Source organism: Sphingobacterium sp. BIGb0165 (assembly GCF_024810095.1).
In the GTDB taxonomy this organism is placed as follows: Bacteria; Bacteroidota; Bacteroidia; order Sphingobacteriales; family Sphingobacteriaceae; genus Sphingobacterium; species Sphingobacterium detergens.
The window spans coordinates 1-115,343 of sequence record NZ_JANUEB010000007.1 but is presented as its reverse complement, the minus strand read 5'-3'; the positions used below and the strand labels follow the sequence as shown (position 1 = coordinate 115,343).

Annotated in this window: 98 protein-coding genes; 45 read left to right on the top strand and 53 right to left on the bottom strand. The window is 39.6% G+C overall.

From position 1 onward, the window contains the following. The first annotated feature begins 15 nt into the window (after positions 1–15). From fbaA to M2408_RS17085, 6 genes are all read left to right on the top strand, one after another. Positions 16–1,095: a class II fructose-bisphosphate aldolase gene (gene fbaA, locus M2408_RS17110; RefSeq protein WP_259183680.1), complete on the top strand. Its 1,080-nt coding sequence runs from the start codon at positions 16–18 to the stop codon at positions 1,093–1,095. A 134-nt stretch (positions 1,096–1,229) separates the two neighbouring features. Then, positions 1,230–1,988, top strand: coding sequence for a head GIN domain-containing protein (locus M2408_RS17105; protein WP_259183677.1), 759 nt, complete (start codon positions 1,230–1,232; stop codon positions 1,986–1,988). Between the two features lie 233 nt (positions 1,989–2,221). Then, positions 2,222–2,890: a sterol desaturase family protein gene (locus M2408_RS17100; protein ID WP_223580800.1), complete on the top strand. Its 669-nt coding sequence runs from the start codon at positions 2,222–2,224 to the stop codon at positions 2,888–2,890. 231 nt (positions 2,891–3,121) lie between these two features. After that, a complete protein-coding gene (locus M2408_RS17095; RefSeq protein ID WP_223580798.1) occupies positions 3,122–3,298 on the top strand; it encodes a hypothetical protein in 177 nt (58 codons plus the stop codon). Continuing rightward, positions 3,288–3,737: a tetratricopeptide repeat protein gene (locus tag M2408_RS17090; RefSeq protein WP_259183669.1), complete on the top strand. Its 450-nt coding sequence runs from the start codon at positions 3,288–3,290 to the stop codon at positions 3,735–3,737. The genes M2408_RS17095 and M2408_RS17090 overlap by 11 nt, the downstream gene beginning before the upstream one ends. Positions 3,738–3,938: 201 nt before the next feature. Beyond that, complete coding sequence (locus tag M2408_RS17085; protein WP_259183667.1) at positions 3,939–4,529, top strand: 2,3-diphosphoglycerate-dependent phosphoglycerate mutase; 591 nt, start codon at positions 3,939–3,941, stop codon at positions 4,527–4,529. Between the two features lie 91 nt (positions 4,530–4,620). Here the strand turns inward: M2408_RS17085 and feoB are convergent, their stop codons facing one another. From feoB to M2408_RS17070, 3 genes are all read right to left on the bottom strand, one after another. Further along, positions 4,621–6,795, bottom strand: a complete 2,175-nt coding sequence (gene feoB, locus M2408_RS17080; protein WP_259183666.1) for a ferrous iron transport protein B — start codon at positions 6,793–6,795, stop codon at positions 4,621–4,623. Between the two features lie 6 nt (positions 6,796–6,801). Beyond that, complete coding sequence (locus M2408_RS17075) at positions 6,802–7,050, bottom strand: FeoA family protein (RefSeq protein WP_223580790.1); 249 nt, start codon at positions 7,048–7,050, stop codon at positions 6,802–6,804. Positions 7,051–7,247: 197 nt separating this feature from the next. Further along, entirely contained in the window at positions 7,248–7,907 is a 660-nt protein-coding gene (locus tag M2408_RS17070; protein ID WP_223580788.1) for a metal-dependent transcriptional regulator, read from the bottom strand. Positions 7,908–8,024: 117 nt separating this feature from the next. Between M2408_RS17070 and M2408_RS17065 the strand changes: the two genes are divergently transcribed. Next, positions 8,025–10,340, top strand: coding sequence for a TonB-dependent receptor (locus M2408_RS17065; RefSeq protein WP_259183660.1), 2,316 nt, complete (start codon positions 8,025–8,027; stop codon positions 10,338–10,340). Positions 10,341–10,530: 190 nt separating this feature from the next. Here the strand turns inward: M2408_RS17065 and M2408_RS17060 are convergent, their stop codons facing one another. Next, the gene (locus M2408_RS17060; protein WP_259183658.1) at positions 10,531–11,055 is read right to left on the bottom strand and encodes a hypothetical protein; all 525 of its coding nucleotides are present in this window, start codon (positions 11,053–11,055) and stop codon (positions 10,531–10,533) included. Between the two features lie 334 nt (positions 11,056–11,389). Here M2408_RS17060 and M2408_RS17055 point away from each other — a divergent pair, with 334 nt between their 5' ends. Then, positions 11,390–11,590, top strand: coding sequence for a hypothetical protein (locus tag M2408_RS17055; RefSeq protein ID WP_259183656.1), 201 nt, complete (start codon positions 11,390–11,392; stop codon positions 11,588–11,590). Positions 11,591–11,696: 106 nt separating this feature from the next. Here M2408_RS17055 and M2408_RS17050 read toward each other — a convergent pair whose 3' ends face one another. Then, positions 11,697–12,956 (bottom strand): hypothetical protein, encoded by a 1,260-nt coding sequence (locus M2408_RS17050; protein WP_259183654.1) that lies wholly within the window; start codon positions 12,954–12,956, stop codon positions 11,697–11,699. A 65-nt stretch (positions 12,957–13,021) separates the two neighbouring features. Between M2408_RS17050 and M2408_RS17045 the strand changes: the two genes are divergently transcribed. Together M2408_RS17045 and M2408_RS17040 are read left to right on the top strand one after the other, a co-directional pair. Continuing rightward, positions 13,022–13,234, top strand: a complete 213-nt coding sequence (locus tag M2408_RS17045; protein WP_259183652.1) for a hypothetical protein — start codon at positions 13,022–13,024, stop codon at positions 13,232–13,234. Positions 13,235–13,527: 293 nt separating this feature from the next. Continuing rightward, positions 13,528–15,276, top strand: a complete 1,749-nt coding sequence (locus M2408_RS17040) for an alkaline phosphatase (protein ID WP_259183650.1) — start codon at positions 13,528–13,530, stop codon at positions 15,274–15,276. Positions 15,277–15,370: 94 nt separating this feature from the next. Here M2408_RS17040 and M2408_RS17035 read toward each other — a convergent pair whose 3' ends face one another. Then, on the bottom strand, positions 15,371–16,543 hold the full coding sequence (locus tag M2408_RS17035; protein ID WP_259183649.1) for a glycoside hydrolase family 27 protein: 1,173 nt from the start codon (positions 16,541–16,543) through the stop codon (positions 15,371–15,373). A 383-nt stretch (positions 16,544–16,926) separates the two neighbouring features. Between M2408_RS17035 and M2408_RS17030 the strand changes: the two genes are divergently transcribed. Further along, on the top strand, positions 16,927–17,280 hold the full coding sequence (locus tag M2408_RS17030) for a DoxX family protein (protein WP_259183646.1): 354 nt from the start codon (positions 16,927–16,929) through the stop codon (positions 17,278–17,280). A gap of 12 nt (positions 17,281–17,292) precedes the next feature. Here M2408_RS17030 and M2408_RS17025 read toward each other — a convergent pair whose 3' ends face one another. Then, entirely contained in the window at positions 17,293–18,171 is an 879-nt protein-coding gene (locus M2408_RS17025; RefSeq protein WP_259183645.1) for a helix-turn-helix transcriptional regulator, read from the bottom strand. Positions 18,172–18,472: 301 nt separating this feature from the next. Between M2408_RS17025 and M2408_RS17020 the strand changes: the two genes are divergently transcribed. Together M2408_RS17020 and M2408_RS17015 are read left to right on the top strand one after the other, a co-directional pair. Then, positions 18,473–19,525: a hypothetical protein gene (locus tag M2408_RS17020; RefSeq protein ID WP_259183643.1), complete on the top strand. Its 1,053-nt coding sequence runs from the start codon at positions 18,473–18,475 to the stop codon at positions 19,523–19,525. A gap of 17 nt (positions 19,526–19,542) precedes the next feature. Then, the gene (locus M2408_RS17015) at positions 19,543–19,872 is read left to right on the top strand and encodes a hypothetical protein (RefSeq protein WP_259183641.1); all 330 of its coding nucleotides are present in this window, start codon (positions 19,543–19,545) and stop codon (positions 19,870–19,872) included. A 319-nt stretch (positions 19,873–20,191) separates the two neighbouring features. On the opposite strand, the gene M2408_RS17010 is transcribed toward M2408_RS17015, so the two are convergent. Further along, entirely contained in the window at positions 20,192–21,430 is a 1,239-nt protein-coding gene (locus M2408_RS17010; RefSeq protein ID WP_259183639.1) for a hypothetical protein, read from the bottom strand. Positions 21,431–21,441: 11 nt separating this feature from the next. Beyond that, positions 21,442–24,288, bottom strand: a complete 2,847-nt coding sequence (locus M2408_RS17005) for a TonB-dependent receptor domain-containing protein (protein ID WP_259183636.1) — start codon at positions 24,286–24,288, stop codon at positions 21,442–21,444. A gap of 517 nt (positions 24,289–24,805) precedes the next feature. Here M2408_RS17005 and M2408_RS17000 point away from each other — a divergent pair. From M2408_RS17000 to M2408_RS16960, 9 genes are all read left to right on the top strand, one after another. Continuing rightward, positions 24,806–25,372, top strand: coding sequence for an RNA polymerase sigma factor (locus M2408_RS17000; RefSeq protein WP_259183634.1), 567 nt, complete (start codon positions 24,806–24,808; stop codon positions 25,370–25,372). 69 nt (positions 25,373–25,441) lie between these two features. Next, on the top strand, positions 25,442–26,560 hold the full coding sequence (locus M2408_RS16995; protein WP_259183633.1) for a FecR family protein: 1,119 nt from the start codon (positions 25,442–25,444) through the stop codon (positions 26,558–26,560). Positions 26,561–26,590: 30 nt separating this feature from the next. Then, entirely contained in the window at positions 26,591–29,998 is a 3,408-nt protein-coding gene (locus M2408_RS16990) for a SusC/RagA family TonB-linked outer membrane protein (protein ID WP_259183631.1), read from the top strand. Between the two features lie 3 nt (positions 29,999–30,001). After that, positions 30,002–31,489, top strand: coding sequence for a RagB/SusD family nutrient uptake outer membrane protein (locus M2408_RS16985; RefSeq protein WP_259183630.1), 1,488 nt, complete (start codon positions 30,002–30,004; stop codon positions 31,487–31,489). A 5-nt stretch (positions 31,490–31,494) separates the two neighbouring features. Then, a complete protein-coding gene (locus M2408_RS16980; RefSeq protein WP_259183628.1) occupies positions 31,495–32,265 on the top strand; it encodes a DUF4843 domain-containing protein in 771 nt (256 codons plus the stop codon). A gap of 11 nt (positions 32,266–32,276) precedes the next feature. Continuing rightward, positions 32,277–33,746 carry a PKD-like family lipoprotein gene (locus M2408_RS16975; protein WP_259183626.1) on the top strand — a complete coding sequence of 490 codons (1,470 nt, stop codon included), beginning with the start codon at positions 32,277–32,279 and terminating at the stop codon, positions 33,744–33,746. A 64-nt stretch (positions 33,747–33,810) separates the two neighbouring features. After that, positions 33,811–35,283, top strand: a complete 1,473-nt coding sequence (locus M2408_RS16970; protein ID WP_259183624.1) for a TlpA disulfide reductase family protein — start codon at positions 33,811–33,813, stop codon at positions 35,281–35,283. Positions 35,284–35,360: 77 nt separating this feature from the next. Continuing rightward, positions 35,361–35,519 (top strand): hypothetical protein, encoded by a 159-nt coding sequence (locus tag M2408_RS16965; RefSeq protein ID WP_259183623.1) that lies wholly within the window; start codon positions 35,361–35,363, stop codon positions 35,517–35,519. A 122-nt stretch (positions 35,520–35,641) separates the two neighbouring features. Next, complete coding sequence (locus tag M2408_RS16960) at positions 35,642–36,613, top strand: glycosyl hydrolase family 18 protein (RefSeq protein WP_259183621.1); 972 nt, start codon at positions 35,642–35,644, stop codon at positions 36,611–36,613. A gap of 205 nt (positions 36,614–36,818) precedes the next feature. On the opposite strand, the gene M2408_RS16955 is transcribed toward M2408_RS16960, so the two are convergent. Beyond that, positions 36,819–37,718 (bottom strand): pirin family protein, encoded by a 900-nt coding sequence (locus M2408_RS16955; RefSeq protein WP_259183619.1) that lies wholly within the window; start codon positions 37,716–37,718, stop codon positions 36,819–36,821. Between the two features lie 45 nt (positions 37,719–37,763). On the opposite strand from M2408_RS16955, the gene M2408_RS16950 reads away from it, so the two are divergent. Beyond that, positions 37,764–38,363 carry a hypothetical protein gene (locus M2408_RS16950; protein ID WP_259183617.1) on the top strand — a complete coding sequence of 200 codons (600 nt, stop codon included), beginning with the start codon at positions 37,764–37,766 and terminating at the stop codon, positions 38,361–38,363. Here the strand turns inward: M2408_RS16950 and M2408_RS16945 are convergent. Beyond that, positions 38,360–39,142 (bottom strand): Cof-type HAD-IIB family hydrolase, encoded by a 783-nt coding sequence (locus M2408_RS16945; RefSeq protein ID WP_259183616.1) that lies wholly within the window; start codon positions 39,140–39,142, stop codon positions 38,360–38,362. The two genes, M2408_RS16950 and M2408_RS16945, sit on opposite strands and share 4 nt — an antisense overlap. 187 nt (positions 39,143–39,329) lie before the next feature. Between M2408_RS16945 and dnaE the strand changes: the two genes are divergently transcribed. Beyond that, positions 39,330–43,748: a DNA polymerase III subunit alpha gene (dnaE, locus tag M2408_RS16940; protein WP_259183614.1), complete on the top strand. Its 4,419-nt coding sequence runs from the start codon at positions 39,330–39,332 to the stop codon at positions 43,746–43,748. A 131-nt stretch (positions 43,749–43,879) separates the two neighbouring features. Continuing rightward, on the top strand, positions 43,880–44,200 hold the full coding sequence (trxA, locus tag M2408_RS16935; RefSeq protein WP_104385830.1) for a thioredoxin: 321 nt from the start codon (positions 43,880–43,882) through the stop codon (positions 44,198–44,200). 555 nt (positions 44,201–44,755) lie between these two features. Here the strand turns inward: trxA and rplI are convergent. From rplI to M2408_RS16900, 7 genes are all read right to left on the bottom strand, one after another. Beyond that, positions 44,756–45,199, bottom strand: a complete 444-nt coding sequence (gene rplI, locus M2408_RS16930) for a 50S ribosomal protein L9 (RefSeq protein ID WP_046671751.1) — start codon at positions 45,197–45,199, stop codon at positions 44,756–44,758. A gap of 15 nt (positions 45,200–45,214) precedes the next feature. Further along, entirely contained in the window at positions 45,215–45,478 is a 264-nt protein-coding gene (rpsR, locus tag M2408_RS16925; protein WP_028071347.1) for a 30S ribosomal protein S18, read from the bottom strand. Then, positions 45,478–45,846, bottom strand: a complete 369-nt coding sequence (gene rpsF, locus M2408_RS16920) for a 30S ribosomal protein S6 (protein WP_104385828.1) — start codon at positions 45,844–45,846, stop codon at positions 45,478–45,480. Before rpsF ends, rpsR begins: the two co-directional genes overlap by 1 nt. A gap of 147 nt (positions 45,847–45,993) precedes the next feature. Further along, positions 45,994–46,872, bottom strand: coding sequence for a 4-hydroxy-tetrahydrodipicolinate synthase (gene dapA / locus M2408_RS16915; protein WP_259183592.1), 879 nt, complete (start codon positions 46,870–46,872; stop codon positions 45,994–45,996). A gap of 37 nt (positions 46,873–46,909) precedes the next feature. Continuing rightward, positions 46,910–48,934, bottom strand: a complete 2,025-nt coding sequence (gene ligA, locus M2408_RS16910; protein WP_259183591.1) for an NAD-dependent DNA ligase LigA — start codon at positions 48,932–48,934, stop codon at positions 46,910–46,912. Between the two features lie 119 nt (positions 48,935–49,053). Further along, positions 49,054–50,085: a glycosyltransferase family 2 protein gene (locus M2408_RS16905; protein ID WP_259183586.1), complete on the bottom strand. Its 1,032-nt coding sequence runs from the start codon at positions 50,083–50,085 to the stop codon at positions 49,054–49,056. Further along, positions 50,082–50,948 carry a lysophospholipid acyltransferase family protein gene (locus M2408_RS16900; RefSeq protein ID WP_259183585.1) on the bottom strand — a complete coding sequence of 289 codons (867 nt, stop codon included), beginning with the start codon at positions 50,946–50,948 and terminating at the stop codon, positions 50,082–50,084. Before M2408_RS16900 ends, M2408_RS16905 begins: the two co-directional genes overlap by 4 nt. A gap of 88 nt (positions 50,949–51,036) precedes the next feature. Here M2408_RS16900 and M2408_RS16895 point away from each other — a divergent pair, with 88 nt between their 5' ends. Together M2408_RS16895 and M2408_RS16890 are read left to right on the top strand one after the other, a co-directional pair. Next, positions 51,037–51,648 (top strand): WbqC family protein, encoded by a 612-nt coding sequence (locus M2408_RS16895; RefSeq protein WP_259183581.1) that lies wholly within the window; start codon positions 51,037–51,039, stop codon positions 51,646–51,648. Positions 51,649–51,714: 66 nt separating this feature from the next. Next, positions 51,715–52,401 carry a hypothetical protein gene (locus M2408_RS16890; protein ID WP_259183579.1) on the top strand — a complete coding sequence of 229 codons (687 nt, stop codon included), beginning with the start codon at positions 51,715–51,717 and terminating at the stop codon, positions 52,399–52,401. 5 nt (positions 52,402–52,406) lie between these two features. Here M2408_RS16890 and M2408_RS16885 read toward each other — a convergent pair whose 3' ends face one another. Both M2408_RS16885 and M2408_RS16880 read right to left on the bottom strand, forming a co-directional pair. Next, entirely contained in the window at positions 52,407–53,408 is a 1,002-nt protein-coding gene (locus M2408_RS16885; protein ID WP_259183578.1) for a YihY/virulence factor BrkB family protein, read from the bottom strand. Between the two features lie 35 nt (positions 53,409–53,443). Continuing rightward, positions 53,444–55,210, bottom strand: coding sequence for a long-chain fatty acid--CoA ligase (locus M2408_RS16880; RefSeq protein ID WP_259183575.1), 1,767 nt, complete (start codon positions 55,208–55,210; stop codon positions 53,444–53,446). A 169-nt stretch (positions 55,211–55,379) separates the two neighbouring features. Here M2408_RS16880 and M2408_RS16875 point away from each other — a divergent pair, with 169 nt between their 5' ends. Next, positions 55,380–55,880 (top strand): hypothetical protein, encoded by a 501-nt coding sequence (locus M2408_RS16875; RefSeq protein WP_120261971.1) that lies wholly within the window; start codon positions 55,380–55,382, stop codon positions 55,878–55,880. Between the two features lie 69 nt (positions 55,881–55,949). Here M2408_RS16875 and M2408_RS16870 read toward each other — a convergent pair whose 3' ends face one another. Next, complete coding sequence (locus M2408_RS16870) at positions 55,950–57,695, bottom strand: M61 family metallopeptidase (protein ID WP_259183569.1); 1,746 nt, start codon at positions 57,693–57,695, stop codon at positions 55,950–55,952. Positions 57,696–57,954: 259 nt separating this feature from the next. On the opposite strand from M2408_RS16870, the gene M2408_RS16865 reads away from it, so the two are divergent. After that, a complete protein-coding gene (locus tag M2408_RS16865; RefSeq protein WP_259183567.1) occupies positions 57,955–58,821 on the top strand; it encodes an N-acetylglucosamine kinase in 867 nt (288 codons plus the stop codon). Positions 58,822–58,832: 11 nt separating this feature from the next. Beyond that, positions 58,833–59,357 carry a glutathione peroxidase gene (locus tag M2408_RS16860; RefSeq protein WP_259183565.1) on the top strand — a complete coding sequence of 175 codons (525 nt, stop codon included), beginning with the start codon at positions 58,833–58,835 and terminating at the stop codon, positions 59,355–59,357. A 173-nt stretch (positions 59,358–59,530) separates the two neighbouring features. Here the strand turns inward: M2408_RS16860 and M2408_RS16855 are convergent, their stop codons facing one another. Continuing rightward, positions 59,531–60,667 (bottom strand): serine hydrolase, encoded by a 1,137-nt coding sequence (locus M2408_RS16855; RefSeq protein ID WP_259183563.1) that lies wholly within the window; start codon positions 60,665–60,667, stop codon positions 59,531–59,533. A gap of 35 nt (positions 60,668–60,702) precedes the next feature. Further along, positions 60,703–61,584, bottom strand: a complete 882-nt coding sequence (locus M2408_RS16850; protein ID WP_259183557.1) for a LysR family transcriptional regulator — start codon at positions 61,582–61,584, stop codon at positions 60,703–60,705. A gap of 198 nt (positions 61,585–61,782) precedes the next feature. Between M2408_RS16850 and M2408_RS16845 the strand changes: the two genes are divergently transcribed. Continuing rightward, on the top strand, positions 61,783–62,496 hold the full coding sequence (locus M2408_RS16845) for a class I SAM-dependent methyltransferase (RefSeq protein ID WP_259183555.1): 714 nt from the start codon (positions 61,783–61,785) through the stop codon (positions 62,494–62,496). Between the two features lie 341 nt (positions 62,497–62,837). Here M2408_RS16845 and M2408_RS16840 read toward each other — a convergent pair whose 3' ends face one another. Genes M2408_RS16840 through M2408_RS16830 form a run of 3 tightly spaced genes read right to left on the bottom strand, consistent with a single transcriptional unit; the run spans position 62,838 to position 65,319 of the window. Beyond that, positions 62,838–63,293 carry an NUDIX domain-containing protein gene (locus M2408_RS16840; protein ID WP_259183554.1) on the bottom strand — a complete coding sequence of 152 codons (456 nt, stop codon included), beginning with the start codon at positions 63,291–63,293 and terminating at the stop codon, positions 62,838–62,840. Between the two features lie 36 nt (positions 63,294–63,329). Then, a complete protein-coding gene (locus M2408_RS16835) occupies positions 63,330–64,076 on the bottom strand; it encodes a hypothetical protein (protein ID WP_259183553.1) in 747 nt (248 codons plus the stop codon). 52 nt (positions 64,077–64,128) lie between these two features. After that, a complete protein-coding gene (locus M2408_RS16830; RefSeq protein ID WP_259183550.1) occupies positions 64,129–65,319 on the bottom strand; it encodes a DEAD/DEAH box helicase in 1,191 nt (396 codons plus the stop codon). 279 nt (positions 65,320–65,598) lie between these two features. On the opposite strand from M2408_RS16830, the gene M2408_RS16825 reads away from it, so the two are divergent. Further along, entirely contained in the window at positions 65,599–68,016 is a 2,418-nt protein-coding gene (locus M2408_RS16825; protein ID WP_259183547.1) for a thiamine pyrophosphate-dependent enzyme, read from the top strand. Positions 68,017–68,136: 120 nt separating this feature from the next. Here the strand turns inward: M2408_RS16825 and M2408_RS16820 are convergent, their stop codons facing one another. The 5 genes from M2408_RS16820 to M2408_RS16800 all read right to left on the bottom strand — a co-directional run bounded on the left by M2408_RS16820 (position 68,137) and on the right by M2408_RS16800 (position 73,603). Continuing rightward, positions 68,137–68,991, bottom strand: coding sequence for an ROK family protein (locus tag M2408_RS16820; protein WP_259183544.1), 855 nt, complete (start codon positions 68,989–68,991; stop codon positions 68,137–68,139). Next, positions 68,978–70,084: a chorismate synthase gene (gene aroC / locus M2408_RS16815; protein WP_108636941.1), complete on the bottom strand. Its 1,107-nt coding sequence runs from the start codon at positions 70,082–70,084 to the stop codon at positions 68,978–68,980. The genes M2408_RS16820 and aroC overlap by 14 nt, the downstream gene beginning before the upstream one ends. A 215-nt stretch (positions 70,085–70,299) precedes the next feature. Then, positions 70,300–71,550 carry a 3-phosphoshikimate 1-carboxyvinyltransferase gene (aroA, locus tag M2408_RS16810; protein ID WP_259183540.1) on the bottom strand — a complete coding sequence of 417 codons (1,251 nt, stop codon included), beginning with the start codon at positions 71,548–71,550 and terminating at the stop codon, positions 70,300–70,302. Then, on the bottom strand, positions 71,550–72,662 hold the full coding sequence (locus M2408_RS16805; RefSeq protein ID WP_108636939.1) for a chorismate mutase: 1,113 nt from the start codon (positions 72,660–72,662) through the stop codon (positions 71,550–71,552). Before M2408_RS16805 ends, aroA begins: the two co-directional genes overlap by 1 nt. Before the next feature lie 116 nt (positions 72,663–72,778). Then, positions 72,779–73,603: a prephenate dehydratase gene (locus tag M2408_RS16800; protein WP_077437425.1), complete on the bottom strand. Its 825-nt coding sequence runs from the start codon at positions 73,601–73,603 to the stop codon at positions 72,779–72,781. Positions 73,604–74,146: 543 nt separating this feature from the next. Here M2408_RS16800 and M2408_RS16795 point away from each other — a divergent pair. Genes M2408_RS16795 through M2408_RS16780 form a run of 4 tightly spaced genes read left to right on the top strand, consistent with a single transcriptional unit; the run spans position 74,147 to position 76,976 of the window. Beyond that, positions 74,147–74,623 carry a thermonuclease family protein gene (locus M2408_RS16795; RefSeq protein WP_259183534.1) on the top strand — a complete coding sequence of 159 codons (477 nt, stop codon included), beginning with the start codon at positions 74,147–74,149 and terminating at the stop codon, positions 74,621–74,623. 15 nt (positions 74,624–74,638) lie between these two features. Then, complete coding sequence (locus M2408_RS16790; protein ID WP_259183533.1) at positions 74,639–75,511, top strand: DMT family transporter; 873 nt, start codon at positions 74,639–74,641, stop codon at positions 75,509–75,511. Then, positions 75,508–76,125, top strand: coding sequence for a YigZ family protein (locus M2408_RS16785; RefSeq protein ID WP_259183531.1), 618 nt, complete (start codon positions 75,508–75,510; stop codon positions 76,123–76,125). Before M2408_RS16790 ends, M2408_RS16785 begins: the two co-directional genes overlap by 4 nt. After that, complete coding sequence (locus M2408_RS16780; RefSeq protein WP_259183529.1) at positions 76,122–76,976, top strand: nucleoside phosphorylase; 855 nt, start codon at positions 76,122–76,124, stop codon at positions 76,974–76,976. The genes M2408_RS16785 and M2408_RS16780 overlap by 4 nt, the downstream gene beginning before the upstream one ends. A 28-nt stretch (positions 76,977–77,004) precedes the next feature. On the opposite strand, the gene rodA is transcribed toward M2408_RS16780, so the two are convergent. The 11 genes from rodA to M2408_RS16725 form a co-directional block, all read right to left on the bottom strand. Then, positions 77,005–78,270, bottom strand: a complete 1,266-nt coding sequence (rodA, locus tag M2408_RS16775) for a rod shape-determining protein RodA (RefSeq protein WP_259183528.1) — start codon at positions 78,268–78,270, stop codon at positions 77,005–77,007. Then, positions 78,263–80,245 (bottom strand): penicillin-binding protein 2, encoded by a 1,983-nt coding sequence (gene mrdA, locus M2408_RS16770; RefSeq protein ID WP_259183526.1) that lies wholly within the window; start codon positions 80,243–80,245, stop codon positions 78,263–78,265. Before mrdA ends, rodA begins: the two co-directional genes overlap by 8 nt. A 27-nt stretch (positions 80,246–80,272) precedes the next feature. Next, positions 80,273–80,791, bottom strand: coding sequence for a rod shape-determining protein MreD (locus tag M2408_RS16765; RefSeq protein ID WP_259183525.1), 519 nt, complete (start codon positions 80,789–80,791; stop codon positions 80,273–80,275). Beyond that, entirely contained in the window at positions 80,784–81,626 is an 843-nt protein-coding gene (gene mreC, locus M2408_RS16760) for a rod shape-determining protein MreC (protein ID WP_259183524.1), read from the bottom strand. The genes M2408_RS16765 and mreC overlap by 8 nt, the downstream gene beginning before the upstream one ends. 92 nt (positions 81,627–81,718) lie before the next feature. Beyond that, positions 81,719–82,741 (bottom strand): rod shape-determining protein, encoded by a 1,023-nt coding sequence (locus M2408_RS16755; protein WP_028071379.1) that lies wholly within the window; start codon positions 82,739–82,741, stop codon positions 81,719–81,721. A gap of 452 nt (positions 82,742–83,193) precedes the next feature. Beyond that, positions 83,194–84,501 carry an NAD(P)/FAD-dependent oxidoreductase gene (locus M2408_RS16750; RefSeq protein WP_259183516.1) on the bottom strand — a complete coding sequence of 436 codons (1,308 nt, stop codon included), beginning with the start codon at positions 84,499–84,501 and terminating at the stop codon, positions 83,194–83,196. A 252-nt stretch (positions 84,502–84,753) separates the two neighbouring features. Then, positions 84,754–85,086, bottom strand: a complete 333-nt coding sequence (locus tag M2408_RS16745) for a (2Fe-2S)-binding protein (protein WP_259183515.1) — start codon at positions 85,084–85,086, stop codon at positions 84,754–84,756. Positions 85,087–85,088: 2 nt separating this feature from the next. Next, on the bottom strand, positions 85,089–86,093 hold the full coding sequence (locus M2408_RS16740; protein WP_259183513.1) for an NAD(P)/FAD-dependent oxidoreductase: 1,005 nt from the start codon (positions 86,091–86,093) through the stop codon (positions 85,089–85,091). Positions 86,094–86,098: 5 nt separating this feature from the next. Then, positions 86,099–86,533, bottom strand: coding sequence for a MarR family winged helix-turn-helix transcriptional regulator (locus M2408_RS16735; protein WP_259183512.1), 435 nt, complete (start codon positions 86,531–86,533; stop codon positions 86,099–86,101). Between the two features lie 115 nt (positions 86,534–86,648). Then, entirely contained in the window at positions 86,649–89,636 is a 2,988-nt protein-coding gene (gene secDF, locus M2408_RS16730) for a protein translocase subunit SecDF (RefSeq protein ID WP_259183508.1), read from the bottom strand. Positions 89,637–89,893: 257 nt separating this feature from the next. After that, complete coding sequence (locus tag M2408_RS16725) at positions 89,894–90,367, bottom strand: hypothetical protein (RefSeq protein ID WP_120261948.1); 474 nt, start codon at positions 90,365–90,367, stop codon at positions 89,894–89,896. Positions 90,368–90,589: 222 nt separating this feature from the next. Here M2408_RS16725 and guaB point away from each other — a divergent pair, with 222 nt between their 5' ends. The 4 genes from guaB to murA all read left to right on the top strand — a co-directional run bounded on the left by guaB (position 90,590) and on the right by murA (position 96,952). Continuing rightward, on the top strand, positions 90,590–92,065 hold the full coding sequence (guaB, locus tag M2408_RS16720; protein ID WP_259183504.1) for an IMP dehydrogenase: 1,476 nt from the start codon (positions 90,590–90,592) through the stop codon (positions 92,063–92,065). Between the two features lie 143 nt (positions 92,066–92,208). Then, on the top strand, positions 92,209–94,488 hold the full coding sequence (locus M2408_RS16715) for an ATP-dependent helicase (RefSeq protein ID WP_259183503.1): 2,280 nt from the start codon (positions 92,209–92,211) through the stop codon (positions 94,486–94,488). A gap of 53 nt (positions 94,489–94,541) precedes the next feature. Next, positions 94,542–95,348, top strand: a complete 807-nt coding sequence (locus M2408_RS16710; protein WP_259183501.1) for a DUF4290 domain-containing protein — start codon at positions 94,542–94,544, stop codon at positions 95,346–95,348. Positions 95,349–95,626: 278 nt separating this feature from the next. Further along, positions 95,627–96,952, top strand: a complete 1,326-nt coding sequence (gene murA / locus M2408_RS16705) for a UDP-N-acetylglucosamine 1-carboxyvinyltransferase (protein WP_259183498.1) — start codon at positions 95,627–95,629, stop codon at positions 96,950–96,952. A 162-nt stretch (positions 96,953–97,114) separates the two neighbouring features. Here the strand turns inward: murA and M2408_RS16700 are convergent, their stop codons facing one another. Next, the gene (locus tag M2408_RS16700; protein ID WP_120261943.1) at positions 97,115–97,519 is read right to left on the bottom strand and encodes a DUF5606 domain-containing protein; all 405 of its coding nucleotides are present in this window, start codon (positions 97,517–97,519) and stop codon (positions 97,115–97,117) included. A gap of 28 nt (positions 97,520–97,547) precedes the next feature. Further along, complete coding sequence (locus tag M2408_RS16695) at positions 97,548–98,006, bottom strand: peptidylprolyl isomerase (protein ID WP_259183494.1); 459 nt, start codon at positions 98,004–98,006, stop codon at positions 97,548–97,550. A 165-nt stretch (positions 98,007–98,171) separates the two neighbouring features. On the opposite strand from M2408_RS16695, the gene radC reads away from it, so the two are divergent. From radC to M2408_RS16675, 4 genes are all read left to right on the top strand, one after another. Next, positions 98,172–98,870, top strand: a complete 699-nt coding sequence (radC, locus tag M2408_RS16690; protein ID WP_259183492.1) for a RadC family protein — start codon at positions 98,172–98,174, stop codon at positions 98,868–98,870. A gap of 17 nt (positions 98,871–98,887) precedes the next feature. Further along, positions 98,888–99,637, top strand: a complete 750-nt coding sequence (locus M2408_RS16685; protein ID WP_259183489.1) for a class I SAM-dependent methyltransferase — start codon at positions 98,888–98,890, stop codon at positions 99,635–99,637. A gap of 330 nt (positions 99,638–99,967) precedes the next feature. Next, complete coding sequence (locus M2408_RS16680; protein ID WP_259183480.1) at positions 99,968–100,429, top strand: hypothetical protein; 462 nt, start codon at positions 99,968–99,970, stop codon at positions 100,427–100,429. A gap of 102 nt (positions 100,430–100,531) precedes the next feature. Then, the gene (locus tag M2408_RS16675) at positions 100,532–101,074 is read left to right on the top strand and encodes a hypothetical protein (RefSeq protein ID WP_259183479.1); all 543 of its coding nucleotides are present in this window, start codon (positions 100,532–100,534) and stop codon (positions 101,072–101,074) included. A gap of 70 nt (positions 101,075–101,144) precedes the next feature. Here the strand turns inward: M2408_RS16675 and M2408_RS16670 are convergent, their stop codons facing one another. The 4 genes from M2408_RS16670 to M2408_RS16655 all read right to left on the bottom strand — a co-directional run bounded on the left by M2408_RS16670 (position 101,145) and on the right by M2408_RS16655 (position 108,788). After that, on the bottom strand, positions 101,145–104,459 hold the full coding sequence (locus tag M2408_RS16670; protein WP_259183478.1) for a DEAD/DEAH box helicase: 3,315 nt from the start codon (positions 104,457–104,459) through the stop codon (positions 101,145–101,147). 10 nt (positions 104,460–104,469) lie between these two features. Next, positions 104,470–106,539: a TonB-dependent receptor gene (locus M2408_RS16665; RefSeq protein ID WP_259183476.1), complete on the bottom strand. Its 2,070-nt coding sequence runs from the start codon at positions 106,537–106,539 to the stop codon at positions 104,470–104,472. A gap of 19 nt (positions 106,540–106,558) precedes the next feature. Next, entirely contained in the window at positions 106,559–107,368 is an 810-nt protein-coding gene (locus tag M2408_RS16660; protein WP_259183475.1) for a hypothetical protein, read from the bottom strand. A 109-nt stretch (positions 107,369–107,477) separates the two neighbouring features. Next, positions 107,478–108,788 carry an outer membrane protein assembly factor gene (locus M2408_RS16655; protein WP_259183473.1) on the bottom strand — a complete coding sequence of 437 codons (1,311 nt, stop codon included), beginning with the start codon at positions 108,786–108,788 and terminating at the stop codon, positions 107,478–107,480. A gap of 254 nt (positions 108,789–109,042) precedes the next feature. On the opposite strand from M2408_RS16655, the gene M2408_RS16650 reads away from it, so the two are divergent. Beyond that, a complete protein-coding gene (locus M2408_RS16650; RefSeq protein ID WP_259183471.1) occupies positions 109,043–110,923 on the top strand; it encodes a M1 family metallopeptidase in 1,881 nt (626 codons plus the stop codon). 219 nt (positions 110,924–111,142) lie between these two features. Here M2408_RS16650 and M2408_RS16645 read toward each other — a convergent pair whose 3' ends face one another. The 5 genes from M2408_RS16645 to M2408_RS16625 form a co-directional block, all read right to left on the bottom strand. Further along, complete coding sequence (locus M2408_RS16645) at positions 111,143–111,757, bottom strand: alpha-ketoglutarate-dependent dioxygenase AlkB (RefSeq protein ID WP_259183469.1); 615 nt, start codon at positions 111,755–111,757, stop codon at positions 111,143–111,145. A 23-nt stretch (positions 111,758–111,780) separates the two neighbouring features. Further along, positions 111,781–112,617 (bottom strand): methylated-DNA--[protein]-cysteine S-methyltransferase, encoded by an 837-nt coding sequence (locus M2408_RS16640; protein WP_259183467.1) that lies wholly within the window; start codon positions 112,615–112,617, stop codon positions 111,781–111,783. Positions 112,618–112,696: 79 nt separating this feature from the next. Then, entirely contained in the window at positions 112,697–112,984 is a 288-nt protein-coding gene (locus tag M2408_RS16635) for a SelT/SelW/SelH family protein (RefSeq protein WP_120261932.1), read from the bottom strand. A gap of 151 nt (positions 112,985–113,135) precedes the next feature. After that, on the bottom strand, positions 113,136–113,993 hold the full coding sequence (ygiD, locus tag M2408_RS16630; RefSeq protein ID WP_259183461.1) for a 4,5-DOPA dioxygenase extradiol: 858 nt from the start codon (positions 113,991–113,993) through the stop codon (positions 113,136–113,138). A 115-nt stretch (positions 113,994–114,108) separates the two neighbouring features. Then, positions 114,109–114,942 carry an AraC family transcriptional regulator gene (locus M2408_RS16625; protein WP_259183459.1) on the bottom strand — a complete coding sequence of 278 codons (834 nt, stop codon included), beginning with the start codon at positions 114,940–114,942 and terminating at the stop codon, positions 114,109–114,111. Between the last annotated feature and the right edge of the window lie 401 nt (positions 114,943–115,343).

Here is a 115,343-nt window from a genome sequence, read left to right as displayed (position 1 = left end):
ATCAATAACAGTAATATGAGCCTAAAAGATTTTAAAGGTGTATTGACGGGAGATCAAGTACAAGAGTTGTTTGAAGTTGCAAAGAAACACAAATTTGCTTTGCCTGCGGTAAACATTATCGGAACAAATTCTATCAATGCGGTAATGGAAACTGCTAAAGCAGTAAACTCTCCTGTAATTATTCAATTGTCAAATGGTGGTGCACAATTCTATGCGGGTAAAACATTAAATAATGACAACTTGCAAGCTTGTGTATTGGGTGCGGTATCTGCAGCACAACACGTGCATTTATTGGCAGAGCACTACGGTGTTGCGGTAATTTTGCACACCGATCACGCTGCTAAAAAACTTTTACCTTGGATCGACGGTTTGTTGGACGCTGGTGAGAAATTCTTTGCACAACACGGTAAACCATTGTTCTCTTCACATATGTTGGATCTATCTGAAGAACCAATCGAAGAGAATATCGAAATTTCTGCAAAATACTTAGCGCGCATGAAACCACTAGGTATGACTGTAGAGATCGAATTAGGTGTTACAGGTGGAGAAGAAGATGGTGTTGACAACTCGGATGTTGACAGCTCTAAATTATATACACAACCAGAAGAGGTTGCTTATGCATACGAAGAATTGTCCAAAGTATCTGATAAATTTACAGTTGCTGCAGCATTCGGTAACGTTCATGGTGTCTACAAACCAGGTAATGTAAAATTACAACCGGTGATCTTACACAATTCTCAAGAATATATCCGCGAAAAATACAAGCTTGCAGCTGAAAAACCAGTGAACTTTGTATTCCACGGTGGATCTGGTTCCTCTCCAGAGGAAATCGCTGAGGCGATCTCTTATGGTGCGATCAAAATGAACATCGATACAGATATGCAATGGGCATTTTGGGATGGCGTGAGAGGTTATGAAGCTAAAAACCGCGATTATTTGCAAGGACAGATCGGAAACCCTGAAGGTGCCGATTCTCCAAACAAAAAATATTACGATCCACGTGTATGGTTACGTAAAGGTGAAGAAACATTTGTTGCTCGCTTGAAAGAAGCGTTTGCTGATTTGAATGCAGTAGATGTAAACAGCAAATTGTAAGCTGAACAAAATATATTATAATATGAGGTGTCCTGGATTGCAGGGCACCTTTTTTTGTCAAAATAGGTTAAAAAAAGGGCTTAATAGTGATGATTGGCGTGTTTTTTGACATTAAGAAATTCGAATAAGTCAGGATGAATATGCAATCCCTGGTGACGATGCAAATCACGATACAGCGGAGAAGCATATCAAAAGGTGAAAATATAGATAAAACAGCTATGAAATTTTTAGGAATCAGTGCATTTCTTTTATTAATGACTCAAGTCGGTTTCGGACAGGCGAAACAAAATGTAGGCGATTTTAGTTCAGTTGTCGCTACAGATAAAATACAGGTAGAACTGATCAAATCCAATGAATCCCTGGTGACCTTTGAAGGGCAGAACCACGAGAATGTAAAGGTAGTCAATACAAATGGTGCCTTGGTCCTAAAAATGAATACCTTAAATATGTTGCAAGGAGGGAATATCTCTGTAAAAGTGTATTATAAAAGCTTGAAAAATATAGAGGCTAAAAAAGGGGCTAAGGTATTTGCCACATCAAATAATGTCGTGTCATCTGACCAGCTAAAACTCTATGCATCGGAGGGTGGATTGGTGGACCTCTATGCTGATGCGAAAAATGCTGAGGTGAAAGTAACCTCGGGAGCAACGGTAGCACTTTATGGTAAAGCAGATAGACAGGAAATTATCTCTAATTTTGGTGGAAAATATGAGGGGAAAGATTTTAAAACTAAAACCACTCTTGTCACAGTGAACGGCGGCGGAAAAGCGGAAGTCAATGTGATCGATTCTATTGAAACAAAAACTCGTGGGGGCGGCACAATCGATGTGTATGGCAAGCCAGAACAGCGCGTAGAAAAGAAAATGGCCGGAGGAACAGTCAACTTCAAATAAGAAACTGTCTTGATTTTGTCAATTTTGATCGTGCGTATTTTTGATCAAAATTGATAAAATTTGAAGAAAGTTTAAGTTAAAAGATCAAATAAAAGGTTTTAGACTAAGATTTTCCTAACTATGTGTTTAACCTTTTTGTTGAAAAGGTCAAATATTTTGTTTTTCTAGTCTTGAACCTTCTTCATTTGTGCTTAAAATACGTATTTTTGTGAGGGAATAATAAAAATAGTATTATGGCAAAGCGTAATTATGTTTCAAATTCTACGGAATCTACGCGCATGTTCAAAAATGACTTTTTGGAGTCTTTGACGAAAGTGCACTGGAGTGTACCTTTGATTTTCTATGTACCCGTAGTTGTTTTCTTTTCGTATAAAGCTCTGGTTTGGGGAGAGATTTCCCTAATGACATATCTTGGGTACTTTGTTTTTGGTTTGGCATTTTGGACAGCATTTGAATATGCACTCCACCGCTGGGTATTCCATTTTCATCCGACCTCAGAATGGGGGAAACGGATCGCTTTCATTTTTCACGGTGTACATCATGACTATCCAAGAGACCGGATGCGCTTGGTGATGCCTTTATCGGCAAGTATCCCTTTGGCAGCGCTAGTATATTTTGGATTTACATTGTTCTTTTCAAATGAGTTTATCCTGGCTTGCTTTTTCTCCGGATTTATGATTGGATACCTGATCTATGATGAATGTCACTATGCCATGCACCATGCAAACTTTAAGAGTGGGATTTTCAAACGCATTAAACAGCATCATATGTTACATCACTATTCGGATCCTGAAAAAGGATTCGGTGTGAGCTCGTCATTATGGGATGAAATATTACGTTCAGGTTTCGAAGAAAAAGAGCCCAAAAAAGAAACATCGACACTAAAAGAAGAAAAAGCATAACGCTTTTCTATTGATTATAAAAAAGCCTTTGGAGTAATTCCAGAGGCTTTTTTTGTGGGCAATATTTATTGGTGGGCGAATTTGAATTTTTAAAATGCCAACTAAAAGAGGACGCTTTTTGATGTGTTTAATCCTTCTTCTAAGTTGTTTTTCTTAATGTTATTTATTGTTAATAATTTTGTTAGATTAAACTAACTTATTATTTTTATTTATAAAATAACAAAAACAATAATGGAATATGTGATCATACTATTGGAGGAAAATAGAAAAAGGCTAGAACGTCATGTTCGTGATACCAATCTGATGAAGGCTGATATTCAATTGGCAACGAAAGAAATGCAGCAGATTGGTCAATTGAAACGAGCGATAAAAATTTTAAAACAGAAAGCAAAAAGCTATGGCCAATAGCGATCTACGTGCTATAGAGCGGTATTGGCAAACCTTAACACTTTCAAGCAATTTGCTTTATAATGCGGATAAATTTGAGGAGGCCTTATTGAGTTATCAGTGTGCGTTGGCCAGTGCGGAGCTATTAAATAACCATCTAACAGACTGTATTTATTTGGAAGTTCCTGTTATGCAGGTCTATATTATCTCATGCAATAATCTCGCAAATACTTATATTGCTTTAGGTGATTTCGAACAGGCTGAACGTATGCTTAAGCGTGTGTTATATTATTTGTTACATCTTGTTGTTCACGTTCAACTCGATCAAAATGAGATTCAAACCGAACTGAAAAGAGCGACATCAGCCTATCAGCAATTTGCTGAAGAAACAAATATGGAGAAGCATAAGAGAGCACTTTTTTTTGATTTATTCAAGGAACAATTATTTGAACGCGAATAATAAATTAAATTTAGGTTTTGCAGCGTAGATTAGCTATCCCTTTAAAACAAAATACCGCAAAGCATTATTTTGTCTATGGATAGCTACAAATAGATAGGATCTGGTAGCTGATTATCTATGTAGTACTCCTTCAGTAAATCTCATCGATGCGTGTGTTTCACTTCGGGTAGCTATCTGCTAAAACAATAAATAATAGGAATAATGGTAAAATTATTTTTAGTCCGTCACGGGCAATCGCAATGGAATCTTGAGAACCGTTTTACCGGTTGGCAAAATATTGATATCACAGTCTTGGGGCAACAAGAAGCGCGACAAGCCGGGAAAGCATTAATGAATGAATCAATCGATCTCGCATTTACTTCTACACTGATCCGGGCACAACATACTTTGGAGATCATTCTCAACGAGATCGGAAAGCCCAATATTCCGATTATCGTTGATGCTGCACTGAACGAGCGGAGCTACGGAAACTTAGAAGGACTAAATAAGGATGAAACCGCTGAAAAATATGGTGTGGAACAAGTCCATATCTGGCGAAGATCTTTTGATGTAGCTCCTCCGGGCGGTGAAAGCTTAAAAGATACCTACAATCGGGTGATACCGTATTTTGAGAATTTCATACAGCCAGAGTTGGACGCAGGTAAAAATGTTCTTATGGTCGCACACGGTAACAGTCTAAGAGCGCTCATTATGTATCTGGAACATCTCACCCCGGCACAGATCCTTGAGCGGGAAATAGCAACCGGAGATCCCATTACATATCAATGGGATCACAATAAAATCATACGATAGCCGGATTTTGTCGCTAAGGTTTAGTTCGAATAGACTTAACTGTTTGCAAACAATCAGCACGGTATATGGGCAGGCATCATAGGTCAACAGATTAGGCAAAAAAGTACCAAACTTTTGTTACCAGGAAACATACGATCAGGCCATAAAATACGGGTAACAATGTCGCTACTGCGGTCCATTTGCGACTTCCCGTTTCCTTATAAATGTTGTATATTGTTGTGCTGCAGGGATTGTGTAGGAGACTGAACAGCATCAAATTAATGGCGGTCAATGTTGTCCACCCACCCGCGTGTAATAGGGTCGACACCTCGTTTGCTGAGCCTTCAAACAATACACCCGTACCAGCTCCGGTACTCCCTACCGTGAGCGCAGTTAACATGAGTATGGTTGGGATAACAATTTCATTCGCTGGAATGGCAACGATATAAGCCAATAAGATAACACCATTTAGACCTATAAATAGACCCATCGGGTTGAGGCCATGAATGAGCCAGAGCGCTATATTTTGATCAGCGATATGAATATTGCAGATCAACCAAATAATTGCACCAGCGGGTGCAGCAAAGATGATAGCCCGCCATAAAACGATCAATGTGCGGTCTATGAATGAGCTGTATAATGTCTGAAAGAATCTCGGTGGGCGATAAGGGGGCAGTTCTAGCGTAAAGAAGGAGGATTCTCCTTTGAGCAATGTTTTTGACAATAGCCAGGAGGTGAAAAATGTAAATGCAATACCAAGGATCGCAATGAAAATTACAGCAAACATGGCGACTGAGCCAGACCATTTGGCAGGAACTAAAATACCTAAAAAAAGACTGGCGATCAAAATCTGTGTGGGCCATCTTCCATTGCACAGCGAGAAGTTATTGGTGATGATAGCAATTAATTTTTCACGTGGACTGTTAATGATCCTTGTCGCGACAACACCTGCAGCATTACAGCCAAAGCCCATACTCATGGTCAGTGCTTGTTTGCCATGAGCACCGGATTTTTTGAATATCCGGTCTAGATTGAATGCAACCCTAGGGAGGTAACCAAAATCTTCCAACAATGTAAATAATGGAAAGAAGATCGCCATGGGTGGCAGCATGACCGATATGACCCAGGCAGTAGCCAGATAGATCCCGTCAATCAGAAAACCACCTAGCCAAACAGGAATATCCATGTCCGTTGACGTATCCTTTAAAAACGGATAAACATGATCGAGCAATAACGTTGATAGCATTTGTGAAGGATAATTTGCCCCTGTGATGGTGAGCCAAAGGATCAATCCGAGCAGCATAAACATAATCGGAAATCCCCAGATACGGTGGGTGACGATATGATCGATACTGCGGTCCAGTCGAAATGAATAGCTGTCCGAATCTGTTGAAACATGGTCTTTTACCAGTTTGCTCGCTTTTGCATAAATCGCTTCAACCAGCTCATTTCGATAATTATCTCCTAGTTTAAATCGATATGCTGTGGCGCGATGCAATATAGGAGCTAAGTTTTCAAAGTCAATGGAATTGGATAGTTGTCCTTTTTGTAAGGCATCAATAATGCTTTTATCATCTTCGATCAGACGCATGGCCAGCCAATTCGTGTTGGTTAGCTTGCTGTCCAGCGTATGGAGATCGTTGGCTATTGTCGCAACAGCAGTGCCAGTTTGCTTTGTCAACTGAAAAGAGGTTGTTTTTTCGGGGAGGAAACTACCGTCAGCCACTTGATGAATGGCAGCCAAGAGGTCTGAAAGACCTTCTTTAGTACGGGCGCTGGTGCAAATAACAGGGATACCGAGATCCTTTGATAGGGTTCGTACATCAATCTCTATCCGATGACGTCGTGCCTCATCCATAAGGTTGAGACATAAGACCGCTTTGTTGCTAATTTCGAGGATTTGAAGAAGCAGACTGAAATTGCGTTGCAACCTGCTGGCGTCGACGACAATGACCGTGACATCGGGTTGGCCAAATAGGATAAAATCTCGGGCGACCTCTTCATCTTCGGATGTAGAAAGTAAGGAGTAGGTGCCAGGGAGATCAATGATTTTAAATTTATCGTCTTTATGTGAATAACTTCCTTCAGCTCGCGTAACAGTTTTGCCTGGCCAGTTTCCCGTATGCTGTTTTAATCCCGTTAGCGCGTTAAAAATGGAACTTTTGCCTGTATTGGGATTTCCCGCTAAAGCAACAGTGTAGGTGGAATTTCCCAAATTTGCTCCCCATTGCTTTAGATCCGAAGTGGGATTCAGCTGGCAGGTTTCGCATGCTGTATGTTTTTTCATCGTCATCTATTTATGGATAATCAATACATGTAAGGCATCATCTTTACGAAGTGAAATCAGGGTGCCGTGTATATTATAGGCGATCGGATCGCCTAGGGGACTTATATTCTGGATGCTTATTTCAGCGCCCCTGACAAAACCTAGATCAAGTAAACGCTGTCGGATTTCTTGGCGACAGTCTGTCGCTATTCCCGCGATGCTTGCAAGCTCCCCTTTTTTTAATAACCCCAATGCGATCACCTGATTGTTTATCATTGCTTATTTTGTTTTTAGCTTTGCTAAATTATAAAATTAGATTAGACTAACAAAATATAACGTTATATTTTAGTTAAAAGATGCAAATGGGCTGATGTGCCGAAGAGGTTTTTGGGCTATTAGAAAAAAATGGGAGTCCTATGTTCAGACTCCTGGCAAGTATGGATGGGTGACCCGAAAATACGGAAGAGTTATTATTAAGAAATGGGGCGTACAAGTAGTGTAGCAGTTACTTTACTACTGAGTACTTCTGAGATTCGATTGCCATAATTGACTGTTATACTGTTGTCGAAGGGCTCAATGGAAAGGATGGTTAATGTTGTGCCCAATTCAAGATCTTTGGCACTCAGGTATTGTAACAATTCTTTGGAAGAGGGTTGTACAGCCATTAACGTCACTGCGTCTCCAGTTTTGCATGTGTCGAGAAAGATATAACTTTCCGAACGCATTACACCATTATGGTCAGGAATCGGCGAGCCATGGGGGTCTACTGTCGGGTAGCCCAATAATTGATCCATCTTGGTGAAAAATTCAGGTGAATGGATGTGCTCGATCTGTTCCGCGATCTGGTGAACTTCATCCCATGCAAAGCCCATCTTTTCAACGAGATACATTTCGGTAAGTCGATGTTTGCGAATAATAAGCGCAGCTTCCTTTTTTCCTTCTTCTGTAAGCTTGAGGGGTTTATAGCTTTCGTAATGGACAAAACCTTTTTCGGATAGCTTTTTCATCATACTATTTACCGTTGGCATTTTGATTTCCAGTCGTTTACTGATCTCATTGACGCTGGCCTCGCCTTTTAGGTAGGTCAGATTGTATAATGCTTTTAAGTAGTTCTCTTCGGTCTGTGATATCATAGTACAAATTTACCAAATATTAGTTGTGTCTAATAGTAATGTTAGAAAATATTTTGTTAGTTTAATCTAACTTGTTAGATTTGTAGCTCTAAATTTATAATTAATCAAAACAAAACAATGATGACGGGATTCAGAGTTCTCTTGACAACAGTATTCATGCTGATCGGATTTATTTCCTTTGGGCAGACAGGTGGGGTAGTAGGTAAAATTTATGATAGCAATGGACTTCCGCTGAAGTCGGTATCCGTGGCTATCCCTCTTCTTAAGATGAGCACCAAATCCAATGAGCTTGGAAAATTTGCATTGGAAAAGATTCCCTATGGTACTTGGGAAGTAGAAGTGAAGCATATTGGTTTTAATACTTATCGCGATTCGATCAAGATCGAGCATGTATCCGAGATCAAGGATATCCGTTTAAATGGGTCCATCTTTTTGCTGGATGAAATTGTGGTAACAGGAACGAAGACATTTAAACGAAAAACTGAAAGCCCAGTGATCGTCAATATTTTGGATAGTAAAACCCTAGACAACCTACAGGTATGTAATCTTTCGGAGGGATTGAAATTCCAGCCGGGCTTGCGGGTGGAAACAGATTGTCAGACCTGTAACTACACCCAATTGCGGATGAATGGACTCCAGGGAGGGTATTCGCAGATACTGATCAATGGACGGCCTATTTTCAGTCCTTTGATGGGACTCTATGGGATGGAGCAATTGCCGGTCAATATGATCGAAAAGATTGAGGTGGTCCGAGGTGGAGGTTCTTCGTTATATGGTTCAAGTGCCATAGGCGGTACTGTCAATGTGATCACCAAATTGCCGAAGCAGAGTGGTTATGAAGTCAATTCTTTTTACCAAAGCATTGATGGAAAAACAAGTGATTTTAATCTTGGCGGAAATGCCACCTTGGTCAATGAAAAGGGGAACGCAGGAACATCGTTTTTCTTCAATAAGCGGGATCGCGGCTTTTACGATGCAAATGGTGATAATTTTTCGGAAATACCTAAAATTGAAAATACCTCCTTCGGTATCAACTCATTCTATCGGTTTTCGGACAATCAAAAGTTGGAAGTCTCCTTGAGCAATCTGAACGAATATAGATTTGGGGGTGAGATGACAAAAAAACCAGCCTACCTTACACTTCAGTCTGAGGAACGTACCCATAAAATATGGATGGGAAGTGCGGATTATCAGATTAATTTTAACCAGGATAAATCTTCATTGATCTTCTATACTGCTTTTCAAAATACCAATAGAAAGCACTATACTGGAATATTCCCGGATAGTCCGGAAGAGATCGAAAATCATCTCAAAAATCCCCCTTATGGCGATTCAAAGACAACAACATTACAAGGCGGTTTTCAATTGAACCATGAGATCAGCAATTTTTTGAACCATCGGAATGTGTTGACGATTGGATCGGAATATGTGTCCGATAAGGTTTACGATGAAATTCCAAGTTATAATTATTTGGTCGATCAGCATACGAAAGATTGGGGAAGTTTTTTTCAGAGTGACTGGGACTTTGCAGAGAAATTTAACTTGCTATCTGGGCTTCGTGTGGATAAGCATAATCTATTGGACAAAGTGATTGTCAGCCCACGTGTAGCACTGTTATATAAGCATGCGGCTAATACGCAGTTTCGTCTAAGCTATGGAACAGGTTTTCGGGCGCCACAGGCATTTGATACAGATCTTCATATTGCCTTTGCGGGTGGTGGTGTTTCACGTGTTCAATTATCTCCAGATCTTCGGGAAGAACGATCAAAGAGTTTCAGCGGCTCGGTAAACTATCATAAAGCCACGGAGAAATGGATTGCGGGTTTTACATTGGAGGGATTCTATACACAACTGAAAAATGCCTTTGTACTTGAGGAAATCGGTACGGACGATTTTGGTAAGGTGTTTGAAAAGCGCAATGGAAATAATGCAAAAGTAGCAGGGACTACACTTGAATTGCGTGCCAATTATAATAAAAAGATGCAACTGGAGACGGGCTTTACCTTGCAACAGAGCAAATATGAAAACCCTGTATCTTACCTGGAGGGTATAGAAGCTACTAGGTCATTCTTGAGAACACCAGATGAATATGGTTTTGCAAACCTCAATATTACACCGGATAAAAGCTGGACAATCAATCTGAACTATGTGTACACGGGTAAGATGAAGATCGCTCATGCTGGTGGTGCGGACAATTTTCCGGAAGATCAAATGGTTCATACAAAAGCATTCTCAGAGGTAAATAGTAAAGTGTCACACACTTTTAGCCTGTCAAAATTTAAAAATGTGATCGAAGTCTATGCTGGGGTGAAGAATATTTTTAATGCTTACCAACATGATTTTGATACAGGTAAAAATCGGGATAGCAATTACATTTATGGTCCTAATATGCCCCGAACTTTCTTTGTTGGGTTAAAGATAAAGACACCTTAAGTAGATTGATAAGTACATAAAAGTATTCCTGAAAAAAAAGGCCAATTAAAAAAGAATCTTCTTAAGTGACCGTTGCTGATAAATATAGGTAGATTACGAGCGGAGAAATATAGGTCGAAGTGCCCTAAAAACAAAAAATCCTGCATGGACATAGCGCCAGCAGGATTTTTTGTTTCTGAATATCCTGTTTTTATTTCAAAACGAATTTGAATCCCAATGAGAAACGAGAGGCCTCGAAATTCGAGCCATGAGATAAGTTCCACCAAGGTTTCCAGTCAAAATGCATTGCCAATGGCGCAGAAGGAATTCTAAACTCTAAACCTAAAGCTGGACGGATTGCAAAATGAGTGTGTGTGTTTCCGTCTTTCCAATGGTAGTCATCATCCCAATCGCCATGCCATTTGCCATAGTCGATAAACGATGCCTGAGGACCTACACCAACATACCAAGATAGGCCACGGGTTCCCCGTATACGTTCGTTGTACGAATAGTCTACACCAACAATTGTAATGTTATCTCCGAACAATACTTGTGCATTTACGGCATCATTTCTGCCAAAACTGTGTTTTATCTGTGGGCCGAATAGTGTCTGGCCATCGCCAAGGTCGATACCTAGACCAAGGGCTGTACGATAAGGTGTTTGTGCATTTGCCTCTCCATTGATGACAAATAAGAATGTAAAAAGTGTCAGAATAGGTAGAAGTACTTTTTTCATGATATTTTAAAAAATGTTAGTGTTAAGTTTTCGAATTGAAAACTTTCGCTGTTTAAACAAATACTCTGCCAATAATGAGTTTTTGTAGTTTTTTGGCTACTTTTAGTTGTTAACTTTTTTATTTTAAGAGTGTTATTTTTTTTTTTTTTTTTGCTTCACCTTCGGCCCTTGATGATGACTTCTTAGTTCGATATTTATATAAAAATCGAATGCTTATGAATTCAACCCACCTGGCTGAAACGATATCCGCTTGAACATTGTTCATTTAATAAATTCAGGATAGAAGAACTTATTGGAAACACATGCACGATAGCATAAGCTTAAATATTTTACTATGGAACATACTCAAATCAATAGAAAGAAAATAGAACAATGGTTGGCAGAAGGTTATGACGTCTTGCAGGATGGGAAGCTGTTAAAAGTCGAAGGAGATTTGCCGGAGTTTTTGGAGCAATTTGCTGATGAGGCCAAACCAAAGACCTATCTGCTAAAGGAATTAATTACTTGGCCGGAAGCGGAACTTAAAAAATTATAGGATATGGAACAGCTAAAAATAGCTGAGAAAAAGGTTGTTTTCCACTGTTTTGAGAAGCAGAGGGATCTAATTTCTGTTGTTTCTAATCGTAATATAGGACAGAAACTTAACAGTTATAATACGCTTCAGGTATCGAGACTTCTTTATGCGTCCAATTTTCCAATGTGATTGCATAAGGATCCAGTTCGTAGGTATCGGCTTCAAAAATATAGTTATAGCTACCATTGATTAAGTTCGCACGGAGTATGGCATATCCGGGGCCTTTTGCAGGTAGGACATTCTCAATTTCGAAGAAATCAATGTCTTCGATATCGTAAATTAGACTTGTTTTCCTTCCAGCAAAGCCAATTTTATTATTTTTCTTGTCCAACCAGATGCCGCTTGACTTTCCCAGTTGTTGTTGTATGCTTGCGGGAATATTTTTTACAGCAGCATTTTTGCGGAAATCCTCCTTGATGTCCCATTTGTTTTTCAATTTGACAAGTTCGCTCACTTCAATGAGCTGATCGTATGCTGGATTTTCCAAAAGAGCGGGGTAATCACGCTGGTTGTAAAAATGGAGTGAGGTGCCGCCATCGTCGTAGTTGTTTTCATCATCGTAGGTATAACAGATGGAGGAGGAGATGTGATCGCCAAAATCAAAAGATAAATAGCATTGGTCTTCTCTTTCATAACCATAATCCTCCGCGTCATAGTCTTCGCCATCTAACCAGAGATCGCGGAGGTCTTTGTAACTTTTATCTGTATTGGACTCGTCATAAATGGTGATAAAATATTCTTGAATAGGTACGTGCGTTGGAATATCATCACAGTAAATCTCCAGTTCTTTCAGCCAGAGATTGCCGATACGAACCGGGTAATCTATTTTGAAATAGATTGTCCCATATTCGCTTGGATATAGGTGTCCAATACCGAGTTTTTCGATGTCAGCATAGCTGGTATCCCAAGAAATAAATTGTGATGGTTCGGCATAAACCTCAAAACCTATATGGTCATCTTCAAAGCCCCCGGGTAGAATCTTATAATTGCAGGTTTGTTGCTGGATCCAGATTTTGGCTTTGCAGTCTTGTTTTTGCTTAATGGTATGAAAGAATAAAGCATCATCAAATCCAAATTGTTTGGATAACTTGGGATAGACCTTCGAAAAACCTTGTGAACTTGCGGGAATATAATGTTGGTGATCGTCAAATAGAAATAAGTAGGGATCTCCAGCTAATAATTGAACGTATGCATAGCGCAATTGAGATAAGTTGACCTCTTCTTCGTTACCATGATCGAGGTAATGTAAGCGATCGCCATCCAGCCAGTTGCGGTCTTTGTCATTTTCTTTTGGGAAATTGGAGCTATTCTTGAAAAAATTAAGCATGTTCAATTATTGTTTTCGATACGCTAATTTAAGATTTTAAATTCAGCTAAAATAGAATCTGCATAATGAATCTGTTGATCTATATCGGTAAAAAAATACTATCTGAATTAGTAGAGGCTGGTAAAGCGGCCGGTATAACAGATATTGATGTATTGGAGGCGACAGGTCATTGCAAAACATCACGAGGACAAATTGTGGGTGGTGCCACAAGTACTGTATACTCAGGTTTAGGTATCGGAATGGGTTGGATACCTTTTATCTCGCCGGAACATTGTTGACACGATCGACTTTGGTGGTGATCGGTGATAAGTCGGGTGGTTTTGGTGCATGTGGTTTTTAATTTACGTGTTCTTGTTAATAGCATCGACACCAGAAAATTTAAACTATTATTGCGCTAAAGCTATCCAATCGAAGAAAATAAAAATAAAGTATCCCATCAACAAGTTTGACAAATTAAAAAAATGAGTAGGTCATCGTATAGTTTATATATAATTGGAAATATAAAGAATAAATAAAATTGGCTTAACATGTAGTTTCCGGTGGCGCCGTATTTTCACCTAAAAAAGTAGAGATGAAAAATAACGAGCAAATTAACCGGAGGAGATTCCTTAAAAATTCATTAATTGCAGCAGGAGGGGTTTTTATAGCACCACTTATTGAAAGCTGTTCGGATGACCCTACAGATATTGATAGCGCACCAGACAACCTTAAAAATGGTGGATTTGAATCTGGAGTGGCGAGCTTTGACCCCTCGGCAACCGGGATAATCATCTGGACGAGATATTCTGTAGAGACAGATGCTGAAATTACCTGGGAAATAAGTAAAGAGAATAGCTTTTCGGAGATCCTTCGAAGGGGAAAGGTGAAGGCCGATGTTACCAATGATTTTACATTGGCCATTGATGTTCAGAATATCGCATCCAATACAAAATATTACTATAGATTTTATAATGCCAAGACTAAGGAAGCAAGCGTTGTTGGTGAAACATTGACGCTTCCTGCTAAAACAGATAATGTCAATGAAGTAAAAATGGCTGTGGTATCTTGCTCTAATTTTCCAGCTGGACTTTTCAACGTATATGGGGCAATTGCAAAATCGGAGGCTGATGTTGTTGTACACCTCGGAGATTATATTTATGAGTATGCTCCTGGTCAATATGGCACCAATCCCTATACCAATGAACTCGGCAGAGCCCACAAACCGGCTAAAGAGATTGTAAATCTCGCAGATTACAGAGAAAGATATAGACAATATAGAAGTGATAAAAATTTGCAGCTTCTTCATCAGAAAAAACCATTTATTTGTGTATGGGATGATCACGAACTTGCCGATAATGCATACCGATCTGGCGCTGAAAATCATCAGCCAGAGGAGGGAGGCTTTGACACCCGTAAAATGGCCGCTTTTCAAGCTTATAGTGAATATATTCCCCTGAAGACAGGCAAGGACCAACGTATTTATAGGAGTTTTACTTTTGGTAATTTGCTCTCACTCTATATGCTGGATACCCGGATAATTGCACGGGATAAACAATTGGATTATACAAACTATATAGATGGAAGCGGAAACTTTAAACAGACACAATTTCAGACTGATCTGCTCAGTAACAATAGAAAGTTGATTGGTAACGAGCAAATGACTTGGTTAGGGACTCAGATTAACGCTGATACGACAGCATGGAAAGTGTTGGGGCAACAGATCCTGATGACTAAGATGCTGATTCCTGCGGAACTCTTGATGTTGCTGAACCAAGTGATGACTGAAATAGCACATTTTGGAAATGCTCAGCCATCTACAATGGCTGCACTTTCAGCTGCAATAGGGCAGTTGGTTATCCTAAAAACGAGATACCTGCAAAAAGATCCTACACTGACACAGCAGGATATCGCAAGAATTACAACGGTACTGCCCTATAATCTAGATGCATGGGATGGCTATTTTATGGAAAGAGAGCGTTTATATTCGATTTTAGCAGGTAAGAAAGTCGTAGTATTGGCTGGCGATACACACAATGCATGGCTAGGAAAATTGACAGATGCTCAGGGTAGATTTATAGGAACAGAATTGGCCTGTAGTTCGGTCTCGTCACCTGGATTAGAGAGTTACTTGGGAATTACCACAGATACTAAAAAAGCAATGGAACTTGCTCAGGCTTTTTCTGTATTAATTGATGAACTAGAATATGCCAATCTTTACAAGAGAGGATATCTACATGTGAAATTTACGGCCGCCACGTCGCTTGCAGAATGGAGATTTGTGGATAACGTCATTTCAGATAGTTATACTGTTACGACGGAAAAGACGTATACTATTTCCTAGTAAGAGCTTCGATAATAAGCAGTTTCCAAGCAAAGTAGTTCAATCTCTCAACGAAATGGGCTAAGTGTTTGGAGACTGTTTGTATACATGATGTTTATTTCGTTTTTAGCACCACAATACCATGAGGCGGAATGCGTAATGTTTTGATGTCGCTCAGTCTTCCTAAATTCTTCTTTATCCAAAGATCACGTACTTTGGTATTCGGAGAAATTTGAAGCTTTTTACTGTCCAGATGATAATCCACAGCTTTATCCGATCTGTTCAGCATAGCGATAGCGGTATTGTTTTTACCCTGTAGTTGCTTTTTCCAAAGATCAACCGTACCGTCATTTCCTATAAATACAGCTTGTTTAAAGGTTGTGTCCTGATTTAAGGCAATCAGTTCCCTGTTCGTTAATATAGCAATGGTTTCCTTCGACATTTTGGTAAGATCGTTCCCTGCTAGAAGTGGCGAATTCAGCATACACCACATGGAAAAATGTGTTTTATCTTCTTCGTAAGTCATTCCTCGACCTACCTGCAACATATCCATATCATTATAATGGCCGGGGCTGCTGTATTGATTCAAATTTTTGTTGAGATCGATAATAGCTAAAACAGAACCGAAATTGTTTCGAATATCCTCGGATATCCGCCAGGAGTCCACTAGTTTAATAGCCCATTCGCCGGGAAATTGCCAGCGGCAGATATTGATCCGCGCATTGGGCTTAACCCCCCGTATGGCGGAAATAATCTTACTGTATTGTTCCTGATCATTTAGTTTCATTTCCAGCCCTCCACACCAATCTATCTTAATAAAATCAAAGTTCCACTCTTTGAAGAATAGTTCGGCATCCTGCTGCTCATGCCCATACATTCCAACTCCAATACCTTTTTTATCGTTATCCCAAATTGATCCACAGGTATTTCGCCCCCCTTCGGAATATAAACCGGCTTTTAATCCTTTCTGGTGAAGATATGCTGCGATGGCATCCATGCCATTCGGGAATTTAGTACTGTCCACGTAAAGTTTTCCATGACTGTCCCGGCCTCCGAAATAACCGTCATCAACATTGATATAGCGATAGCCTGCCTGATATAGGCCTGTTGAGATCAACGCGTCCGCCTGTTGTTTAATCAGGTTTTCATTAATATGAATACGAAAGTTGTTCCAGCTACTCCAGCCCATAATGGGTGCTTTGTTTTCTTGCCCGACTACAGTAAGTACAAGTAATTGCGCGAGTAAAAAGCAGGATAATCTCAATGTTCTGATGTTGGATAAATACATGTTTTTTTGTTCTAAGATAACACTAAATAAGTTCAAAAGCGCAATGAAGCACAAAATGGGAGTGTATGCTGAGGAAAAAACAGCGATGCTCCTTAGCTAACAAATTGAACATACAAATCAATAAAATGCAAAATATTGGGATGCCGATTTACATATTTTTGTATAACGAGATTCCCCCCTTTACCTGTAGGTTTTATTTTTTATTTCCAGGGACAAATCGAGCTCTCAATCGTCTTATGTAGATATGTCTAACACAAAATAGATGTGGATAACTAATTTTAAATTATCACGATTCATCATGAGAGACAAGGATGTAAAAGAAAAGATCGTTCCGCTCCAAACAATAGTCATTGTACTGTTGTTTGGAGCTTTAAAGATGTAAAATGATGGTCTTGAAAATTATAAATGTGATATTGGTACTCATCGCAGTCGCTATGGGGGTCAAACAGGGCTATGGAATGGTTTCCGGCAAACAGGAAATGCTGCAACTGTTTGGTAATTGGGGATTCAGTAAGACCGCAGTATGTGTTAATGGTCTTGTCACAATTCTTGCAGCTATTTTAATTCTGTTTCCAAAGACATTTGTCTGGGGCAATTTTTTAATGGCTGCTACAATTCTGATGATTATTTGTTTCCATTTGGTAAACAAAGATCTAAAGGGTATGGTCATTGAGTTACCCTTCCTAATGCTGAATTTGGTTATTATTTATTTGCAGTATCCGTTTAAGACTAGCTGATGGACGAGGGGTCTATACTTCCTTTTGAAACTGTTGCGGAGTTATCCCTGTGTTTCGTTTAAAAAAACGATTGAAGTTTGATGGGTCAGAGAAACCAAAAGCATAGGTAATCTCTTTAGCTGATTTTTTTAGAATTAGTTCCTTTTTTATTTCCGATATCAATTTCTGATGGATCATTTGTTGAGCTGATAGGCCACTATATTGTTTGCATAGTTTATTGAGGATTTTTGGACTAATATTGAGCATCTTCGTATAATTGCCTATATGATGATTAACAGCATATTCCTTTTCCAATAGAACCTTGAACCTTTGGAAATCTGAATGAATCACTTCATTGTTTTGAAGATTATATGTTTTTGAATAAAAACGATTTATTGTTATAAGCAGCTGATATAAAAGGGCTCTTATTAAATGATCGCTGTCATGCTGAAGATAGGAAAATTCTTGCATTATAGCTTGAACAAGTTTAACACATTGATTGGAAAAAAAATCATCTGGTTTTATCGTTGGGGGCTGTACATATTGATGAAAAAAATGAAATCTATAGAGGAACAGATTATCGAAAAAAAATAGATCGAGAAAGTCTTTCTCAAAAAACAGTACATAACCCGTTAAATCCTTTTCTATTGCCCATCTTCTTGTCTGTCCTGGACTGGTGAAGACAATGCCTTTCCTGGAAAGCGGGATTATCTTATCACCTATTGATAATGTCCCACTTCCTTCTTCAATAAAGATAATCTCATAAAAACTGAGTTGATGCAAAGTATTGTCCAAGACATAATTTTCCAAAGTTTCAATGCGACCTATATCAAATAGCAAATGCCGATTATACTTATAGGGGAGAAAATGATACGTTTTAATTTCCTTGATATAGTTGTTTCTTTTATCCATTGATAATCGGTTTTTCGTCGATATACTGATTCAATATATCATTTATGCTCCTTTGATATTATCTAAAAGTACCTAATTGAAAGGTATTAATATTTGGTATGTAAAACAAGTCTTTTTTCAATGGTGGAACTCGCGTAAAATCTAATAGAAAGCCGTTTAACCAGCTTAATCCAATACGATTGAGATACCTTAAGTCGATCGAGGGGTATAAATGACCATATTTGGTGTAAAATGACCATGTAGAAGAACAGGTATCCCATAATTTTGATAATAATCACATTTAAATTGAAGACTTATGACGATGAAATACTTATTCATTCTTTTACTATTCGCAATCACAGCGTTTGATTCATTTGCTGAACAGTTGTATGTCAATCCAGTGGTCGGAAATGATCTAAATTCTGAAGAAAAGTCACAACCTCTAAAAACCATTTTTGAGGCTGCAAAACGTATAAATTCGAATCAGGAAAAGGGAACTTCCATAGTTATACTTTCCTCTGGAATGCACCTATTGACTGAAACGGTAATATTCTCCAATAATAAATATACTGGCAAAGACCGCCTCATCATCCGGGCCGAAATTATGCCCGATGATAAAGATTGGACTCCACAGCAGATGCCTGTGATAGTGACAGCCGTGCCATTAGTTCCTGGATTTGGTGGAATGGAGGGCAGGGGGATTCAACCAGAGGTAAGCCATGTGACCATCGAGGGCATACGATTTACGGGGAGCCCTGATTATTCCTATATGGATGAGGATAACTCACGCCGCTCATACCCGATATGGCGTGATGGTAAACGATTGGACGATCTACTTGTCACACAATGTCTTTTTGTTGGTAATATTGATGTGTTACCATTACATGCGGGTGTTATCGCAAATGGATACGGATTAGTCATTGATCACTGTGTATTTTTCAATTGTAAAAACCCAGTTGTCTTTTGGAAATCTGAAGGGCCGACAGGAGGCGCGAATGCCATGCGGTATTGTCTGGTATATGGAAGTTACTTTAGTGGAGTCTGGACAACAAATGGTACCAATGGGGACAATTTTGAATTCCATCACAATATTATTGCAAATAGTAGTACGGTATGGGTCAGGGAGAAGGGGAGTACAAAGCAATATAAAGCTTTCGATTGTGTTTTTTCTGACTATACCCACCTTGCAGGATACGGGAGTGGTCCTTTAAGAAGTGACAATCCCACTTCGTCAGACTTTTTAAAAATGGAAAGAGTGATTCATTCCGGAGACATACAGATTGAAAAAGATCAAAGTAAAGCGAATTATCTTCAATTGAAAGCAGGGTCTGATGGGTCAGATTTAGGTGCTGGACTCTCCAAAAGAAATAAGTAATGTAAAATCTATATGCTATGTTAAAGGTTCAATTTTTGTTTATCCTACTTTCATCATTTCTCTTGGATCATTATGTTGTAACAGGTAGATTTGTGGACCACCAGTATAATCCCGTTACCTATTTTATAGTTAATGTATATAAGTCTAATCAACAGAAAGAAAAACTAGATAGATTGCGGATAGACACCGTACATCATCAAAATGGAGAATTTAAAATCGGTGAATTAAACAAAGGTAACTATCTTTTGGAGATCGATGTGCCTGATTATACAGGTTATACTATAGCGGTAGATATTAATGATCGTAATCGTTCAATCCCGGAAATCCAGCTACAACCCACAAGGTGAAATTGATGACATGTGGTTGTTGGTAATCAAGTGTAATAACTTTATTGCTGATAAAACTAGTCATGGATTAGGGTAAATCTTGAAAACTTTTATTTTTTAGGGAGAATTGGGGCTCTCAGCTGTTATATATGTAATGTGCTACAAAGTAGGTAACTGAGGTACATATTAGGTTTTTTATAATAATAGAGAGGCCGTGAAGAATAACAAATTCTCACGGCCTTATTTTAATCTTTTCCAGCTATACCTGTCGAATCAACGATGGGGTAGGTTTACGATCCATTTGAATAGGATCTATTTGATACGGCTACCACCATTACTGTTACTGTGTTTCAATTTCGGGTATACCGATCCATTGCCATTTGCGCTGGGTGAAACCTGGATTGACATCACCATCAATTTTGAACCTTCTCAGATCGATGATACGTGTACCACGCCAGGATAAAAATATCCGACGGACAGCAACGATGTCATTCAGCGTTAGGGTTGTGGATGAGGTATAATTAGATGCTCCCGAAGCGTCATATTTCGAAATAACCGAATTAACAAGTTCCACAGCATTACCCGGGATCAGTTCACGCACAACTAATTCAGCACGGATTAATTGCATTTCATCAAAATCGCTGACAAGTAGTGGATCTCTTTCCTTAAACAAGGTCAGTGACCAATGTCCTTTGGCAGCTTTTACAACCGGAATACGGGCTTTGTCTGCTGTTGTTTTTGATGCGGTAACCAAACTTGGATCAACGGCCGCATCTCTTGAGTTGATATTTAGCGCATTAAAGAAACCGTTGCTGACAGTACCTACGGTATTCAGAAAGCTGAAGTTTTCCATTGCTGTAAACGACTGGTTGATATGCTGGACAGCCAAGGGGTAATTGTTGGTATGGATTCCCAGCTTTGTCAGTAAGGCATGAAGCAATCGTTTCTCGGTATCGTTGGCAGCAGGAAGTGCCTGTTGCCAGTAAGTCTGTGCTTTGGTATAAGCTTCCTGATGACTGACCTCTTTGTGGTCTGCGTAGACAGAGTGGCTGCTATTGCTGACACTGAAATAATCCGCCATCAGCAACCAGGCATAACCGGCATGTAACCGGGCATTGACCAAAGCCGCTTGTTTGATCTTGATACCATCTTCATCTGTTGGATTTAAAGATTCCGCATTGGCAATTGCATCTTCGGCACGTGCACGGTAATTTTGTACATTGGACCACACGCTAAAGAGTGACGTGTTGTCCGGTGTTAATTTATCCTCATCCAATTCCTTATAAAAAGGAGAGTTTGGAACTGCGGTAGGAACAATTTCATCCACAATAGCACCGGAAGCAACCAATAGATCCGACGCGGATGTCGCACCGGCACGCCATACACCGGCGATGACAGGACCGTAGACATAAGTACCTTTCTCAATACGACCAAGCATGGCGATGTTGTTTAACTGAGATTCATCAATGGTGTTGTCTGGCAGCTTGGTGTCATTTACCCACTTGTCACAGGAGGAAAGGGAAAGTGCTGCCATGCAGACTAATCCGGCTTTCCAAAAATCTTTTATTTTGATAGACATAATTATCATTTTTAAAAACCAATATTTACACTCATGGCATAACTACGTGGAGCCGGTACTGCAGTCCAGTCGGATGATAGATAGCTGATACCACGCGTACGTTTACTACCACCCTGCGAATCTATTTGTGGTTCGATGCCACCATAGTTGGTCGTCAGCCACAGGTTGTTTCCTGTTAATGATAGCACGCAGCTTTTGAATAGGCCATTGGTTTGTTTCTTGGCCCAAGCACCTAAATCATAGGAGATGGTGACATTGCTCAAACGGATGAAATCGGCTTTCTCAATAAAATTACCACGAGGACCAGCATATTGGGCAAGTTCATTCGCTGTCGCAATATACTCCGGTGTGCCTGGTGTCTGCGTAGCAAGCAATGCTTTGAGATCCTCGCTTGCTTTGAAGTTATTCCCTTGGCTGGCTACATTTCTATTAGAGATATTATAGACCTTAGCGCCTTTTGAATAGTTAAACAAAGATTGGATACGGAGGTTATTGACCAATTGTAGATTGAACCCAAATGAACCATTGTAAGTAGGAAAAGGTTTACCCAATACCTGTGGAGTACTTTCTTTAGCACCTGTATAAACGCCGCTACTATTGAAATTAGCGCCTTCGGATACACCGGTATAGAAAGAGAATGCTGGGAGTCCCGGACGGATCAGATTGACCGTGTTGATAATATCATTTCCACCTGAGCTGATGACTTTATTGGACTGGTGATTGAAGATCACGAAGAGATCCAAACTGTTTTTCTGATTACTGCTTGTAAAAACACGACTATTATAAGTGACTTCAATCCCTTTACCGCGAATTTTACCTACATTTTCGGGATAGTCCCCGCTTAAGCTTGAAGGCCAGCCCAAAGAAGGCAATAATGTGGTGTATACAATCGCATCGCGTGTGTTTTGCAAATAGTAGGTAAAGCCTAAACGTTGTTTGAAAAAGCTGAGATCCGTACCGATCTCAAACTCACCGGTGCGCTCTGGTTTGATATCAGGATTGCCTTTACGCAATGGTCTGACCAAGGTGCCAAACGAAGAGTTTTCAATAAGATAGGCTGTCTGCGCATCATTTGGATATGGTAAACGACCAGACTCACCATAAGCGGCCCTTATTTTCCATTCGTCTATCTTACCTTGCATAAATTCAAACGGTTTCACATTGTAAGCAACACTCACTGTCGGATACCAGATACTGGCTACATTCCGACCGATCATATTAGATACGTCTCTTCTGACCCCGGTATTGATAAACAACTGATTGTTGTAGCTTAAAAATGCCTCACCATAGATACCATGGGTACGTTTTTCGAAATAAGTATCGGTTGTACCTAAAATTTCAGCTGCCGAGGAGATGTTACTAATCCCCGGTACAGCAAAATTGCGTACGCTGATACCACTGACGGTTTCTGTAGATTTCGTCAACTGTGATAATAAGGCTAGATTCAGTTGCCATTTATCCGCTAGGGCGAAGTTGCGCGACAACTTGACATCCCAGTTGATATTCTGGTTTTTACGGTCACTGACCTGTTTGGCACCGGTACTGTTTGTACCCTGTAGATAGCCATAAGGAAGATAGTTCAACCCATCGATCCGATTGAGGTCAAGCCCCACAAGACTTTCCAGCTTGATATTATAGGGAAGCGTATAGTTTAATTTTACACTTCCTGTAAAGCGGTCATTGGAATAACTTTTCTCAATGGCACGCCAGGTTTCTTCGGAAATAAAAGGCCAAGGCGTCTGATCGCGCATCAGATTCCAGATGGCATCATCACGTCCTGAAGCAGATTGCGGGATGCTCAGTTTCCCTTTGACATAACCAGCGGTGAAACCCAGTTTGAAATTGTCTTTGGTCAAATCGTATCCGGCACGAAAGGTCTGTCTGTTGTCTTTGTTACCCGGAACAATACCTGAAGTGGTATTGGAGTTGGCCGAAAAGAATAGGCTGTTTGACTGGTCAAATTGTGCCGATAAATTGGCATAGTACTGATTTTGATGACCGCGTTCAAAAAAGTTATTCAGGGCATCGTTGTTGACATATTTTGTGTATTTATTGGCGAGTTCGCTGAAACCTCCAGTATATTTTATATTGACAGCCACATCTTTTTTGCCACTCAAACCACGTTTGGTCTGGATAATAACGACACCGTTAGCTGCTTCTGCACCATAAGATGCTGCTGCTGCTGGTCCTTTGATCACATCGATAGAAGCAATATCGTTCATCGGTAAGTCATTCAGCGCACTCATCGCTTCCTGTGAGGAGTTTACATCAGCAGTATTACTACTACCGTAGCGTACCCCATCGATAAAGATCAGGGGATCCCGTTCCATACTGAAGGTTGCTGCCGAACGAATATCAAAACGGATGGGCATACCTACTTTTCCATTGGTATTGTATACTTGGGCGCCGCTAATTCTTCCGTTTACGAGTTCCGCTAGAGAAGAGGGATTACTTTTTGCGACAATATCTGCGGCATCAATATGATCGACATTGGTGCCAATTGCTCGTTTGCTCCGTGAATTGGCCAAACTTGCTGTGACCAATACTTCGTCCAGTGCAACACCGGATTCAAGACTAATCTCGACTTGTTGTCCTTCCTGTACCTTGGCAAAATAACGTTCGTAGCTTTTATAGCCAACCATTTTAATCAGCAAGGTCTCCCCATTGTGAAGTACAAGATTAAATTTTCCGTTGGCATCGGCGACAGTTCCGCCCTGGGGACGTTCCTTGATGATTATACTCGCTCCCGGTACGATCACACCCGTGCTCTTGTCATGCACGATACCTTGAATATTTTGCGCTTGAAGGGCAAAACAGGAAAGCAAAGTGATGCTCAAAAAAGTAAAAATTTGATACATATGATTTTTATAGACTGTTTTTCTTTATTTAGTTTTGATCTAAATAAGGTAAAATTTGCGCAAAGGTAATCATATCCTAAGAATTGACAAATTGGTTTTTAACTTTTTTTAACGAAAGAGATCAAGTTAATTCCTTCATTGGGAATGAATTATTCAAGCAGTAATAAATAATAAGCAGTTTTTGATTAACAAGTATTCCTAAATCAAGTCTTAATAGGCTTAATGTTTGAAGGTAGGCTGAACCCACACTTCGTGTTACTCGACAGCTTTAATAAAAAAATCTACTTAATTAGTAGTCTTTGTTGTGATTTTACTATTTTTGTTGAACGATTATCATATTACATGCTAGAGGAAGTAATGTATATGTGGCGTTTACAATAATAAAAAGTTACATAAGATATTTCTAAGGAAGTAAAATAGCCAGAGGGATCTTTTTCTAGGAATAGCGGTTTTCACGTTGTGGGATCTTTTTGGATACAAAAAATCTAAAAACTATCTTTGTCCAAATCAATACATCATGCCTAAGTTGGAAAGTTTGAGTGATGAGGAACTACTCCTTTTGGTTTCCAAGAACCAAGACGGGGCATTTCATATGCTGTATGAAAGATATAAAGCAGCTCTGCTCGTTTATGCGATTAAACGGGTCGGCGAAGAAGCTGGTGAAGATCTAGTACAGGATGTCTTTATTCGCACTTGGAACAACAGATACTCCATCGACTACCAAAATGATTTTAAGGCCTATCTTTTTACGGCGCTCCGACGTCGTATTATAGACTATTTTGCTAAGGAAAATAACGCACAGGGCTATTTGGAAGATCTAAAATCCTATGTTAATGAATTTGCATTTGAAGAGGCTGATGAACATGTTCGCGCGCAGTCTTTTCGTGATTCCATCTTCGCTGTACTCCATCGCTACGGTCCGCAATATCAAGCGGTTTTAAAATTACGCTTGCAAGGTTATTCCAACCCCGAAATAGCAGCTATGCTGGGGCTTTCTGAAAAGACGGTACGCAATCAATATTCATCTACTTTAAAAATCATACGCTCTAATTTTTCGTCTTTTTTACTTTTTTTATTTTTTTGAGGGACAATCGTTAGGCAGCGCCGTTTACCTTAGTATAGCAGCATTAAAGCTGAACTAACAATTATTACTATGAAGATCGATGATTCACTTTTCGCAAAGTATCAAGCTGGGGAATGTTCCGCGGAGGAAATAACTTTGGTTGAGCTTTGGTTGGATCAGTTAGATCGTTTTCCCGAACCTCAAGATCGTCAGATGTTGATGCTTTTGGAAAATCTGGACAACAAAATGCCTTTTATCAAAAAACGCAAAAAACAATCCAGATGGAAGTGGATGGCCGCTGCAAGTATCCTTATTTTGTTGTCAACAACGGTCTCTATATATTGGAGCAAGCAAGCTGATCATTTCCAGTATGCAAACATTGAAGATGTCAAGGCACCTATAAAATCCAATGCCATTGTCGTACTGGAAAATAATATAGAATACGACCTGGATAAGTTAAAACGTAATGACACCTTAAATGCAGGTGGCTACCGCATCGTCAGGACGAATGACGATCAGATTATCTATCTAACTGATCCTGCCCATAAATCAAAAATCGTGTACAATACAATTCGTACGAAAACAGGCGGTACAGCACATGTACAGCTCGCTGATGGTACTAAGGTCTGGCTGAATACCAATAGTGAATTACGTTATCCGATTTCTTTTGGGGCTGATATTCGAGAGGTAGCGCTACGGGGCGAGGGTTATTTTGAAGTTGCCAAACAAGGGCGAACGGGTAGAAGAGTTCCATTTTTTGTACGTGGGAATAAGCAGACAATCCAAGTACTGGGAACGAAATTCAACGCAGATTTTACAACTAACAATGAAACGGCGTTGCTTGAAGGAGCAGTAGCTTTCTCCGATCGGGGATCAAGCTTGGAACAGAGTAGAAAGGACCAGTTTTCCGTGCGAATCAGGCCTAATCAAGTATATGATGGAAAGAAGATTATCGAGGCCAAAGATATTGCCCGTTACATCGATTGGAAAGAAGGCTATTTTGATCTGAACGATCTGAATGTGGAACAATTGTCCCGAAAATTAAGTGCTTGGTACGGCGTGGAGATCAAGGTAGATAATAGTTTGGCGCAAGTCCGGTTATTCGGACGTGTACGACGCGATAAAAGCCTCAAAGAGGTACTGGACCTGATGGCGCAGGTACATCCTATGAACTATACTATGAAAAATAATTACATATACATCAAATAGAGGAACGACAAACTAACAAAAACTAACCTTATGAAATTGAAAGTTTACCATTTTGAAAAAAGAATGGCAGCTACCGTTTTGCCCAAAGATGTCGGTAAATGTCTGTCGAAGTTGATGCTGAGCGGACTGCTTTTATCGGGCTTTGTTGGGACAGCAATGGCGCAGCGCATTACACTTAAAGAAAGCAAAAGTTCCATGTATTCGGTCCTGGAGAAGATTCGAAAGCAAGCTAATGTAGATCTGATTGGTGATTTAGCCTTACTTAGAGGCAGTAAGCCGATCAGTATTCAGGTGAAAGACAAAGATATCGAGCAGGTGTTACGGGAAATTGCTGCTGGGCAGGATGTCGATTTGATTTTTCGCAATAATACCATTTTGGTACGTCGGAAAGAATCATTGCCAAATAGAACAAGCAATGACCAGCCTAGTAAACACAAACATCAAGCAACAGAACAACGCCAGATACGGGTAGAAGGGCGTGTCCGGGATGCGGGGGGAAAGCCTTTGGCCGGGGTCTCTATTAAAATTTTGGGTGGTACGCGTAATGGCGTTTTATCTGGAGAAAATGGCCAGTTTTATGTTGTTGTTAATGAACCGTTGGAACTGATATTTTCGATGATAGGCTATGAAACTCAGCAGGTCAAAGTAGCATCGGGGGAGCCACTACAAGTGATTATGCGTCAGGTCGAGAATAAAATTGATGAAACGGTAGTGACGGGCTATACGCGGGTGCGCCGCGATAATTTTACAGGAGCGGCGACCATGGTGACCCGACAGGAGCTGGAAAAGTTTAATTCCACAAACATCTTTACGGTACTGCAGGCTTTGGATCCTTCTTTTAAGGTAGACGAACGGGTAAATGCGGGGTCCAATCCCAACGTAATGCCACAGATCAACATTCGAGGGGTCTCCAGTGTGGGAGAATATGCCGTCAATGCTCCATTGATTATTATGGATGGTTTCGAAGTACCGATCACTACTTTGTACGACATTGATGTTAACCGCATTGAAACAATTTCTATTTTAAAAGATGCGAGTTCTACAAGTTTGTATGGTTCCCGTGGGGGGAATGGTGTGGTTGTTATCGAAACCAGATTGCCCAAAGACGGTAAGTTTACGGTAACCTATGACATGAAGCCATCGGTGTCCATGGTGGACCTATCGGATTATAACCTGATGAATGCTACTGAGAAATTGCAGTATGAAAAACTGGCTGATTTATACACATCAAAAAGCGGCGATGCTGCCTGGGATCTGATTCAGCAGGAGCAGTATAATAATCTACTGACCAAACGTGAACAAGATGTGTTGAGCGGAGTAGATACGTATTGGTTGAAGCAACCGGTTCGAAATACAGTTTCCATCAATCATAGCCTGCGGATGGAAGGCGGGGGGAATGGAGTGCGTTATAGTCTTGAAGGTGGTTATTTTGATAACAAAGGCGTCATGAAGGAGTCGGGTAGAACACGCGGAAATGCAGGTTTTACACTGATCTATCGGATACCTAATGTTATTACCTTCCGCAATGTGGCTACCTATCTTTATACGAAAGCATACGATAGTCCGTACGGGAGTTTCGATACCTATACCAAACTCAATCCCTATGAGAAAATTTATGATGAGCAAGGAAAATACAACATCCGTTTTGGGGAACTCGGACAGTGGTATAGTTGGGGATCAACGATGTTCAACCCACTCTATAACGCAGGACTTGGTTTCCGTAGTGATCAGGTAAGCCAAACCTTGCAGAACAATATGTCCATCGAATGGTTTGCGTTGCCCAAATTAATAGTGAGGGCCTCTGGAACTATAGTAAGGACAAGCGCCGATATAGACAAGTATAAATCACCATTTCATACGGATTACACCAATATTGCGGATGCTAATCTGAAAGGTTCCTATACCTTTGGAAATCAGAATTTCACCAAATACGAAGGAAAAGTAGATATGCAATATTCCAACAAATTTGGCAAACATCAATTGGTGGCCAATGCCGTTGCTGAGATCCGAAAGCAGAATACCGTCGGAAATCGGAATACAGTGACAGGGTATGTGGATGATCGTTTTATGACGCCACAAATGGCTTTGCAATATGCGGCTGGGTCACTGCCTGAGTCAACGTCATTGCCGGTGCGGTCTGTCGGTTTTTTGGGTTCCTTGTTCTATACATACGACAATAAATATAATGTCAGTGGCACGTTGCGCTCGGATGGTGCCTCCATCTATGGAAGTCAAAATCGTTTTGGAACCTTTTGGAGCGCTGGATTTTCCTATAACATGCATAACGAAGAATGGTTTAAAAATGATTTTCTGACAAGATTACGCTGGTATCTGAATGCTGGTACCTCAAGTACGGTCAGTGAATTTAATGTGGGTATGGTGAGCACATCATACAACTTTCTGTCGGGACGTAATTATTACAATCAATATGCCGCCATCTACAGCGGGCAGGGAAATCCAGCGGTGCGCTGGCCTGAGCAGCAGCAAAGGAGCGTAGGTGCCGAATTTGGCATCATGGGTGATTTTCTGAAAGTTGATGTTTCCTTTTATGACCGGGTTACCAACCGCATGATTTCCACCGTTAATGTTGCCCCATCCTTTGGTTTTTATGACAATAAATTTTTTCAAAATCTAGGAAAGGTACAGAACAAAGGATTTGAGGCGATGGCCAACATGCGGATTCTCAATAATTCCGCAAAGGATTTTAGCTGGTACCTTTCACTCGGCGCCGTACAGAACAGGAGCAAATTGAAGGAAATATCCAATGAACTGCGCACATTAAATGAGTCGCTGGTCAAAAAAGATGAAAAGGGCAATGTCATACAGCCATCCCAGTATTATCAACAGGGGCAGTCCCTCGGCGTTATCCGTGCGGTACCTTCCCTAGGGATAGATCCGGCCAATGGACGTGAATTGTACCGGGATCGGAATGGTGATGTTACCTATGTTTGGGACGCCAATAATCAACAGGTTGCAGGCAATACCGAGGCAACCTTATACGGTAATGTCGGCACCTCGGTCAACTTTAAAGGACTATCCGTGCAAATTATTGGTAACTATTCCTTGGGCGGGGATATTTACAATCAGACCCTTGTGGATAAGATCGAAAATAATATCGCTTATCAAAATGCGGATCGCCGTGTATTGGAAGAACGATGGAAGCAGCCTGGGGATCAGACGAAATACAAGGCTATTGGTGATCAGTCTTTTACGCAACCTTCGAGCCGTTTTATACAGACCGAATCTTACCTCCGGCTTTCCACGATCAATATCAATTATTCATTCAGTAATGAAATCCTCAAGCGGTATAAGTTGGAAAGGCTACGGCTTAACTTCTCCATGAATGATATGTTCCGCTGGAGCACGGTACGCATGGAGCGGGGGATAAGCTATCCCTATGCCCGAGAATTTAATTTTGGTGTAATGGTTCAATTTTAAAGTATGAAAAAGTTACTAATTGCCATCGTGATGCTCGGCGTATTGTCGAGCTGCGAAAAGTTCTTAAATGTAAACCCAACGGATAAGGCCTATGAAGAAGATCTGCTCACCGATCGTTCAGGTTTCAACGCGGCACTTGCGGGGGTATACGAAACATTAAATACAGATACGCTGTATGGTCGGGAGATGAAATATGGTTTTATGGAAAGTCTGGTGGGGTCATATAATGTGACTAATTCAGCCCATAAATATTATCGTTCCTTTCGTTATGAGTATAATTACGACGAGCCGAAGAAAATGATCGATAACATCTGGGCGAGGTTTTACCAGTGTATCAATCAGACAAATATTATACTGGGAAATGTAGGCCGTATTGAAAATGATCCCTACTATAATCTGGTGCGTGGTGAAGCAACCGGGCTAAGGGCCTTCTGTCATTTTCAGCTGTTAAAATTGTTTGGACCATCCATTTCGAGCGAAGGGATTGAGGCGAAAGCGATCCCTTACCGGACTGCGGTTGTGTATTCAGCCACTAAATTTTCTTCCACAGCGGAGGTGATCGCTTTGCTGGAAAAAGACCTGTCCGAGGCCCGGGATTTACTGGAAAAAGATCCAATACGGTCCAATGCCCGTAATGCCAATTTAAATCAATTTGCCTATGAGCCATACAATAGCTTGATTGATTATCGGGGGATCCGAATGAATTATTACGCTATTGTCGCGTTACAGTCCATGGTCGCACAGTGGAAAGGTGATCTGGTCAACGCCGGAAAATATGCAGAAGAGCTCATTACCGAATTGAAGACAACGCAAAGTATTCGGATGGCACTTTCCAGTGAAATTGGATCTGTGGGAAATACCCGTATGCCAATGGAAAATATCTTTGCTTTGTTCTCCAGTAGGTTAGGGGCAAAGGTAAGCACTGTTTTCGCACAGGCGGATGCGACAACAACAGGCTCGACTTCACCGTTTTTATTTCCCAACTATACCTGGTTGCGAACGAATCTTTACAATAGCGCGGTCCATGGCTCCCTCAATGATGCACGTCTCGCCGGTTGGTTTGTACAGCCCAATACCTCTTATCCCTGGAAGCTGTCCAAATACCTGTTTGATCAGACTCGTCTGCCTTCAGACGTGAATTATAGACCTTTGTATGAGAGCAAAGTGATCGGCTTACATACCATCTATATGATTGCGGCTGAAAACTATGCGTCAAGTAGCCCAGCCAAGGCAATGGAATATCTAAACCTTGTCCGTAATACTAGAAATATTACCACGGATCTTGCGCTGAGCGCGGATATGACCACACAAAAGATCAAGGATCTGATATTTGATGAAATGCGTAAGGAAAATATTGGTGAGGGGTATTTATTCACAGAATATAAGCGCCTCTTTCGGCCGATAGATCGAGCCACATTGGTGCAGCCTAAAAATGAAATTTTCAGGCTACCGATCCCAGCGGATGAATTATTGTATAATCCTCAAAATTAATCAAGATGAAACGATATATTTTGCTTTTTTGTGCTACTGTGATATTGAGTGCATGTAACAAAAATGACAACATGCTTCAGTTTGATGCGGGGCAGAGCTATATTTATTTTGCCTATCCAAATGCGAATACCCGGGCGGTAGAAAAATACATTGATAGCGTTTATTATGGTTTTGCACTGGATGCCGATCTGCAACGCCAGGAAAAAACAATCGCCGTGCCTATTCGTGTGGGCGGGGAGTCAAGATCCAATAACCGTACCTATGCTTACATCGTCGAAGATTCTTCCCGATATGAATCCAATACGGTGAAATTCTCTTCCCCGGTGATGGGGGCAAATAACTTTGTGGATACGCTGTTTATCACATTCCAGCGCTCCATCAAGATGAAGACCGAACCGACAGTACTCTATTTGCGGTTGGAGGGAAATAGTGAATTTGTTCCGGGGAACGTGTACAATCAGAAAATAAAAATTGTTGTTGATGATATTCTGAACGAACCTACATGGTGGAATACCTGGAAGAACTATTTCGGCCCGTATCAAAAAGAAATATTTCAGCAATGGATGCAGATCTACTACCTCGGGGCGGATCCATCGCCTGAGCTAACCACAGGAGCACCAGGACCGGTTTATTACTGGAATAATATGCCTACATCAACGATTGTCAGCTGGTATCCTGTGACATTTAACTATATCCAGGTGCTCAAGCAGTATTTTATCGACCATCAGGTGTATCCGGACGGCGATAGTACGAAAGAACGAATTCAATTACCTTAACGCTCAAGCAGATGAACTTAAAAAATCTAACCTATATCCTGTTCTTGGCAATTTTTCTATTTGAAGGCTGCTCCAAGGATTTGGGCAATTATGATTACAAAGATGTGAACGCCATTGCGATCGCCGGTTTATTGGATAATAATCATCCCACGGGCCGAATCTATGAAATTCCTTTTCATGATACCGTCCGATTGAACCCTACGGTCACGGGCTCACTATCAGGCAGTGATACCAGTGCGCTGACTTTTGAATGGAAGGTGGATTCCGTAACAGTAAGTAAAACGAAAAACCTTTTCTATATAGCGAATAAACGCTATGGGAAGATTTCAGCGGAGTTTCATGTCACAGACAAATCAACGGGTACGACAACAAGCTATAATTGCTTTTTGAATATTGTGAATCCCTATAAATGGGGCTACTATGTTTTGACCCAGAATAAAGCGAAAGATGCTTCGCTCTATTGCTTATCCAGTATTTCCAAAAAATCCTCGTTTGACCAGGTCCTGCTATCCAACTTGGATAAGTTGGGGAAAACCCCCCTGTCCATCAGCGGAACAAAAAAATACGGTGCCTCGTCTTCGGACTTTTATAATGTTTTGACCATTGGTGTTCAGGATGCTGTAAACCCCGTGGTAGTTATTGATTCCCGTGAGTTTGTTCCTACTTTATTGTACAATTCGTCCAGTTACGTAGGGGGCGGAGATTTTGTGTTCCGCCCGACTCAGGTACAGGCGGATCTCTATAATGAGGTGATCTATGCGGTCAATAAAGGTAAATTCCATGTATTAAGGAAAGGTACAATTGCACTTCCAGCATTTATCAATGATCCTTCGGACTATAAAATAGCTCCAAATGGGGTTGCCACACCACTTGGAAACGGGCGCTATTTTATGAGTATATACGACGAAAACAATAAAAGAGTGCGTGTCTGGGATAATGGGGTGACCAGCAACGAATATAATTATGTAAATGACTATAAGGAAATTGCGGGGCAGGAATTGATGAACGGAAAAACATTCCTGGCCTGTAGCTATGCTAACATCCCATCGATCAACCATATTTATCTCTTCAGGCAAGATAATCAACTGTATTCCTATCGTTTGGATTATGGTGCCGATTATAAACCCAAAGCTTTCAGTCAGTTGGGGACTGCTGCGGTGCCCACATCCAATCAAATCGGTTATGTTTATTTTGACGGGCGGACAAGCAGATGGTATATGGCGGCAGGCAAGACAATTTATATGGCCTCTTATCTGGGGGTAGAATTCCAAAAATATGTGCAGCTGCCATCGGATGCCACTGGTGATATTGTTAAGTTTAAGATCCTGGATGGAAAATTAATGATTGCCACAAATGATCCGGCTGCTGATAAACCGGGCTCGATCTATATCTATAATGCCAATACAATGGTGTTGGAACAGGCCCACAAGCATGTTGTTGATGATATTGTTGATGTGCATTTAGGCATACTGGTAGAGTAATGAGATTAAGGGTAAAATATAAGCCCTTGTATAATGGATAAAAAAACGAATAAATCTAAAAAATATGAACTTAAAAACAATAACATTGGCGATTCCCCTATTACTTTTGGGGAGTCAAGCCACTTTCGGACAGCTGGCCGCGAAGAAAGGAATTATACAAGAGGAACTTTATAAACATCTCAATGGATTGTTCCAACAGGGAACAGCTGCGTCCAAAGCGGAGGTTTTGAAAGAAGCTGATTATTTAGCAAAATCGAAAAAAGAAGAGGACCAGTTGCTCGCCGGGCGAATCTATACTGGCCTGGAAAAAAACGATAAGGCAGAAGCCATAAAAAAGAGCATCAGCAAAAAGTTTCCTAAAGGAATAACAGCCCGAAACGAAGCCTTTGGTAAGCTGTTTGAAAAAAATGAACTAACAGCTGCGCAAGCAGAGGCGGAGTATATTCGTTTAAGCAAGCAATTTCCCGAAAGCAGTTACGATGAAAAAAACAGGGGGATATACGGATTTGCCCTTGGGGTCGTCGCCCAGCAGTATGCAAAAGAGAAAAACCTTGAGAAGGTAAACAGCTACTTGGATCAGTTGAGATCCACGGCAAATTATACGAATGCTGTTTTCGCTATTGGCAGGGAATTAAACCAGCAGAAAGAGTATACCTTTGCGCAAAAAATACTGGAACCGGTTTATCTCAATCTAAGCCAGCAAAAATCGGAAGGTCAAAAAGGAAATACGGGGCGGCAATATCAGGGGGGAATCAGCTTACAATATGCGGAGGCCTTAACGGGAAATCTGGAGGTAGACAAAGCCTTAGGGATATTAGACAAAATACGTCTGGAGTCGCCTTCAGAAACCGCGAACATTTCGTACGCCAAAGCTTTGGTCGTGAAAGGAAGGTCTTTGGATGCTTTTCAGCTTTTGGAGTCCGAGGTCCTCAAAAACGGGAAAGAACCCGAAATAATGGCTGAACTTCTGCCTCTATACAGTCAACTCAATAACGGTATGGCGGATACGACTACTTATCTAAAAGACTTAAACGGACGTATTGATGAAATGTTGGTTTCAAAATTGAAATCTGAGATGGTCAAAAAAGAGGCCGCACAATTTTCACTTGTGGACCGTTCGGGCAAAGAAGTCTCCTTGGCAAGTCTGAAAGGTAAGGTTGTTGTACTTGACTTCTGGGCGACTTGGTGTGGTCCTTGCAAAATGTCTTTTCCTGGAATGCAGGCCGCGGTAAACAAATATGTGAATGATCCGGAGGTCTCCTTTTTATTTATCAACACATGGCAAAAAGAGGAGAACTATAAAGAGCTGGTCAATAATTTTATCAACGAAAATAAATATAGTTTCCATGTTTTATATGATGAAATGAAAGATCGGGATAAGTCGGTTGTTACAGCATATGGCGTCAAAGGTATACCTACTAAAGTCATTATTGATAAAGAAGGTTTTATCCGTTTTCAATCTTCGGGTGGTGGCGCTGATGTGGAAAAAATTGTCCATGAAATCTCAACGAAGATTGAACTCGCAAAAAAAGGCTAACCGTCCGGGGACAAAAGCATAAATCTACTGAAATCCGTAGCTTTCTTTTTAGAAAGCTGCGGATTTTTTTATTAAACATGCTGCAGATCATAAAAGACCTTGGTCTGTTGGAGATCGGCTTCATCTGTAGCTACAGGGGCTTGCAGCTTGGTGTGGGGGATTTCCCTTTTCCAAAAATGAGCATTTCATCGCGTGTAAAGATATTGTCTGGAAGTGTTTTGTTTTCTATTAAGTAAATTATTTCTACTGTATTTGAGTGGTTTTTTATTGAAAAGTTATTTTTTTAAAAATAATTAGGCGATATAATCGTATATTATAGTGTATAGATACTTTAGTCAATAAAAGATTAAAATAAATTATGAGAACAGAAAGAAAAACACTACTTAACTTATGTGCTGGTTTATTTGCATTGATCAGCATAGTATCTTCATGTCAGAAAAGCGTTGATCCGAATTTAGAATTGGAACCTGGTCCTGACTCGATAGCTTATTTTGAAAAATTAAAGGTATATAAAAAGAGCCCACACCAGATTATGGCCGGCTATTATCGGACCTGGGGTGATTCATTGGTTGAATCAAACGCGGGACAAAAAACGATGCTTGCTATTCCTGATAGTGTGGATATTGTCAATGTTTTTACGGATTACACACCTGCTACCAGCCCTTTTTGGACCGCGCTCCGCGACCAGTACATCCCTTATCTTCACCGCAGAGGTACACGTGTTGTCTACACTAGGGGGATGCCATGGACAATGTCTGTAACAGATCGCAATGCTTGGGTTCAAAGCATTAATGACGATACCCAGAACTATAACTATGATGGAATAGATCTTGATTTTGAAAGCGGTGGAGGGACGACATCGACTGGACTATTTGGTGGTTTTTTTAGTGGTAGCCAGCAGGAATTGGATCAGATTGCGTTGAATATAAAATCTTTAGGCGCCCATTTTGGTCCTTCATCTGGAACGGATAAATTGTTTATCCTGGATCTGAATTATGTTAATTTACCGCCTAAATTCTTAAAAGATATCGAACCTTATATTGACTATTTCTTTATGCAGCGCTATTTTGGTAGTCAGCTTGACAAACTTTACAATGAGGCGTATAAAGGAAATATTCCTCCGGGAAAATACGTTCTCGGAGCGAGTTTTGAAGATGGTTCGGCAAGAAATGGGACGCCAGCACTCTTTTATCAATATGCAGCATGGCAACCTAGTGATGGCAGAAAAGGTGGTATCTTTAGCTATGGACTTGATGCCGATGGAACGTATAGTACACCCTCTTATATCTTTACGAAAAAGGCGATTCAGCTAATGAATCCCGCGAATTAGTAATTATTTAAAAGTATCTGTACAAAAATAAAGTGCTGTCCACTTTTTTGAATAACCGCCAAAAGTTTTTGTTTAACTTTTGGCGGTTATTTCAATACCGAGCTCTCGCACAAAAAACTTAAAAATGTTAATTTGTCCAACTTTTTTTGCCCTTCAAAGATTGGATACCTGATTTTGTCTCATTCAACCAAGGTTTGTGCTGTTGTTAAGATTTCTTTTGTCCTAATGTCGGATTTACTGGCGGAATGGGAATATAGCCATCATCTCCGGGAACTTCAGGGAATTGATGCTGCTCCCATTTAGCTCTGGCGATTTTAAGCGTCTCAATGTCCGAAGCAACGAAATTCCAGTCGATATAGCGTTGTTCGGGGAAAGGTTCGCCACCAAAGATGTACACTGATGTGCCTGCTTTGATTTCGAATTCACATAATTTGGCATCCTTTGCAATCAGAATTTGTTTTGGGCCAAATTCCTGACCTTCGGCATGTACTGCGCCATGAAGAATATACAATCCACTTTCTCCGTAGAGATGTTCACCTAATTTAATAAGGGAGTCTTTGTCAGCTTTAATTTCAATAAGATATAAGGGGCTGTATACAGGTACTTCGGAACGATGATTGTTAATCTCGCCCGCAATCAGGCGATAGTTTACACCGTCTTCGCTCCAATGGGGAAGTTGAGGTTCTTCAATGTGAACAAAATTTGGTTCCATCTGTTCCAGATCCTTTGGTAATGCTACCCAAATCTGTAAACCATGTAGTTTGTGGGTGATAGATCTTAGGTAGTCCGGAGTTCGTTCGGAATGTGTTACCCCCTTTCCAGCTGTCATCCAGTTTACTGCTCCCGGTTTTATTTCGACCTCATTTCCGAGACTGTCGCGGTGCATAATGCTTCCCTCAAACAGGTAAGTTAATGTTGATAATCCAATATGAGGATGTGGAGCAATATCCATGAACTGAGGCTCGGAGATCGTTTCAGGTCCCATATGGTCAATAAATATAAACGGACCGACCATCCTTTTTTGTCTGAATGGAAGTAGTCTTCCTACCAAGAAATTACCTATGTCTGCGGCTCTTTCTTCAATAACTATTGCAATATTTGACATAATGTTTCCTTATTTTTGTGTATCTAATCTAGAGCAATTTAAGAAATGTCAGGTATAATCGATCGCATTCTGCGTAAAAAGTCTGTAAGAAATGAAGAGGCATTGGCACTGTCTGATAGATTGTCATTTGGTAACAGTCAAATAGACAATTTTCTAATGGAAAAGATCTTAGCCGATGAGGCCGTGTTGGAAGCGGAATACAGGATATTTCAAAAAAAAATGTTGCTGTTGAAGCTAGGGACCTACCAGGAAATAAAGATAGAGCTGGATCTGTTGAGCCAATATTTCGAAATGGTCAATAGGTTAATGCCTACCGGTTTCTCTCTGAAATGGGAAAACCGTTTTCAGTCGGAAAATGAGCTGATGATACCGCCACTTCTATTATTTCCGATGGTGCAAAATGCAGTTGCAAACGGATATAATAGCATGTCTTCACATCCTATCCGAATCCGCCTCTCGGGATCTCCCAAAGTCATGCTATTTGAGGTAAGTCATCGTATGAATCATTATTTGGACGGTCAATTTAAGAATACCCTAATGACAGATTTCCAGAACAGATTGGAATATCTTTTTCCAGAACGACATAGTTTGCTATTGAACAGCAATAGCAATACCTGTCGCGCTACGCTCACAATTCACTTCTAAATAACACCAAAATGTTTTAAGGCATTCCAGATGCCGTTGCTATCCACATCGTCGGTAATGTAATCTGCGATTTCTTTGACTTCAGGATTCGCATTTCCCATGGCGATACCAATCTGTGTATGGGCGAGCATGGTAATATCATTTCCCCCATCACCAAAGGACATGGTTTCCGAAAGTTCGATGCCAAAATGTTCTAAAAAAACATCTATACCAACTTTTTTACTTTGGCCCATTGGGTTGACATCTGCAAAAACGGATGTCCATCGTGATGCAACAGAGTTGGGCATAACGTTTTCCATAAATTCAGCCTCTTCTTCCGGATTGATAAAAACATTGATCTGCATGACAGATTCCAGGTCAAAGTTGTCTTCATAATTGCGTATAGGTGGCGTCTTTACGTTGACTTGTTGATACATTTTTAGCACTTCGGGCGTGACCTGATTTAAGGTGATTTCTTTATCGGACATAAATGAAAAGGTAAGCTCGGGATGATGCTTGGCATAATCAATTAATGAACGGATATCTTTTTCAGCAATGTTATTTTTATAAATAACCTGTTCATCTTTGGTAACACAATAACCACCATTAAATGTGATAAAGCCATCGAAATCAAGATAGCGGATATGTCCCAATTGGTTAAAGGAACGACCGGTTGAAACGAAAACTTTTATGTTTTTTTCTTTTAGTAATTGAAATGCCTGTTGCGTAGAGTCGGGGACCTGATGTGTTTTGAAACTTAACAATGTCCCATCTATATCAAAAAAAATCGCTTTAATCATAGAAATTGGAGTCAAGTTCAAATATAGTAAATAAAGGAATAGTGTAACAGGTACAATATTAAATAGCTGTTAATACTTTTCGCAAAAATCTGACATAATCTTCCCTAAGAATTTCGTAAATTTCAAGTTCAAATAAATGTAAATATGCTTACATTTAATGTGTTGTATTAAAGAGGTTTAGAAATTTATGTATATTATTTTCGATACAGAGACGACGGGTTTGCCGAAGCGTTGGGACGCGCCAATTACGGATACGGATAATTGGCCACGTTGTATACAGCTGGCATGGCAGATTCATGATGAGATGGGGAATTTGGTCGAACATCAGGATTTTTTGATTAAACCGGATGGATTTGATATACCTTATGACTCCGAAAAAATACATGGTATATCCACTGCATTGGCGGAAGAGCAGGGGGTACCTTTGCAGGTTGCTTTGGAGAAATTTAACATCGCATTAAATAGTGCAAAATTTGTAGTCGGACAGAACATTGGTTTTGACCTCAATATCATGGGCTGTGAGTTTTATCGTTATGGTGTAGAATCTAAAATGGCGAGCATGCCGGTTTTGGATACCTGTACCGAGGTAACTGCAGATTTATTGAAAATTCCCGGTGGTCGTGGTGGTCGATACAAGCTGCCGAATCTGACTGAATTGCACTCCTATTTATTTGGCGTGCCATTTGCCGAGGCCCATAATGCCACTGCCGACGTTGAAGCCACAACACGTTGTTTTCTGGAACTGGTCAGAAGAGAGGTGTTTACGGTGGAAGAGCTCCAAGTAGATACTGGTTATTTTGTTGATTTCAAAACGAACAATCCTGGTCCCGTTCCTACGACAGGGCTTAAACACATTAATTTAAAAGCCGCTTCCGATGAGATCAGAAAACGGGCTGAACCGGATGATGTTCGTGTTGTCGTAGATGCAGATACATTATCAGCACTTAAAGAAGCGAAATTCGCACATTTACATAACCATTCGCAATTTTCTATTCTACAGTCGACAATGTCGTATGACAAGTTAGTTTCGGCTGCGGTAAAGGATAATATGCCTGCTGTTGCGCTTACCGATCATGGTAATATGATGGGGGCATTTGAATTTGTTTCCAGGGTCATTGGACATAATAAAGAGGTAGAAGCACAGAATGCGGAAGCGCTGGAAAATGGGGAGGAACCTACCGGTCAGCTCCTAAAGCCAATAGTAGGTTGTGAATTCTTTGTTTGCGAAGATCATAAAGATAAATCCAGAAAAGATAATGGTTATCAGGTTGTTTTGTTGGCGAAAAATAAACGCGGTTATCATAATTTAGCTAAGTTAGCTTCTTTCGCGTATACCGCAGGATTCTATTATGTGCCCCGTATTGATAAAAATCTTATTCTACAGTATAAGGAAGATATTATTGTGCTTTCAGGAAACCTTCAGGGGGAAGTACCCAGCAAAGTGCTTAATATCGGCGAAAACCAGGCGGAGGAAGCTTTGCAATGGTGGAAGGAACATTTTGGTGAAGATTTCTATCTGGAGTTCATGCGACATGGACAAGAAGATGAGGATCGGGTAAACCAGACCTTACTTAAGTTTGCCCGTAAATACGATGTTAAAGTTGTTGCAACCAATAACACCTATTACGAAAAGAAAGGGGATGCACACGCCCATGATATCCTTTTATGTGTAAAGGATGGCGAGAAGCTTTCCACACCTAAAGGTAGAGGGCGCGGGTTCCGTTTCGGATTGCCAAATCAGGAGTATTATTTTAAATCTTCTGATGAAATGAAAACCCTATTCAAAGATTTGCCCGAAGCGATTCTGAATATACAGGAGATCGTAGATAAGGTGGAGATCTTCAAATTGAATCGGGACGTTCTGCTTCCAAAATTTGATATACCAGATGAATTTCAGGTTGCTGAGGACAATGAAGATGGTGGAAAGAGAGGGGAGAATAAATATCTTGCCCACTTATGTTATGTTGGTGCAGAGAAACGTTACGAAGAGATAACAGCTGATATTCGGGAACGTCTGGATTTTGAATTGGCAACGATTGAAAAAACAGGATATCCCGGATATTTTTTGATTGTACAGGATTTTATTGCTGCAGCACGTGACATGGGTGTTTCGGTTGGGCCGGGCCGGGGTTCTGCCGCTGGGTCAGCTGTTGCGTATTGCCTCGGTATTACGAATATTGATCCCATAAAATACGATTTGCTATTTGAGCGTTTTCTAAATCCCGATCGTGTTTCCATGCCCGATATTGATATTGACTTTGATGATGAGGGACGTGGACGGGTCATGCAGTATGTAATCAATAAATATGGTGCGAGTCAGGTGGCTCAGATCATTACTTATGGTACAATGGCTGCCAAGTCTTCGATTAAAGATACTGCCCGTGTGCTGGATCTGCCTTTGGGAGATGCAAATGAAATCGCCAAATTGATTCCAAATCTGAAACTATCCAAAATCTTTACTTTGGATGATGCTGGTCTAAAGGATAAGTTGCGAACAGAGGAGATCGAGGCTGTCAATCGTTTAAAGTCAATCGCTGATGGTGCCGGACTCGAAGCCGAAACGATTCGTCAGGCACGGGTATTGGAAGGGTCTGTCCGGAATACCGGTATTCATGCCTGTGGTGTGATTATCACGCCAGATGATATTACCAATTTCGTTCCAGTTTCCCTGGCAAAAGATTCCGATCTGTATGTGACCCAGTTTGATAACCACGTCGTTGAAAGCGCTGGTCTATTGAAAATGGACTTTTTGGGATTGAAGACCCTGACGCTTATCAAGGATACTGTTGAGAATGTTAAGTTAAGTCATGGTATAGTTTTAGATCCCGACAAATTTCCAATAGACGACGTGTTGACCTACGAGCTTTTCCAGCGTGGTGAAACAATCGGTGTATTCCAGTATGAATCTCCGGGGATGCAAAAATACATGCGCGATCTTAAGCCTACGGTATTCGCCGATTTAATTGCGATGAATGCCTTATATCGTCCGGGGCCAATCGAGTATATCCCGAGTTTTATTAAGCGTAAACATGGAATTGACCCCATTGTCTATGATTTGGATGCTTGTGAGGAGTATTTGAAGGAAACCTACGGGATTACGGTGTATCAGGAACAGGTAATGCTTTTATCCCAAAAGCTGGCAGGTTTTTCCAAAGGTGATGCTGACGTTTTGCGTAAAGCGATGGGTAAGAAGCAAAAGGCTGTACTTGATAAGATGAAGCCTAAGTTTGTTGCTCAGGCGGAGGAAAAGGGGCATAATGCAAAAGTGCTGGAGAAAATCTGGACGGACTGGGAAGCTTTTGCGAGTTATGCGTTCAATAAATCACACTCCACCTGTTATGCATGGGTAGCTTATCAGACAGCTTATCTAAAGGCGCATTTCCCTGCAGAGTATATGGCGGCGGTGCTTTCCAATAATATGAATGATATCAAGCAGGTAACATTCTTTATGGAGGAATGTAAGCGTATGGGCTTGGAGGTACTCGGTCCTGATGTGAATGAGTCTTACTATAAGTTTACGGTAAATGAACGTGGAGCAATTCGATTTGGTATCGGTGCTGTCAAAGGTGTGGGTGCGGGTGCTGTAGATGCCATTGTGCAAACGAGACAATCTGGATTGTATAAGTCTGTTTTTGATATGGCCAAACGTATAGACTTACGTGCGGTCAATAAAAAAGCTTTTGAGAGTTTGGCTTACGCCGGTGGTTTTGATAGTTTCGAAAGTACCCATCGCGCGCAGTATTTCCATGCCGAGGATAATTCAACAGGTATGGAGAAAGCAATCCGATTTGCACAACGCTATAAAGAAAATGAAAACTCTGCACAGGCCAGCTTGTTTGGCGCCGGTGAAGCTGCCGAGTTGCCTGAACCTGTATTGACACCTTGCGCACAATGGGGATTGATCGAGAAGCTTAAATACGAAAAAGATGTCATCGGTATATACCTGACAAGTCATCCATTGGATACTTATCGGTTTGAGATCGAACATTTTTGTCAGAATCCGGTGTCTGATCTTTCCTTGATTAACAAAGCGAAAGCTGCCGAAGTAGACGAGGAGACATTACTCGAGTTTAATCGTATCAAAAACAAAGAATTGGTTATTGGCGGGATTATAGCTTCGGCAAATCATCGCTTGACTAAAAACGGTAAACCGTTTGCATCCTTTATCATTGAGGATTACAGTGATTCTTACGATATGGCTGTGTTTGGGGAAGAGTATGTGAAGCTAAAGGGGTATTTACAGGAAGGCTATTTTGTTCAATTGCGCGGATTGGTTCAGGAACGTTTTAGACAGGTCGGAAACTGGGGCTTTGAATTAAGAAGTGTGCAGTTGCTTTCTGAGCTCCGCGAAAAGATGGCGAAGAGTTTTACAATTAATATTCCTCTGCCAAAGTTGAACGAAGAATTCTTAGATGGTATTAAAGATATCTTGGCGCAGAACGAGATTGAAGGTGTTGTGCCAAATTGTCAATTGAAATTTAAAATCTGGGATCCTCAGGATGAAATCTCTGTCGAAATGCCAGCTAAAAGTCTGAAAATAAACCTCACAAATGAGTTTTTGGACTGTATAGATAAGTTTGAGGGGATTAATTACCGTTTGAACTAATTTGGATTAGATTTTGTGTAATTAAGATTACAATTACATTGACAGTTGTTACTATCTTTGTTTATTGATTTTAGCAATTAAGTAGTATCATAAATATAACTTCGGTTTATAAAATTAAAAAGATTAAGATTATGGCATTAGAAATTACAGATAGCAACTTTGAAGAAGTTGTTTTGAAAGCGGACAAACCCGTATTAATTGATTTTTGGGCAGAGTGGTGTGGTCCTTGTCGTATGGTTGGTCCTGTTGTTGAAGAATTAGCTAAAGATTACGAAGGTAAAGCTGTGATAGGAAAAGTAAACGTAGATGAGAATCCAGAAATTTCAGTTCGTTATGGTATCCGTAATATCCCTGCTTTATTGTTCTTCAAAAATGGAGAAATTGTAGATAAGCAAATTGGAGCAGTTCCAAAATCAGTTTTAAATGAGAAACTAGAGAAACAATTAGCATAATAATTGCTGTTTCGATAAAAAGACCTGAAATATTTTTATTTCAGGTCTTTTTTTTGTATTTTCTTTTTTTTTGTTTTGTTTTAGCCATTTTTTTACCTAAAATACCTTTGTTTTGTGTTTTTTTTTGTTTTTATTGATGTTTTTGTTTATAAATATTGGTATTTTTTATATTTTTTATCCATTTATCAAAATAAAATGGATTTTATTTTGATAAATGGATAATTTTTACTTCTTTTGAATATGAAAACGAGATAAAACTGAATATTTTGTTGATTTATTTGTTTTATTTATGGTTTTTTATTGATATTTTGATATAAACAAAGATTTTCCCTTTCAAATACCCTAGATTATGCCTCGCGTTGTTCTCAGCAGCGCGAGTTTTTTGTTTTAAGCAGGTAAGGTAAGGTAAGGTAAGGTAAGGTAAGGTAAGGTAAGGTAAGGTAAGGTAAGGTAAGGTAAGGTAAGGTAAGGTAAGGTAAGGTAAGGTAAGCGACAAATAAAAAGCGGCTATCCATTGGATAGCCGCTTTTGTATATTGTACTAAATAATATAAAATTATTCAGCGATTACTTCGAAAGGAACTTGAACTTTAACTTCTTTGTGTAAGTTTAAGTTAGCGATATATTCACCTAATTCTTTAGGTTCAACTTCGAATGTAATACGACGACGATCTACATCAAAACCTTTTGCTTTCAATGCATCAGCAATTTGGATGCTATTTACTTTACCGAAGATTTTACCAGATTCACCTGCTTTAGCACCGATTGAAAGTTTAATAGCTTCCAATTTACCAGCTAATTCAGTAGCGTCTTTTTTGATTTTCTCTTGTTTGAACTGAGCTTGTTTGATGTTCTCAGCTAAAACTTTCTTTGCAGATTCAGTCGCTTGAATAGCAAATCCTTGAGGGATTAAGTAGTTACGACCGAAACCTGGTTTTACATTAACGATATCGTTTTGCTCACCTAAGCCTTTGATATCTTGTTTTAAAATTACTTCCATTTTCTATCGTCCTCCTTATTTAATTGCATCAGCTAAGTAAGGTAACAAACCGATGTGACGAGCACGTTTAACAGCTTGAGCTACTTTACGTTGAAATTTCAAAGATGTACCAGTTAAACGACGAGGTAAGATTTTACCTTGATCATTCACAAATTTCATCAAGAAGTTAGCATCTTTATAATCGATATATTTGATACCATTCTTTTTGAAACGACAGTATTTTTTACGGTTGTCCTCTACTTTAGGAGCAGTTACGTATTGGATATTTTCGTTAGCCATTAGTTTGCGCCCTCCTCAGTTTTAGTTTCAGCTTTTTTGTTGAATGCACCGCTACGTTTTTTCTCGTTGTAAGCTCTAGCATGTTTGTCTAAACTTACAGTCAAGAAACGCATAATGCGCTCATCACGTTTGTATTCAACCTCTAATTTGTTGATTAATTCACCTGGAGCCTTGAATTCAGTTAAGTGATAAAATCCAGTAGATTTTTTCTGGATTGGATACGCTAATTTTTTCAAACCCCAATTGTCTTCAGCGACAATCTCGGCTCCGCCTTCTGTTAAGATGTTTTTGAATTTTGCGATTACTTCTTTCGCAGCATCTTCAGAAAGCAACGGGGTAAGAACGATTACAGATTCGTACTGTTGCATTTTGTTAATTAATTTTGTTATTTAAAATTCCACATTTGTGGAAGTGCAAAGGTAGGTATTATATTGTTATATTGCAACGCCTTGAAGAAAAAAAGTTTAGACCCCAAGCGAGATCTAAACTTTCTCAACAACAAACAAATTGATCACTTAGTTCAATTTGTGCATTTCTTCTGTTATTGCTACTTGTATTTTTTCACTGATACCTACCAATGGAAGGCGTAAAGTATCATGACCGATGCCTAATTTTTTAAGAATATATTTGACGCCGGCAGGATTTCCTTCCACAAAACAAAGATCTGTTATCTGGAGTAAATCGTTGTGTATTGCTCTTGCTTCATGATAATTGCCTTCTGCACATAATTTTGCCAGCCTGGTAACGCGTTTTGGAAATGCATTTCCAACAACAGAGATAATGCCCGCAGCACCGAGTGCCATCATAGGTAAGGTCACCGGATCATCTCCAGAGATCAATAGAAAATCTGCTGGTTTGTCCCGTAAGATTTCGCTGAATTGAGCAAAATTGCCAGAAGCTTCTTTTATTGCTACAATATTTGAAAAATCATTAGCCAAACGTAATGTCGTTTGTGCTGTCATATTACTACCCGTACGGCCCGGTACATTATATAATATAATAGGTAAAGGGGAAACTTGCGCAATAGCCTTATAGTGTTGATAAATTCCTTCCTGTGTCGGTTTGTTATAATAAGGTGACACAGATAAAATGGCGCAAAAACCAGTCGGATCGAAAGCTTTGATCTGTTCTACAATCTCTGCCGTATTGTTACCACCGATGCCAGCCACCAAAGGAAGTCTACCGTTCACGCGCTTGACAGTGAAATCCCAGATACGCTTTCGTTCTTCTTTAGTCAATGTGGCAACTTCTCCAGTTGTACCTAAAGAAACCAAATAATCCATACCCTCGTTGATTTGCAAGTCAATAAGTTGACCTAATGCCTCGAAATCAACAGATTCATCTGAGTTAAAAGGAGTGACCAATGCTACTCCTGCGCCGTGAAGCTCGTTCATCTTGTTTTTGTATTTATATAAATTTAATTAAAAAATCCTATTTGGCATGAATAAGGTCTAAAAGATCCTTCTCATTAATCATCGGGACACCCAATTTTTCCGCTTTCGCTAATTTAGATGGTCCCATTTTATCCCCGGCAACGAGATAATTCAATTTTGCGGAAATGGAAGAAAGTATCTTGCCACCATTGCTCTCAATCAGCTCTGCGAGCTGCTCCCTGGAATAATCAGCAAATACACCTGAAATCAAAAAGGTCTTTCCGCTGAGATTTTCGCTGGCCAGAATGATTTCCCTTTCCTCAATTTCTAAATTTAAGCCATACTGTCTTAGGCTGATGAGTTGTTGCTGATGAATAGGGTTGTCTAAATATTCTTTGACACTCTCCGCGATACGGCGTCCGATATCTTGTACCGCTTCAATTTCTTCCGTTGAAGCTTGAGCAAGGGCATCGATGTTCTTGAAATGCTGTGCTAGTTTTTTTGCGATTGTTTCGCCAACATGACGTATGCCCAAAGAAAATAACACTTTCTCAAAAGGTTTCTCTTTTGATTTTTCAATGCCTGCCAGCATATTGTCGATGGATTTTTGACCAAAGCGCTCGAGTTGCTGTAAGTCTTCCTGATGATCTTTTAGACCGTAGATATCGACGATATTATGCAATAGTCCTTTTTTGAACAAGGTTTCTACTGTTTCATCGCCCATTCCCTCGATATCCATCATTTTACGCCCGATAAAATGCTGCATTTTACCGACGATCTGTGGGGGGCATCCTGTTTCATTGGGACAATAGTGAACTGCTTCACCTTCCTGTCTAATTAATATGGTGCCACATTCTGGACAGCTGTCTGGATAGATAAAGGCTGTTGTATCTGCTAATCTCTTTTCAAGGTTCACAGCAATGATTTTTGGAATGATTTCTCCTCCTTTTTCTACATAGACGGTATCACCTTGATGTAAATCTAGCCGTGCAATTTCATTGGCATTGTGCAGTGATGCACGTTTGACCGTCGTGCCCGCCAACAATACAGGTTGAAGGTTAGCAACAGGAGTCACCGCTCCGGTACGTCCCACTTGGTAGCTAATGGTTTTGAGTGTTGTCTCAACACGTTCAGCTTTGAATTTATAGGATATCGCCCATCTTGGGTTCTTGGCCGTAAAACCTAGATCTTCTTGTTGGGCGTAATCATTTACTTTGACAACGATCCCGTCGATTTCGTACCCAAGGTTATGTCGTTCAGTATCCCAATAGTCAATGAATTCAAAGACATCAGCCAGGGTACTACATTTTCTTGTATGCTCACAGACATGGAAACCCCAGCTTTTCACATGTTCCAGGCTGTTCCAGTGATCGTGAAATAAATTGGTTCTATTGTCACAATACAGAAAGTATAGAAAACAATCCAAGGGTCTTTTGGCAACCTCTGCTGAATCTTGAAGTTTTATCGTACCCGAAGCAAAATTGCGCGGATTGGCATAAGTCTGCTCTTCATTCTCTTCCCGTTCCTTGTTCAGACGTAAAAACGCGGATTTATGCATAAATATCTCTCCCCGAATTTCAAACTGTTCAGGGTAGTCGCCTTCTTTGAGTCTGATCGGAATGGAACGAATTGTTTTGACATTACTTGTCACGACATCACCTTGTGTTCCATCGCCACGGGTAACCCCTTTGCTCAGTATCCCGTTTTCATAGGTGAGGCTAATGGAAAGACCGTCAAATTTTAATTCACAGACATACTCAAACTGATCGCCTATGATTTTGCGGATTCGCTGATCAAAGTCAAACAGTTCTTCCTGGCTGTAGGTATTGCCCAAAGAAAGCATGGGCCAACGATGTTTTTCCGTTTTAAATTTAGACGTAATATCTCCACCTACGCGTTGTGTAGGTGAGTTTGGGTCAGCAAATTCTGGATATTGACGTTCCAGTGCTTCGAGTTCCTTTAACTTGAGATCGAAGTCATAATCTGAAATAAGACTATTCGCCAATACATAGTATTGATAGTTGTAATGATTAAGTTCTGCTGTTAAGTCTTTTATCTTTTTTTCAATATCCATTGCCAACATGTTGCAAAATTACAAATAAAAAGTACGTTTAAATAAAATAAATAAAGAATCTTGTTGTAAAGAGTGCCTTATTTTTAAAATGCGTTTTTGTGCATTTTACGATCCAGACTTCAAATGCCTTATTTGAAATCCTTTGGATTCAATTGCGAAAATTTATGTTTATTATTCGTGTAAAAATCAATAATAATTGAATTATTGTATTGTCCTGTCTGGTTTTCTATCGCCGTATATTTCTTTCGTTTTCTAGCATTTTTAAAAATATTTAGGAAGAAATACTGATGTGCGCGACTGATCGCCCATGCATCTTTCGGCTTTCGGTCAATTAGAAACTTCATCAATGCGGCTAAATCGAACCAAAGGCGTAGGAAAATTATCCAAATTGCCTTACCCAAAGGTAGGTTCTTTTGCAACATAACGAGATTATTCCTGAAATTTAGGTAGGTCTTCTTGGGGTTGCTGGCATTTAATGTCCCGCCGCCTACATGATAGACAACGGACGTTGGACAGTAACCTATACCATAGCCCATTTTTTTCAATCGCCAACATAGATCAATTTCCTCCATATGAGCAAAGAAATCTTCATCCAGGCCATTCGCTTCTTTCCAGGCTTTCTCGCGGATAAAAAGTGCGGCTCCCGATGCCCAGAAAATCTCGGATTCCTGATTGTACTGGTTATGGTCTTCCTCTACCTCATGTAAAATCCTTCCTCTACAAAAAGGAAAACCAAAATAGTCCATATAACCTCCAGCGGCACCTGCATGCTCAAATTTATCTTTATTATGAAAAGATAGGATCTTGGGTTGTGCCGCAGCAATACCGGGATTACGCTCCATGTAAGCGATAACAGGCTCTATCCAGTTTTGGCTGACTTCTACATCTGAATTTAATAAGACATAATAATCCGCCTCTACACGTTCTAGGATTTTGTTGTAACCACCGGCAAAACCATAATTCTTGTCGTTTTCAAGAATGGTAATGGTGGGATAGTATTGCTTGACGAATAGAATAGAATCATCATCCGATGCATTGTCTCCAATGACGAACTCAATATTTGGATAAGAACTGTTGTAGACGGAAGGTAAGAATTTCTCAAGGAAGAAACGACCATTCCAGTTCAGTATGACAACAGCTACTTTTGGTAATTTACTCATTTTCTACGTTTCCTTTTCCAGCGATTATGTGACCAAAGCCAATATTCGGGATTTTCACGAATCATTTGCTCTGCAAAGCTATTGTGCAAATCGGTTATTTCATGTTCAGCAAATTCAGAAGGGTCCTCTACCAAAGTTACAAACTTGCAGAAGTATTGTCCTCTTTTTGCCTTTCGGCCAATATAACAAAATACAACAGGGGCTTTGCTTATTCTTGATAGCCGCTCAGCTCCGGTATAGACCAATGTTTCCTGGTTCAGCCAATTGATAAAGTAATCAGAGTCTGAATATAAAGGGGTCTGATCAGCGACCAGCATACTGACATTGGGCTGCCCTTTCAATTTTACAATATGCCGGAGAATTTGTTTCATTGGAACCATTTCTGCGCCAAAACGACCGCGCATCGTATTGTATACTGTATCAATATCCTTGTTGTTTAACGGTTTGTAAACTATCAATGTTGGAAAATCAGTGATCAAACTCAGACGGTGTATCCCGAGCTCCCAATTGGCATAATGCGAGGTTACCCCAATCACATTTTTCCCGGCAGCAAGATGGCGCGTTAGTTCCTCTTCATTTTCTAAAGTCATTTTCCGCTTGACTTCTTTGGTTGAAATCGTTTTTAGCTTAATGGATTCTACAAGTAAATCCGGAAAAAAGCGGTAGAATTTTTTTGCTATTAATAGTCTTTCAGCCTCGGTTTTTTCAGGAAAAGCGTTTTTTAAATTTTGGAATACGATACCCTTTCTATACCCAATAATATAATAGAGGATATAATAAAGCCCATCGGAAATCAAATATAGAAACCAATAGGGGAGAAGAGAGATGACATAGATTAATGCGTTTAACGCTTTTTGTTTCATGCTATAGCTAAAATTCCCAGTTGTATTTTACAAATATCCTTAAATTAAGTTATTTTTGCGTCACTTATAACAAAAATCATCAGTTTTTATGGAATCGCAGTTAATACTTCCAGCATGTTATCTTCCGCCGATATCTTATTTTCATACCATTCAGGAAAATAATCTCCCTGTTGTAATCGAAAAATATGAACATTTTCAAAAACAGAGTTATCGTACGCGGGCGCGCATTGCTTCTGCCAATGGGGTACAGGATTTAATCGTTCCAATACAACATGGTAATAAGGAACGAGTCCCAATGAAAGATATCCGGATAAGCTATGAATTTGACTGGCAGCGCTTACATTGGTTGAGTATTCAGACCGCTTATCGAAGTTCTGCGTATTTTGAATATTATGAAGATGATTTTAGTCGTTTTTATGAAGAAAAGTTCGATTATCTCTTAGACTTCAACGTTGCACAGTTGGAGCTGATACTAAAATCAATTAAGCTAAAAAGAACAGTTTCCTTTACAGAGGAATTCACGGTCAGTGATGCGGACACAATCGATTATCGGGAAATCATACATCCAAAAAAGGAAAGTATATTGGTTGCACCCAAAGAGTACTATCAGGTTTTTTTGGATAAAAATGGTTTCTATCCAGATTTGAGTATTATCGATCTGTTATTTAATCAAGGTCCACAGTCCAAAAGCTATCTTTAAAATATTCTAAATACCTTGAACATTCTGCGTTTAATATTGTTCTTATTCAATATTAAACGCTTTTAAATGAATAGACTTCTTCTTGTTTTCGTTCTTCTTCCTTTGTTTAGCATTGCTACTTATGCCCAGGGTGGTGTTGATACAATACATTATCGGAAAGTTTACTATTGGGGAACCACCGGGATGGGATTCCCTATAGGCAAAACGAAAGATATACTCTCCCCAAAATTTTCTGGTAGTATTGGTCTGGATATTTCCCTTAAAAATTCGATGTTTTTTATCTCCCCAACCTTGTATACTTTGTCATTCAAATACAAGCAACGTCTGCCTGATCCCAATTTTGCCTATCGTATTGAGGATGCAAATACGAATTTTTATACTTTCGCATTTTCGGGTGGTGTGCGAAAACAGATGCGCCGATTGAATGTTTACGGTTTTCTTGGGCCGGGAATAGGCTTGACAAGTGAGCCCCGTGCGAATGTAATGGCTGATCAGAAGCTGGTTAAGATGGAGAATATAAATCGTTTTAACCTGTCCAGTAAACTAGGTGCTGGAGCTGACTATAAATTCAATGGCTTTTTCCTTGGATTGGAATTAGGCTACTTGCACAATTTCAGAAAGATACAGGATACACCGGTCAATATTTTTACAGTGATGATCGGACTGAAATCAGATATCACACAAATTGGTGACAGGGTTATTGATGTGATCGGAATAGATGGCTCTATCAGTGGGAAAAAAGAAAAAAAATAGTGTGACTACTTTAAGACTTGAATCGTATCTCCGATATGAGCTTCTGCATCGGAGCCCATTTTCTTGACTTTTTCTGTTTGTTCAATAGCAACGGCAAATGCGGATGGAACAATACCCGCTCCAAATTTGATCGCATAAAACTTGGTAAATTCAGCTCCAAAGTAAAGTATTGCTGCTGAATAATAGATCCACAATAACATGATGATGATAGAGCCTGCTGCACCATAAAAACTTGCCGTGGAGGAGAGGTTGAGATAAATCGAGATTCCATAACGGCCCAGCATAAAAAGAAGACCAGTGAAAATAGCTCCGCCGAGCATATCGCGGAATTTTACCTTGGCATCCGGTAAGAATGAGAAGATAAATCCAAACAGTATCACAATGACAGAAAACGTAATACCGGTATTTACCCAAGATATCAGGGCAATCGGAATAATGGGGAAATAGGTCATGACCAGGTTGGTGACCGCGACAATAACCCCATTTATCATCAATGAAGCAATTAATAAGAAGCCCAAAGCAATCACGATGGAAAAGGAGATGAGTCTATTGATGATCAATTTTAACCATCCTTTCTTGGGTTTAGGCTTCACTTTCCAGATATTGTTTATTGAATCCTGGATATCGACAAATAAAGTCGTGGAGGAAAGGACCAAAGTAACAATACCGACTGTAATGCCTATATTGGATTTGTTTTCAAAAGTAATTTTCTGAAGATAGGATTGAATTTGCGTGGTCACACCCTGTCCAAAAAGTATCGTAACTTCGTCCAGTACTTCATCTTGTGCAGAAGAACCACTTTGAAGATGTTCACCATAAAAGAAACCGATACACCAAATGACGATCATTAGCAACGGACCGATCGAAAAGATTGTATAATAGGCTAGCGATGCACTTTTTTTCATGCACTTGTCATCATTGAATCCATTGAAGGCATCAATCATGACCTGCCAAATATTTTTCCAGTATCCGAATGTAAATAAATCTTTTAGTGTAACGTGCTTCATAATAAGATTGTCCGCTCCAATAATCGTGCAAATTGTTATTCTTGATTCTGTTCTACATACAATTTGTCGATCGCAGCTTCATTCTCTTTTAAAATAACTTTTCGTTTCAAACTTAATTTTGGGGTCAATTGACCTTCATTTATTGACCATTCTTTTGGTAAAAGAATAAATTTCTTGACAATCTCCCAATGGCCAAAGTTACCTGATAATCGGTTTATTTCCTCTTGGTATTTTTGAACAACGTCGGAATTTTTGATAAGTTCTTCATTTGAACTACTGGATATCCCTTTTTGAGCAGCCCATTTTGAAAGAACATCAAAAGCAGGTACGATTAATGCACTCGGAAATTTGCGATTCTCGCCGATTACCATTACCTGGCCGATCAAGGTTGATTCCATTAATTTGTTTTCAATAGACTGCGGTGCAATGTATTTTCCGCCAGCTGTTTTAAACATCTCCTTCTTTCGATCAGTGATCTTTAAGAAACCATCTGTCGTAATTTCGCCAATATCTCCGGTTTTGAAGAAACCATTTTCATCGAAAGCTTCCTTCGTGGCTTCTTCGTTTTGATAATAGCCTGTAGTTATACTAGGGCCTTTCACTAGGATCTCACCATCTGATGCGATTTTTACTTCAAGGTTTTTAAGCGGTTTTCCAACTGTTCCGAATTTTAGTCCATTTGGTAAATAAGAGTTTACAGCAATAACGGGAGAAGTTTCCGTCAATCCATATCCTTCAAGCACCTTGAGGTCAGCAGCCCAAAATATACGCGCTAAGCGCTCTTGAAGGGCGGCACCGCCTGATACAATAATCTTAATATTACCTCCCAATGCTTCCTGCCATTTAGAAAAGATCAGCTTACGGGCAATGCCCAGTTTAATCGAATAGAGCATGCCATTTTTGCCTGGCTCCTGGAATTTTAACCCTAAGTCTACTGCCCAGAAGAATAGTTTCTTTTTAATACCGGTCAGTGCTTTACCCTTTTCAATGATCTTGTCATAGACTTTTTCCAGTACACGTGGTACCGTTGTAAAGACATCTGGTTTTACATCGTTAATATCAGCAACGACATTATCCAGGGTTTCAGAGAAGTAAATTTGAATCCCTTTTGAATAGTACATATACACAACCATGCGTTCGAAAATATGGCATAACGGAAGAAAACTAAGTGCAGTTTTGAAATCCTCCCGTATCAGATAATTGCATGCGGTGACATTGCTATAGACATTTTTATGGGATAGGTAAACACCTTTGGGACGCCCTGTGGTGCCCGAGGTATAAATCAAGGTCAATAGATCATCTTCGGTAACGCTATCGCGATGGGAGGACAGATCCGTCGTGTCTTCTTTTGCACCTGCAATTAACTCAGTTAGAGGAGTATGGTTTTCAATCTGGTCAAAGGTATATACCTGCGGTTGTATGCCATGTTCCTTGATCGCCTGCTCAATACGGGCAGTCAAGTCATTATTGCTTACAAATAACACTTTAACATCGGAATCGTTCACAATAAATGAAAGATCTTGTGTAGATAATGTCGGGTAGAGAGGGACTGTTGCAAGCCCGATTTGATTGCAGGCAAAATCAACCAAGTTCCATTCCGGTCTATTACCGGACATTATTCCGACACGATCTCCTTTCTTAAGCTCCAATTTCAATAGAGCCCTACTCAAGGAATCAATTGCATCCGTATATTCTTTGGTGGAGTAAGTTTTCCAGTTGCCACTGGAATCTCTGCCCGCCACCATAATGTCCTTTGCGTATTTTTCTTTATATAAGGTTATAAAGTCAAAAATTCTGCCCATATCACTTGAGTTTATTTGGTTATCACTATTGACTTAAATATAAAAAAAATATCAGAAATAAAGTTGGAGATATTGGGATTAATGTCATAACAAATTAAACATTGTGTCGTTATAGCTGTAATTGTTACTTTTGAAAGATATAAAGTAGAGTATAAAGCGTTCAATTTTTATGAGAAAAATATTTTTGGCTGTCGGTGGAATGCTGATGTTTGGTGCGTTATCCAATAAAGCTGTAGCTCAGCTGGATAATAAAGGCGCTATTGGTGGGCGGTTTGGTTCTGCTCAAGGGATTACTTATCGTCATACACTTAATTCAAACCATGCGTTAGAAGGTATTATGAGTATTCAAAGCAATTCTGATTTCCGCCGATTTCGTGTAGTTGGATTGTATGAAATTTACAAACCTTTAGCGACAGGTTTAAATTGGTACTATGGTTTTGGTGGAAGTATCGGATCGTACAAAGAAAAAGACAAAATCATAAATGGTCAACGTCAATCGTTTGATTCACATCTTAATTTAAGTATAGATGGTATTGTCGGGATAGAGTATAATATTCCCCAAGCCCCATTTCAGATTTCATTGGATGTAAAACCTTACTTTGATTTTCTGAATGAATCCAGCCTCAAGATATTTGATCCTATTGGATTCTCGGTAAGATATAAGTTTTAAAATTAACAGAAAGAGCAGAAATATATTTCTGCTCTTTCTGTTAAATGGTACAGTTGACTAACGTTCACATTAAGCCATCCAGATTTTTCCCAACAGTTCCTGCAGGAAGGTTTGGTCTTTAAGCGGACGGATTTCATGAATCTTCTTGTTATTTCTTCTGATCTGAACGGGTATTTCTCGAATTAAGCCGTCTCTTGCAATAAGGAAATTCAATATTTCACCATCAGTAGCATGTTGGATGATAAAATCAATTTCCTTATCTTTTAAATCAAGTCTGATATTATTGATTGCAATTAATTCATCTCTGACATTTAAACCGGCATCGTAGGCACCCGTTCCTTTTTCAACAGTCGCAACACTGATTACACCATCTGTTTTGTTGGTCGTGATGCCCAAGGTTAATGTGTCATTATCTTCGTTGGTATCCACGATTTCGTATCCTACCAAATTAAAATAAGCGTTGTAATCGAGTTCGCCATCCTGATGTGCTGCCTGGAATATATCATCCAGAGAGGTGCCAGTAATACGCTCCGCTAGGCTCTGAAACTCTTTTTCTTCAAAGCCACGGTCAAGTTTTAAGAAAAATTCTTCATAAGCAGCACGGAGGATGTCGTCTAATTTTATTTTTCCATCTGTGGCTGCTATTACTTTGATATCAAGCAGGGCGGTAAGCATAGCCCCTTTGTTATAATAAGAAATAGCCGAATTAATGGCATTTTCATCTGGTCTATAATATTTGATCCAAGTATCAAAGCTTGATGCAGCCGCAGACTGTATCTCATGTCCTGGACGGTTCAATATAATATTAAAATCATTTGCCAATAATGAAAGGTATTCCTTTTCATCATAGAATCCACAGCGTTTGATGATTAAATTGTCATAATAGGAGGTCACCCCTTCCATGATCCATAGTCCTGTGGTATAGTTCTCCCCATCATAGTCAAATGGGCCCAATGCCTTGGGACGAAAGCGCTTTACATTCCATAAGTGGAAATATTCATGGGCTACGAGGCTCAGATATGTTTTGTAGCTGTGTTCATTGCGATATGCATTTCTCGAAGCCCCCAGTACGGTAGAGTTGAGGTGCTCAAGACCGCCACCACCAGATTGATAGTTGTGTGTGATAATGACATAACGTTTGTTGGGGTTTGATCCCCAAATACGGGTTTCTTCTTCCACAATTCTTGTAATGTCTGTGGTAAGACGTTCTTTGTCATAGGAGCCACCACCCACCATTGCGCACTCATGTTCTACTCCTGCAGCATGAAACTTCCAAATATCCTGGTTACCTACTTCAATCGGACTATCATATAAAACGTCGAAGCTGGGTGCATGGAAAGTATGTTGCGTCAACCGTTCAAGTCCTGTCGATATACTTTTCCAGGTTTCTTTGGGTACAATAACGATAGTCGAAGAGACGTTAAGATAGCCTTCAATATGTAGAAATGTTGCTGTTGGGACGATAAATGCGTGGTCGCTGTCGAAAAAATTTGTACGGACAGAGACCTCAAAGCCATATACCGAATAGTGTACATCTATCTGATCCAGTGCATCTGTTGTAACACGCCAGGTATTTTTTGATATTTTGCTGAAAGGAATGGGATTTCCATTGGCATCGACAGGTTTAAATCGCTCTACATTTTTTGCGTATTCACGAATTAAGTAGGAACCTGGTGACCAGACTGGCATTTTTAGATCAACATAGGGTTGATTGAGTTTTTTGATGCTCATCTTTACGTCAATGTAATGAGCTTGTACTTCTGGAAATGATACCTCAAAGTTTATTGTAGGTACATTTAAATGGTCACTATCCATGAAAAATAATTTTAGTATGCGCTTACAAAATTAAAAGTATCTTATGCTTAAATCAAACAAAAAAATGTTTTGTTGGTTCTTCAATAGCTTATTAAATCCGTCGCACTTTGATTGATTCAAAAAGTCTCATTGGATTGTAAAGATGTCACATAAGAATTCCAAGATACGTATTTTCTTTAAGAATCGTCGTTTCAGTTTGGAGGTAATTTTTGTATATTTGATACACTAGTTTATAAGGGGAAAATAATCAAGAATTTGTATGATCTTAGTTGTTGATAGTGGCTCGTCAAAGTCAGATTGGAAATTGGAATTGCCTGATAGTGCTCCTATTTCGTTCAGTACAAATGGACTCAATCCTTTTTTCGTTAATGAAAAAGAAATCACACGGGTTATTAAAGAAATACCTGAAATAATACCCTATGCTGACGAGGTTACAGAGCTTTATTTTTTTGGGGCGGGCTGTATTACCCCTGACCGTCGTGAAATGGTTTCAAATGCATTGACCCCTTTATTTGAAAATGCTTATATCGCAGTTGAGAACGACCTTTTTGGTAGTGCTTTAGCAACCTGTGGCAATAAAAAAGGTTATGTAGCTACACTTGGTACTGGATCGGATCTGAGCTTTTTTGATGGTGAGGAGCTCATGGCCTCCCACAATGGTAATGGTTATGTGTTGGGAGACGAAGGTTCTGGCGCTTACTTCGGTAAAAAGCTCCTACGCTTATTTTTATATGGGCGTATGCCGAAAGATTTGAATGAGAAATTCGCCGTTAAATATCGTATAAATAAAGAGGTTGTTATTAAAAATGTGTACCAAAAAGAACGGCCGAATGCTTTTTTAGCCTCCTTTGCGCCATTTATGTCTGATAATATTACCCATCCATTTATTATTGATCTGGTAAAAGGTGGTTTTGAAGAGTTTGTTCAGGCCTCTATTTTGACTTATGCGGATTATACACAGTATGAGTGCCACTTTGTTGGCTCAATTGCTTATAGTTTTGATCTGTTATTGCGTGAAGTGTGTGAAGCACATCAGATCAAGGTCGGAACAATACTAAAGTCACCTATTAACGAATTGTTCAATGCGGTGCTGGAAAGAGAGAGTAACTCATTGTTGAGTCTTTAAATTAAATAAATATGATCGTAGCAACTATTATGGTGTACATGTCAATGTTATTTGGCAATCCCGAAATTTATAATTTCACTTTTAAGACGCTGGAAGGGCAGGAGGTGAAAATGTCCGATTTCAAAGGGAAGAAGATATTGATTGTCAATACAGCTTCTAAATGCGGTTTTACGAAACAGTATAAGGACCTGGAAGAACTACACAAAACATTTGGCGACAAATTGGTTATTATCGGTTTTCCGGCGAATAACTTTGGGCAACAAGAGCCTGGCTCTAATACAGAGATTCAGGAATTCTGTGAACAAAACTATGGTGTAGACTTTTTAATGGCTGAAAAAGTGGAAGTCAAAGGGGATCAGATTTCACCTTTATTTAAATATCTGATCACACAGGAAAATCCCGATTTTACAGGAGAGATTAAATGGAACTTTGAAAAATTTCTGATCGACGAAAATGGTAAATTAGTACATCGCTTTCGATCAGCTACCAATCCACTGGATCCAGCGATTGTAAACTGGGTAGGAAATAAGAAATAAGTAAAAAGCAAGAAATACAGCTATACCCCCAAATAGTGTTCAACTATTTGGGGGTATTTTTATGGCTGAAAGATAGTGGGATGATTCTGAAAGTGCTCCAACTCTTCTGCTTATCAAGCCCTTTTTTCGCAGTTGAAAATAAAAATTGTGAAACTTTTTTACTGAATTTCAGCCTATTTTATATACGTGTCATATAAGGCGCGGATGCAGTCTTTGAGCAGCGGATTAAAATTTTCGCTATCAGGTATGTTGCAGCCATTGGTGATCACTACAAATCCATATTTTTTTACAGGATTGAAAAACATTGCACTGTATAAGCCATAAGCAGAGCCTGTATGTCCCGTTAATGTAACACCTGGAATTACCATATTTTCGTTCATAATAGCGAGGCCATACCCTGCATCGCTATTAACAGCTGTTTGCATGATCTTTGCATATTTTTTATCCATTATTTTCTTCCCGCTAGCCATCCCATAGTTCATATGCATAAGCATATATTTTGCAAGATCGAGTGTCGAGATCTTCATGCCACCAGTTGGGGAGAGTACAGGAGTCGTATAACCCAATTGATAAGCTGCAAGTTCGTCACGCCTTGGTGCATATGCATTCGGTTCTTCGATAATATTAGCTTTGTTATCGAATGAATACAAAGGGACTAATCTCGAATGATCTAGCGAGTCAACGCAATATCCACCATAAAGATGCAATGGCTTAAGAATGTTTTTGGAGATATAATTATCAAAACGCATCTGTGTCAATTTTTCCAATACGGCGCCGGCCATATTAAAATTTAGATTACAATACTGATATTGACTGCCTGGTGTATAATTATTATAAGAACTTTTCCAATTCGGATTTTTGGTTGGATTGATCACATCCAGATTAAAATAACCGTTTTGATCATTAATGCTCGAGGTGTGAGAAAGTATCATTCGAAGGGTGATTTTTTCCTCGGGATAATTTGGATTTCTAATCGGAAAACCGATAAGATCTCCGAAATCATCATCTAAAGAACATCGCCCCTGTTTCAAAAGCTGCATAAAAGAGGTCGCGGTAAACGACTTTGATATGGAAGCGATCCGAAAGATATCATTGTCATTGAGCAAAGTCTTGTCCTCGATACTTTTGTTACCATAATTCTTATGAAAATAAATCTGGTTGTTTTTTACAAGCACTACACTAAGTCCTATTGCTTGATATCGTTGCATAATAGTTTGCAATCGTTGGTTAATTTCTGAAGTCTCCTGTCCGAACAATAATACGGGGAGTAACAGCGCTAAGTGAAAGAGGGTAATAATGATCTTTTTCATAGTGTGTACGGGAATAAAATAATCGGGGTTGGTTACTAACCTTTATTGAATTTAAGATATTCTTTTTGAATACATTGAATAAATTCAGCAAGAGCACTATTCTTACTTTTTATATTCGAAACCAAAATTACCTCTGTTTTACTATCTACGTCATCAAGTTTCAGGATTTTCAATTTTAGATGTGGATACTGTTTTATCGTGGATGCCGGGACCACAGCCAAACCTAATCCCTGAGAAACAAGTTCGAGTATAGAAGACATAGAATTGCTTTGGTGCACAATTTTGGGTTCAAACCCCATGCGATTACAGGTATTGATTGTTAGGCGATGATATTCAGAAGCATATTTTTGATTGAAAGAGATGAAATTTTCATTGAAAAAATTGATGTTCTTAAAGTCTACTTCCGTGGATCCAGCAATAACCATCGGGTCTTCGAATAGGGGAGTGACGAGCAGTTCGCTCGCGTAAATAGGTGCGCGCATAATGCCGAGATCCAGTTTTCCATTTTCCAAGGCTGCTTTCTGTTTTTGTGTTGATGTCTCAAACAAGCTGACCCGTAGATAGGGGAATTTTTGTTGAATCTGTTTCAATACCGTTGCCAACATCTGCTTTGGTGTGGAACTGATATAGCCCAACTTAAATTCACCAGAAATATTGTTATGGATCTGTTTTGTGATCGTTTTGCTATGTTCTAAATTTTGAAGTATCTCAACAACCTCTTCCAAAAAGTATTTACCGGCTTCGGTCAGTTCTACCCTTTTGTTCGTTCTGAAAAAGAGTATAACACCCAGCTCATCTTCCAGATCTTTAATTTGTCGACTTAACGGTGGTTGGGACATAAATAACCGCTCAGCAGCCCTTCCGAAGTGGAGTTCCTCGGCTACTGTTTTGAAATAAATAAGATGTCGGATTTCCATTGATACTTTTTTGGTATGAATCGATGACAAAATAAATATTTTTAATGAATTTGAGTTAACCCTACCTTTAAATAATTAAAATTTATAGGCGATATCAATGCACAGAATGCAAAAAGCGCTTATGGAAAGAACGTGGATATTCGATATGTCCATGGAATGACAAACTGGGCATTTGTGCTCACAAATATTTATTTAGCTATGAGTAAGGCAACATTACAAGAAATTGAAACGCGATTTGACAAAGATGTCGAACGGTTCTCTAATTTAGAAACAGGTCAGGCGACTACATTGGATGCGGTATGGAATATGGAACTTATAACAGACGCAATTTCATCGCTCTACCCGAATCTTGAGCAGGTGTTGGATATCGGCTGCGGTGCAGGTAATTATGATGTGAAGCTGCTTCAGAAAGTCAGGTCCAATCCGGATGTTACTTTAGTCGATCTGAGCTTGCCCATGTTGGAGCGAGCCAAAGAACGTGTTGACTTACTTACAACTGGAGTAGTTCATTTGATTAAAGGCGATTTTCGACAAGCAGATCTGTCCGAGGAGAAATTTGATGTTATTATTGCGACAGCAGTTTTGCACCATTTGAGAGACGATCAAGATTGGGAAACTGCATTTCGCAAACTTTTTAAGCTTCTCAAAAGCGGGGGAAGTGTATGGATCTTCGATTTAATCGAACAAAATAGTGCCCCTCTTCAACAGCTGATCTATCGTGAAAAATATGGTGCTTACTTGACTAAATTGCAAAACGAAGCATATCGTGACCATGTTTTTGCCTATGTGGAACATGAAGATACACCGCGGTCCTTGGTCTATCAGCTTGAGCTATTGGCAAAGGTGGGATTTAAAGATATAGATGTACTACACAAGAATTTATGTTTTGCTTCTTTCGTCGCATTCAAATAGTACTATTGCTTGACAATAACACTACAAAACAGACAAGATCTGAGTATGGAAATAGTCAATAAAATGATAAAAAATAAGGCGATACGGGGAGTATCGCCATAAAATCACACTAACTATTAAAAAACCTATAGGACTAGGAATTTACAAATTCAATAAACCAATGTCTGTTTGATATCACTTCCCCTGCACTCATCTCGTATTAGCGAGATATCAAAAAAATAATAAAATGTAGTTATTAAGGTCAATACTTTAAAAAAACAAAGTATTTCCATTGGTTTACGTAAAGATATATGTTTATTTTTTAAATACAAATAAAATCGACGAAAATTAAAAATTTATTATCATTTGATTGTTTTCAAAAATTCTAACCAGGCGATCTGATCGGTTTTAAATGTTAGATCTTCTATGGAAAGTGTATGCAAAGGGACCCATCGGAAGGATTGACGTTTATTATCTTCAACTTTCTGATCCAGATCAAAATCAAATGCTTTAGTAGTCGTTCTGATCTGAATGGTCGAAGTATTTTTGACCTGATAATAAATTGATATGATCTGACTATCGTTGAAGCTTGATTTTTCGTAAAAATCAGTGGTATAGATATGTTTAACGACTTCAATGTCAAATGCACACTCTTCTTGATATTCTCTGATTAAAGCCTCCAATAGACCTTCTCCGTACTCTAACCCTCCACCGGGGAATTTGGTAAATGAAACATTTTCCGTTCTTTCATCACTGATCAGCACTTCCTCTTTCTCGTTGATCAATATCCCGTATACTCTTACGTTAAATGGAAACATTATTTATTCTCTATTTATATAATCAAATTTTTTCTTCTATAATGGCATGAAACCATTTTCAACCGCAAACTCATCTAACCCGATATAGGAGTAATGTCTTGGTAAAAACCAGCCTATTGCTTCCATGATATTCGTAAATTCTTTCTCTGTTCTAAACTGATTGGCAACGATATTAAATACCAAATCTTGAGAGGCCTTTTCTTCGTCTTTATAATTACGTGCGATAAGCATAATTTTAGCATTCTTGACACCATAATAATCCAGAAACTCACGAAGCTGTGTACGAACATGATAAGGTAGGATCGTTTCGGAGGGCTGGCCAACTAAAATTTCTTCATCTTTACCGATTGTGGTTTGATCATTTTTTTGCGAAAAAATACTCTCGTCTGTATAAAACTCCTCATTCAGGAAATAATTGACCAGATCGCCATAGGTAAATATCCAATCTGGATTTTCATTTTGTGTATTAATGGCAATACCAAAGCCTTTTGGTAGTACAAAATCCTTTAAACGGTTTTTGATCACAAAGGCCTGAAAATTCTGATCTTTGGGGACACTTTCCAGCTGGAAATAGGGGAATCCGTCCGGACCGATGACTACTTCGGTTTCGGCGAGTTTCAATGTACACTCTGCGATATTATTTAAGAAGGTATCACGCCATAATTCATCCCGCTCTGCAAAAGGAACCTCCATCAGATTATTAATGATGATGGTTTTTTCCAGATCCCCTAAGCGATTGTCGTTCGCATTGTTACTATCGTCAAATAAATGTATTGTACTCATCTTGGACTGTGATTTTGTTAATTGCAGGTAAAAGTAAAAGAATAATTATAATTTAACGACGTTTTCTTGATTTTGATTGTCCTTTTCGGCCATTGTTTTGGCTACTGGATAGCATTTTCTCCCAGCTCAATAAAAATGGATGTTGATCGTCAATCTGTATCTGTTTATTTAGTGACAACTGTAGTTTGATCCATTTCTGGTTGTCTTCGGCGTCGCAGAGTGTTATGGCCGTACCGTCAGCCTGAGAGCGGCCTGTTCTTCCGATACGATGTGTATATACCTCCGGAGAGTCTGGTACTTCATAGTTTATGATAGCTTCCAAATCGGGGAAATCTATGCCCCTTGCCAGCAAATCCGTTGCAATCAAAACCCTGTTTTCTTTATTTCTAAATTTGGAGATAATCTCCTCGCGCTGCTGTTGCGACTTATCACCATATAGTGCTAGTGCCGAAATGCCATTTCGATGAAGGTCTGTTTCAATCCGTTCAACAGCATGTACTGTCCGCGTGAAAATAAGGGCTTGCGATTTAATTTTGTTTTCAAGAAGGTAACGGACTAGATTTTTCTTGTCATTTTTATCAACATATAATACATACTCGCTTATTTTTCCTTTTTTTAGATGATCTTCTACCCTGACTTCTATCGGATTTTTGAGCCTTTTTTGAATGATCTTATCCATTTCTGCTGTGCGTGTCGCCGATATGAAAATAGACTGTCTTTCCGTTGGAAGTGCCTGTATAATTTTATTGATTTCTAGTGTAAAACCAAGATCGAGCAATTGATCGAATTCATCAATGACTAGGGTGTTTATCGCTTTTAGATCAACAACCTGTTGTTCTAGAAAGTCAAGTAATCTGCCTGGAGTAGCTAGGATCAGCTGAGCTTTAGGATAGGCCGCAAGTTGGCTTTCGTAAGTTCCGCCACCATAAAAACTGGCGATATTGAGACCTGTACCCTCAATCAGTCTAGCAATTCGATCTTTCGTTTGGATACAGAGTTCGCGTGTTGGAAGTAGAATAAGAACGGAGGCATGTTCTCTTTGTTCTTTTTCTAATAAATGTTGTACGATCGGGATAGCGAAAGCTTCGGTTTTTCCGGTTCCCGTAGGGGCAATCGCCAGACAATCTTTGCCAGCTAATATAGCGGGGATAGCCTGTTCCTGGACGGCAGTCAGTACCGAAAGCATTTGTTTCTCAAGGTTGGAAAAAAGGAGCTTATTGAGTTGTAGTGTCGAAAAATTCACAGTAAAAAGTTAAAATTAAAAAAAAGAACTATCTCAATCTCGAGCCTAGTGTCTTAGGAGATCATGAAGCTATGAATTTCTGATCCCTTGCCGCTAGCGTTCAATCCCTATCTATAATAATTAAAAATCTGCAAAAATTAGGAATTTTTCTCAAAAAGTACTAATTTGAGAAATTAGAATATTCTATTTCAAATACGAACTATTGATTGTCAAATTATTTGACAAACACCAATTATATAGAATAATATTTTTGTTAAATTTGTTGAAACAAAAAAGAATATGTTTGATACTGCATTTGACCAAAACAATGAATCTATTTCCACTTTGAGCTTTGACGAGTTCAGAAAGATTATTGTGAATGATTATCGGACCGCCTTGGAAAGTCGTTACGTAAGTTTATTGGGGCGTAAGGAAGTGCTTACAGGTAAGGCGAAGTTTGGTATTTTTGGCGATGGAAAAGAATTGGCACAAATTGCGATGGCTAAGGTCTTCAGAAATGGCGATTGGCGATCGGGATATTACCGTGACCAAACATTTATATTTGCTTCAGGCATCAGTGATGTCTATCGTTTTTTTTCTCAATTATATGCACATCCAGATGTTGAAGCTGATCCTTCCTCTGCCGGTCGACAAATGAACTGTCATTTTTCTACGCGGGTGCTGGATGATCAGGGGAATTGGCTTGATCAAACGGTGCAGAAGAATTCGTTTTCGGATATATCTACCACAGGTGGGCAGATGGCAAGAATATTGGGGTTAGGATTAGCATCAAAATTATATAAACAAAATAGAAACTTGGATTATTTGTCCTATTTCTCGAATAGGGGAAATGAAGTTACCTTCTGTACAATAGGTAATGCTGCAACTTCAGAAGGTGTATTTTTTGAAGTCGTCAATGCTGCCGGAGTACATCAGATTCCTGCGGTTATTTCTATTTGGGATGACGGTTACGGAATCTCGGTATCGAATGAGACCCAGACCACAAAAGGTGATATTTCTGAAATACTCAAGGGGTTCCAAAAAGAGGAATTAACAAACGGAATTGAAATTTTTAAAGTCAGAGGTTGGGATTATGCGGGATTGTGTGAAACATACGAACAGGCCGCAAATATTGCGAGAGAAAAGCATATCCCATGTCTGATCCATGTGACTGAATTGACACAACCACAAGGGCACTCGTCTTCGGGATCCCACGAGCGTTATAAATCTCAGGAACGCTTGAAGTGGGAAACAGACTTCGATTGTATTGCGAAAATGAAGGAGTGGATACAAAGTTCGGGTATCGCTACAGATGAAGAATTGGATCAACTGGATCGTGATGCCAAGGATTTTGTTCGCCAGGAACAAAAAAGGGCTTGGACTGATTATATCAGAACTTTGACGCTTGAAGCAAAAGAAGCCATTGATCTATTGTCACGAATTCCAAATGAAAAAGCGGACTTCGCGGCAAAAAAACTGCAATCGATGGTAGAGCCCTCTCTGAAAGAGGTATATGGACAGGTCCGGAAGATCTTACATGAGCTAAAGGGAAAAGACACAGAAGGCCGTCAGGAATTGTTGAATTGGTATAAGATTAAACAGGAGATTAACGAGAAGCGGTATAATTCGAAATTATTTACTGATGGCGTTGATTCTCCCTTCAATGTGCCTACTGTAGAAGCGATTTATAGTGAGGATTCTAAAATCGTAGATGGTCGGGAAGTGTTGAATCTTTGTTTTGAAGAAAATTTTCAACGCGATGAACGTTTATTGGCATTCGGGGAAGATGTAGGGAAAATAGGGGATGTTAACCAAGGATTTGCAGGTCTACAGGATAAGCTCGGTGCGCATCGCGTATTTGATACTGGGATCCGTGAAAATTCAATTATCGGTAAAGGGATCGGATTGGCGATCCGTGGGTTAAAACCAATTGCTGAAATTCAATACCTAGATTATTTGATTTATGGTATCACTGTTGCCAGTGATGATTTAGCCAGCTTAAGTTACCGTACTTTCGGAGGACAAAAAGCACCGGTCATTATCCGTACCCGTGGACACCGATTGGAGGGGGTATGGCATTCGGGATCTCCAATGTCGGTGATATTGGGCTCTTTAAGAGGATTGCATGTCTGTGTACCTCGTAATATGACACAAGCTGCTGGAATGTATAATACGCTTTTCCGCTCAGATGAGCCAGCTATTGTCGTTGAATGTTTGAATGGATATCGCCTCAAAGAACGTTTACCAGAGAATGTTGGTGAATTTACGGTGCCAATAGGTTATGCTGAGCGCATTAAAGAAGGACAGGATATCACGGTTGTTTCTTACGGCTCAACTTTGCGTGTTGTCGAAGAAGCAGCTGTAGAATTAGAACGTTTGGGAATATTTATCGAGATTATTGATGCGCAGACCTTGTTGCCATTTGATAAAGGACAATTATGTGCGGAGTCTCTGAAAAAAACAAATAAGTTGTTAGTGGTAGATGAGGATGTACCTGGGGGTGCTGCCGCATTTATACTGCAGGAAATACTTGAAAATCAAAATGGTTATTATTTACTTGATAGCCAACCTAGAACATTGACAGCAAAAGCGCATCGCCCTCCTTATGGTTCGGATGGTGATTATTTCTCAAAACCATCTTCGGATGATGTTGTAGAGACGGTATATGCAATCATGCATGAGGCCAACCCAGAAAAATATCCATCTATGTTTGAATAAATGGATATTTCTTTGGATCTGTTATTTTAACGATGCTATTCAAGGAGCTTCTTGCAAGAGGCTCTTTGAATAGCATTCTTTTTTAGGGGAAACGCTATTTTGTGTTTTTAAGTCCCTGAACTAACTGAAAATACTTGCGGCGCCGATCATGGCTGCCTTCTCACCCAATATAGCTGTATGGATGGTGAATCTATTGAATTCTTCCCGATCCGCGATAAAGATAGGAAGTGCTTTAGCAATATTGCCACCAATAATAAAGAGATTAGTCTGATATTTTTCTTCAAAAAACTGCATAAAATCAAATAGATGTGTTGCGTATTCATCTTTGATTGTTGCGAATGCAGCTGTTTCTCTATGATTGTCCAAAATTTCTTTTAAACCAGTGACATCTTTCCCAGTGATCTCTTTAAACCGTTTGACAAACCATCTTGTCACAAGATATTCTTCAAAGATACTTTCCTGATAAGGTGTATTCCAAAGGTCTGCATCGAAGGCCTTCTCGCCCTTATTCCATACCGCAGATCCTAAGCCTGTCCCTAATGTAATCCCGAGTATTCTCGGATTGGTCTGAAGGTTCTGTACAAATATTTCACCCTGTAGGAAAGCCGCTGCATCATTGATAAAGTGAATAGCAGTAGAAGGTAAACCCAACTCAGCGGATAAAAGGCTTTTAATGTCCTGATCGTACAAGTTGTCGTACTTGCTTTGCCCTAACATTTTAGAGATGCCATTTTCATAGTCAAAAGGGCCCGGCATTGCTATGCCAATGAATTGAATAGCAGTGGGTGAGGTCGCAATACTATCCTGTATTGTGGAAGCCCAGGTGTGTAAAATCGTTTTAGCATCTCCTTGAGAAAAAACGTGGTTTCTGACCACGTTCTCTAAATGTATATTCCATTGTTTGGTATCAATGATACAGGCAGAAATATGAGTGCCTCCAATATCAACACCTACGACATAATTATCTTGCAGCATGTTTGTAACTTTGATGTTTAAGTAGATGATCCGCAATCACAAGTGCCGCCATGGCTTCTACAATAATTACCGCTCTTGAAACAACACAAGGATCATGTCTTCCCTTACCACTTGCAATGGCTGGGTTGCCATGGATGTCGACTGTTTCTTGATCTCTCATGATGGTTGCAACAGGCTTAAATGCTACTTTAAAAGTAATATCCATACCGTTTGATATGCCACCCTGTATTCCCCCAGAGAAATTGGTATGTGTATGCACTTGATTTAAATCATGGTCATCTGCTACAAATATATCATTATGTTCGGAACCTCGCAACTCTGAACCTGCAAAACCTGATCCATATTCAAATCCATGTACAGCATTGATGCTCATCATCGCTTTCGCAAGGTCAGCATGGAGTTTGTCAAATACGGGTTCTCCAAGTCCAACGGGGACATGTCTTACCACCGCCGAAATGCGTCCACCTACTGTATCACCTGCTTTTCTTACTGAATCTATAAATTCGACCATTTCATTGGCTGTAGCTGGATCAGCACAGCGTGCGATATTAGATTCCCGAAGCTCAAGCAGAGCTTTAAGATCTTTGGTGTCCAAATTGGGAGCTTCGATCGTACCCACACCCGAAACATGCGCGAAGATTTCGATGCCAAATTGTTGTAAAAAGCTCTTTGCAACAGCACCTGCAGCAACACGGGCGGCTGTTTCACGGGCTGAGGAACGGCCACCACCACGGTAGTCACGGATACCATATTTCATCTGATAGGTGAAGTCCGCGTGGGAAGGCCTGAAGATATCTTTAATGTGGGTATAGTCCTTGGAACGTTGATCTTCATTTGGTATAACAATGGCAATCGGAGTTCCGGTCGACTTCCCTTCGAATACGCCCGATAATATCTGAGCGGTATCACTTTCTTTTCGTTGTGTGGTAATTCTGGACTGTCCCGGTTTCCGTTTATCTAGTTCAGACTGTATAAACTCTTCGTCTATCGTTATATTTGAGGGGCAACCATCAATAATTACACCAATCGCTTTTCCGTGTGATTCGCCAAAAGTGCTGATTCTGAATAAATCGCCAAATGAGTTTCCTGCCATAAGAATTAAATTTCAATAAACTTAGATAAATTTGCCTTTAAATGCAATGAAAACACTACTGTAAAACCTAACTTTATCAATTTGATTATTTTTAATCATGACTGCGTTTGTCCACGGGTAGTATTTCTTTTGTTGCCATTAAAGCTATTAATAGCGTGTATATAGGTTATAAAACCTGGGAGTATAAAACTATATTCTCCCGGGTTTTTAAAATATTAGTCAATGCTAAAAGATTGGGCCTGCAGATGTTTCCAGAAATCAGGATATGATTTTTCTACAACCATTGGCTCCGCAATCTTGATCTGGTCGAAAACCAATGCAAGCGGTGCAAACGCCATTGCCATGCGGTGGTCCTCATAGGTATCAAAGGTCACCTCTTTTGGTTGGAATACCTGTGCTGTTTTAAGATGATAGGTTTCGTTATCTGCTATCAATTCAGCGCCAAATTTTGCTATTTCAGTCTGGAGAGCTGCGATTCGGTCTGTTTCTTTGATCTTTAATGTCTCAAGACCAGTAAAAGAAACGTCACGACCTAGCGCTGCAGCGACAACGACGACAGTCTGCGCGAGATCGGGGCATTCTTTGAAATCAAATACTGTTTTTTTCGAATCTATTGCCGTTTTATGAAGATGCAAGCCATCGGCTTCAAAACTGGATTGCACGCCAAAATGGGTCATGATTTCGACAATTGCAATATCTCCTTGCAGACTATCTTTTTTAAGCCCAGGTAAGACGATAGATGCTCCGTCTTCTGCCAGCGCTACAATAGCGTACCAGTAAGAAGCTGCACTCCAATCTGGCTCTACATAAATCGTGCTTTTTGAAAAAGTCTGTGGGGCAATATGTATTTCATTCGCTGTCCACTCATGCTGTATGCCGACGCTTTTTAGCATATCGAGGGTCATGGATACATAGGGTCTGGAAGTCAGTTCGCCCTCGATTTCCAATGTAAGCCCTTTTTTCAATGCGGGAGCAATTAATAGCAGCGCAGAGATGTATTGGCTACTGATATTTCCTTTTATCCGGACACGGTCCTTTCCTTGAAATATGCCGCCTTCTATTTTTAGGGGCGGATAGCCGGCTTTTTTTTCATAATGAATGTCGGCTCCGATTTCCTTCATGGCGTCAACTAATATACCGATTGGCCGTTGTTGCATGCGTTCGGTCCCCGTAAGGATAAAGTTTCCTTGAATAAGGTTCAGGTAGGCCGTTAAAAAGCGCATTGCTGTACCCGCCGGACCGATGTCAATCGTGTTGTAGCCAGGTTGAGGAGCTGATGCAATCTGCAATACACGGTTTAACGTCACCGTATCGGCAGCCTCGGAAAGGTTTGCTATATCAACTTGCCCCTTGCTCAACGAGTGAATAATAAGAGCACGGTTGCTCTCGGATTTTGATCCTGTCAGTTGAACCGTGCCTTTTATTTTTTTTGATGGGTGCGTCAGCTTGATGACTTGTTGATTCATTATGCTTCTGCTGTTGGTTGTTCCTGTGAATTCATTACCGCGTTTTGTTTACGGATAGATTCGTTGTGAATTAATTCTAGGAATTTTGTTGCAAATTCACTACCCAAGGAAAGCGCTTCAGCAAGTTTTGTGCGTTTTTGAACAATCTCATCCCAGCGGTTTACCTGTAAGATCGTCACATTGTTATCGCGTTTGTATTCACCGATTTTCTCTGCAATTTTCATACGCTCGCCGATTTTTTGGATAATTAGATCGTCCAATTTATCGATGTTGCTACGCAATTCGGCTAATTTATCCTCGAATGAAGGGTTGTCGGAATCAGCTTTACGTAATGTTAAATGATTGATCAACTCTGCTAGGGCTGCTGGCGTAACTTGTTGTTTGGCATCAGTCCATGCAACAGAAGGGTCAATATGTGATTCGATGATCAAACCTTGCATATCCATATCCATTGCTTTTTGTGCGATGTACGGTAGCAATTCGCGGTTACCACAAATGTGGCTAGGGTCATTGATGATCGGCAAATTAGGGCAAGCAGTTTTTAACTGGATGGCTAAATCCCACATCGGCTCATTGCGGAATGCTGTTTTCTCGTAAGAAGAGAATCCTCTGTGAATAGCACCTAATTTTTTGATGCCAGCGCGGTTGATACGCTCCAAAGCACCGATCCACAACGATAAATCTGGGTTAACCGGGTTTTTTACGAAAACTGGTACGTCTACTCCTTGTAGTGCATCAGCAATTTCTTGCACCGTGAATGGGTTTGCAGTTGAACGTGCACCTACCCAAAGTACATCAACACCAGCTGCCAAAGCTTCTTCGACGTGTTTTGCTGTCGCAACCTCTGTAGCTGTTAATAAACCTGTCTCTTCTTTCGCTCTCTTCAACCACTCCAAACCAATGGAACCGATACCTTCAAATTCACCTGGACGAGTACGTGGTTTCCAGATTCCTGCACGTAAAATATTTACTTTTCCAGTGTTTGCCAATAAATGAGCTGTAGATACCAATTGCTCTTCTGTCTCTGCACTACAAGGGCCTGCGATAATTAAAGGTTTGTCTCCAGTATCCAACCATGATTTCAAAGGAGTGATTTCTAATGTATTTTTCATCGGAATAAATTTTTAAAGGTATTTGAGTCTGTTAAGCTGTTATGCTTGTTTTGTAAGTCTTTATAGCTCCGACAGATTCAAGGTAAGTTGATTTTTTAAAATTATTAAATTGTTGATTATAGTTTCTCGTTTTTGATGTATTCGCCCATAATATTGAAATTGATACTATGTTTGAGTACTTTTCGGATCGCAGCCTCATAGTCTGATTGTTTTTTCCATTCAACATCAACGAAAAAGTCATATTCGTTGCGTTTTCCGATAACAGGCATAGACTGAATCTTGCTCAAGTTGATATTTTGCTCAGCAAAACACTGTAAAATTGTCGCTAAGGAACCAACTGTATTTCCCGTTTGGAACGATAAAGATGCTTTATTGGCATTTTTGTGTTCGACCACCTCATTCGATAGAACCAGAAAACGTGTTGCATTCTTTTTATTGGTTTCGATTCTTTTCTCTAAAATCTCAAGACCATAAATCTCTGCAGCCAAAGTACCCGCAATTGCAGCTGTATCAGTCAATTTCCGTTCTGCAATCATCTTTGCTGTGGCCGCTGTGTCTGACCCTTCGGTAATACGTACACCTTCAAGTTCCGAAAGAAATTCTTCGCATTGACGGATTGCGATCGGATGTGATTCGATGTGTTTGATGTCTTTCAATTTAACACCTGGCAATACCATAAGATTCTGCTGAATGTTGAGATAGACTTCTCCTGTGATATGGAATTTATAATCCCGAAGCAGATTATAGTTTGGTAGCAGGCTACCAGCAATCGAATTTTCAATCGCCATAACAATGTAATCTACTTTTCTTTGTTTAAGCAATTCACAGGTTTTTTTGAATGAATCACATTCAACAATTTCGACTTCGCGTCCAAAATATTTAAATGCTGCCTCCTCGTGAAATGAAGCTTTTGCTCCTTGTATCGCAATTTTTAAACTCATTTTTTTTGTTGCTATTTTGCCCTTAAACAAGAAAGAGTCCCGATGATCTAAACCGGGACTCTTTCTTGTTATATTTTAATGTATACACAATCTAATCCCGGCTCTTATTTTTAAAATAAAAGAAGTTAAAATAGAAATATGTATATGATCTGTTCATCCTTGTGTTGTTTGACATTTCAAATGTACGAATGTTTTTGAAATATCAAAGAAAAAATAATTTTTTTCATAAAAAACACATCATTTATCGGTGTGTTTTCGGTTGTTTTTTATTACTTTTTTTATGTTGAAAATATGTGTTTTTTATAGCTTTTTTTAGATGTTTTTCTTTTGTAATTTTCTTTTATATAGTGTTTTATGATTTTTAATATCTTTTTTTTGTCTGTTTTTTTTAATTATTTTTTAACATAAAAGATATATTAAAAAGTGCTGTTTTTTTTGCTGTTTTTTTATTAAAAATACTAGTTTTTTTTGTTGAAATATGCTGTGTTTTATCCGTTATTTGCTGAAAAAGTATTTTATTACCTTTGCCCAAATGTAATTTTTATGCTAAAGCGATTTAATTTTTTAGTGAGTGCCACTATCATTTGTTTCTTGTTTTTAGGTTTTTCTTATAAAGGGGAGGAGCGGTATGTGAAGGTGCGACGGGTAATTGATGGCGATACCTTTGTGATTGAAAATGGTAGTAAAAAAGGCGAACGGGTACGCTTGATTGGGATTGATGCTCCCGAAACAAGGAGAACAGCACGAAAGGAAGTTGGTTACTATGGCATGGAGGCAAAAGAATATCTAAAAACTTTGTTGACCGGAAAGAATGTGAAGCTGGTATTTGATGTCGGTAAAAAGGATCGTTATGGAAGACTTCTTGCTTATGTGTATCTTAGGGAGAAATTTGTTAACGCGGAATTGGTAGAGCAGGGCTATGCTGTGACCTACACCCTGACACCGAATGTTCAGTATGCTGATTTTTTTGTGAAATTAGAACGACAGGCACGTCAGGCTAAGCGTGGACTTTGGAAATAATTTAGTAACGGAACAATGATTTTTGTCCTCATAAGTGTTATCTGCAGCGTCACTGTAGCTGTCTTGTTAAAATTGGCAAAACAGTATGGCGTAGAAACAAAACAAGTGATTGTCTGGAATTATCCTATGGCGGTTGCTTTGACCTACTTTATATTACGGCCCGAAATAAAAGAAATTAGCTGGGATGCCTTACCATTCCCGCTGTATGCAGCACTGGCTGTACTGTTACCGGGGATGTTTGTATTTATTGCGCTATCTATCCGTTATAGCGGTTTGGTAAAAACGGAGGTAGCCCAACGACTGTCTTTATTTATTCCCTTACTGGCGGCGTTTTTTTTATTCCACGAAAAGCTACAGGGAAATAAACTGTTGGGGATAGGGGTAGGTCTATTGGCGATAATATGTTCCATCGGTTGGCGAAAGTCTCTCCCTACGGTAACCCTGTCAAATACGGGATATAAAAATAGTCTCTACCCATTGCTTGTTTTTATTGGTATGGGGATTATTGATGTCCTTTTTAAACAGGTCGCATTGCATGTGACGATACCTTATGTCAGTTCGATGTTTATTATCTTTGTCATGGCCATGCTGATTGCTTTTGGTTTATTAGGCTATTTTATCTTTGTTGAAAAGCAGAGCTTTTCAGGTAAAGCTGTCGTTTATGGCCTGATTTTAGGCGCTTTCAATTTTTGTAATATATTATTTTATATGAAAGCTCATCGGGCATTACCTGAGAATCCTTCCATCGTATTTACTGGAATGAATATTGGTGTTATCTCGCTGGGTGCTTTGGTGGGTGTATTATTTTTTAAAGAAAGACTCTCATGGTTGAATTACCTGGGGATAGTTCTTTCCATTATTTCAGTTTTAATTATCGCATATCAGTGAGTTTATTTGAAGATACTTATCGAACGATCGATGCAAACTATGAGGGGATTTTTAGAGATAAAGGAAGCAAATTTATTGCCTATGCATTTCCTTTTAAATCTGAGGAGAAATTAAAAGATCTGCTACAGGAGGTGAAATCCCTGCATCCAAAAGCAAGACACCACTGCTGGGCTTATCGGTTGACTCCAGATCGTAATGTATTTCGCATAAACGATGATGGTGAACCTTCTGGCACCGCGGGGCGTCCTATTTTAAATGCTTTGCTCTCGGCAGATATTACAAATATAATCGTTGTTGTTGTCCGTTATTTCGGTGGAACCCTTTTGGGCGTACCAGGCTTGATTAATGCTTATAAATCGGCCACACAGGATGCCTTGGATCAAGCTCAGATAATCGAACGAACAGTTAATGATAGCTATGGGTTGACCTTTGATTATCTAAATATGAATGATGTTATGCGTATTATTAAGGAAGAAGGACTGGAAATCGAAAAGCATGAATTTGACAATAATTGCTATCTGGAATTTGAGGTGCGTAAAATGCAGGTGAACCGTGTCGTAGAACGTTTTTCGAAAATTGAAGGTTGTCAATTGAATTATTTAAGAACGATATGATAAACAATTCAGAACTCATTTTAAATTCAGATGGAAGTATTTATCATTTGAATTTATTGCCGGAGGATTTAGCCGATACGATCATTACGGTAGGAGATCCAGACCGTGTCGCCAAGGTGTCGAAATATTTTGACCGTATCGAACTTAAAAAAGGGAAGCGTGAGTTTATCACCCATACAGGATATATTGGTACTAAACGGCTGAGCGTGATCTCTACAGGTATAGGTACAGATAATATTGATATTGTATTGAATGAGCTGGATGCATTGGTGAATATCGATTTTCAGCATAAGGTTGTGAAAAGCGAGCTAACCTCTTTGGATATCGTGCGTATCGGTACTTCTGGTGCTGTACAGACGGATGTTGAAATGGGAAGTATATTGGCTTCGGAATATGGGATTGGCTTTGATGCATTGATGCAGTTCTATCAAAAGCCTTACGATGAGATTGAATTGAATATCCAGCAGGCTCTAATTCGGTATTTTCCACAATTGAGTTTAAAACCTTATGTAGCAGGGGCCGGAGAGCGTCTATTAGACCGAATTGCTTTTGATCTGCCCAAGGGGATGACATTGACGGCGCCGGGATTCTATGCACCACAAGGACGTTGTCTGCGGTCAGATAATACGATTCCGCATCTGATTCCTTTGGTAAATTCATTTAAGCATAACAATTTCCGTTTGACCAATCTGGAAATGGAAACCGCGGGTATCTATGCTTTAGCGAAAATGTTTGGCCATCAGGCCTTATCCATAAATGCCATTTTAGCAAGCCGGGTAACGGGAGAATTTTCGCCGAATCCTGAAGCAGTCGTGGAAAAAGCTATTCAACTGGTACTGGAAAGGATTTAGAAAAATCTCTCCAAGTACCACATGTGCATTAAACAACTCCTTTCCTGTTGGAGTCAAATTTGAGCATGATAAAGAGTAGTATCGTGAAACTCCAGAGTGAAGACCCACCATAGCTGACAAATGGCAATGGTATCCCGATGACAGGAATAATTCCTATGGTCATTCCGATATTGATAAACAAGTGAAAAAATAGGATAGAAGCTACGCCGTAGGCATAGATTCGGGCGAAAGCCGAACGCTGTCGTTCTGCAATATGGATGATACGCAAGAGCAGCGTGAGATAAATAGCAATTAATGTTACTGAACCTACAAAGCCCCATTCTTCTCCCACTGTACAGAAGATAAAGTCAGTACTTTGTTCGGGAACAAAGTTATATTTGGTCTGCGTTCCCTGTAAATAGCCTTTTCCCCAAAATTGGCCCGATCCAATGGCGATTTTGGACTGGTTCAAATTATAACCCTTTCCTTTGAGGTCTTCTGTTTTACCCAAAATGATATCGATTCGGTCACGTTGATGCGGTTGTAATACATGGTCGTACACCAGATCCACACATAATATAAATGCGGTGCAGGCTGCAAAAAGGATGCTTAGATTAATAATATATTTTCTCTTTTTCCGGAAGCTCCACATAAAAAAACCGATAATGCCAGCCAAGACTAAAATAAGAATCCATGGATTGAATAACAGCGCTAAAACGAAAAGTAAGATACAGAGACCTCCAAATATCAATAGTTCATTGTTTACATAGCCTTCGCGGTAAAAGACAAAAATTAGCGAAAAGAATGCCAATGCAGAACCGGTGTCGGGCTGTAGCATAACTAAAAATACAGGAAATAGTACAATTCCGGCTCCCATGGCCAGTGTTTGCATGGTGGGGGCTTTATTGCTCTGCGCGCTTAGGAAGTTGGCCAGCAACAGACAGGTGGAGAGCTTGGCAAACTCGGAGGGTTGTAACCTGAAAAATCCTAAATCAATCCAGGCCTGATTTCCGCCGACATTTCGCCCGACAACCAAAACAATGACAAGGAGTATTGCTGTTATACCGTAAAATATGGGTGAGGCCGAACTGAAAAATTTGGCATCGATAATCAAGATGGATATACCGAGAATAATCGCTGAGATCAGATAGAGTGACTGCTTTCCATAGTTGGTGCCCAAGGTGAAAAAGCCAGGCATTTCTGGATTAAATACTGCCGCACGGATATTGAATAGACCGATCAGACAGAGTGAGAGCCAGAGTATGATTGTTAACCAATCTATTTTTCCAAAGAAACTATTTTTTTGATTATTCATGTCTTCTTTTTACCTCACTATGGTGAACAATTGTTTCTTTTGGTTTTACCATTGCCGCTAATTGTCGTTTTGATTTAACAGTATCTGTTTTTGATTTGATCGAATCCGCTTTCTTGACATCTTTACTTTTGGGATCTATTACTTTCTTTGGTGCAGGAAGAAAATTTGCTTTATAGATCCGATCCTGAATATATTTTGGTGCCGTAATGGTGTCCTTAAGGTATTTTTCCACCATCATACTGGCGATCGGACCAGCCCAAGTTCCACCATAACCAGCATTTTCAACAAATACTGCAATGGCAATTTTCGGGTTTTCCCGTGGCGCAAATGCAAAAAATACCGCGTGATTTTCTCCATGTGGATTTTGTGCCGTTCCTGTTTTTCCACACATTTCAATACCCGGGATACGATTCGACCAAGCTGTTCCTTCAGGTGTGTTGACAGCGTCGCTCATCCCCTGGATGACTACAGGATAATATTTTTCATCTACCCCAGCGCTGATCTTTTCTGTAAATTCCTTTTTAGCGATTTTTTGCGCACCTATACCCTTGATGAGATGTGGTCTATAGTAAAAACCTTTATTGGCTACAATAGCCATTATATTGGCCATTTGTAGTGGTGTTATACCCATCTCTCCCTGGCCAATAGAGAGGGAGATGTTGAAACTTGAACGCCATTTGTCATTGCCATATCGTTTTGTATAAAACTCCGATGTGGGCAATAATCCTGGTTTTTCCCCTGGTAAATCTATCCCTAATTTGTGTCCGATTCCAAACTGTGTGGTTGCATTGCGCCATAGGTCATAAGCTTTTGGCCCCGAGAGGCCCCGTCCGTCGATCATTTTGGCGTAGGTAAACCCATAATAGGTATTACAGGATACTGCTACAGAACGCTGTAAAGTGGTTGAACCGTGGTAGTGGGTACAGCCCATCCAGCCGCGTCCGCCACCATAGCTATAACCATGGGGGCAGAAAAATACGGTGTTTCGGTCAATGACGCCAGCTTGCTGTGCTGTCAACGCTGAAACGACCTTAAAAACGGATCCCGGAGGATACGAAGCTTGAATAGGACGATTAAAAAGGGGCTTGGTCTCGTCATTCAATAATTTCATATAATTATTGCCGACTTGTCGACCTACCATCAGATTGGGGTCGTAACTCGGGCTACTTACATAGGCCAAGATTTCCCCCGTTGCTGGCTCAATGGCAACAATAGAACCGAGCTTATTTTTCATTAAGCTTTCACCTAATATTTGAAGATCCTTATCTAAGGAGGAAACTAATCCTTCACCGGCAACGGCCAAGGTATCGTATTTTCCTTCCATAAATATCCCTTTGGGACGATTTAGCGCATCAACCATCAAATTGTTGACGCCCCTTTTACCGCGAATCAGATCTTCGTAGGAACGTTCAACACCACTTCTTCCAATATAGTCACCACTTCGGTAAAACCCATTGGACCGTTCAATATCTTTATCGTTTACCTCACTCACATAGCCTAAAAATTGAGCGGCAATACTATCGGGGTAACTTCTGATGGTTCTCTTTTGCACATAGAATCCACGAAACTGATATTGATATTCTTGATATTGTGCCCAAGTCCGGACGGATAGCTGTTTTTCAAAAATTGATGCCCTGTATGGAGAGTGAGCACGAGCCTTATCCATTCGTTTAATAAAGCCTTCTTTGTCAATGTCAATTAATTTACAAAACAAAGCAGTGTCAATCTCCTTGACTTCGCGCGGCGTAACCATCAGGTCGTAAACAGGTTCATTTTGTACCAGTACTTTTCCTTTGCGGTCTAAAATAACACCCCTTGCAGGGTAAACGATGACCTTCCGCATGACATTGCTATTGGCTGAATGTATATAGGAATCGTCGATGATCTGTAAATAAAATAGGCGGGCAACCAAAGTCAGCGCGATGGCAACAAAGATTCCGGAAACGACGTACTTGCGAGCAAAAAAACTATTCATAGAAATAAATTTCTATTCACCGATCTACTACAATCGATCTTTCTTTTTGTAGAATAATATGCTAAATAACAGCATGATAATTACCGTAAATATACAACTTAAAACAATACTGAGCAGTGTGTATTGAATATGTTGGAAGGAGAAAGATTCCAGTAGATACAGGAATGTATGATGAATCAATGTACCAAAAAAGATATAGGAGAAAAACCATCTCACATTCATCAACCCTAACATTGGTGTAAGAAATGAGTCCCGTTCCTCTACTTCAAGAGTGATCTTCATAAAGAAAATTCGGAATGCAGCCAAAGCCACACATGCGGCAGTGTTGACCCCCAATGTATCGTAAAAGGAATCAACGGCCAAACCTGTTAGAAAAGCAATCAGGTAAACCAGGAAATTGGGTGTTCCGGTCGGCAGCAAAAAGATAAATAAAATATAGGGAAATGCCGCAACCAAGTTATAATAGCCAATATTTTGGAACAAAAATACTTGCATTCCAATCAAGACGATAAATCGAATAAAATTAAATATTAAAATCCTAGCCATTGTCTTTAGTCGATTCCTCCAATGTTTTTAATTCATTACTTAATAAATCCTTTACTACATATACATGTTGTAGATTAGAGAAATTGGTGCTTAAAAGAATGCGAAGATCCAGGAATGCATCTCCAGAGGAAATGCCGGTTTGAATAACTGTTCCCACAAAAATACCTTTAGGAAAATGCCCTGAATATCCAGAGGTATAAACTTTATCACCTTTGTTTACTTTGATATGATTCGGAATCTCCTTAACCGTCGCTGCGCGATAATCGATGTTGTTACCCCATACTAAGGAACCAAAGATCTCACTACGGCCCAAGGTGACCGATATACGGGTATCAGGATGTAATAATGATTGTACAGTGGAAAAATTAGGCGACACATTTAATACGATACCAACAACTCCATTTGGAGCAATGACACCCATGCCTTTTTCAATACCATCTTTACTACCTCTATCCAAGGTAATCGTATTTGCTTTTTGATGGATACTGTTGTTGATTACATTTGCAATAATAAATTGGTAACGCCCAAATTCACTGCTATCCATGACCGGTACTGGTCCGATCTTAATACTATCCGTTGATTTATAGGCTTGAAGGTCTTTCCGTAACTGTGCATTCTCTTTAGATAAGGCATCATTTGTCTCACCTAGATGTAAGTAGCTTTTCCACGAGTTTACTTTTGCATAAAGGTTCCCGATTACACTGTTGGACGAATTTAACACTGAGTTGCGTTGAAACGAATTGTTGGTAATAATCAAAAATAATGAGAATCCAAAAAATAGGATAAACCAAAAGAATGCATTATATCGTCTCAGGAATAACCAAAGGTTTCTCATTTTTTATCGTGGGTATTTAATAAGCAAGCGATATAATAATTTTGCATATTATATCGCTCTTTAATAAAATCTTGTTAATTATCGAACGCTAATTATTGCATCAAGAATTTGAATCGACCAATATTTTTAAGCGCAATACCGGTACCTCTTACAACAGCGCGAAGAGGATCTTCGGCAATGTGTACAGGAAGTTTTGTTTTCGCTTGAATACGACGGTCTAAACCACGTAATAACGCGCCACCACCAGTCAGATAGATACCTGTTTGATAGATATCGGCAGACAACTCTGGGGGTGTAATTTCAAGTGCTTTTAAGATGGCTTCTTCGATTTTTGAAATTGATTTATCCAAACAATGGGCAATTTCAGTGTAAGAAACTGTAATCTGTTTAGGGACACCAGTCATGAGGTCACGACCTTGAACTGCAAAATCCGCAGGTGGCTCCTGTAATTCAGGGAGTGCCGCACCAACTTCAATTTTAATCTTTTCTGCAGTACGCTCACCGATCATGATATTATGTTGTCTACGGATGTATTGAACAATATCAGAATCAAAATTGTCACCCGCTACACGGATGGATTGATCACATACGATACCAGATAATGCGATGACAGCAATTTCTGTCGTACCACCACCAATATCTATAATCATGTTACCCATTGGTTCTTCCACATCGATGCCGATACCTACGGCAGCTGCCATTGGTTCGTGGATCAGATAAACTTCTTTGGCACCCGCAATTTCTGCAGAATCGCGCACAGCTCTCTTCTCTACCTCGGTGATACCTGATGGAATACAGACTACCATACGCAAGGATGGAAAAAACCAACTCTTACCATTGTTAACCAATTTTACCATCCCTCTGATCAGATGTTCAGCGGCTGTAAAATCAGCAATTACTCCATCACGTAAAGGTCGTACCGTTTTTATATTATCGTGTGTTTTACCTTCCATTTGCATGGCCTGTCGACCGATGGCAATCACTTTGTTTGTGGTGCGGTCAAATGCAACAATAGAAGGCTCATCCACTACTACTTTGTCATTATGAATTATCAGGGTGTTCGCAGTACCCAAGTCAATCGCAACTTCTTGCGTAAACCAATTAAATAAGCCCATTTGCTAATCCTTAAGCTATATTAAAATAATATGCAAACCTACACAAAAAAAATTAATCTTTTTGAGGTTCTACATCAAAAAAAACTATATTCTGCAAGTAAATTCTATCTGGAAAAAACTGTCTTTAAATTTAACGAATATAATCTACAATTGTTACGTCTAACAGTAACTTATTTTTTATTGGAAGCAATAGCAAGCAGGAATTAAAAATGTGTTTTTGAATTCTTTGCTATCCACATGAGCACTGAGGTTCTCAGGATAGTAGCTTTGACAACGATATGGGGAGTGGCTGCCAAATTTTAATATCAAATATTTTTTTTTGATCAACTTCCGATCGTTTTTGGTGGTGGCGAAAAAAAAAAGAGTGCCATTATTTTCATTGAATAATAGCACTCTTTTTTGTATAAAAAACAGTGTTACCCTGTCTTTTACAATTCTTTATTTATCGACTTTTATTGTATCGTTTTCGCTTGTTCTTCAGGCGTTGGCTCGTCATACTTATGGAAGATTAAGCGGACACCACTGTTTTTTGTGAAAAACTTCACGGTCCAGTTTACAAATGTGATCAACTTATTTCTAAAACCATAAATGGACATCAAGTGGACAAACATCCAAGTCATCCATCCGAAGAAACCACTGAAGTGAATTTTACCCATATCAACAACAGCTTTGTTGCGCCCTACTGTGGCCATTGAACCCTTGTCAAAATAGCTGAATTTTTCGGTAGGTTGATTAGACATTGTCTGAAGGATGTGTTTGGCTACATAGCCACCCTGTTGTTGTGCTACGGGAGCAACACCCGGTAAACCCCGAGGTAGATCGTCTGTAATAAATGCAGATACGTCACCAATGGCATAAACACCCGTCATATCAATGACACGACATTGATCGTCTGTCTGTATACGGTTACCACGTTGGATAACTTCTTTTTTGAATCCATCCGGATATTGACCCGCAACACCCGCACCCCAGATTACTGTTTTTGTTTCGATACTTCTACCGTCTGCGAAGGTAATGGAGTTACCATCGTATCCAGTTACCTGTACATTCAATAGTACCTCAACACCCAGATCTTTTAAATATTTTTCGGAATTTTTTGATGCTTTCTCCGATAGATTAGCCAACACTTTTGGTAGGCCTTCCACCAGGTAAACAGACATCTCTGATTTCTTTAATTCAGGATAGTCTTTTTCCAGTACATTATTCTTGATTTCTGCAATAGCGCCAGAAAGCTCTACCCCAGTAGGACCACCACCAACGATCACAAAGTTCAAATTGGGCTTACGATCTTCAGGATTAGGGATCATTACTGCTTCTTCAAGATTTTGAAGAACATAACTGCGTATATTAAGTGCCTCCTGGATGTTTTTCATTGGCAAGGCATATTTTGTAATTTGCTGATTGCCGAAAAAGTTTGTCGTTGCACCAGTGGCAACAACCAAATAGTCGTAGTCAAAATCTCCGATATCAGTTTTAACAATTTTAGCCTCATTATCGATGCTTTTTACGTCGGCAAGTCTAAAATGGAAGTTATCCTGATTTTTGAACATTTTACGGACAGGGAAGGAAATAGAGTCCGCCGAAAGTGTACCAGTAGCAACTTGGTACATTAATGGTTGAAAGGTATGAAAGTTGTTTCTATCTAATAAGAGAACTTCAACCTCCTTATTTTTAAGCTTTTTAGCAACTTCAATTCCTCCAAATCCAGCACCAATAATGATTACTCTTGGGAATTTTCTATTTGAACTATTGCTTGGCATATTTTTAATAGTTTGTTGTAAAAATTCGTACAATCGAATTAAGCTGCAAATATCTTAAATTTTGAACCAAAAAACTAAAAAATATTTATTTATTATGGCAATACATTGTGAAATTTATCGTTATAAGGTCAATTCTTTTAATAAAATATTTTGTAGTGTTTTGGTTTTAAGTCTTTTATGCCTCAGAAAGGCGCCTAAAAAAAACTTGCATAGATAACAAAGTCATTGTGTATTTTATACACAATGATCTGATTACTGCAGCGCTCCTTTGATCTTGATTTTCATGCCGTTGTTATTATTATGAAGATGAAGTTGACAGGCAAGCCGACTTTGTCCATCTGCATCCGGTAAGGTATCTAACATATCCAATTCCTGATCGCTGGCTTCCGGAAGATTATCCAGGCCTTCAAGTACTTCAACATGGCATGTAGCGCATAGTGCCATACCTCCGCAGGTAGCCAATATATCGTATGCCGAGGCCTTTAAAATTTCCATCAGCGATAGATTGATATCTGTAGGTATCTCGATTGTATTTTCCGAACCATCGCGATCGACGACAGTTACTTGTATCAAATTATCTTCCATGATTAAAAAGTATTGATACCGTTTACGGTTGTATATTTAAATGTTAACTTTTGATCCGGGTAAACAAATTTGAATGCACTTTGACACATCAGAGCAGCTTCATGGTAACCGCAGAGGATCAGCTTTAATTTGCCGGGATAGGTATTAATATCGCCAATGGCATAAATACGTTCGACATTGGTCGAATAATCGTAGGTATTGACTTCAATTGCATTTTTATCAATATTTAATCCCCAGTCAGCGATTGGACCCAGCTTAGGTGTCAAGCCATATAAGGGAATGAAATAATCCGCTTCGACCGCAATCGTTTCCTTATCCTTATTTATCGTTTCAACTGCTGTAAGCGTGCCATTTCCGTGTATATTGCTCAGATTATGGGACAAAAGTAAATTGATTTTACCCTGTTGGGCCAATTTAAAGACTTTTTCTGCTGAATCGGGTGCTCCCCGAAAAGAATCACTGCGATGAATGAGTGTGACCTGCTGGGCTATATCAGCTAAATGGTAAGTCCAATCCAGCGCAGAGTCCCCTCCGCCGGCAATCACAATCCGTTTGTCCGCATATTTGGTGGGATCTTTTACCATATAATCCACCCCTTTACCTTCAAAGAGATGTAGATTTTGAATCTCGGGTTTTCGGGGTTCGAAACAGCCTAGTCCACCGGCAATGACAATAACCTGTGCATGCACTTTTGTGTCATCACTGGTGGCGATGATAAAAGAACCATCGTCCTGTTTTTCGATCTGTTCGACACGTTCACCCAGCGTAAAAGTAGGCGCAAAAGGCTTTATCTGTTCGAGTTGATTATCAATAAGCTCCTGAGCTGTGATGCTCGGGTAACCCGGTATATCATAAATGGGTTTGTGTGGATATATTTCGGATAACTGTCCGCCAACTTGAGGTAAAACATCAATCAAATGGCATCTCATTTTTAGAAGTCCAGCTTCAAAAACTGCAAACAATCCTACTGGTCCAGCACCGATGATACAAATATCAGTATTTATCATAGCTATTATACATTTAAATTGTTGTAAATGGTGTTTAATATTCTTGTAAAATCCTCGAAATCTTTTTCCGTTAATTTCTCCCAGGCTTTCATGCGGATCGCTGCAACGATAGGGGATAAGGATGCCACTTTAAGTTTTCCTTCTTCCGTCAAATGGAGATAGAGGCTCCGACGGTCCGTCTCGTCAATAACACGTTCAGCCAAACCTTTCTTCAGTAAGATATCCACGATACGGGTCAAGGTGGGTTGGTCTTTGCCGCATCGTTTAGCTAATTCTTTCTGCGATAGCTGGTCAGTTTCATATAGTGCCTTTAAGACAGCCCATTGATCCACTGTAATGTCAAATCCCTTTTCTGTAAAGGACGATTGTGCAAATTGTTTTACCTTTTTGGCCGTTTGATCCAAGATGAAAGAATAACGGTCGAATTTTTCGTTTAGCATACAAATATTTAGTACAACAAATATATCTAAAATTATTTAGTGCAACAAGTAATTTGAATACAATAAAAAAGGCGTTCAAATTTTTGAACGCCCTTTTTTTTTATTTTAAAACTTATTATGGTCTTACTACTTCAGCTTTTTTTGCTGTATTACCTTCAGCTAAGTGCTTTCCTTTGCGTAAGTCGTATACAGAAGGCGCTGCCAGGATAATGGAAGAATAAGTACCTACAATAACACCGATTAAGATCGCGAAAGAGAATCCACGGATAACTTCACCACCAAAGATGAACAAGACTGCAAGAACGAAAATGATCGTCAATGAAGTAATGATTGTTCTACTTAATGTCGAGTTGATTGCGTGATTTACAACCTCGCCAAGATCTTCGTTATGTGCATTAGGTTTTGATACGAACTCTCTCAAGCGGTCAAATACAACCACGGTATCATTCACCGAGTATGCGATTACCGTTAAGATGGCCGCCACAAAGTGTTGGTCGATATCCAAAGAGAATGGTACAATACCATCTAATATGGAGAATAAACCTAATAGAATAATTGCATCGTGGATAGTTGCAATAGCTGCACCAACAGAGTATTCCCATTTGCGGAAACGGATTAAGATATAAGCCGCGACGATGATAATGGAGAAGATTGCTGAACTAGTCGCTCTTGATTTGATGTCTGATGCGATACTAGGTCCTACTTTTTGTGAGGACAGGATCTCATGCTTGTTGGAAGCATCTACCTTAGATAATCCTTGGTTTAATTTATCCAATACTTCTTTATCTGCAGCATCAGAAGTTTCTTCAATATGATACGTTGTCGTAATACGAAGTTGGTTTGATGCACCAAATACTTTTACTTCAGTTGTTTTTTGGAAAATATCGTCCAAACTGGTACGAACAGCTTCCGGATCAACTGGTTTATCGTAACGAACAGTATAGGTACGTCCACCTTGGAAATCTACACCTAAACTGAAGCCTTTTGTGAAAATAGAAGCTGCGGAAATTAATACTGCTACAACAGAGATTGCATAGAATACTTTACGTTTTTGAACGAATTTGAAGTTTGCATTATGCAAGGTGTTTGCAGACCAAGGGAAAGATACTTTAATTTTGATATCTTTTTCCAGCATCCATTCAAAAATAACACGTGTTACAAGTATTGCTGTAAACAATGATGTGATAATACCAACCATCAATGTTGTTGCGAAACCTAAAATTGGACCACTACCAAATAAGAATAAGATGATACCGATTAAGAATGTGGTAATCTGTGAATCTAAGATAGAAGGTAAAGCATGTTTATATCCATCAGCAACTGCCTGACGAATTGATTTTCCTAAGCCCAATTCTTCGCGGATACGTTCATAGATAAGTACGTTAGCATCGACAGCTGTACCCATTGTCAATACGATACCAGCAATACCAGGTAAGGTCAGTACGGCATTGAGTGAGGCTAATACGCCCATGATAATGAATACGTTCAATAATACAGCAATGTTAGCCACAATACCTGCAGTGTTGTAGTAAGCAATCATGAAGATCATCACAACGATAATACCGATTACCGCTGAATTGACACCTGCATCAATAGCCGCTTGTCCCAACGTAGGACCGACAACTGCTTCTTCGACGATTTTAGCTGTAGTCGGAAGACGACCAGCTTTCAATACGTTTGCTAAATCTTTTGTATCCTCTACAGTAAACGAACCTGAAATTGATGAACTACCATTTGGAATTTCACCATTAACAGAAGGAGCGGAATAAACTACATTATCTAAGACGATAGCGATAGCATCTCTATTTTGAGCCGCTTTTGCAGTGATTTTCTTCCATTCACGTGCACCTTCATTATTCATTTGCATACCAACGACAGGTTGGTTTTTCTCATCAAAGTTGGCATTTGCATCAGTGATCACGTCACCAGTCAATACCGCGCCATTATCCGCACCTACTGCTTTGATGGCATATAGGGAAAGTTGCTCTGGTGTTTTTTGCTCTGGTTTTACCGCCCATAAAAGCTTTAAGTTACCTGGAAGAATTGATTTTACTTCTGGGCGTTGCAAATAAGCGTTTACTTTAGCTGTATCTTTCAATGAAGCAATACCAACCATAGCGCCAGGCATAAGTGCCATTTGTTGGTTTTCGCCCATATAAACTGCTGGACGTAGTGCCTCAAAGAATGGATTTTTCTGACCCAGATTAAGCGCTGCACTATCTTTTTTAGCTTTGCTGTCTTTTTGACCACCGGTTAAGTTGGACAATAAATCGTCTGACTTTTTCGTTGTGTCAGTAACGGCATTATTTGTCGCAGCCGGCGCAGCTTTTAAAGTAGTTGCTAATGTTCTGTCAATATTTTCTAATAGCGGGTAAACTTCTTGATTGGTGAAAGTTTCGTAGAACTCCAATTTCGCCGAACCTTGAAGTAGGTTACGGACACGGCTTTCGTCTTTTACACCAGGTAACTCAACTAAGATACGGTTTGTACCTTGTTGAATCTGGATGTTTGGTGAAGCAACACCGAATTTGTCAATACGTGTACGTAGTACTTTGTACGAATTTTGAATGGCGTTGTCGGCTTCTTTTTGAAGGAATGATTCAACTTTTGAATCAGAATCACCCGGTTTAATTAAAGAAGCGTTGTCTTTTGTAGAAAAGAATGTCGAAAGTGGGGTAGAAGCTCCAATGGATTTATATTCTTCCATAAATAAAGCTACGACCGTTTTTTGACTGGTTTTGCTTTTTGCTACCGCTTGTTCCAACGCTTTGTTGAATTTCTCATCTTTTGGATTGTTGGCCAGATTACGGATCAACTCATCCAATGAGATCTCCATGGTAACGTTCATACCACCTTTTAAATCCAATCCTAAAGCCAGTTCATTCGCTTTTGCTTCCCTATAGGTGTATTTCGCAAAACCTAAATTGTACACTACTTCACCTGCCATAGAGTCTAGATAGCTCTTTTCTTTTGCCAAATCTCCTTTGGCAAAATTCTCAGCATCTTGCTCCACCTTGCGGGTCACCCAAGTAAATGATAGGGAGTATAGACACGCTAATGACACCACTATCACTAAAAGTTTAATCAGCCCTTTACCTTGCATCGTCTGTTATTAATTGTATTAATTTTAATGTTAAATACTGTTTATGTAATTGATAATTAGTTCTTGTTTAATCACACTTTACCAAGAATGGCAAAGGTATAAAATTTTTGTAGAATGAAAAGCTTTATTTATGCCATTTAGGTCAAAGGCATAAAATTAGAAGAAATGCTGAAAAAAAGAAATATTTAATGGATTTATTTTATAAAAAAAGGCCCTGCTCAAACATGAGCAGGGCCTTTTTTTATAATTTTTTGATACTATCTCAAGGTATATTTAATACCGAAAGTGAAAGTCGAAGCATCGAAATCATTGCCATGATTTAATCTCCAGTCTGGTTTCCAGTCTGCGTGAAATCCGATAGGAGCAGCAGGGATTTTAAATTCCAAACCTAATTGTGGTCTCAAACCAACAAGAGTAATGTTGTCACCAGCGTCAACAAATGTCAATTGAGCACCAACACCTGCATACCATCCTAATCCGTTTACACCACGGAATGGTCTAGCATATTGATAATCCGCACCTACAGCAACAACGTTGTCATCAAACATCACTTGCGCTTGACCATTGTTTGTTCCACCAAAAGATTGCTTGTATTGAACACCCCAAAGATCACCACCAGTTCCGTCAAAAACAACACCAATAGCGGCACGTTGTGGTGATTGAGCTTTCGCTTCTTGTGCACCAAATGCTAATGCTGCAACAGCAGCTAATGAGAGTAAGGTCTTTTTCATAATTATCTTTACTTTATATTTTCATTAATTAAAATTACTTTTCGTGTAACCAAAAGCAAATAGCTTGCCAAAAAAAGGATGCACTCAGCTGGGATGATCTTTTGTGTCAATTCATAACCGTTCTAATTTGTCTAGCGATTGTAATTTGTTTATTTTATTTTTTTATATTGCTTATTTTTCTTAGATTTGCCTGGCAAATAGAAAACCCAATACATATTTGCCATGCAATTAGATCCACAAAAATTCGTAGCAGAAGGTCTCACTTACGATGACGTCTTATTAATTCCAGCTTATTCTGAAATTTTACCACGTGACGTCGATACGAGTACCTCACTGACAAAAAAAATCAAATTAAATATTCCATTGGTTTCTGCGGCAATGGATACGGTAACTGGTGCTGATTTAGCAATTGCTATAGCACAAGCGGGCGGTATTGGTATGTTACATAAGAACATGACTATTGCAGAGCAAGCTGCTGAAGTTCGCAAAGTAAAGCGTTCTGAAAGTGGTATGATCCAAGATCCAGTAACACTATTAGCTAATGCTACTGTTGGTGATGCCTTTAATATTATGAAGGAACATAAGATTGGGGGAATTCCAGTGGTTAATGAAAAAGGCCAATTAGTGGGGATCGTAACCAATCGTGATCTTCGCTTTCAAAAAGATATGACTCGTCCGATCAATGAGCTGATGACGAAAGATAATCTTGTCGTTGCTCCCGAAGGAACGGATTTGGTAAAAGCAGAAGAAATTCTTCAGAACGAAAAAATTGAGAAACTTCCTGTTGTCAACAACGAAGGTATCTTGAAGGGTTTGATCACTTTTAAGGATATCCAAAAATATAAGCATTATCCGAATGCAGCTAAAGATAGCCACGGCCGTTTACTAGTAGGTGCAGCAGTAGGTGTTACTCCAGATACATTGGATAGGGTTGAGGCTTTGGTAAAAGCTGGTGTGGATGTGGTAACGATTGATACGGCACATGGACACTCTAAAGGTGTTATTGATAAATTGAAATTGGTGAAATCCAAGTTTCCAGAACTGCAGGTGATCGTAGGGAATATTGCAACAGGCGCAGCCGCAACAGCATTGGCTGAAGCTGGTGCAGATGCTGTAAAAGTAGGTATCGGACCTGGCTCGATCTGTACAACTCGTATTATTGCAGGGGTCGGTGTTCCTCAGCTTTACGCTGTATATGAAGTGGCTAAAGCACTTAAAGGAACAGGAGTACCTTTGATTGCTGATGGTGGTATCAAGCAAACAGGTGATATCGCAAAAGCTATCGCTGCTGGAGCAAGCACAATTATGGCTGGATCTTTATTTGCCGGAGTGGAAGAAGCTCCCGGAGAGACTATCATTTACGAAGGACGTAAATTTAAATCGTACCGTGGTATGGGATCTATCGAAGCAATGGAAAAAGGTTCTAAAGACCGTTATTTCCAAGATGTAGAAGATGATATCAAAAAACTAGTCCCTGAAGGTATTGTTGGCCGTGTCCCTTATAAAGGTACATTGGCTGAAGTTGTGTACCAATATATCGGTGGATTACGTGCTTCAATGGGTTATTGTGGTGCTGCAACGATCGAAAAACTGCAAGATGCACAATTCGTTCGTATTACGGGTGCTGGATTGAGAGAGTCTCATCCGCATAATATCTCTATTACGAAAGAGTCACCAAACTATAATAGCAGAGGTTAAACACAAGTGATACTATAAAAATCCGACGATTTTAAATTGTCGGATTTTTTTGTGCAAAAATATTGGCATGATTGCCTTAGTGATCAATAGGAAATTTGTACTTTTATACCCTATTCTCAGGTTTTAAAATTTAAGGAGTTAATTTGGATTATTTAGCGGGTTTAAACCCTTCACAGCGAGGAGCCGTAGAGCAAACAGAGGGCCCTGTCATGATTGTTGCAGGAGCCGGTTCAGGAAAGACACGGGTAATTACCTATCGTGTTGCACATTTGATTCAAAAGGGCGTTGATCCATTCAATATCTTGGTGTTGACATTTACGAATAAAGCGGCCAAGGAGATGCGCGCGCGTATTGTTTCCGTGGTAGGGAGCGAAGCGAAAAATATTTGGATGGGAACATTCCACTCCGTATTCGCAAAGATACTTCGCGTAGAAGCTGAACTAATAGGATACCCTAGAAATTTTACCATCTACGATACAGACGATACCAAAAGTCTGTTGCGTGCCATCCTAAAGGAGATGAATCTGGATGACAAATTGTACAATGTCAATCATGTTTATGGCCGGATATCACAAGCCAAGAATAACTTGATATCGCCACAAGAATACAATAAAAATGAAGCTATATTAGCCGAAGATATTTCGAATGGACGTGGTCAATTGGGACAGATTTACATGACCTATGCACAACGCTGTTATCGCGCTGGTGCCATGGATTTCGACGATCTCCTGTTCAAGACAAATGTTCTATTGAATAAGCATCCAGAGGTCTTACACAAATACCAACACCAATTCCGCTACCTGATGGTCGATGAGTATCAGGATACGAACTTTTCTCAGTATCTAATTGTAAAACGACTGGCCGCAGTCAATGAAAATATCTGTGTTGTTGGTGATGATGCGCAGTCAATATATGCTTTTCGGGGAGCGAATATCCAGAATATTTTGAATTTCCAGAAAGATTATCCGGACGTGAAGATTTTCAAATTGGAGCAGAATTATCGATCCACCAAAATGATTGTCAATGCGGCAAACTCGGTGATCGCCAATAATCAGAACCAGCTAGAAAAGAATGTTTTTTCGGATAATGAAGAAGGGGAAAAAATCAAAGTTTCACGTGCTTTTTCCGATAATGAAGAAGGAAAGATCGTTGCAGACCAGATTATTGAGGAAAAATCCTTAAAGGGGCTCTATTACAAAGATTTTGCGATTCTTTATCGTACCAATGCCCAATCGCGTGCGATGGAGGAGGCACTGCGCAAGATCAATATACCTTATAAGATCTATGGTGGTACGTCCTTCTATCAACGGAAAGAGATTAAAGATCTGATCGCTTATTTCCGTCTTACCTTCAATCCTAATGATGAGGAAGCATTGAAACGTGTGATCAATTATCCACGCCGGGGAATCGGAGATACAACCATAGAAAAGATTATGATTGCTGCCGATCAAAATCAATATCGTATTTGGGATGTCGTTGCTAATGCGGCACATTTCCTGGATGGTCGTAGTGCGACCTCAGTGGGTGGTTTTGCACAGATGGTACAGAGTTTTCAGGCGCTGGCTAAAAATAGCAATGCATTTGATACCGCCATGCATATTGCACAGCACTGTGGCATCTTGAAAGAACTCTACGAGGATAAGTCGGTAGAAGGGTTGGCGCGTTATGAAAATATTCAGGAGCTACTCAATGGTATCAAAGAGTTTTCTGAACGGGAAGATATTGAAGACCGTGGTTTGGACGTCTATATGCAGGATATCGCGTTATTGACCAATGACGACAATGATAAAGATCCAAATGCGGATACAGTTTCTTTGATGACAATACACTCTTCTAAAGGGCTTGAATTTCCCGTTGTTTTTATCGTAGGTCTAGAAGAAAACTTGTTTCCGTCTCAGTTGTCATTGAATTCCAGGACTGAATTAGAAGAAGAACGAAGACTTTTTTACGTTGCTGTTACGAGAGCTGAAAAAAAATTACTACTTTCGTATGCTACTTCGCGATATCGTTGGGGAACGTTGAATAATTGCGAACCCAGTCGTTTTTTGGATGAATTGAATCCTGCTTGTCTTGCACTGGATTTTAAACCACGACAAACTTCCGCCTCAGCCGGCAGTTTTCAAGGCGAACGAATTGCATGGCAACAAAAGGACAGTGATGATACGTTTTCTAAACCTAAGCCTAAAGCGATGGTTAAAACAACGTCTATACTGCCGAAAGCCCACAAACCTACTGCGGGTTTTGCTCCTTCTGACACATCAAATCTTCAGGTCGGCATGGAAGTTGAACATGAACGCTTTGGATTTGGTAAAGTTGTCAATCTCGAAGGAAACAAAGGAGATATAAAAGCAACTATTTTCTTTAAAGAGTTGGGACAGAAACAATTGTTGCTTAAATTTGCAAAACTTAGAATAATTCAATAATAAAATACCAAAACGAGATCTTAACCGTTTAATTAGGTACTTATATTAGCTATATGAACTTTGACTACAACAGCACTAGGCCAAAATTGATCCTTGCAGAATATGGCCGCAATGTGCAAAATATGGTAGATTACATCTGTAGTTTACCCACAAAGGAAGAAAGAAATAAACATGCCCAAATCGTGATTGACATGATGGGAGTGTTAAATCCACATTTAAGAGACGTTTCAGATTTTAAGCATAAACTTTGGGATCACTTACAGATTATCTCTGATTTTAAGCTTGATATCGACTCGCCATATCCTATTGCTACAGCAAAAAGTGTTAAACACGAAGTTGAACATTTAGGCTATCCGCAACATTCGATTAAATTCAAACATTATGGATTTACAGTAGAGAAAATGATCGATAAGGCGTTGAAGGTAACCGACGAACCTAAGCGCGAGCAGATGGTTATTGGTATCGCTAATTTTATGAAAATGGCATACGTTACCTGGAATAAGGATTCAGTATCTGATGAATTGATTATTCAGGATCTGAAAGAATTGTCAGGATATCAATTAACTTTACCTGAAGGTACGGTATTGACTAAACTTGATTTTAAAACCCCGCCCCCAGGAAATCGTATCAAAGGTCCTACGACGAGCAACTCTGGTGGAAATAATAATAGCCATAGCAGCAGTAATAGTTCTTCAGGTTATCAGTCGAAAGGCGGTGGTGGTAGTGGTAAGCCTCGTATGTCAAATAACAATAACAATATGAAGCGTAACAACTTTGGCAGCAATAACAATAGCAATAACAATAATAACAACAATAGAAATAGAAAACCTCAAAATAATTACAATAATAAAAGAGGCTAGTTCTTTAAGTTTTTGATTTAAGAAGCAGGCAATTGCGAAGTGATTCATAGATTTCTTTACAATTGCCTTCTTTATTTTATAGTATGGATTTGTCTGTCAGTCCGGGTTTAGGTGATCGATCAATAAGATCCTAGACGACTCAGGATTGTTGATTGGACAGTTCCACAAAATTTTTTCAATACAATTTGTCGATTTTAAGAATCCCGAAGTGTCATTTAGTGACATAAACTAAATTATGAGTCGGGTTTTGTTGTAATAAGAAGATATCAGTTATATAAATGAATGCATTTGAAATAATCGGTGGAAAACCGTTAAAGGGAGAGATTATTCCTCAGGGAGCAAAAAATGAAGCTTTACAGATTCTGTCAGCAGTTTTACTGACTGAGGAACCCATGACCATCAGTAACATTCCCGATATTAAGGATGTCAATAAGTTAATTGATTTGTTGGCCGCATTGGGTGTTAAAATTGATCGTATAGATAAAGATACTTACGTTTTTGAAGCCAAAGATATTAATATAGATTACTTCCAATCACCTGAATTTAAAGAAAAAGGTGGTGGCTTACGTGGTTCCATTATGATTGTTGGGCCACTGTTGGCTAGATTCGGAAAGGCTGCTATCCCTAAACCGGGAGGCGATAAAATTGGACGTAGACGTTTGGATACTCACTTTCTAGGTTTCGAAAAGCTAGGTGCTAAATTCGTTTACGATGCTGCCACACATTTCTTTAATGTGGATGCAACAGAGTTAAAAGGTAATTATATCTTATTGGATGAAGCTTCTGTGACTGGTACAGCAAATATCGTTATGGCTGCTGTATTGGCCAAAGGTGTAACAACGATCTATAATGCTGCATGTGAACCTTATTTGCAACAGCTCTGTAAAATGCTGAACCGCATGGGTGCTAAGATATCGGGTATTGGTTCCAATTTATTGAGCATCGAAGGGGTAGAACGCCTTGGTGGAACATCACATCGCATGTTGCCTGATATGATCGAGATCGGCTCTTTTATTGGTTTGGCAGCAATGACCGGATCAGAAATTACCATTAAAGATGTTTGTTTCCAGGAATTGGGTGTAATTCCATCGGTATTCTCCCGTTTGGGTATTCAGTTTGAATTGCGCGGGGATGATATCTTTATTCCAGCGCAAGATTCATACGAAATTGATACTTTCATAGATGGTTCTATCTTGACAATCTCGGACGCACCATGGCCAGGCTTTACGCCGGATCTATTGAGTATCATTCTGGTGGTAGCAACGCAAGCAAAAGGCAATGTATTGATTCACCAAAAGATGTTTGAAAGCAGATTGTTCTTTGTCGATAAATTGATCGATATGGGGGCACAGATCATTTTGTGTGATCCACACCGTGCTACAGTAATTGGTATGAATAAATCGCATTCTTTGAAAGGTATCGAAATGACATCTCCAGATATCCGCGCAGGAGTATCCTTATTGATCGCAGCATTATCAGCGAAAGGAAAATCTGTGATCCATAATATCGAACAGATCGAACGTGGATATCAAGATATCGAGGAGCGTCTACGGAAACTAGGGGCAGATATCAAACGTGTTGACGTTGAGCCAAAAGGACACTAAATCAGGTATTGGTATATAGTGGCTGTAAAAGATTATTACAAATAAAAAAGCCTCGGAGAAAAATCTGGGGCTTTTTTATGAAACGAAGCATAATAACAAAGCATGAATACATAGAAAAGGAGTTGATCATATCAACTCCTTTTCTATGTATTGACTATCCCGTTATACCAAAGGAGCTGGTGCTTCCTCTTCAAATAAAGGGAATTCCTTGATAATATTGTACCAAGTAATAACTTTCTTGATGTCTGATGTATATACTCGAGATTCATCATGGCCAGGAGCGACTTCACGGAAGAAATCTCTCAATGTAGCACCATCCGATTTCGTGTCTGGTAATGTTAACCCCTTTTCTTTAATGGTTTCGAAAATATCTAAAAGACGGATTTCTTCTTCTTCACCATAGATGGTAATATCTTCCAATGTAGCCATCTTTGTCGAAGATAAACTTACTATCGACTTAATTTTCGCTTGATCAAGGGTTTCTAAAATAAAACCACCTTTATTTTGTCCAACCAATTTGAACAATCCTGGTTTACCAGTTACAGATACTAATGCTCTTAAATTCATTTTAATTTTTTTTTTAAATCTCCAAGAATTAATCTTCGATTACTTCAATTGATAAAATACGGTCTCCTTGTCTGATATCATCCACCAGATCAACATTCTCTATTACTTTTCCGAAACAAGTATGATTACGGTCTAAGTGAGCTGTATTGTTGCGGCTGTGGCAAACGAAAAATTGAGAACCACCTGTATTGCGACCAGCATGCGCCATTGACAATACACCTCTGTCATGGTATTGATTTTCTCCAGTTAATTCACAATCGATCTTATAACCAGGACCACCTGTTCCAGGGATGCCTGCAGCGCCTTCACGTGAATTTGGGCAACCACCTTGAATAACAAAATCAGGGATAACACGGTGAAAAGCCAAACCATCATAATAACCTGATTTAGCAAGTTTAATAAAATTTGCTACTGTATTTGGAGCATCAGCTGTGTAGAAATCCACAGTCATGTCGCCTTTTTCTGTTTTAATAATCGCTTTACTCATGTTCAAAAATTTTTATGAAATACAAAGATAATGTTTCAGAGTGAAATGTGAAGTAATTCGTAATCTCCATTTTTTTTTAATTGATCTATCTACGAATCAATGACCTGAAAAATAATGCGAAATATTTTATATATTTATGTGAGCTAGCCAATTAAAGTTTAAACAATGTCAAATCTGCACAAATTAGTTATCAGGGAATGGTCTGAGGCGGATCGACCCCGCGAAAAATTATTAAATTTAGGACGGCGGGCCCTTTCCGATGCAGAATTATTGGCAATTTTGATTGGGTCTGGCTCAATGGACGAAAGTGCAGTGGAACTATGCCGACGTATATTGGCCGATGCGAACAATAGCTTAGACACAGTCTCGAAGATGGAAGTCTATGAATTGAGTCAATACAAAGGTATTGGCGAGGCCAAAGCCATCTCGATTATTGCAGCCTTAGAACTGGCGAGACGTAAGAAGGAGGCTCCTGTAGAAGAAAAGAAGATCTTAAATAGCAGCAAGCGCGTGTATGATTTTATGAAACCCATTCTACAGGATTTACCCCATGAGGAGTTTTGGACACTATATCTGAATACTGGATGCAAATTACTGGATCAACAGCTCATTGGTCGTGGCGGAAATGATTTTACACCGGTCGATGTTCGAATCATCCTAAGAAATGCCCTTGCAATAAAAGCACATTCTATTGTACTGATTCACAACCATCCTTCTGGGACTTTGCAGCCTAGTCATGCTGACAGGATTCTGACGCAAAAAATTGTCGAAGCATCAAAAATTATGGATATTAGGGTAAATGATCACCTGATCTTTACAGACAATGGATTTTATAGCTTCAGAGATGAAGATATAATCGATTAGCTATAGGACAATCTAACATGAGCAAAAATAGTATTGAGCGATTTACAGACAGGGTCGTGGATTATGAAAAATTTAGACCCAATTATCCAAAGGAAATTATTCAGATTCTTAAAGAAAAGATAGGTTTGGATAAGAAATGGCTGATTGCAGATATCGGTAGTGGTACCGGTTTGTCGACGCAGCTGTTTTTAGAAAATGGAAATGACGTCTTTGCCGTTGAGCCCAATCGGGAGATGCGGGAATCATTGGTACACCATTTTAAAACCTGCCGGAATTTAATTGCATTAAATGCCACGGCTGAGGATACATCGATAGAATCCAGTTGTGTGGATTTAATTTTTGCCGGACAGTCTTTCCATTGGTTCGATCGGACAGCCTGTTACAACGAATTCAATCGTATTCTTACCAAAAATGGTCATATCGTCTTGGTTTGGAATCAACGTGATCCAACGGATGCTTTCCAACAGGAATATGAACAGTTTTTACGTAATCATATTCCTAATTACCAATCTGTCAGTCATAAAAATATATGCGATGACGATCTTCGGCGTTTTTTTGCGGATAGACAAATGACGAAGGTATCCTTACCTAACCAACAGGTGTTCGACCTAAAATCGTTTCTGGGAAGGGTGAGATCATCTTCTTATTTTCCTAAAGAAGGCGATGAAAATAAAAGCTTATATGATGACCTTCGCTTATTGTTTGAAAAGTATGCAATTTCTCAACGTATCGTATTTAAATATATTACCGAGATCTATATCAGTTAAGACACACTAGTGGAATCTTGATGGGCTTATGTTGCATTTTTTTTACGTTGACAACGAGTTTGGTCGGCCCGAATGCGTATCATTAGCGTCAGAATATGATCTGACAAGGAGAGACGGGAGGTTGCCAGCAATGATTTAGCCAGCTTAAGTTACTGTACTTTTGGAGGGCAGAAAGCACCGGTCATTATCCGTACCCGCAGATACCGATTGGAAAGTGTATGGCATTAGGGATCACCGATGTCTGTGATAGTTAAAAAAATGTTAAAGATCTCACTTGAATAGGTACATGGCATTTTATTTGGAAGTGATTGAGGGATAAGTTAAAAAGATATGTTTGGAGTTGAATTAATATTCTTTAGGCGGTGTTTATTTCTGGTGCCAATTTTCGTGTTGGCAGGCAGGGTAAACGGTCAACAGCTTACTTCCTTCAGTAGCTGGGAGGGAAATTTTCATTTTGCGAATCGTTGGATAGATCCCTTTTTCCCTTTAAATATTCAGGCTAATGTGGTTGCATTGAACGTAGACGTCAATGATAAAGCCAAAAATTCAGGAGCAAAGAAACAAACTATAGATAAGGTAGATAGTCAGACCACAGAGGTTTCAATTCCCGTTGTGGAAGATAGCAAGCCTAAAGTGGGGATAAAATACTCATCTTCCCGTTCAAGCACATTATATCGTGTAGCCTTGGATAAACAGCTTGATGAGCGCTATGATGGAAAGCAAGTTTTTGTAGATGCAAAAGGGGTAAAATATATAATTGATTCGAAATATAGAAAGCAGATCATCAGGTGATTATGTGGTTAAGTTAAAACTTTGTTAAAAAAAAATATTGTAAAGAAATTTTGGTATTTGTATTGTACTTTTACCTATAATTATTTAAATAACAATTGGGTTATGAAATCAATAAATCGTTTCAAAAAAATCACAGCTGCATTAGCTCTGATCGCAACATTTGGATTGGGACAATCCTATGCGCAAACTGCTCCTAAGAAAATGGAGAAAGAAGCCAAAAAAACAGAACAAAAAGTAAAAGAGGTAAAGACCAAGGCCTCCGGGACCGAAACGAAAACGAAAGCTGCCCCCGCTAAAGCGATGGAAAAGAAAGATGCAGTAGCCAAAGAGAAATCTACTCAGGCAAAAAAAGCTTCTGAAACCAAAGCTGCTCAGGTGGAAACCAAAGAGAAAGCCGTAAAGAAGGAAGCTACGAAAGCAACTGAGACAAAAACTGCTCAAGTAGAAACCAAAGAGAAAGCCGTAAAGAAGGACGTTACTAAAGCTCAAAAACAGGTGTCTGCAGTTAAAAAAGATGCCGTAGCAACAGCCGACAAGGCAACCAGCGAAAAATACAACGGTCATACAGTTTATCTAGGTCCAAAAGGAGGTAAATATTACATCAATGGAAATGGTAATAAAACCTATATTTCCGATAAAAAATAGTATTTAGTAAAGCATTATATATAAAAAGGGGCATCCATGGATGCCCCTTTTTATATATAATCGATAATCTCTACCGTAATATTTTCAATAGATATTCCTTATCGAGATAGAAAGCATTTAAACTTCCTCCATCTTCAAGAATCGTGCTGCTGATTTCTTTTTTATGCTGTTGTAGTACCTGAATTTTATCCTCAACCGTATTTGGACTGATCAGACGAACGGCGGTTACATTCTTTTGTTGGCCAATACGATAGATACGGTCGATCGCCTGTTGTTCAACGGCTGGATTCCACCATGGATCGACCAGATAGACCACATCTGCCGCTGTGAGATTAAGACCTGTTCCGCCAGCTTTGAGACTAATGAGAAAAACACGGATATTTTGATCCGTTTGGAAATCGCTGACCAGCTGCCCCCGGTTTCTGGACTGACCGGTCAGTGTAAGCGACGGTATTCCATTCTTATCCAATGCTTCCTTAATCAATCGCAACATGCTGACAAATTGCGAGAACACGATGATTTTATGTTGATCTTTTTTGTGTTGGATTTGTTCCACCAGCATTTCGATCTTAGCCGAATCTTCTGCAGATGTCAGGTCTTCACTTTGGAGCAATTTACTGGAATTGCAGATCTGACGCAATTTGGTCAGACCTTTAAGGACATGCATGGGACTTTTTTTGATTTCATCTCCATCTTTAGCGGAGATAAATTCACGGAACTCCTTTTCATAAAGATCGTAAATCCGACGTTGCGCAGTTTTCATTTCACAATAGAGTACCAATTCATTTTTTACGGGAAGATCATCCAATACATCCTGCTTTGTTCTCCGAAGGATAAATGGCTTGATTTTTTCCTTCAACATCCTTTTTCTTTTACGATCGTGAAAAGCATCAATTGGTGTCGTATAGACGTCTTTGAAATACTTTTTATTCCCCAATAAGCCCGGAACAGTAAACGAGAGCTGTGCAAATAAATCCATTGTGTTATTCTCAATAGGTGTTCCTGTGAGAATAATACGGTTTCTCGATCGCAATAGATTTACTGCTTTATACCGCTGTGAATCTGGATTTTTTATGTGTTGAGATTCATCGAGTATGACATAGTTGAATCTCAACTTTTTTAATCTATTGATGTCGGTCAGTAGATTATGGTAAGAAATAAGGACAATATCCAGTTCTTCAAACTGGTCCGTTATATCACTTCGGTTTGGCCCTTCGAGGATCAGTATGTTAAAAGATGGCAGAAATTGCTGAATTTCATGCTTCCAATTAAAAATGAGTGTGGTCGGAAGAACCAGCAGTGTTGGTGTGGATATACCTTTTGCCTTTTGAGTCGCCAGAAAGGCAAGGATTTGGACAGTTTTCCCCAATCCCATATCATCAGCCAGACAAGCTCCGAAATTTAATTGGTCCAAAAAGCTGAGCCATTGCAACCCTTGCAACTGATAGCTGCGTAAATCTCCGACAAAAATATCGGGTAATTCTACTGATGGGTATGTTGGTAAAGTGGAAAGTTGATTTTTTAAATAGCTAACCTCGGCTGATACTTCCTGATCTAGCTCTTTTTTGTCAAAGAGCAGATCGATTTCGCTAAACTTATATTTGGGAATCTGAATAAGTTCATCCTCGATTATTTCAGCTGCATTAAAATAGGCCTCAAATTTTTCCAGCCATTCCTCGGGTAGAATACCAAGCGTACCATCATCTAGATTGATAAATTGAGAACGATTGCGAACAGCTTTTTCAAGCTTCTTCAGTGAAACACTTTTAGGGCCAAATTTGACTAGCATATTGGCATTAAACCAATTTTGTCCACTTAATACCTCAATTTGTATTTTGCCTTTGAAACGGCTTAGTTTATTCCCCTTTAACGTATTGAACCCGATAATCTGGATACCCTGATTATGCCACTCATCGAAGGCATTCAAAAACCAGTTTTTATCCAGAAAATATTTGCGGTGCAAATAGAGATGCTGAAAACTATCATCATCCAATTGCTCCTGAAAATAGGGATGCTGCTTGAGCAGTAGTGAGATCACTTTGGTTTCTACCTCTTTTTTTCGTTCTACCAAAAATTGGGCTCCTTTTGCATCAGTTCCAAAAATGTTCCTTTTACTCAAAATAGGAACTTCAACATCGCCATAACGCATGACAGGTATCATGTTGACAAAGTCTTCTGATTCTTCCAGGAAAAGGAGTGCTTGCATATCCTGATAGTAGAGATTTTCCTTCAATTGTGGTTTGCTCGCCTTGGGGATATCCTTGAAATTTAACGCGACTGAATTGGCAAGGGGTTCTAGAAATAGCTCGTTAAATTCTTTAAACTTGTTGCGGTGTATGCGCAGTTGATTGCCTTTGTTTCCAAAAAGGCGAATCAGCTTGAGGTGAAGTTTATTTTCGACAAGGTAGAGGTGCTTTTTTATCAGGATAAAGTGGTCAAAAAGAATACTCAGATCCTGTAGATCGTAAGCGATACCGTGAATGGATAATTCCCCTTTTATACTATAGAATGCGTCATTTTGCTCGACTAACAATTTAATCTCTCCCTTGTTCAAACTGATCTGAATTGGAGATAACGAAGTAGCCGTTATATTTTCTGCTTTTTCGTGATCCTGGAGGTAGAAATCCAGGGTCAGCGGATTTTTTGCAATAGCACGCAAACTGCGTTCAACAGCAACATCCGCTTGTTGTAAAGGTTGGGCAAGCTGGTTGATCGCTGCAAAAAATTGGGTTTCTTCAATGGAATCAGTTTGCCAGATACGTGTTTGACTTTCCATAACCGAAATGGGGTTTTTCGGTGCACCCGATTTCGACTGCGGCGCTTGGCATAATAATACCTGTAATTGTTTATAATAGCGATTGCGCGTTAGTACGATAAAACTATGCTGCTGTTCGCTTGAAGGTTTAGAGGGGCTTGCATTAGGTTCCAGTAGATCAAAATCATCTATGGAGGTCAGGTGTTTGTCTTTTAAGACGAATTGTAGATCAGCATCTTTAACCTGTGCCGAAAAATAGTTTTCCAGCGCTGGCTCATTTTCTAAACCATACTGAACAGCCGCCTTTTTTAGTAGATTTCGATAACGGTTGAAGTCGAAAAAAGATAACCAGTTTTCTTGTCCGAATAGTTTAGTTAACGTTGCTTTCTGGTGGGTACAAAAGCCTGTTTGAGCACAATTGCAGAAAAGCGAAGTTACAGGTGATTTGTAAATAACCATCACCTGAAAATTCGTATAGCTTTCGATCACCTGAAAGGTAGCTTGATTGAATTCCATCTCCATGACATTGATTTGGATATTTGCCAAGGCGGTATCCATCCAGGGAAAATAAGAGTAGCGGCTTACTGTACCGAAATCTATTGTTGTCAATGTATGTTGATGGAAATCCATACGGAGTATATTAAAAATTAAAATTCATGCCGCCATAATAATTTCGCAATGGGGCTGGATTGAAATATCGACCACCGAAAGCGTTGATGTCATTGCCAAGGCTATATTTTTGGTTCAGCAGATTGTCGGCACCAGCAAAAATACTGACTTTATGTCCATGTCCTACAGCTTTGCTCCAGGATACTTTGCCTTGTAAAAGATGGTAACGTTTTGCATAAACGGTATTGGCGTCATCCAATGGTATGGCAGCGGTTAAATTGGAGAGTAGATCCACGCGAAGTTGATAAGGGAAAAGAACATTTAAAGTGTTTACCCAAACTGTTTTTGGGACAGCGGTTAATTTGTTGCCACTGTAATCTTTATCTCCAACCTGATAGTTTTTGAAAGAATAGTTATTTAATGAAAAATTGCTTCCGACCTGTAAACTACGGATAAGTCCAGCTGACCTCGGCGTTAACAAATAGGCGATTATAGAAGCTTCAATTCCTTTCTGATCTATTTTTCCTGTATTCTGAAAATATTCTGCTCCGGATTCGCGTACTTGCCGAATAATGGCATCATCCATTTGATACGTGTATGCTGCTGCATCTAATATAACACGACGGTTCCACAAGTGCCATCGAACACCGAATTCATGGTTGGTTCCAGTCTCAGGCCTTAGCTCCTTATTGATCATATTGTCAGATGAGCGCACTTCCGCAATTGTCGGAGCTGAAAACCCTTTTGAAATAGAAGCCCGGATTGCTAGCGTCGGTGTCGCCATATAAGAGACGGCGGCACGGGGCATCCAGGTATTGCCAAAACTGATATGTGCTTTATCTTCTTGTGCAACCGGATAGCGCTGTTGATAAGCGATTTTATTTTCATTGAGCCCAATGGACAGTTCGACTTGAAGACATTCCAACCAAGCTAGTTGTGTACGTGCGAAGAATGACTGTTGACTATTTTCTAGCTTGTCTTTGGCTTGTGGATTGCCAAGCTGCCCTTGATTATTATCATAATTGTCTATATCGTACCAACCTTTTTGAGCCTCTAAACCAAATTGTAGTTCATACGTTAAGTTTTTGCTGAACCGATCAACATAGGATAAATACAACCGTGTTCCTAAGTTTTTTTCATCTCTTTTTTCATAATTGGTGATAAACGGGTTTTTGATCTGGTTGGACGAACCGAATACATTGGCAAACAAGGTTAATTTAGAACTGATACTCGCTTGGTTGCTTACACCGCCAAAAAATGTTTTATCATAGATTGCCGCTTTTTGTTCCGCAGCACTTGGGTTCGGGCCACCTTTGGGACGGGATTGCCGGCGATCGCTCTCCATTTGTGCTGCAGTAAGACCTCCGGGAGTTTGATATCCCAAGTCGGTATAGAATCCAGTGAATTTGAGCTCAGAATGTTTTGCATATTGCCAATTGTAGTTCAACTGGATGGTTTTCTTGTTCAAGGATGAATGTTGCCGATAACCGTCACTGCGTGTCCAGCTTTGATTGATCGCCAATTGCTGTGTCTGATTGATTGGAAGCACGGCATTGAGCTGCTGCTGAAATAAGCCATATGAACCTCCGGTTAGCTGTAAGTTTACTTCTGGTTTGGTCAGGGTATTAAAACCCTTGCTGTAGAGTGAAATTACACCGCCAGAGTTGGCACCATAAATAGAACCATCGGGTCCTTTCAAAATATTGACCTGGTCTATTGTGTAAGGATCAATCAGATTGAGGTAGGTGTTTCCTCCAGCATCTGTGAGCGGAAAGTCATCCAGATAGATCTTTACGTTACGGACACCGAACGGAGAACGGAGCATGCTACCCCGTAATGCCAATCGATAGCTTCCGGGAGAGCGTTCTTCCATGCGTAGTCCAGGTACCGTATTCATGACAGCGACAAGTGCTGGCGATTGCTGAGATTGAATCCGCTGCTGACTTAATACGGCAGCGGATGATGTAAGTCGTAGTAAGGGTTGTTTATTAAAATAAGCTTTAATTTCGACCTGTTCAAGTCTATTGTTGATGCTGTCAGTCGTTTGGGCATATAATTTACCACATAGACAAATTGCGGCAAGTAGGTAATTTCTTTTCATTTTTAATGGTTAGGTTGGCCTAGTCCGCAAATTCTTGGCTAAAGTAAATTTCAAAAACTGCTTTGGTTTTATTGTATTTCAAGCATTGATAATTGGCATATACCGAGCTCGTCGGTATGCACAGCGTATTTGCCATAGCACTTGTCGGGAAATCCCTGCTTAAGCATCCCCGTTTGAGATCAAAGATATTATTGGTTGAAATATTGTTGATCGAAAATGCATTTTCATCAATCAAATAATTTGATTGACTTGAACGGATATAATCCTCTTGATAAATCAATTCTGCGCCAATACTATAATCTACTGTTCCATTGGCATAGTAACAATCGGATTGACGCAGTAAATTGGATACTTGTACATCCCGATACAATGTTTTAAAGAGTTTATTCTTCTGATCAAAAAGAAGGATTTCAATTTGATGTTTTTCTCTATCATAGACAATATATACCAAATCGTTCACTTTATTCTCAAAAATATCCCCTTTTGTATGCGCCAAGATATTGAGATTTGCATGACTCTCGAAATAATTCTTTTGGTCTTCGGCAAGGTCTGCTTGCAGTTTTAGATGTAATTTTTCAAAGAGCCCCTCATCAGCCAATTTGACTAGCTGTTCGCGTTGCTGATTAGCCATCTTATTGAATCGTGGATTAGCATAGGTTGACGTATCGAGCAGAGGTTTCACTGCTCGGGGGCTTTCAGTTACCTGTCGACTTTGGTTATTGACTGTACTATCTTTCGTCGGGATAATCTGAGGGTTAGATTGTGTTGTTTGCTGACAAGAAGCAAATCCAAAAAGTAAAAGGTATAGAAAAATTGTCTGTAAATTCATGTGTATTTATCTTCAATGGGGGACTTCGTCCCTTGGATTTTGGACGAAGTCACAATATCGGCTAATTTAATGATTTTATAGAAAAGAAGTCTTGCTGCTTTCCATTAAATTAAAACGCTTCGTTCAATCCGAGGAAGAAACCACGGGAACCATATTTTCCTATGGCATAGTCCAGACAGAGGTTTGTTCGGGTGGCTTTGTTAAACAGTACCCGTAATCCTGCGCCACCGCCCGGTTGCCATCTTTCGAAAAGTTTTGTGCCCAATTCATCACTTGCACTTTGGAGATTAAAAAATGCCGCACCACTCAAAAAGCGATTTTTTAAAATTGGGAAGCGGTATTCTGTTTCAGCATAAGCAAAAGAAGGTCCCTTGAAATAACCGATTGTATAACCGCGACCGGTTCTTACAGCAGCATCTCTTCCTGTACCAGGGAGGTCGAAGTAGGGGAGGACACCACCAAGTTTGTAAGAACCCCAATACCAAAAAGCAAGTACATGTGCTGGATCTGACTGTGATAAACTAAAGTATTTCCGAAAGTCGGTCGTGAGCTGGACGGCATTTTTGCTACTGCCCAATAAGCTTGTATTCCATCGTAGGCCAATATCTGAATAGATTCCTTTATAAGGTCTGTTGGGATTATCTCGGGTGGTATATTGCATATTCAATAGGAGGCCATTGGAGTTGTAGCTATCTGGAGCGAAACCATGTTTTTCGGTATATATTGTATTGGGTGTAATATTGCCATTTGGGCCACTGCTTGTTATTTTCCGTCGCAGGTCGAAGGCCAGTCCGGCCCCTAAAAATAAGTCATCAGCAACCTTTTTATAGACCTTTTCATTAAAAGTGAAAGCATCGTATTTGGCACCATATTTTTTATGCTCAGGATTGGCAAGTATTTCCTCCTCCTCATTGTTCCATTTGCCCTGCGGGGTCATTCCCAAACCTGCGTCTAGAGCAACCATTTTAACCAATGCAAAAGCCCCCTGAAAATTCAGCTTATTGTTTGGGGTAAATACATTGTGGCTAATATAGAAAACCATGATGTTTTTGGTCGTAATGGAGGCTGACGTTGCCGCGATTGACATAGTCGTTGTTTTGGGATCACCCAGTACTTTTCCAGCAACAGCCTTGACTCCAATCTGCCCACCAATCGTCGGATTATAGGCAATGTTTGGCATTAGGGTAATCGGAGAACGTTTGCTGGATTTTTCCTTTTTACGTTTGGGGTGAATAATTCGGCCGATCAAATCCGAGATATCATATTGGCTCGCGAGAATGGAATCGCGTTGCTTTTTATAGAAGGAAGTCGAATCTATCTCAGTTTCAGATTGAGCCACAACCCTATTGGATATCAGCAGAAAGCAAGGTAGTAAAAAACAGAGCGTGAATAAATAGTGATGACGTAAAAATTGCTGCATACCTTCGGGTTTATCTTAGATCTAAACGTCAAAAATATTAAAATGTTTTTTAAAGGAATGAACACAATTTTATTTTGAACAGTTATTGGAGCGAGCCAATTCTTGGTGGACCGCAAATTATCTGCTTGAATTGTTGCATGCTTAAATGCGGAAATGCGTGCGGTAGGTAATTTTCGGTGATAGGATAGAATCACGCAATTAAACTTGGAAGTAAGGGGAAATTTATCTTAGTTTTGATTATTTAATTCAGACATATGATACGACAAAATATATATCGCTGCAGTTTGGCCTTGCTGTTGCTAACGGGTTTTGCACAAGCACAGGAACTCTATACACCCAGGAATATTAAACAAGCCATTGAAAAAGGTACGCGGACCACAACCGGTGTGCCAGGTAAAAATTACTGGCAAAACTTTGGGAAATATGATGTCAAGGTACAGTTGGATCCTGCCGCGAAGACCGTCCATGGGAAGGAAACAATTTTATATACCAATAATAGCCCCGATACGTTAAAGCAATTGGCGATTCGATTTGTGAACAATGTACACAAACCCAATGCTGCACGTGCTAATTATGCTTCGGACGACTATTTGACATCAGGGTTAAAGATAAAATCCTTTAAACTCAACGGACAGGTTTATGAGGTGAATAGTGGGGATTGGGGAACAGTCAAACTCGGTGATTTTGGACAGAAAATTCTTCCCGGAATGATGGCAACCGTAGAGATAAGCTGGGAATATCCGTTATCGGTTGAGAGCGACCGCGACGGCATGCTTAACGCATCTACTTTCTATTGTGCTTATTCCTATCCCCGTGTATCTGTCTATGATGATTATAATGGTTGGGATGTTTTGGAGCATAACGGGAGACAGGAGTTCTATAATGGTTTCAATGATTATCAGTTTGAAATTGCTGTACCCAAAAATTTTGTTGTATGGGCCACAGGAGAGCTTCAGAATGCGGCGGAAGTATTACAGAAGCCTATTTTAGAACGCTTTGAGCAATCGAAACAGAGTGATGAGCCTATTCATGTTGCTACAGCATCTGAAATGAAGGAGGGCAGGGTAACTGCACAACAAGAATGGAATAAGTGGAAATTTAAAGCAACTTATGTTCCTGACTTTTGTTTCAGTGTAAGCGACAATTATATATGGGATGCTGGTAGTGTGGATCTAGGGACCAAACGTGTCAGTGTACAATCCAGTTATGTTGCTGGCACTCCCGATTTTGAACAGTATATTGGCTGGCAGCAATACTGTATCGACTGGTTTTCCAAAAATTGGCCTGGTGTGACCTACCCCTATCCGACAATGACAGCAGTACAGGGATTTGCGGATATGGAATACCCGATGATGATCAATGATTCAAGTGTGCCCGACAATTTTGTTGATGCCCGACAAACAGCAGATCATGAGATCGCACATACCTATTTCCCTTTTTACATGGGGATCAATGAGACCCGATATGGTTATATGGATGAAGGCTGGGCTACAGCACTTGAATTTTGGATTGGTAATGCGGAGATCGGAGCTGAAAAGAATAAGGAGCTTTTTAAAGAGTCACGCGTGAAACGATACATCTTTGACCCGTCTACAGAAGAGGATCAACCATTGATTACCATGACTTCACAGTTAAATGGTCTGGGTTACGGAAATAATGCTTATATCAAAGCTGCCTTATCGTATATCGCGCTACGGGATTATTTAGGTGATGCGGTTTTCAAAAAAGCACTACATCATTATATGGATCTTTGGCATGGTAAGCATCCAACGCCATGGGATTTCTTTTACAGTATCAATGCCGGGGCTGGTCAGAATTTAAATTGGTTTTGGAAAAACTGGTATTTTACCAATAATTATATCGATTTAAAGGTGAATAGCTTTAAGCAGTCTGGCAATAAAAATACCTTGTCGATCACAAACGTAGGGGGATTTGCGGTTCCATTTGATGTCTTGATTACCTATACAGACGGCACTTTGGAAACAAAACATCAAACACCTGCAATTTGGCAACAGAATGAAAAACAGGCGACAGTCAGTTGGTCATCTTCAAAGAAAGTGAAGAAAATTACGTTGGATGGGGGGGTCTTTATGGATTATACAGCCAAAGACAATGATTGGGCAGCTGTAAAATAACAACGTTATCTGTGTCAATCTCCTTCTTATGAAGGAGATTGACACAATTCCTATTAAAGCTATAGCCGCACATTGTCTGTCAATGAAATTATTGTGCGCTTAGGTCGGCTCCCAACTTAAAGCTGATGTCTTTGCAGCTGCTGATATCAGTGCTGAATATCCTTTCCCATATGGATGGGTAATTTGAAAATAATCAGCTTGACGAATCAATTGTCTGTATTATTGAAAATTGTCAATAGTTCTGAAGGTGAGGTTCACACGGGGCATAAATACCTTTTTTGTAGGAGGGAGACGGTGCAACCAATACGTCTGTGTAAGATCCTTCATAACCAGAAGACTACCATTTCCCAAAATAAGATCTACCTTTTCTTTTGTCGTTTTGTGCTTGAAAGCAAACTTTCTTTCGGCTCCAAAACTTAAAGAAGCAATGGCGCCATTTTTCTTTAGGTCTTTTTCTCCGTCACTGTGCCAGGCCATCCCTTCATCACCATTGTGATATAGATTCAATAAACAAGAATTATAAGTTTCCTGCGTTTTTAATTCAGCAAGTGTTTTTAGTTCCAGTAGTTCTTTTGTCCAAGGAAGAGCTCTTTTGGTGGTATTGGAATAGCTATATTCAAAAGCCTGATCCCCATACCAGGCAACTTTGCGTTTAGTGATAATTTCGTTTCCGAAAATAATCGCACGATCGTTTACCCATTCGATGGAATTCATCAACAGGTTAAAATAATGATCTGCTTGTTGCGGATCTAGTATTTTGCCATAGTAATTGACTGTCCCATCATAGGGAAGTATATTTTTGTTTCCATCAAAAAGATTGTCGAAAAGTTCCATGTTATCCTTACTGTTTTGTTGCCCTATATTGCCGTGTGGAGGCTCTCCCAGCCGATAATCGCTGTTTTTCTTATCGGATCCCAACGATACCCACCAAATATACCACTGTTTTGGATAACCCGATGACATGGAATCAGATAAGCAATAGGGTTACTGCCAATGGCTGTGCCTACTGCACGTGAAGCCTTGGGGTTTCCGATTTGAGAAGCAATCGAACCATAAGTGCTTAAATTGCCCATGGGAATTTTTAACAGTGCTTCCCATACCTTTAACTGAAATTCTGTTCCTTTGAGATGCAATTTCACCTGACCGATATCATTATCCTGTGGATTTAATGCTTTTAGTGCATTTTCATGCATTACATCTTTCTGCTGTATATATTTTGCGTTTGGGAAGCGCTTATGAAGCGTTTCGAATGCAGATTCTTTATCTTCCTCATAAGCAATATGACAGATGCCTTTTGAAGTAGAGGCTATGATGATGGGGCCAAAAAGTGTTTCATAATAATAGTATGAAATGAGCAGGTTGGCACCTTCATTCTTGTACTCAGCAGGTGTCATCCCTTCGATATTGATAAACAGTTCGTGTAATCTGCTGCTACTCGAAAGGCCCAGCTGAAAAGTGGTTTCTGCAATATTGTTTTCCTTCAGTAGTGATTTGGCGTGATTTAAACTGATATATTGCAAGAACTTCTTCGGGCTTGTGCCTGCCCAGGAGGTAAACATTCGTTGGAAATGAGCTTCACTCATGTAGACATGAGAAGCGATCTGTCCCAGTGTGGGTTGAGTTCTGAAATTTTCTTGTAAGAAATGTATTGCCTTGGCGATACGTTGAAAATCTACTTCTTGTTGAATAGTCATGATTGTCCATTTAGTTTATACAAAGTTGCTAAGAAGAAGAAGTTTATAAAATCCGATTTATGCTAAATTGAACGAATTTTTAAGAAGTTTTATCCGAATGTCCCAATGATTTTTCAGGGGCGACAATATCCCGGATCAGTTGCTTTAATTCCTTTATTTCGGGAAATCGGCCTGCTCTTTTTCGATCAAAGATTTCTTTGTTGTCTATGCGTATGGTATAACGGCCGGCAATTTCACTTGGAATAAGGAGGACGCCATGGATATCTTCCGTGAATGAGCTCAATATCTCTTGAGACATATAAGCTGCGCGTAACATCCAATTGCATTTTGGACAGTATTCGATTTCGATAACAGGTTTTGATGCCATGATTTAAACTAAGATAGTATGCGTTCTATAAAACAAATGTACTTATCTCTCTGTTGTCATCAAAACGTCCATACGAAATCCACCCCAGACCGTTGACAAATAGTCGTTGAATAGTCTGGGGTGGAATCTTATTTCATTATATTTTTTTCAGCTAACCGATCTTTAATGAAGTCATGGTCAGTGAGCCTGCTACGGAATTGTCATTAAACAAAAATAAATCTTCATTTTTTTCCTGTAAAGCCAGTGTATATATTAAAGGAAGATAGTGTTCCGGTGTTGGGATAGCCAGGTCAAACTCTTTTCCCTGTTGCCTGAAATCGATTAAAGCCTGATGGTTGCCATCTTGGATAAACTTTTTCATCTTATCATTCGCAATGCTGGCCCATTCGTAGGCATATCCGGTTGTGTTGAGTTTATCCCAGGCAACCATTCGGAGATTGTGGACCATATTGCCGCTTCCGATAATCAATACACCTTTTTTCCGTAGCTCTGCCAGCTGCTGTGCAATTTCATAATGATAGGAAGCCGGTTGGGTGTAGTCGATACTCATCTGAATAATGGGCACGTCAGCATTGGGGTATAAATGTTTGACAACAGACCATGAACCGTGATCCAATCCCCATTTATCGTCAAGATGTACCTCAGTTTTCGTAATGATATGCTGTGTTTCATGCGCTAAAGAGGGGCTTCCGGGTGCAGGATATTGTACGTCAAACAGAGCCTGGGGGAAACCTCCAAAGTCATGGATGGTAGCCGGATGCTCCATGGCAGTAACAAATGTTCCACGTGTCTCCCAATGCGCCGAGATGACGAGGATTGCTTTCGGCTTTTCGAATGTTTGTCCTATTTTTCTGAATCCTTGAACAAACTCATTGTCTTCAATAGCATTCATGGGGCTTCCATGGCCTAAAAAGAGAGCTGGAAATTTATCTGTCGCAGTAAGTTCAGTAGATAATTTACGTAATGAACTTGCGGGACTAGCTATGCCTGATAAGGGTAATGTTGCCATAATTTTTATAAAATCCTTTCTACGCATTTGAATATTCCTAATAGCGTTAATTGTTATTACAAAATTAAGTGGAGTCGGGTGGGAAGAGGTATTGTTTTTTAGTCAATCTGTTGTATTATTCGGAAATCAACTTCTGTATTTCATTTCTAAATTCAGATGGTGTCATTCCGGCTTTCTTTTTGAAAACATTGGTGAAATAAGATTTTTCCCGATAGCCTAATTCGAAGCCTATTTCTGAAATCGTCTTATTGGTTGTTAACAATAGATTTTTGGCTTCTATTAGTTTTCTTGTTTCAATGATCTCCGATACGCTCTGTTGCAATATACTTTGGCAGATCAGGTTTAAATTGCGTGCAGACATAAAAAGTTTTTCCGCGTAATAGTTAACCCCCTCTGGTCGTCGATAATTCTCTTCTAATATAGAAAGAAAGCTGGTGAACGTCGTACTTTGGTTTTTCAATTGTTGTTGGGTATCCGGAAATTGTTTTTTTCGCTCTGACTCGATCATAATAAAGATTGTACTCAACAATTGCTTAATAACGGCATAATCTACTAAGGATTGTTGTGTTTCCTGTTGGATCATTTGGCACAGGATGACCAATCTGGAAAAACAGGTTGGTTGGAAAAAAGTCAATGTTGCATTTTCATGAAAATGCGCATAGAGTTGGAAGGTGGTTTCGGGGATGAATTCGCTTTTAAATCGGATAACCCAAAAATCGATGTCATTGTCTTGGAGAAGCGGTTTCACACGATGATTTTTACCTTGCGCTACAAAACTGACAAAGGGGGCACTATATGTTTGTGCTTTAAAATCGATGAAATGCTCTAATTGTCCCTTTACACCAATAATCAGTTCTTCGAAATCATGCTGGTGCATTTCATTTTTCGACTCTTGGATGCGTAGTGCTTCTTTCGCATCGACTTGATATATTTTGAAAAGTTCGTTCAAAACTGCTGATAACGATTAAATTTTTCCTATTATCCAAACTTAGATAAATTGCTTTTGATATACAATATAATTACGTTTCATATAGAAACAATTAATCGGTCTCTTCTCTGCCACCGAGATTTTTTTTGTAGCGGAAATATACAGCTTAATTCCCGTTATGTGATGCACAATTTTTGAACGCTTTTGCTTCAAAAACCTGCGTTTCCAGCGAGTTTTTCCACGTGTTTAGCTTTTTTTTGTGTTTTTGGGGGCTGCGGTTCGGCTTTTGGTCACTCTCGAATTGAGTCTAAATCGGGGTTAGAAGGTGTCTGAGTGCAGATTTGAGCAATGTAAGTCCGGGCTGCTACTGCTGTTCTAGCGTGTTAGACTCGGACTCACCACGGACTTACCACGGAAGCAGT

Coding starts and splice junctions, on each gene's coding strand:
- M2408_RS17015 (WP_259183641.1), top strand. CDS start 19,543: ATGTTAAAGGTTCAATTTTTGTTTATCCTACTTTCATCATTTCTCTTG.
- M2408_RS16870 (WP_259183569.1), bottom strand. CDS start 57,695: ATGGATAGTGACCATTTAAATGTACCTACAATAAACTTTGAGGTATCA.
- M2408_RS16855 (WP_259183563.1), bottom strand. CDS start 60,667: ATGAAAAAGATCATTATTACCCTCTTTCACTTAGCGCTGTTACTCCCC.
- M2408_RS16945 (WP_259183616.1), bottom strand. CDS start 39,142: ATGATTAAAGCGATTTTTTTTGATATAGATGGGACATTGTTAAGTTTC.
- M2408_RS16790 (WP_259183533.1), top strand. CDS start 74,639: ATGATTTTTGTCCTCATAAGTGTTATCTGCAGCGTCACTGTAGCTGTC.
- M2408_RS16665 (WP_259183476.1), bottom strand. CDS start 106,539: ATGAAAAGAAATTACCTACTTGCCGCAATTTGTCTATGTGGTAAATTA.
- fbaA (WP_259183680.1), top strand. CDS start 16: ATGAGCCTAAAAGATTTTAAAGGTGTATTGACGGGAGATCAAGTACAA.
- M2408_RS17030 (WP_259183646.1), top strand. CDS start 16,927: ATGATGGTCTTGAAAATTATAAATGTGATATTGGTACTCATCGCAGTC.
- M2408_RS16650 (WP_259183471.1), top strand. CDS start 109,043: ATGATACGACAAAATATATATCGCTGCAGTTTGGCCTTGCTGTTGCTA.
- M2408_RS16880 (WP_259183575.1), bottom strand. CDS start 55,210: ATGGGCAGAATTTTTGACTTTATAACCTTATATAAAGAAAAATACGCA.
- rpsR (WP_028071347.1), bottom strand. CDS start 45,478: ATGGCTAACGAAAATATCCAATACGTAACTGCTCCTAAAGTAGAGGAC.
- M2408_RS17090 (WP_259183669.1), top strand. CDS start 3,288: ATGGCCAATAGCGATCTACGTGCTATAGAGCGGTATTGGCAAACCTTA.
- M2408_RS17020 (WP_259183643.1), top strand. CDS start 18,473: ATGAAATACTTATTCATTCTTTTACTATTCGCAATCACAGCGTTTGAT.
- M2408_RS17035 (WP_259183649.1), bottom strand. CDS start 16,543: ATGTATTTATCCAACATCAGAACATTGAGATTATCCTGCTTTTTACTC.
- dapA (WP_259183592.1), bottom strand. CDS start 46,872: ATGAACGAGCTTCACGGCGCAGGAGTAGCATTGGTCACTCCTTTTAAC.
- M2408_RS16750 (WP_259183516.1), bottom strand. CDS start 84,501: ATGCCAAGCAATAGTTCAAATAGAAAATTCCCAAGAGTAATCATTATT.
- M2408_RS17000 (WP_259183634.1), top strand. CDS start 24,806: ATGCCTAAGTTGGAAAGTTTGAGTGATGAGGAACTACTCCTTTTGGTT.
- murA (WP_259183498.1), top strand. CDS start 95,627: ATGAATGCATTTGAAATAATCGGTGGAAAACCGTTAAAGGGAGAGATT.
- M2408_RS17005 (WP_259183636.1), bottom strand. CDS start 24,288: ATGTATCAAATTTTTACTTTTTTGAGCATCACTTTGCTTTCCTGTTTT.
- M2408_RS16660 (WP_259183475.1), bottom strand. CDS start 107,368: ATGAATTTACAGACAATTTTTCTATACCTTTTACTTTTTGGATTTGCT.
- M2408_RS16995 (WP_259183633.1), top strand. CDS start 25,442: ATGAAGATCGATGATTCACTTTTCGCAAAGTATCAAGCTGGGGAATGT.
- M2408_RS16960 (WP_259183621.1), top strand. CDS start 35,642: ATGAGAACAGAAAGAAAAACACTACTTAACTTATGTGCTGGTTTATTT.
- M2408_RS16725 (WP_120261948.1), bottom strand. CDS start 90,367: ATGAAAAAGACCTTACTCTCATTAGCTGCTGTTGCAGCATTAGCATTT.
- M2408_RS17040 (WP_259183650.1), top strand. CDS start 13,528: ATGAAAAATAACGAGCAAATTAACCGGAGGAGATTCCTTAAAAATTCA.
- M2408_RS16745 (WP_259183515.1), bottom strand. CDS start 85,086: ATGGAAGATAATTTGATACAAGTAACTGTCGTCGATCGCGATGGTTCG.
- rpsF (WP_104385828.1), bottom strand. CDS start 45,846: ATGCAACAGTACGAATCTGTAATCGTTCTTACCCCGTTGCTTTCTGAA.
- M2408_RS16845 (WP_259183555.1), top strand. CDS start 61,783: ATGAGTAAGGCAACATTACAAGAAATTGAAACGCGATTTGACAAAGAT.
- M2408_RS16875 (WP_120261971.1), top strand. CDS start 55,380: ATGAGAAAAATATTTTTGGCTGTCGGTGGAATGCTGATGTTTGGTGCG.
- M2408_RS16645 (WP_259183469.1), bottom strand. CDS start 111,757: ATGGAACTTTTCGACAATCTTTTTGATGGAAACAAAAATATACTTCCC.
- M2408_RS17065 (WP_259183660.1), top strand. CDS start 8,025: ATGATGACGGGATTCAGAGTTCTCTTGACAACAGTATTCATGCTGATC.
- M2408_RS16990 (WP_259183631.1), top strand. CDS start 26,591: ATGAAATTGAAAGTTTACCATTTTGAAAAAAGAATGGCAGCTACCGTT.
- M2408_RS16970 (WP_259183624.1), top strand. CDS start 33,811: ATGAACTTAAAAACAATAACATTGGCGATTCCCCTATTACTTTTGGGG.
- M2408_RS16850 (WP_259183557.1), bottom strand. CDS start 61,584: ATGGAAATCCGACATCTTATTTATTTCAAAACAGTAGCCGAGGAACTC.
- M2408_RS16640 (WP_259183467.1), bottom strand. CDS start 112,617: ATGACTATTCAACAAGAAGTAGATTTTCAACGTATCGCCAAGGCAATA.
- guaB (WP_259183504.1), top strand. CDS start 90,590: ATGCAATTAGATCCACAAAAATTCGTAGCAGAAGGTCTCACTTACGAT.
- M2408_RS16965 (WP_259183623.1), top strand. CDS start 35,361: ATGCTGCAGATCATAAAAGACCTTGGTCTGTTGGAGATCGGCTTCATC.
- M2408_RS16890 (WP_259183579.1), top strand. CDS start 51,715: ATGAATAGACTTCTTCTTGTTTTCGTTCTTCTTCCTTTGTTTAGCATT.
- M2408_RS16835 (WP_259183553.1), bottom strand. CDS start 64,076: ATGAGTACAATACATTTATTTGACGATAGTAACAATGCGAACGACAAT.
- M2408_RS16680 (WP_259183480.1), top strand. CDS start 99,968: ATGTTTGGAGTTGAATTAATATTCTTTAGGCGGTGTTTATTTCTGGTG.
- secDF (WP_259183508.1), bottom strand. CDS start 89,636: ATGCAAGGTAAAGGGCTGATTAAACTTTTAGTGATAGTGGTGTCATTA.
- M2408_RS17055 (WP_259183656.1), top strand. CDS start 11,390: ATGGAACATACTCAAATCAATAGAAAGAAAATAGAACAATGGTTGGCA.
- M2408_RS16975 (WP_259183626.1), top strand. CDS start 32,277: ATGAACTTAAAAAATCTAACCTATATCCTGTTCTTGGCAATTTTTCTA.
- M2408_RS16905 (WP_259183586.1), bottom strand. CDS start 50,085: ATGAGTAAATTACCAAAAGTAGCTGTTGTCATACTGAACTGGAATGGT.
- M2408_RS16805 (WP_108636939.1), bottom strand. CDS start 72,662: ATGAAAAATACATTAGAAATCACTCCTTTGAAATCATGGTTGGATACT.
- M2408_RS16860 (WP_259183565.1), top strand. CDS start 58,833: ATGATCGTAGCAACTATTATGGTGTACATGTCAATGTTATTTGGCAAT.
- feoB (WP_259183666.1), bottom strand. CDS start 6,795: ATGAAAAAACATACAGCATGCGAAACCTGCCAGCTGAATCCCACTTCG.
- ligA (WP_259183591.1), bottom strand. CDS start 48,934: ATGTTGGCAATGGATATTGAAAAAAAGATAAAAGACTTAACAGCAGAA.
- M2408_RS17010 (WP_259183639.1), bottom strand. CDS start 21,430: ATGTCTATCAAAATAAAAGATTTTTGGAAAGCCGGATTAGTCTGCATG.
- M2408_RS16900 (WP_259183585.1), bottom strand. CDS start 50,948: ATGAAACAAAAAGCGTTAAACGCATTAATCTATGTCATCTCTCTTCTC.
- ygiD (WP_259183461.1), bottom strand. CDS start 113,993: ATGGCAACATTACCCTTATCAGGCATAGCTAGTCCCGCAAGTTCATTA.
- M2408_RS16980 (WP_259183628.1), top strand. CDS start 31,495: ATGAAACGATATATTTTGCTTTTTTGTGCTACTGTGATATTGAGTGCA.
- M2408_RS16755 (WP_028071379.1), bottom strand. CDS start 82,741: ATGGGCTTATTTAATTGGTTTACGCAAGAAGTTGCGATTGACTTGGGT.
- M2408_RS16895 (WP_259183581.1), top strand. CDS start 51,037: ATGGAATCGCAGTTAATACTTCCAGCATGTTATCTTCCGCCGATATCT.
- M2408_RS17075 (WP_223580790.1), bottom strand. CDS start 7,050: ATGATAAACAATCAGGTGATCGCATTGGGGTTATTAAAAAAAGGGGAG.
- M2408_RS16800 (WP_077437425.1), bottom strand. CDS start 73,603: ATGAGTTTAAAAATTGCGATACAAGGAGCAAAAGCTTCATTTCACGAG.
- M2408_RS16635 (WP_120261932.1), bottom strand. CDS start 112,984: ATGGCATCAAAACCTGTTATCGAAATCGAATACTGTCCAAAATGCAAT.
- M2408_RS17070 (WP_223580788.1), bottom strand. CDS start 7,907: ATGATATCACAGACCGAAGAGAACTACTTAAAAGCATTATACAATCTG.
- dnaE (WP_259183614.1), top strand. CDS start 39,330: ATGTATATTATTTTCGATACAGAGACGACGGGTTTGCCGAAGCGTTGG.
- aroC (WP_108636941.1), bottom strand. CDS start 70,084: ATGGCAGGAAACTCATTTGGCGATTTATTCAGAATCAGCACTTTTGGC.
- rplI (WP_046671751.1), bottom strand. CDS start 45,199: ATGGAAGTAATTTTAAAACAAGATATCAAAGGCTTAGGTGAGCAAAAC.
- M2408_RS16885 (WP_259183578.1), bottom strand. CDS start 53,408: ATGAAGCACGTTACACTAAAAGATTTATTTACATTCGGATACTGGAAA.
- M2408_RS17025 (WP_259183645.1), bottom strand. CDS start 18,171: ATGGATAAAAGAAACAACTATATCAAGGAAATTAAAACGTATCATTTT.
- M2408_RS17100 (WP_223580800.1), top strand. CDS start 2,222: ATGGCAAAGCGTAATTATGTTTCAAATTCTACGGAATCTACGCGCATG.
- trxA (WP_104385830.1), top strand. CDS start 43,880: ATGGCATTAGAAATTACAGATAGCAACTTTGAAGAAGTTGTTTTGAAA.
- M2408_RS16655 (WP_259183473.1), bottom strand. CDS start 108,788: ATGCAGCAATTTTTACGTCATCACTATTTATTCACGCTCTGTTTTTTA.
- M2408_RS16825 (WP_259183547.1), top strand. CDS start 65,599: ATGTTTGATACTGCATTTGACCAAAACAATGAATCTATTTCCACTTTG.
- mrdA (WP_259183526.1), bottom strand. CDS start 80,245: ATGAATAGTTTTTTTGCTCGCAAGTACGTCGTTTCCGGAATCTTTGTT.
- M2408_RS16685 (WP_259183489.1), top strand. CDS start 98,888: ATGAGCAAAAATAGTATTGAGCGATTTACAGACAGGGTCGTGGATTAT.
- M2408_RS16700 (WP_120261943.1), bottom strand. CDS start 97,519: ATGAATTTAAGAGCATTAGTATCTGTAACTGGTAAACCAGGATTGTTC.
- M2408_RS17060 (WP_259183658.1), bottom strand. CDS start 11,055: ATGAAAAAAGTACTTCTACCTATTCTGACACTTTTTACATTCTTATTT.
- M2408_RS16985 (WP_259183630.1), top strand. CDS start 30,002: ATGAAAAAGTTACTAATTGCCATCGTGATGCTCGGCGTATTGTCGAGC.
- rodA (WP_259183528.1), bottom strand. CDS start 78,270: ATGAATAATCAAAAAAATAGTTTCTTTGGAAAAATAGATTGGTTAACA.
- M2408_RS16765 (WP_259183525.1), bottom strand. CDS start 80,791: ATGGCTAGGATTTTAATATTTAATTTTATTCGATTTATCGTCTTGATT.
- M2408_RS16865 (WP_259183567.1), top strand. CDS start 57,955: ATGATCTTAGTTGTTGATAGTGGCTCGTCAAAGTCAGATTGGAAATTG.
- M2408_RS16740 (WP_259183513.1), bottom strand. CDS start 86,093: ATGATAAATACTGATATTTGTATCATCGGTGCTGGACCAGTAGGATTG.
- aroA (WP_259183540.1), bottom strand. CDS start 71,550: ATGAATCAACAAGTCATCAAGCTGACGCACCCATCAAAAAAAATAAAA.
- M2408_RS17085 (WP_259183667.1), top strand. CDS start 3,939: ATGGTAAAATTATTTTTAGTCCGTCACGGGCAATCGCAATGGAATCTT.
- M2408_RS17095 (WP_223580798.1), top strand. CDS start 3,122: ATGGAATATGTGATCATACTATTGGAGGAAAATAGAAAAAGGCTAGAA.
- mreC (WP_259183524.1), bottom strand. CDS start 81,626: ATGAGAAACCTTTGGTTATTCCTGAGACGATATAATGCATTCTTTTGG.
- M2408_RS16675 (WP_259183479.1), top strand. CDS start 100,532: ATGAAATCAATAAATCGTTTCAAAAAAATCACAGCTGCATTAGCTCTG.
- radC (WP_259183492.1), top strand. CDS start 98,172: ATGTCAAATCTGCACAAATTAGTTATCAGGGAATGGTCTGAGGCGGAT.
- M2408_RS17105 (WP_259183677.1), top strand. CDS start 1,230: ATGAATATGCAATCCCTGGTGACGATGCAAATCACGATACAGCGGAGA.
- M2408_RS16820 (WP_259183544.1), bottom strand. CDS start 68,991: ATGCTGCAAGATAATTATGTCGTAGGTGTTGATATTGGAGGCACTCAT.
- M2408_RS16670 (WP_259183478.1), bottom strand. CDS start 104,459: ATGGATTTCCATCAACATACATTGACAACAATAGATTTCGGTACAGTA.
- M2408_RS17045 (WP_259183652.1), top strand. CDS start 13,022: ATGAATCTGTTGATCTATATCGGTAAAAAAATACTATCTGAATTAGTA.
- M2408_RS16780 (WP_259183529.1), top strand. CDS start 76,122: ATGATAAACAATTCAGAACTCATTTTAAATTCAGATGGAAGTATTTAT.
- M2408_RS16955 (WP_259183619.1), bottom strand. CDS start 37,718: ATGTCAAATATTGCAATAGTTATTGAAGAAAGAGCCGCAGACATAGGT.
- M2408_RS16710 (WP_259183501.1), top strand. CDS start 94,542: ATGAACTTTGACTACAACAGCACTAGGCCAAAATTGATCCTTGCAGAA.
- M2408_RS16735 (WP_259183512.1), bottom strand. CDS start 86,533: ATGCTAAACGAAAAATTCGACCGTTATTCTTTCATCTTGGATCAAACG.
- M2408_RS17050 (WP_259183654.1), bottom strand. CDS start 12,956: ATGCTTAATTTTTTCAAGAATAGCTCCAATTTCCCAAAAGAAAATGAC.
- M2408_RS16795 (WP_259183534.1), top strand. CDS start 74,147: ATGCTAAAGCGATTTAATTTTTTAGTGAGTGCCACTATCATTTGTTTC.
- M2408_RS16840 (WP_259183554.1), bottom strand. CDS start 63,293: ATGTTTCCATTTAACGTAAGAGTATACGGGATATTGATCAACGAGAAA.
- M2408_RS16695 (WP_259183494.1), bottom strand. CDS start 98,006: ATGAGTAAAGCGATTATTAAAACAGAAAAAGGCGACATGACTGTGGAT.
- M2408_RS16950 (WP_259183617.1), top strand. CDS start 37,764: ATGTCAGGTATAATCGATCGCATTCTGCGTAAAAAGTCTGTAAGAAAT.